A 111,597-nucleotide genomic window follows, 5' to 3' on the forward strand; every position below is an offset into this window, starting at 1 on the left:
CTCCACCAGATCCACCGCATGCTCCAGCGGCCTGTCGAACCAGCCCTCGATCCCGGTACGCCGCTCGACCCGGGTGTGCTCGACGATGCCCTGCGCCGAGCTGAGCCACCAGAGCCGTTGCGGCGACTCCTCCCACCGGTGCAGCGTCTCGGCGTCGGCGAAGCGGTAGAGCATGTGCCACTCCGGCGACCCGGGGCCGCTCTGCACCCAGCCGGCGCCGAGGAACCCGGGGAACGCCTCGGCCAGCGCGGTGCCGGCCCGCATCCAGGCCACCATCTCGCTGGCCCGGCCGGGATCGACGCGGCGGGCGATGGAGACGGTCACCGGCACGGCGAGGGTCATTGACATGCGCCCATCCTGCGGTCGACGAGGCCGCAGCGCGAACGGATGTGCCGGAGCACACCGCCGGGTGCGGGCGTGCAGGCGTGCGGTACCGGTTAATCCGGCCGATCGGGGGTAGGTCGGTGGGTATGACGAGATCGCAGCCCCGGCGCGCCCGTGGCACGGTCGGCCACGCGAACAGCGCGTTGAACCTTCGGCTCACCCTCGCCAGTTTCGGGCTGGTGATCATGGTGATCTTCGCGGTGCTGGCGTTCTGGGCCGGCATCGCCTGGCTCGGCGTACTCTGCGCGATCTTCGCGGTGGTCGCCGTGGTCGACCTGGTCGTGATCCAGCGCCGCCGCGCCGCCCGCCGCCGCGAGGAGCCGGGCGTACGACACTCGTTGTTCGAGTGACAGGAGGACGGAATGCCCCACATCGCCACCACCAACCCCGCCACCGGACAGGTGCTCAAGACCTATGAGGCGATGTCCACCGAGCAACTCGACGACGCCATCGAGCGCAGCGACCTCGCGTTCCACCAGCTGCGGACGACGACAATCGACCAGCGCGCCCAGTGGATGAACGCCGCAGCCGACCTGCTGGACGCCGAGCGCGACGAGATCGCCAGGATCATGACCACGGAGATGGGCAAGACGTACGTCGCGGCGCAGGCCGAGGTCACCAAGTGCGCCAGCGCCGCCCGCTTCTACGCCGACAAGGCCCCCGCGTTCCTCGCCGACGAGCCCGCCGACGCCGACGCCGTGAAGGCCACCCGGGCGTTCATCCGCTACCAGCCGATCGGCGTGGTGCTCGCGGTGATGCCGTGGAACTTCCCGCTCTGGCAGGTGATGCGCTTCGCCGCCCCGGCGCTGATGGCCGGCAACACCGGCCTGCTCAAGCACGCCTCGAACGTGCCGCAGACCGCGCTGCTGCTGGAGGACGTGTTCCGGCGAGCAGGCTTCCCCGAGGGGGCCTTCACCACAGTGCTTGTCGACTCGGAGGCCGTCGACCACATCCTCAGCGACCCCCGGGTTCGCGCCGCGACGCTCACCGGCAGCGAGCCCGCCGGCCGGTCCATCGCGAAGATCGCCGGCCGGGAGCTGAAGAAGACCGTCCTCGAACTCGGCGGCAGCGACCCCTTCGTGGTGATGCCCTCGGCCGACGTGGACCGGGCCGCCGAGGTCGCCACCACCGCCCGCTGCCAGAACAACGGCCAGTCCTGCATCGCCGCGAAACGGTTCATCGTGCACACCGACGTGTTCGACGCCTTCGCCGAGAGGTTCGCCGCCAACATGGCCGCGCTGCGCGTCGGCGACCCGATGGACCCGAACACCGACGTCGGGCCGCTGGCCAGCGAGCGTGGCCGCGACGAGGTGCACGCCCAGGTCCGCGACGCTGTCGACAACGGCGCGACAGTGCTCTGCGGCGGCGAGCCGCCGAGCGGCGACGGCTGGTTCTACCCGCCGACAGTTGTCACCGACCTCACCCCGCAGATGCGGATGTGGTCCGAGGAGGTCTTCGGCCCGGTCGCCGGCCTGTTCCGGGTCTCGTCGTACGAGGAGGCGATCGAGGTCGCCAACGGCACCAGCTTCGGACTCGGCTCGAACGCCTGGACCCGGGACCCGGCCGAGCAGGAGCGCTTCGCCACCGACCTGGACGCCGGCAACGTGTTCATCAACGGGATGACCACCTCGTACCCCGAGTTGCCCTTCGGCGGTGTGAAGAACTCCGGGTACGGGCGGGAGCTGTCGGCGCTGGGCATGCGGGAGTTCTGCAACACCAAGACGGTCTGGGTGGGCGAGGGCGCCGCCTCGGCCGGCGCCGGCGCGCACGCCGAGTAGTTCGGGGCGCGGCACGCGTCAGCCGGTGCCGTCGTGGGTAGGAAGTGTGCCCATGACGTCGTTCGGGTTCCACGCCTCGCATGAGCAGATCGGTCCACGCGCCCTGTTGGAGGCGGTGATCCACGCCGAGCGGGCCGGCTTCGACGCCGCCATGTGCTCCGACCACTTCTCCCCGTGGAGCGCCCGGCAGGGCGAGTCCGGCTTCGCCTGGTCCTGGCTGGGCTCGGCGTTGCAGGCCACCGGCATGCCGTTCGGCGTGGTCAACGCGCCCGGTCAGCGGTACCACCCGGCGATCATCGCGCAGGCGATCGGCACCCTCGGCGCGATGTACCCGGGCCGGTTCTGGGCGGCCCTGGGCACCGGCGAAGCCAGCAACGAGCACATCACCGGCGACCCGTGGCCGCGCAAGGACGTGCGCGCCGCCCGGCTGCGCGAGTGCGTGGACGTGATCCGGGCCCTGCTGGCCGGCGAGGAGGTCAGCCACGACGGCCTGGTCCGGGTGGATCGGGCCCGACTGTGGACCCGCCCCGAGCAGCCGCCCGCGCTGGTCGGCGCCGCCGTCAGCGTGGCCACCGCCCGCTGGTGCGCCGAGTGGGCGGACGGGCTGATCACCGTGAACGCCCCGGTGGCGCACCTGCGCGAGATGATCGACGCGTACCGGGACGCGGGCGGACGTGGGCCGCTGCACCTCCAGGTGCACGTCTCCTGGGCGCCGGAGCAGGCTCAGGCCGAGGCGCTCGCGTACGACCAGTGGCGCAGCAACGTCTTCGCCCCGCCGGTCTGCTGGGACCTGGAGACCGTCGAACACTTCGACGTGGTCTCCGCCGACGTGCCGGCGCAGCGGGTCGCCGAGGTGGTGAACGTGTCGGCGGACCTGGGTCGGCACGTCGGCTGGCTGGAGGAGTACCTGGAGCTCGGCTTCGACCAGATCGCCCTGCACCACGTCGGGCAGGAGCAGCGCGGCTTCATCGACGCGTTCGGCGCGGAGGTGCTGCCGAAGCTGCGCCCGGGCGGCTGATCGAGGTCGAACGGGCGTACCCCTAGGCTCGTACCCCATGGAAAGCCTGTTTCCGGTAGTCGTCTTCCTGGCGATCGCCACACTGGGTGCCGCGTTGGCGCGCCGGCTCGGCCTGCTCGCGCCGATCGTGCTGGTCGTCCTCGGCCTGGCGCTCTCGTTCGTGCCAGGCTTCCCGCAGGTGGAACTCGACCCGGAGTTGGTGCTGGTCGGCATCCTGCCGCCGCTGCTCTACGTGGCGGCGCTGGAGACCTCGGTGCCGGCGTTCAAGAACAACATCCGGCCGATCCTGCTGCTCGCGGTGGGCCTGGTGTTGTTCACCGCCTTCGTGGTCGGGTTGGTGCTGCACCTGCTGTTGCCGCAACTGCCGTTCGCGATCTGCCTTGCCCTCGGCGCGGTGGTGGCCCCACCGGACGCCGTGGCCGCCACTGCCGTCGCCCGTCGGGTCGGACTGCCCCGCCGGGTCGTCACCATCCTGGAGGGCGAGAGCCTGGTCAACGACGCGACAGCGCTGGTGCTGCTGCGGGTCGCGACGATGGCCACCGTCGGCTCGGCCGTCGGCGCCGACAAGATCGCCATCGAGGTGCTGCGGTCCACCGGCGGCGGCATCCTGATCGGGGCGCTCGGGGCGCTGGTATTCGGTTTCCTGCATCGGCGGATCACCGACCCGCTGCTGGACAACGCGCTGTCGCTGATCATCCCGTTCGCTGTGGTGTTCACCGCCGAACACCTGCACGCCTCCGGTGTGGTCGCCGTGGTCGTCACCGGCCTGGTGCTCGGGCACAAGCTGCCCCAACTGCTGTCGGCGGCGTCCCGGTTGCAGATCGGCGCGTTCTGGCGGCTGGTCCGATTCCTGCTGGAGGGTCTGGTCTTCCTCCTGGTCGGGTTGCAACTACGGGAGGTGTTGCGCGATCTCGACGAGCCGATCGGATCGCTCATCCTGATCACCTTCGCGGTGCTCGCCACCGTCTTCCTGACCCGGTTCGTCTGGCTCTTCCCGGCCACCTACCTGGCCCGGTTGGTCCCCAGGGTCCGCCGCCGTGACGAGCGACCGTCACCGAAGTTCCCGATCATCATCGGGTGGGCCGGCATGCGGGGCGTGGTGACCCTGGCCGCCGCGCTGGCCCTGCCGCTGACCCTGGCCGACGACGAGCCGTACCCCAGGGCGTTGTTGATCTGGCTGGCCTTCGCCGTGATCGTTTTCACCCTTGTCGGTCAGGGCGCCACCCTGCCGCTGGTCGCCCGCCGGTTGAAGCTGCCACCGGACGACCCGGTGCAGGACGCGCTCTCCGCGGCCGCCGTGCAGCAGCAGGCCAGCAAGGCCGCCCAGGACCGCCTCGACGAGTTGGCCGCCAGCGCGCCCGACGCGGTGGTGGACCGGCTGCGCCGAGCGGTGGAGGACCGCACCAACATGGCGTGGGAACGACTCGGCGGCGACGAGCGGGAGACCCCGTCGCAGGCGTACGGTCGGCTGCGGCAGGAGATGATCGACGCCGAGCGGGATGTGTTCCGGGCGGCCCGAGACTCCGGTCGGATCCCTGAGGAGGTGCTGGTGCGGGCCTACCGTGACCTGGACCTGGAAGAGTCGTTGCTGCGAGAGGTTGAGAAGTGAGCTGTCAGCACCTGACCGAGGCCGGTGCCGCCGAGCCGCGTACCCCCGACGAGTGCGCGGACTGCGTCGCCACCGGCGACACCTACTGGGTGCACCTGCGCACCTGCCTGAGCTGCGGGCAGGTCGGCTGCTGCGACTCGTCGCCGAACCAGCACGCGAGCAAGCACTTCGCGTCCACCGGCCACCCGGTGATCCGCTCGGCGCAGCCGGGAGAGGCCTGGCGCTGGTGCTTCGTCGACGAGGAGATCGGCTGACGGTCAGCCCTGGTGCGGTGACCGGTTGACGCGGTGGGCCAGGACGCGTCGGGTGAGTGGCGGCACGGCGAGGCCGGTGAGCGCGAGCAACCCGGCCAGCACCAGCCAGCCGACCGGGCCGCCGTCGATGATCAACCAGGTCAGCAGGGCCGGCCCGGCGGCACGGACCAGTCCGGCGAGCAGTCCGTCGACCCCCTGGTAGGCGCCGAGGGCGTCCGGGGCGGCGAGGTCGTAGGCCAGCGCCGCTCCGGCCCCGGCGTGCCACAGGTCGCCCAGGGTGTAGATCACCGTCGCGGCCAGCAGCAGGCCGACCGCCACAGTGGTGGGCACGACGGCGGTCGCGGCCCAGAGCAGCATCCCGGCCGCGAGCACCAACCCCGCCCGGCGCATCGTCGCCGCCGCCGGCACCGCGTGCCGGGCGCTCCCGCTGAGCCGTACGGCGAGCAGCACCGTGAGCAGCGTGTTGACCAGCAGGAGGGCGGAGACCGTCACCGGAGGCGCATCGGTGTGCGCCACCACCCACAGCGGCAGCACCAGCGTCAACGCCACGTGGTGCACGGAGAGCACCGCCGAGGCTCCGGCGACCGCGAGGAACGGCCCGTCGCGTAGCGCCCGGCCGGCTCTCTGCCGCACTGGCCGCCGGGCCGGCGGGTACGCCGGGAGTCGCATGATCAGGGCCGCCGAGATCAGATAGGTGGCGACGTTGCCGAGCACCAGCAGTCGGTACGCCCACCCGGTGTCCGCCACCAGCGCGAACGCGGCCAGCCCCGCACCGAGCGCCACACCCAGGTTGGCCACCGCGCGCAGGGTGGCGAAGGCGTGCACCCGGCCCTGCGGGCCGCCCACCGCGGCGACCAGCGCGCCGCGGACGGCAAGGTTGCCGGAGATCAGCAGAGCGTCCAGTGTGGCCACCAGCAGAAAGACCGGGAAGGAGTCGACCAGCAGGTACGCGGCGGCGACGGCGGCCTGTGCCAGTTGCAGGACGGCCCGGAGGCTCCGGGGATCACGTCGGTCGGCGAGCCCGCCGAGCGGGACGCTGGCAGTGAGCCCGACCAGGCCGGCGAGAGTGAGCCCGAGCCCCACCTCGGTCGGGTTCAGCCCCACGACGCGGGTGAGGAAGAGCGCCGCGCCCGTCACCCACAGCCCGGTGCCGACCGTGTTGGCGAGGGTGGCCAGCGACAGAGTGCGCAGCCGACCGGGCGGCGGAAGCGGCGACAGCGACCGCCAGCGTCCGCCGACCTCTGCCGTGGTGCCCACACCTCGACCGTAGGGTCGACGGATGCTCGCCGACGCCCCGCCGGGTGCGGCATCCGTCACAGCCCGCCTCCGGGTCCCCGGCCAGGATCGGTCGCTTCCTGCGACGACGACGAGTGGCCACTCGGAACGATGGACGAGGTGGTCTTCGCGGGTCGTGCGCCCGACGGCCTGCGGCTGGCTGGCTCTCCAGGTTCACTGAGCCGGGCTCAGCGGCTGATGCCGTCGACCAGACGTTCGGTGGCGAGGCAGGAGACGAGGCAGCGTTCCTTCGCGTCACCGCTCAGCCGAGCGGTCCAGTCGGTGAGGCCGCCGTCGCCGATCTCCAGGCTGCCGTCCAGCATCGTGATCCGCAGGGCGCAGCCGGTGTAGTAGCCGCGACCGCGAGAGCGCTCCGGTTCGTCCACGAGCGGCACCACACCCGCGTCGAGCGCCGGTCGGACGGTGTCGGTGAGCCGCTCCCGGACGGTCTCGTCGTCGAAGTGGGTGACGTGTAGCTGGGGCGCGGCGGTCGGTGCCAGTTCGGCGAGGACCGTCCGCCAGTAGGTGAGGTGCCGAACCAGCAGCCGGGCCTGCGTGGCACCCGAGCCGGTGTCCCGGGCGCTGGATACCAGGGCGAAGAGCCGGAAGTGCGCCGACGCGTCGCCGCCGAAGTCCTGCGCCCGTAGCACCCGATGGGCAGCGGCCAGGTGCACCTCGCTCTGTCGGCGGCGACGTACGGCCGCCTCGATGGCGAGGGCGTTGGTGGGATCGCTCAGCACCTCGCTGGCGCGCATCGTGGTGACGATCCTGTTCTGGCTGACCGGCGCGACCGCCGAGCAGGTGCCGACCGGTACGACCGGCGACAGCTCCACCCCGGCGACGTCGGCGGGCAGTAGCTGCCACATCCTGGCCTCCACCTGTGCGAGCACACGCGGATCGGCGCGAGCCGGGCGGACGAAGCGGTCCTCGTGCCACCGTCGTACCACAGCGGACGGTCGCGCGGTCGCCGCCCGGTCGCGGGCCACGCGCAACAGCAGACTGCGTAGGTCTGCGCCGGACAGCCCGGACAATGCGCTGCGGGACCCCGCTGGCATCGCCGCCCACACTCGACGCTCCGCGCCGGTCAGGTCCCCGCCTGCCGACCCACCGCCTGCCGACCCACTGCCAGCCAGATCGTCACCAACCAGATCGCCGCCATCCATGGCGTCACCATGGCTCAGCCGGCGCGTCCGATCCATCGGTTTCGCCGCGTGCCGGCGATTCGTTCACGTCATCAGCTCGACAGCGCCAGCCGCGGGCACCTCGCCCGCGCGCCCTCGAACTGTCCTGCGCAGCGACAACACCGCCGCCGGAGTTCCCGCCACCCACCATCAACTGATCATGCAAGCTCGCCGGCCGCGCGTACCCCCGTCTATGCTCCACCGACAGTGCGAGCGTCAACGGGGGACGGGCATGATTGACACGGTCATCTTCGATGTTGGTGGGACAATTCTCGACGAGTCCCACGAGTTCGCCGCCTGGGCCGACTGGCTCGGCGTGCCCCGGCACACCTTCTCGGCGGTCTTCGGTGCGGTGATCGCCCGGGGTCTGGACTATCAGGAGACGTTCCGGGTCTTCCGGCCCGACTTCGATCTCACCGTCGAGCTGGAGCGTCGGGAGGCTGCCGGCCAGCCGGAGTCGTTCGCCGAGGAGGATCTCTACCCGGACGCGCGGGGGTGCCTGGCGTCCTTGAAGGACCAGGGCCTGTTCGTGGGCCTGGCCGGCAACCAGCCAGCTCACGCCGAGGCGACCCTGCGCGATCTCGACCTTCCGGTGGACGTGATCGGCACGTCGCACGGGTGGGGTGTGGCGAAGCCGTCACCGGCGTTCTTCGAGCGGATCGTCGCCGTCTGCGGTGGTGTCGCGTCGTCGATTTTGTACGTCGGCGACCGTCCCGACAACGACGTGCGCCCGGCCCTGGAGGCGGGCATGAAGACCTGCCTGATCCGACGCGGTCCATGGGGGCACATCCTCGATCCCTCCACAGTGGCCGAGCGGTGCCTGTTCCGGATCGACTCGCTGGACGAACTCCCGAGCCTGGTCGCGAAGCACAACGCGGCCGGCGGTTGACCCGCCGACCGCGTGCTCGTGCCGTCCTGGTGGCCGCCTTCCCCTGGCGGCCACCAGGACGGGTCTCAGGTCAGCGAGCAGGCCGCGCCGTTGACGGTGACCAGGCCGGGGCCCGGGTTCGCGCCGCCGCCTGTGGTCGCGTTGAAGCCGAACATCACTGAGCCGCCGGGGGCGATCTTGGCGTTGTGCGACTCGTTGCGCGCGGTCACCGTCGCGCCGGACTGGGTGACCTTCGCCAGCCACGCCTCGCGCACCCGCTGGTCACCGGTGAACGCGAACCGCACGCTCCAGCCGTTGACGGCGGTGGCGCCCGTGTTCTGGATGGTCAGCTGCCCGGTGAACCCGGTGCCGCCCTGCCAGGCGCCGTAGTTGGTGTAGCGAGCCGTGCAGGTGGTGGCCGGCACCGCGCCGGCGTCACCCTGGTCGGCCAGGAACGAGGCGATCCAGGTCAGCGCCGAGTTCCAGTTGATCGCCACCTCGTTCGTCGAGTACGAGTTGATGTCGTCGACGTAGCAGAACATCGGTTCGCAGCCGGCGAGCAGTTGCGCCACGAACGGGTCCTGAAGGGCGGCGTTCGGGCCACCGGCGAGAGAGCCGGCGGGCGGTCGGGGCAGGTTCGGGTCGAGCTGGTGGCCGAAGATCCGGCTGTGCTGATTCTGCGCGGCGTGCTCGCCCCACCCGGTGACGTAGGAGATGTTCAGGGCGTTGCGACCGAGGATGTAGTCCATTGCCTGCACGGCCCCGTCGCGGTAGGCGGGGTTGCGGGTCAGGTCGAACGCGGTGGCCAGCACCACGGCGTTGTTGATGACGTTGCTGTTGCCGCCCCAGAAGTAGCTGTTGGCGTCACCGGGCATCGGCAGCCCGTACGCCTGCCGGCGCAGCTCGGCGAGGTACGTGTCGGCGGCGGCGGTGACCGAGGCGCGGACCCGGGCCAGGTCGGCGGCGGGTAGCCCGTTCGGCACGGTGGCCAGGTCGAGGCGGCCCAGCGCGGCGACGCTCTGCCAGCCGAAGCCCCGGGCGTCGAACACGTTGCCGGTGTGGTGCGGCGAGGCGGTCAGGTCGGCCAGGTAGTTCTGCGCCCCGGTGGTCAGGTACAGCTCGGCGGCCGCCCAGTAGAACTCGTCGGTGACGTTGCTGTCGTCGTACGCGCCGCCGCCGGTGCCGTCGGTCGGGCTGGCGTACACCGCCGGGTGGGCCTTGGCCGCGGCGTAGGCGGTCTTCGCGGCAGTGCCGCAGCGGGTCGCGAACGCCGCGTCGTAGGGGGCGAAGAGCCGGGCGCACTGGGCGGCGGTGGCGGCCATGTTGAGGGTGGCCGCGGTCGACGGCGGGTGCAGCTCGCGCGGCTGCGGGTCGTCCTGCGGGGACAGTGGCAGCCCGGTCCAGTTCTGATCGTGGATCTTGTGGTGGACCATGCCGGCGAGCGGCTTGCCGGCGGGCACCTGCATGCGAAGCAGGAACTCCAGCTCCCAGCGGGCCTCGTCGAGGATGTCCGGCACCCCGTTGTTGCGCTCGGGCACCCGCAGCGTGCTGTCGGCGAGTTCCGCCCCGCCGTTGGCGGTGGCCGCCGTCTTGGTCCGCTCGAAGGTGTTCAGCAGCTGGTAGGTGGCGATGCCGCCGTTGACCACGTACTTGCCGTGGTCGCCGGCGTCGTACCAGCCGCCGCGCACGTCAAGGGAGTAGTCGCAGACACCCGGCTGGCAGGGCACGCTGGTGTCGCCCTGGTTGGGTGCGACGCCGAGGTGGCCGGCGGGGCGGGCGTACTCGTCGCCGATCAGGTCACCGTCGATGGCGATGCCGCTGCGCTGGGCGTAGAAGAACTGCAACGAGTCGGAGCGCAGTTGGTCGTAGAGGGCGCCGGAGATGTCGAACGGGTGGCTGGTCTCACCGTCGACGGTGAGCGTGAGCCCGGTGCCGGGGGTGCGGTAGCTGGAGAAGTCGACTGTCTGCACGTTCTGCCCGGAGGCGGCGTCGACACCGCGAGCGGTGGTGGTGCCACTGGCCACGACGGCGCCGGCGGCGCTGCGCAGCTGCCAGGGCAGCGCCGTGGTGGCCTCGGTGACGACAGTGGCGTTCTTCGGGCCGCCGGGAAGGTAGCCGACCTGGTTGACGCGCACCCGTGGCCCGGTGTCCGGCACGTACGGCTCGGGCGGCTCGCCGCCGCGCAGCGAGACGTCGTCCAGGCAGATGGTCTGCGCCTGGGCGGAACCGCCGACCTGGAAGATCAGTTGGGCGTTGGGGTTGTCGTCCGGGACGGTGAAGGTCTGCTCGACCCGCTGGAGCGTGCCGGTCGCGGTGGCGTCCACTGCCGCGTACGTGGTGTACGGGGCGCTGCCGAGCTGCAACACGGCCTTGACAGCGGCGCCGGGGGTGGCGGAGACAGCGAAGCCGAGGGTGTATTCGGCGCCGGCGATCAGCGGCACGCCGTCCTGGCCGATGCCGGCGTCCCACGGGTTCGCCAGCCCGCCCGCGACTGTGGTGCAGAGCTGGCCGTCGGTGACCGCCAGCGCGCCGGTGCCGAAGGAGAACCAGGGGCTCACCCCGGCGCTGAAGTCGCCGTTGTCGATCTGCTCGGGGGCGTCCGGTGGTGGGTCGGCGTGGGCCGCGCCGGCGCCCGCGCCGGTGAGGGCCAGAGTGGTCGCCGCAGCCAACAGGAGGCGGCGTCGGGATGGCGTCACGGGGAGTCCTTCCGGGACGGAAAGTGGGACGTTGGTGGTAGCACTGTGATGCGAAGGAACCTGGGAGCGCTCCCAGGCATCGGCTCGATGTTTCCAGTGCCGGTACGCCATGTCAATTGATCTGGTTGGATGGGTTTCAGCATCCGACGAGGGCGCTCAGCCCGGGCGGCACCCTCCGACGCGCCACCACCCGGACGTGAGATTGGCCGCGCCACGCGCCGTCGTCCTGATCTCCTAGAGACAACTGCGCCCTTCGCCTGGCAGGCTGCCTCCCATGACCCTGAAGCTGCGTTCCGTGGGAACGAGCGACCGTGGGCTGATCCGCAGCGGAAACCAGGACGCCCTGCACGCCGGCACCTGGCTCGTCGCCGTCGCCGACGGCATGGGCGGAATGGCCGCCGGCGACCTGGCCAGCGCCCTCACCATCGACGCGTTCGCCCCGCTGGACGTGGAGACACCCGAGGACGCCCTGGTGGCCGCGCTCGAAGGCGGCATCGCGCTGGCCACCTCCCGGATCCGACAGGCGGTCGCCGAGGATCCGGAGCGCCAGGGCATGGGCACCACGCTGACCGCCCTGCTCTTCGCCCGTACCGGCAGCTGCCTGGCGCTCGCGCACGTCGGCGACTCCCGGGCCTACCTGTTGCGCGAGGGAGTGCTCAAGCAGGTCACCCGGGACGACACGTTCGTCCAGATGCTGGTGGATCAGGGCGTGATCACCGCGGACCAGGCCAGCAGCCACCCGCGCCGGGCCGTGGTCACCCAGGCCTTGCAGGGTGAGGAGGTCTCCCCGTCGTACGCGACGATGGTGCCCCGGGCCGGCGACCGGTGGCTGCTGTGCAGCGACGGCCTCTCCAACGTGGTTCGCCCGGACACCCTCACCGAGGTGCTCAGCGGCTATCCGGACCGGGACGCCTGCGCCGCCAAGCTGATCGACCTGGCCCTGCACGCCGGCGCGCCGGACAACGTCACGGTAGTGGTGGCCGACGTCGTCGAGGAGTAGGCCGGCGCTCAGCGCCGACGTGGCGTGGCGTGCCGGGTGGGTGTCGCCGTTCCCGGATCCTCCGGCCACGGGTGCCGGGGATAGCGCCCGCGCAGCTCGGAGCGGACCTGCGGATAGCCGGTACGCCAGAACGACGCCAGGTCGGCGGTGACCGCCACCGGCCGGCCGGCGGGGGAGAGCAGGTGCAGCAGCACCGGCACCCGACCATCGGCGATGCGGGGGGCCGCTGGCCAGCCGAACGTCTCCTGAAGCTTCACGGCGAGCACCGGCGCGGCCGGGTCGCCGTAGTCCAGCCGGATCCGAGAGCCACTCGGCACCTCGATCCGCTCCGGGGCCAGCTCGTCGAGGCGGGCGGCCTGCGCCCAGGGCAGCAGCCGACGCAGCGCCGACGACACGTCCACTCGCGCCAGGTCGGCCCGGCGTCGCGCCGCGGCCAGCTCCGGGCCCAGCCACGTCGGCGCGGTGTCGAGCAACGAGTCGTCGCCGACCTCCGGCCACGGCTCGCCCAGGTGGTGCCGCAGGAACGCGAGCCGCTCGCGCAGCGCCCGAGCCGCTGGCGTCCACTGCAACAGGCTCAGCCCGTCCTGGCGTAGTCCGGTCAGCAGCGCGGCGGCCACCTCCGCCCGGTCCGGCCGGTCCAGCCGCCGCTGGACCAGCTCGATCGCGCCCAGCCGGGTCACCTCCCGGGCCACCACGTCCCCGTCGGACCAGCCGACCTCGCGGCCGGTGCGCAGCAACGGACCGGCCGCCTCCCGGGCCGTCGCCTCGTCCACCGGGGAAGCCCGGCGGATGCGGGCCGACGGCGCGCCGGGGGTGCGGTCCGCGACCGCCACCGCCAGCCAGTCGGACCCGGCCAGCCCCGAGCCGGCCGCCAGCTCCGCGGCGGTCCCGCCGGTCATCAGGTACGCCGAACCGCCCGGCCGCCGCACCCGGGCCAACCGTTCCGGGTACGCCAGACCGACGAGCAGCCCGGCGGCGAGATCGTCGCTCAGCCCACCCGAGCCGGTGCGGCCGGTGGCGTCGGCGCGGCCCTTCGGCGGGGCGCCGGCAGGCAGCGCGGCCCGCAGCCGGCGTACCTCGGTGCGCCAGCGGGCGGTCGCGCCCGCGTCCACGCCGGTGCGCAGCCGACGCCAACCGGCGACCAGATCGTCACCGGGGCCGGCCGCGCTCTCCTCGGCGAGCAGTGCGACCACCTCGGCGGCCCGGTCGGCGCCGACCCGGCCGGCGCCGTCGAGCAGCGCCCGAGCCAGCCGTGGGTGCGCCCCGGCGGCGGCGATCGACCGCCCCCGTGCCGTGATCCGACCGTCGGCGTCGACAGCGCCAAGGGTCTGCAGGGTGTCCCGGGCCACTGTCATCGCGGCGGCCGGTGGCGCGTCGGGCAACGCGAGCCCGACGCCGTCCGGTCGGCCCCAGGCGGCCAGCTCCAACGCGAAGCCGGTCAGGTCGGCGGTGGCGATCTCCGGCTCGGCACGGGCGGGCAGCCGCTCGTGGGTGGCCGCCGACCAGCAGCGGTAGACGTACCCGGGGGCCTCCCGGCCGGCCCGGCCGGCCCGCTGGGTGGCGGCGGCGCGGGAGACCGGCACGGTGACCAGCGCGCCCAGCCCACGGGCCAGGTCGATCCGGGGCACCCGGGACAGCCCGGCGTCCACCACGATCCGCACACCCGGGACGGTCAGACTGGTCTCGGCCAGCGCGGTGGCCAGCACCACCCGCCGCCGGTCCGCGCGACGCAGCGCGGCGTCCTGCTCGGTGCCGCGTTGACGGCCGTGCAGCGGCAGCAGCGCGACCGCGTCCCGCAGGTCGGCCAGCCGGCCGGTGACCGCCGCGATCTCGCCGGCCCCGGGCAGGAAGACGAGCACGTCGCCGTCGTGCTCACGCAGCGCACGCCGGACGGTGGCGGCCACGTGGTCGAGCAGGGCCCGGTCCACCGGTCCGGCCCCGGGCGGGGCGATCGGGCGCGCCGGGGGCACCCAGATCCGCTGCACCGGGTGCAACGCCGAGTCGGCCCGTACCACCGGGGCCGGGGCCGGCCCGCCCAGCAGCGCGGCGAACCGGTCGGTGTCCGGGGTCGCCGACATCGCCAGCAGCCACAGGTCCGGCCGGAGGGTGGCGCGCGCCTCCACTGTGAAGGCCAGCGCGAGGTCGGCGTCGAGTTGGCGTTCGTGGCACTCGTCGAGCAGCACGGCACCCGTGCCGGGAAGCTCCGGGTCGTGGTGCAGCCGGCGGACCAGCAGGCCGGTGGTGACCACCTCGATCCGGGTGGCCGGGCCGACCCGGCGCTCGCCGCGTACCGCGTAGCCGACCCGTTCACCGACCCGCTCACCGAGCAGCTCGGCCATGCGCCGGGCAGCCGCACGGGCCGCCACCCGGCGGGGTTGGGCGATCACCACCCGACCGGTCACCCGGTCGGCCACCGCCAGCGGCGCGAGGGTGGTCTTGCCGGTGCCCGGCGGAGCCACCAGCACACCGGCGCCGGCCGCGTCGAGTGCCGCGACCAGCGCCGGCAGCACCGGACGGACCGGCAGGTCAACTGTTACGTCGGAGAGCACGGCCCAGTCTCGCACCGGGACGGGTGCGTCAGGAGCGACGGACCTCGCCGACGCCGAGCACGAAGGCCCGCCAGGCCGTCGCACCGAAGGCGAGCACCGGGCCGGAGCGGTCCTTGCTGTCCCGGACGGCGACCTGACCGTCGACTGTCGCGACCTCCACGCAGTTGCCGTTGCCGCTGCTGCGCGTGCTGGTGCGCCAGTCCGCTCGGGTCAGGTCGTACGCCGTCATCCGCGGTACCTCTCGTCTGCGTCGGCGTGCCGCAGAGGCGGTCACGCAAAGTTACGAGAAGCATGCTCAAGACGGGTCAACGACGCCGTCGGATCGAGCGCCATCCGGCACAGCTCCTCGTGCAGAAGGCTATACCCGAGCACATGATCGCCTTCCTCCAGAGCCAGCCCCATCGTGAGGTTATCCAGGTAAACCACTGACGCGTCGGCGGCATCGGCGAAGTTGAGGATCACGTACGGGGTGCTCATCGCGGGATGCCCGCCAGCGGTGAAGGGAAGTACCTGAATTGTCACGTTGGGTAGTTGAGCGATTCGGCTCATGTGGACGAGTTGCTCGGCCATCACCGCGGCCCCGCCGACCGGGCGCAGGAGCACCGCCTCGTTGAGGATCACCGACAGATCGACGGGGTCCTCGCGGCGCAGCACCTCCTGCCGGCGCAGCCGGGCGGCGACCTTGCGCTCCAGACCGTCCTCGCCGGCGGTGCGGCGGAAGATCTCCCGGGCGTACGCCTCGGTCTGCAGCAGTCCGGGCACCGACTCGGCCTCGTACGTGCGCAGCGCCGCCGCCTCCGCCTCCAGGCCGACGTAGAACTCGAACCACTCGGGGAGCACGTCGCTGTAGTTCTGCCACCAGCCGCGCTGCTGTGCCCCCCTGGCGATCTCGATGAGCGCCTCGGCATCCGAACCGGTCACCTGGTACAGCGCGAGAGCGGCCCGGACGTCGCGCGGTTTGATGCCGATCTGCGCGGTCTCGATCCGGGAGAGGTTGCTCTTGGACATGTCGAGCTGACGGGCTGCCACATCGAGGGTCATGCCCGCGCGTTCCCGAAGTTGGCGGAGTTCCCGGGCGATGCGGCGTCGCCGCACGGTCGGGCTGGCGGCGGGTCGGATGGCGGGAGTGGCGGTCACCGTCCGAGTCTGCCACGACAAGATCCGCAGGTCGCAGATGCACGGAGTGCAACTTTCAAATCTGGGAGTTGCGTTGCAGTAGCTGTCGGTGCATCCTTTCCCGGTCGCATCACTGTGGACACACCTGTGCGGGAGGACCGTTTGCTCATCGCCGACGAGTTCTTCCTGATCGCACACAACGACAGTCGTGGCAAGGCCAAACTGCACCCGGCGGCGACCGGGCTCGGGTTGGCCGGTGGGCTCCTCGGCGAGCTGCTCCTCTATGGACACATCATGGTCACGGCCGGGCAGATCACCGTCATCGACCGGCGTCCTCCGGCCGACGCCCTGGCACACACAGTGCTGGACCAGTTGGTCGGCGAGTCCCAGCACCGGGAGCTGCGCACCTGGTTGAGCTTCCTGGCGCAGAGCGCCACGGCCTCGGTGGGGGAGCGGTTGGCCCGCGCCGGGGTGCTGCGCCGCCAGGAGAGTCGCCGGCTGCTGCGTACCACGGTCAGCTACCTGCCGATCGACCTCAACGCGGTGGCCTGGCCGGCCACCCGGCTACGGGCCCTGCTGGACCGGCCGGACCCGCCGGGTGTGCCGGACGCCCTGCTGCTCGGCCTGGTAGTGGCCGCGGGGCTGACCCGCGAGGTGCTGTGGAGCGCCGGCCCCCGCGCGCACCACCGGTTGAACGTCCTCATCCCCGCGCTGCCGGCGCCACTCAAGGAACTCGTCGGGCACACCGAGGCCGCAGTCGGCGCCGCCGTGCTGCGCGGCATCCCCTGATCCCCTCCGGTAACCCCCAACCCTCCCCTCGACAATCGGAGTAGTCGTATGCCCCCGACATCGACAGTCGACCGACCCAGCAACGTCTCCGAAGCCCTGGCCCGAGGCCGCCTCGGCATCCCCTCGGTGATCTTCTTCGTCCTCTCCGCCGCCGCGCCGCTGACGGTGGTGGCCGGCGTCGTCACCACCGGCTACGGCGTCATCGGGGTGACCGGCATCCCCCTGGCGTTCCTGCTGATCGCCGCGGTGCTCGCGCTCTTCTCGGTGGGTTACGTGGCGATGTCCCGCCGGGTGGAGAACGCCGGCGCCTTCTACGCCTACGTCTCCCGCGGCCTCGGCCGACCGGCCGGCGTGGGCGCCGCCTGGGTCGCGCTGATCGCGTACAACGCGTTGCAGGTCGGGCTGTACGGCACCATCGGCGTGGCGGCCGAGCCGGTGCTCGACCGGCTCTTCGGCGGGCACCCGCACTGGAGCGTCGTGGCCCTGGTGGCGTGGGCGTTGGTCGGCCTGCTCGGCCTGCTCCGGGTCGACCTCAACGGCATGGTCCTGGCCGCGCTGCTGGTCGCCGAGATCGTGGTGGTCCTCGTCTTCGACCTGGGACAGCTCGGCAACCCGGCCGAGGGTGGGGTCAGCTTCGCCCCGTTCTCACCGGACAACCTCTTCGTGCCGGGTGTCGGCGCGGTGCTGGTGCTCGCCGTCCTCGGCTTCGTCGGCTTCGAGTCGGCGGTGGTCTTCAGCGAGGAGAGCAAGGACCCGAAGCGCACCGTGCCGCTGGCCACCTACCTCTCGGTGGCGATCATCGCCGGGCTGTACGCGTTGTCGTCCTGGACCATGACCGTCGCGGTCGGGCAGGACCAGATCGTCGCCGAGGCCGGCGAGCAGAGCGTCGGGCTCATCTTCAACCTGGCCGCCGCGCACCTCGGCGACACCGCAGTCACCATCGGGCAGGTGCTCTTCCTGACCTCGGTGCTCGCCGCGATGATCTCGTTCCACAACACCACGGCCCGCTACACCTTCGCGCTCGGTCGGGAACGGGTGCTGCCGGCGGTGTTCGGGCAGACCTCGGCTCGTACCGGAGCGCCGCGGGCCGCCTCGGTGGCGCAGAGCGTCCTCGGACTGCTGGTCATCCTGCTGTACGCGATCAACGGCTGGGATCCGGTGGTCCAGCTCTTCTTCTGGGTCGGCACCACCGGCGGCTTCGGTGTCCTGCTGCTGATCGCCACCACCTCGGTGGCGGTGATCGCCTACTTCGCCCGCTCCGCCGGGGGCGAGAACCTCTGGCGACGGGCCATCGCGCCCGGCCTGGCCACCATCGCGCTCTTCGTGATCATCTGGTTGGCCGTGTCGAACTTCGCCAACCTGCTCGGCGTCGCGCCGGACTCGACGCTGCGGTGGGCGCTGCCCGCCGCGTACCCGGTGGCGGCCCTGCTGGGCATCGGCTGGGCCCTGCTGCTGCGCAGCAACCGCCCGGACACGTACGCCCGGATCGGTCTGGGGGCGGCGAGCGCCACGGCCGCCGTCAAGCCGGACGCGCCGGCCGCCGTGGAGGTGACCCGATGAGCGTGGTCATCGAGCAACTCGGGCCGGAGGAGACCACCCTCGTGGCGGGTCGGATCGCCGAGGCGTTCACCGTCCTGGAGGTGACCTACTGGCTGGTGCCCGACCCGAGCAAGCGGGAGGCGGTACTGGCCGGCGACTTCGAGATCCTGGTCGGGCACGCGATGCGGCACGGCATCGTCCACGCCACAGCGGACCGGGCCTCGGTCGCGGTGTGGTTTCCGTCGGTCGGTGAGCCGGCGCCGCCGCCGGCGGACTACGACGCCCGACTGGCCGCCGCCTGCGGTGAGTGGACCGACCGGTTCCAGCACCTCGACGAGCTGTTCGCGGCGCACCACCCGCATCCGGATCACCACCACCTCGCGTTCCTGGCAACCCGGCCCGACCGGCAGGGGCAGGGGTTGGGAAGCGCGCTGATGCGCCACCATCACGCCTGGCTGGACGCCAACGGAATGCCGGCGTACCTGGAGGCGAGCAGCCCGCGCAGCCGGGACCTGTACGCGAAGCACGGCTACCTGGCCGGCGAGCCGTTCCGGGTGCCTGACGGCACGCCGTTCTGGCCGATGTGGCGCGAGCCCGTCGGGCACTGAGCCGGTCAGTCGACGCGAGCAGCACATCCTGTGGTCGCACTGTAACGCTCGCGTGACAGCACGGACAGAGGAAAGGGCCGGGTCCACGGACCCGGCCCTTTCCTCGTCTAACAGTCAGTACGTGCCGTCGAGCTGGCCGCGCAGCTTGGTCAGCGCCCGGGTCAGCAGCCGCGAGACGTGCATCTGCGAGACACCGATCTGGTCGGCGATCTGCGACTGGGTCAGGTTGCCGTAGAAGCGCAGCGTGAGGATCTTCTGCTCGCGCTCGTCGAGGGTGGCCAGCGCCGGGCCGAGGGCCACGCGCAGCTCAGCCAGCTCGAACTCGCTGTCCTCGCCGCCGAGCATGTCGCCCAGCTCGGTGGCGCGCTCGCCGTCGCCGGTCGGGGTGGACAGCGACACCGCGTTGTACGCGCGGGCGCCTTCCAGGCCCTCCAGCACCTCTTCCTCGGTGAGCTTGAGGTGCGCGGCGATGTCGGCGACCGTCGGCGAGCGGCCGAGGGTCTGCAGCAGCGAGCTGTTGGCGTCGGAGATGGCCAGCCGCAGCTCCTGGAGCCGGCGGGGCACCCGGATGTCCCAGGTGCGGTCCCGGAAGTGCCGCTTGAGCTCGCCGATGATGGTGGGGATCGCGTAACCGGCGAAGTCGACACCGCGCTCGGGGTCGAACTTGTCGATGGCCTTGATCAGGCCGATCGCGGCGGTCTGCGCCAGGTCGTCGTTCGGCTCGCCGCGCCCGCTGTAGCGGTGGGCCAGGTGGTTGGCGAGCGGCAGCCAGGCCTCGATCGCCCGGTCCCGCAGGGCGGCGCGCGACGGGTGGTTGGCGGGCAGCGCCGCCATCGCGTTGAGCAGGTCGGCGGCGCTGTCGGTGAGGGCGCGCGGGTCAAGCTTGGTGGTGGCCTTGACGGGGGCGCTCGGCTGCTCGGTGATCGTTGGCGCGGTCATGGGTGGTCCTCCCTGCACCTCGTCCGCTGACAAAAAAGACGTGACGCTTTGGTTTAGCTTCCAATAGGCCGTTCGGGAGTCACCTTAACCTGATCGTCTCCCAGAAATCTAGCCGAAAGGTTGATGTACTTAAGGTGTGTTGAGCAACAAAAAGGGCAAGTGGGGCGGAAGTTCGGGTGGTTGTGAGGATCCTTACCCGTTGTTCCCGCTGCGGGTCCGCTGCCCGGTCGGTCCGGCACGTCCGGCCGATCGGCCCACGGGTCGCGTCGACTGGTCAACATGAAATCCGACAAGTCGGCAGGAGTGTCGACTATCCGTCCTTGTCCCGCTGGTGGGACCGGCCGTAGCGTCGCGTGTACACACCCGGTTCGGAGGCACCGTGCTCGATCCAGCCGCTCCCCAGCTTGTCGTGAACAGCCGCACCCTCTACTTCAGCTGGCTGCCGGCGGATCCCGACGCGGTCGCCGCGCTCGTCCCCCCCGGGCTCTGCCCCCGCCCAGACCGGCAGGTCTTCCTCAACCAGTACATCGTCGACGACGAGACACAGACCTCCGGCTTCGGCGCGTACTCGCTGACCTACCTCGGCGTCTCGCTGCTGGGCGTCGATGCGCCGGGCGGCCTCAACCCCGGTGGCTGGTGGACCCACTACGTGGCCTCCACCCGGCTGGTCCGCGAGTACGCCCTCGCCCGCGGCGCCCCGGTGCTCGCCGGGCGCACCCGGATCGACGTGAACGGCGAGGACCTGCTCTCCGAGACGGAGATCGACGGCACGCCGTTGATCCGAGCCCGGTGTCGGGTGGGGGAGACCGGGCACGTGATCAGCAGTGGACACCACCGCTACTTCACCCGGCGCGACGGCCAGTTGCTCAGCTCGGCCTACCCGTTCGTCGCCGAGCCGGTCGCCCCGTTCGAGATCGAGTCGGTGGAGTTCCTCCAGCGCGGCCACCCGATGTACGCGCTGCGCCCGGCCAACCCGCTGACCATCGGCTTCGGCTACTACTCACCGCGCTCGTCGTTCGCCTACCCCGGCGGGTTGAACGTGCACGCGGTCGCCGCTCCTGAGCCGGCCCGACCGCTTCACCAGGTGCCGGCCAGCCTCGCCCGCAGCGGCCTGCCGTCCGGGTCGTAGACCAGCCGGTACATGGGCAGCGCCCAGGCCCTGGTGTACCACGGAAGCCGTTCGGGGCGGTGCGGGCGCAGCCGCCCCGGCGGCCGTTGCCCCACCTGGCCGTCGTCGTACCACCGCTGTAGCGCGTCGGCGGCGGCCGTGACGGCCGCGACGGCGTCCGCCGGGTCCAGCAGGTCGGCGTCGTCAGCGCCGTCCGGGTCGCGGTCCAGGTGCTCGCGCCACAGCCGCAGTCGCAGGTCCCGGGCGAAGCTGCGCGCGCCGTCGCCCCGTCCGGCGGGGTCGGCGGGCTCCCGCTGGTCCAGGGTCTCGTCGAGGACGGCGCAGGACAACTCGCTGTCGTGAGTCCAGGACCGCCGGTTGAAGTTGTCGCTGCCCACGCTGGCCCAGACGTCGTCGACGACACAGACCTTCGCGTGCACGTAGACCGGGTCGCCGGCGTGGTTCTCCACGTCGAACACATGCACCCGGTCCGGTGCGGCCCGCTCACACAGTGACAGCGCCTGCTCGCGCCCGACCATGTTCGGCGGCAGTGCCAGCTTGCCGTCCACGTCCGGGTGGCGGGGGACGACGGCGATCAGGTGCAGGTCCGGGTTGTCCCGCAGCGCGTGCGCGAACAGGTCCGCGACCTCGGCCGACCAGAGGTACTGGTCCTCCAGGTAGATCAGTTGGCGGGCTCGGCGCACCGCCTTCGTGTAACCCCGGGCCACTGTCCGCTCTCCGTCCGGTGCGAACGAGTAGCGCGGGCGGACGGCGGGGTAGGTGCGCAGCACCTGGATCTGGTGCGGACCGCAGGGCGGCGGATCGGCCGGCTGTTCGGGCAGCGGGTCGGGGCGCAGGTCCGAGCCGCGCAGCCGGTCCCGCAGGTAGGCCACCGGGTTCTCCGAGTCCAGCGGCATCGGGTCGGTCCAGCGTTCCCGGAACACTGTGTCCAACGCGCCGACCACCGGACCGCGCACCGCGAGCTGCACGTCGTGCCAGGGCGGGTTGGGTCCGTACCGGGGGGACATCTGCACCGGTTGCGGGTCACCGTGGTGCGCGGCGTCGTCGCGGCGGCTGTGGCACAGGTCGATCCCGCCGGCGAAGGCGACGTCCCGCTCGGGCGCGCCCAGGTGTCGCAGCACCACGAGCTTCTGATGGTGCGAGCCGCCGCGCCGGACGCGTTGGTCAAGCAGCACCTCGCCACCGGCGGCCGAGATCGTCTCGCTGAGGTCGCGGTTCTCCGCCTCGCTGTACGCCAGGACGTCGAGGTGCGAGCGCCAGATCAACCCCTTCACCACCACACCGCGCTGCGCGGCCTGGGCGAAGAGTTGGGCAACTGTCGGACCGTCCGGGCGCAGTCGCTGGTCCGGGTCACCCCGCCAGTCGGTGAAGAACAGGTGGTCGCCGGGGCCCAGGGCCTCGACCTCGTCGACCAGCCGGTCGAAGTATGCGGCACCGTGAATCAACGGCTCGGCGAGGTTTCCCGTGGTCCATACGGGTATGCCAGAGACCGGGTTGGCGCGTTCCTCAGCGGTGAGAAACCAGTCCTGCAACGGCACCGTCCAGCCCCCCTGGAGGTCGGCAACGTCCTCACGGTAGGACCCCCGACGCGGGTCCGCACGCCAGGCCCCCTGACCGGTGACCTGGCCAACGCAGACGGAAGCGACGCGACAACAGCCGAGGAGGCCACACAATGCCCCGCGACACGACGAATCCCGTGACCGAGAACCGCGAGCCGGCGGTGGAGAGCGAACGGGGTGCGCTGGTAGCGGTGTTGGTGATGGTGATTCTGGGCGTCGCCGGGATTTTTGCGGTCTCCTGAGGCGGCGCCGACGCCACCGGGGGTGAACCGGAGGCGTCGGCGCCGAACTCAGCTGCCGACAGTGGTCAGGGCCGGGCGCCCTGGCCGCCGGTGTGCGGGAGCCGCTCGGTGGGGATCACGCCGAGACGGCCGGCCTGGAAGTCCTCGAACGCCTTGAGCAGCTCGTCCCGGGTGTTCATCACGAACGGGCCGTACTGCGCCACCGGCTCCCTGATCGGCTGACCACCCATGATGTAGAGGTCCAGTGCCGGGGTGTTGCTGTCCTGCACGGTGTCGGCGCTGAACCGCAGCGCGTCACCCGGGCCGTGCACCGCGAGCTGGCCGGTACGCACCGGCCGCCGGTCGGCGCCGACCGTGCCGCGACCGCCCAGCACGTACACCAGGGCGTTGAAGTCGGGCCGCCAGGGCAGGTCGACCTGCGCGCCCGGTTGCACAGTGACGTGCGTGATGGTGATCGGGGTGAAGGTCGAACCCGGGCCGCGGTGCCCGGCGACCTCGCCGGCGATGACCCGGATCAGCGCGCCGCCGTCGGGCGTGGTGAGCAGCGCCGACTCCCGGCCCCGGATGTCCTGGTAGCGGGGCGGGTTCATCTTGGCCGAGCGGGGCAGGTTGACCCACAGCTGGGTGCCGTGGAAGAGCCCGCCGCTCATCACCAGGTGCTCCGGCGGCGCCTCGATGTGCAGCAGGCCGCTGCCCGCCGTCATCCACTGGGTGTCACCGTCGGTGATGGTGCCGCCCCCGCCGTTGGAGTCCTGGTGGTCGAAGACGCCGTCGATGATGTAGGTGACGGTCTCGAAGCCGCGGTGCGGGTGCCAGGGAGTGCCCTTGGGCTCGCCCGGCGCGTAGTCCACCTCGCCCATCTGGTCGAGGTGGATGAACGGGTCCAGGTCGGTGGTCGACACCCCGGCGAAGGCGCGACGGACCGGGAAGCCCTCACCCTCGAAGCCGCTGGGCGCCGTGGTCACCGTGCGGACCGGGCGGATCGTGGTGGTCTCGTCGAGCTGGGGCAGGCGGGGCAGGACGAGAACGTTGTCGACGGTGATCGCGGGCATGTCGAGGCTCCTAGCGTGAGGCGGGGGTGGTCGAGCTGGCCCGCGATGCCCGCAGGCGCTCGCCGAGCCGGTCGAAGACCCGGGTGAGGCAGGCGACCTCGGCATCGTCGAGGTCGTCCATGAGATGGGTACGCACCGACGCCAGATGGTGGGGTGCGGCTTCCCGCAGGGCGAGCAGCCCGGCGGCGGTGAGCACCGCCTCGCTGCCGCGCCGGTCGTCCGGGCAGGGCTCCTTGCTGACCAGGCCACGACGTTGCATGGAGGAGACCTGGTAGGTGAGGCGGCTGGGCGAGAAGATCAACCGGCTGGCCAGCTCGCCCATCCGTAGTCGCTGCCCGGGTGCCTCGGAGAGCAGGACCAGCACGTGGTAGTCGGGGAAGCTGAGGTCGCTGTCGACCCGCAGATCCTCTTCCAACTGGGTGTAGAGACGCTGGCTGGCCTCGATGTAGGCGCGCCAGGCGGCCTCTCGGGTGCTGTCCAGGCTCTCGGTCATGCCCACGACGGTAGCACTACTTCAAAATTTAAGTAACAGTGTTGCGCGTTGCCTGGGTCACTTCTACACGCCCTCGCCAATGAGATCGTGCAGCTTTGAAGGAAGCCGGCGTTAATCCGGCGGCGCGCAGGCCGCAGGTTGTGTCAGACTCCGGCCTCGTGGAACACGTGGAACTCTCCGCCGCCGACCTGCTGCTGCGCCCCTGGCGGGATGAGGACGCCCCGGCGGTGCGCGACGCCCTCCGGGACCCGGCGATCGCCCAGTGGAACCCGCAGGGTGGCGACCCGATCGACGACGAGGTCGCGCTGCTCTGGGTGCGTCGCCGGGCCGACTGGTCCACGGGTGGTCATGCCTCGATGGCGGTCACGGCGGCGGCCGACGGCGAACTGCTCGGCTCGGTGTCGCTGCACCGCATCCACGACGGCGACGCGTCCATCGGCTACTGGACGGTTCCCGCGGCGCGGGGGCGTCGGGTGGCGGTCCGCGCCGTCGTCCGGCTCACCGAGTGGGCGTTCGCGGATCTCGGACTGCACCGGGTGGAGTTGTGTCACGCGGTGGCCAACCCGGCGTCCTGCCGGGTCGCCGACCGCGCCGGCTACCCGGCCGAGGGCACGCTGCGCGAGTCGTACCGGTACGGCGACGGCCGCCGCTACGACGAGCACCTGCACGCCCGCCTGGCCACCGACCGCTAGCCGGAGGTGGACCGGGGCCCGCACACGCTCGGGCCCCGGCCGCACGGGTTGTCGCGAACCGTCACTCGGTGACCTTGCGGAGGAACGTCGCGAGGGCGGTCCTGACGCGGTCGATCCGCTCCGGCAGGGGCAGCGGCTCGGGCGCGGGGGGCCCCGCGTGCTTCTTTCCCCGCAGGTACAGCGAGCAGGCCAGGTCGGAGCACAGGTACGTGCCCACGGAGTCGCCCTGCCGTCCGCTCGGACCGGCCTTGGGGGCGGTCATCAACGTGACGCCACCGCCGAGGTGGGTGGTCAGGCAGAACGAGCACATGCTGTGCCGCACGCGCCCCGTCTGGTGGGTAGCGGCCCGCAGCACCACTCCGGCCGGCTTGCCGTCGGTCTCGGCGACCAGGTAGGCCCGCTGCGGCGCGGAGGGATCCCGCCAGCCGAGAAAGTCGAGGTCGTCCCACTGGCGCATTTCAAGATCGTTTGGAACGGTCAGCCGTTTCGCCTCGCCCCGGCTGCAATTGACGAAGGAGGCGCGGATGACGGATTCGGTCAGGGCCAACATAGGTAGTAGACTAACCACCCTAGGCAAACCATTAACAAAGATAGGTTTGGAGTGTGGTGGATGGCACGCGCAGGGGTGACCGTCGAGCGCCTGACGCTGGCCGCGGCAGAGCTGGCCGACGAGGTGGGCGTGGAGAACGTCACTGTTGCCGCGCTCGCCCGCCAGTTCGGGGTGAAGGACGCCAGCCTGTACTTCCACCTGAAGAACGCACACGAACTGCGGGTCCGGATCGCCCTGCTGGCGCTGGCGGAGCTGGCCGACCGGGTCGCCGCCGCGCTCGCCGGTCGGGCCGGCAAGGACGCCCTGGTGGCGTTCGCCAACGCGTACCGCGACTACGCGCGAGAGCACCCGGGCCGCTACGCGGCAATGCAGATCGACCTCGACCCGGAGACCGCCGCCGCGAGCGCGGGCGTCCGGCACGCCGAGATGACCCGGGCGATTCTGCGCGGCTACCGGCTCTCCGAGCCCGACCAGACCGACGCGGTGCGGATGATGCACAGCACCTTCCACGGGTTCGTGAGCCTGGAGAAGACCGGCGGCTTCCGGCACACCCCCCGTCCCACCGACGACTCCTGGACGCGCACCCTGGACGCCCTCGACGCCGTCCTCACCAACTGGCCGTCGCGCTGAGCTGCCGCAGCGCCACGGCATAGGCTCGGTGGCGTGGATGATCTGGACTTGGCCGACTGGCGAGAGCGGGTGGCCCGGCTGTACCTGTCCGACGTCGACCTGGCCGGCTTCCGCGCCGGCCGCGACGAACTCTTCGCCACCCACCCGCAGAGCCCGATCCCGGTGGCGGAGCGGCCCCACTTCGCCGGGGTGCGCTACTTCCCGCCCAATCCCGAGGCCGTGGTCGAGGCGCCCCTGCGCCCGGCGAGCGGTGAGCTGCGCATCGACACCGGCGGCCCGGACGGGGTGGTCGCGTACCGGCGGGTCGCGGTGGCCGAGACGCCGTGGGGGCCGCTGACCCTGTGGTGGATCGAGGCGTACGGGGGCGGGCTGTTCGTTCCGCTGCGCGACGGCACCTGCGGGCCGGAGAGCTACGGCGGAGGTCGGTACCTCACCGACACGGTGAAGGGCACCTTCGGCCGGGGCGTCGAGCTCCTGCCCGGCGACCGGGTCCGGCTGGACGCCAACTACCTCTACAACCCGAGCTGTGCCTACGATGACCGCTGGGCCTGCCCGCTGGCACCACCGGAGAACCGGGTCGACGTGCCGCTGCGGGCCGGCGAGCTGGCGTACCACCACTGAACGGCCGCCCGCCCCGGGCGCTGCCGGGACGGGCGGTGGGTCGTCGCTCAGCGGGCGTTCGACGCCGAGCTGGACATCTGCATCCGACCGAGCAGCTGTCGCGCCTGGTCGGCGAGTTGCGCGTCGACGGTCACCGCGTACTGGCCGGCACGCAGCGAGCTGGCCGAGGTGAAGTCACGCTGCCCGCCCGTCATGGCGTGCGCGACGGCGCCGAACACGGCACCCCAGATCGCACCGATGACCAGCCCGACCAGGATCACCGCCAGCCAGTTGCCGACGGTGAAGATGCCGAACAACAGGCCGATGAAAAGCCCGAACCAGGCGCCGGTGCCGGCGCCGAGCAGGCCCGCTCGACCGGTGGTCATTCGCCCGAGCACCGTCTCCACCAGGGTGAGGTTGGTGCCGACGATGGCGCTGTGCTCCACCGGGAAGCGGTTGTCGGCCAGGTAGTCGACGACCCGCTGCGCGGTCGGATAGTCCGGGTACGAGCCGATCGTCACTGTCGGCGGGCCGGCCTCCGGCCCGTGGCCGTCCCCGGCCGGTGTCGACAGGCGACCGGCCGGCCCGGATGGAAGCAGGTCGCCACCCTGTGTGCCGGACCGCCAGGCGGCGGTCGGCCCCGAAGCTGACGTCATGAGCATCCTCCCTCGTCAGCTCGCCGGGTTCCCGTCCAGGCCGGCCGGTAACGCGGTCTGGACCGTCGGGCGGGAGGGGAATGGGCGCGGACTGCCCGGGTAGGCACTCAGGTGGAGAGCGGACAGATCAGCGACTACGGTTTCCTCGCCGACGGCCGCAGCGCGGCGCTGGTGGACGCCACGGGCTCGGTGAACTGGTGGTGCCCTGGCCGGTTCGACGCCCCGTCGGTCTTCGGGCGGCTGCTCGACGACGGCGCCGGGCACTGGTCGATCCAGCCCGAGGGCGACTACCGCGTCGACCGCTGCTACGTCGAGGACACCCTGGTGCTGCGGACGGTCTTCCGCACCGCCCAGGGAGAGGTCGCGCTGACCGACGCGCTCGCCTTCGAGCCCGGCTCGCGCGGTCACGACATCGGCCTGCACTCCCCGCAGGTGCTGGTCCGTTCGGTGGAGGGGCTGTCCGGTTCGGTGCCGATGCGGGTGCACTACCGGCCGCGCTTCGAGTACGGCCGCACCATCGCGTACCTGATCGAGCGGGAGGACATGCTGGAGGCCATCGCGGGAGCCGCCCGACTCACCCTGCGTGGCAGCGAGCGGTTGACCGCCGGGGACGGCGAGGCCACCGGGACGTTCACCGCCCGCGCCGGCACGAAACACAACTTCACCCTCGGGTACGCCCCGACCTACGACGCCCCGCTGCCCGAGGTGCCGGACGCCGACCAGACCATCGCCGACACCGTCGCCGGCTGGCGTTCCTGGACGGCTGAGCACCCGTACGACGGGCTCTACGCCGAGGAGGTACGGCGCAGCCGGCTGGTGGTGCAGGGCATGACGTACCGGCCCAGTGGAGCGGTGGTGGCCTCGGTGACCACCTCGCTGCCGGAGAAACTCGGCGGGGACCGCAACTACGACTACCGCTACGTCTGGGTGCGCGACTTCAGCCTGACCCTGCGGGCGCTGTGGCGGACGGCGTGCCTGGACGAGGTGCAGCGACAGTTCGCCTGGTTGGGTCGGGCGATGGGCCGCGTCGACAACCGGCCGGTGCCCATCATGTACGGGGTGCTGGGGGAGCGGGACCTCACCGAACACCGTCTGGAACAGCTCGGCGGCTACCGCGACAGCCCGCCCGTGGTGATCGGCAACGACGCGTGGCAGCAGCGGCAGACCGACATCTTCGGCGAGGCGATGGACGCCGCCTGGTTGATGCGCGACAAGCTGGAGCCGCTGGGCTCTGAGGTGCAGCACGTGCTCCGGGTGCTCGCCGACCAGGCCGAGCGGGACTGGGCGTTGCCGGACGCGGGCATGTGGGAGGAACGCGGCACCCAGCATCACCACGTGTCCTCCAAGGTGCAGTGCTGGGTCGCCCTGGATCGGGCGGTGCGCTTCGGCGACAAGCTCGGCGAGCCGCAGGACGTGGCCCGCTGGGCGGCCGCCCGTGACGCGGTGCGCGCGGAGGTGATGGAGCGGGGCTGGAACGAGCGGCTGCGGTCGTACACCGGGAGTTTCGAATCCGACGACCTGGACGCGTCGGTGTTGGTGATGCCGCTGGTCGGCTTCGTGCGGGCCGACGACCCGCGGATGCTCTCGACGATCCGGGCGGTGGAGCAGCGGCTCTCCCACGACGGCCTGCTGCGGCGTTGGGACGGCGACCCGGCGGGGTTTCTCATCTGCTCGTTCTGGTTGGTGTGCTGCCTGGCGCTGGCCGGGGAGCGGGACCGGGCGCACGAGTTGTTCCGGGGGTTGGCGCAGCGGGTCAACGACCTCGGCCTGTTCGCCGAGCAGATCGACCCGCTGACCGGGGAACAGCTGGGCAATTTCCCCCAGGCGTTCTCCCACATCGGCCTGATCAACGCCGCGGGTGTGCTGACCGACGTCGAGCGGGACCCGACGCTGCGTCAGTGCGGAATGCCCCCGGCGTACTTCTCCCCGGTGCGCCAGTGAGCCGGACTTTCGTGGAGATCGTGACAACTTTCTGCCTGGTGATGCGAAGTTCTATCGCTTTCCAGTGAAAGACGTTAATGTCCGGGGCACCCTGCGGTGCTCCTCCAGTCGGCGGGAGCGGCACCGAGATCCCCCGGACAGCTGGAGGTCTCGTGTCCCGCACACCGCGCCGACGTCTCGTCAGCGCCACCACACTGCTCACCGCCCTGATCGCCCTCTGCCTCGTCCCGCAGGCAGTCGTTCTACCGGCCGCCGCGTCCCCGGCCCAGGCCGTTGCCCTCGCCCCGCCCCCCACCAGCGGTTTCGAGAAGGTCACCCTCGACGGCGGCCTCTCCATGGGCGAACCGATCGAACTGGCCGTCGCGCCCGACGGCAAGGTCTTCTACATCAACCGGGGCACCAGCAGCGCCGGTGGCCAGGTGCGCCTCTACAACCCGGCGACCAGGTCCACCACTGTGGCCCTGACAGTGGCGCTGGACGCCCGCTTCGAGGACGGCCTGATCGGCATCACACTGCACCCGAGCTTCGCGAGCAACCACTGGGTCTACCTCTTCTACTCGCCGAAGGTCACCCCACTCGTCAACCGGATCAGTCGGTTCACCTTCAACCCGTCCACGCTGCAGCTCGACCCGGGCAGCGAGGACCCGCTGATCGAGTGGCCCACCGAACGTGATCTCTGCTGCCACTCGGCCGGCTCGATGAGCTGGGACACCGCCGGCAACCTGTACTTCGCCGTGGGCGACAACACCAACTCCGGCGGCGACTCCGCCGGGATGGCCCCGATCGACGAGCGGACGAACCGCAACGCCCAGTACGACGCCCAGCGCACCTCCGGCAACACCAACGACCTGCGCGGAAAGATCAACCGGATCCACCCGGAGAACGACGGCAGCTACACCGTCCCCGCCGGCAACCTCTTCGCCGCCGGCACCGCCCGAACGCGCCCGGAGATCTACGTGATGGGCGTGCGCAACCCGTACCGGATCTGGGTGGACCGCAAGGCCAACAACACCCTCTACTGGGGTGAGGTCGGCCCCGATGCCGGCACCGACCTCGCCAACCGTGGCCCGGCGGCCTACGACGAGTTCAACCGGGCCAACGGGCCCGGCAACTACGGATGGCCGTACTGCGGTGGCCCCAACGTCGCCTACAACGACTGGGACTTCGCCACCGCCACACCGCGTGGCTGGTTCCCCTGCGGCGGCTCGACCGGCCCGGTCAACAACTCACCGCGCAACACCGGCGTCCAGCAGCTTCCGCCGACGAAACCGGCACTGGTCTGGGAGCAGCACGGCGGCAGTGAGGACTGGCCGGCGCTGGACAACCCGGGTGGGTGCGGGTCGCCCAACCACGTCGAGGTCTACCACTACGACCCGAACCTCGTCTCGGACGTGAAGTGGCCGGCGTACTACGACAACAAGTGGCTGATCTCCGAGTACTGCCGCAACTGGATCAAGGAGGTCCAGTTCGACAACGGCAACCCGTCGACCGGGGCGCCGACAGTCATCGAGCCGGTGCTCGCCGGCCTGAAACTCGTCCACCCGATCGACTGGCAGTTCGGCCCGGACGGTTCGCTCTACCTGCTGGAGTACGGCAGCGGCTACTTCTCCGGCGCGGTCGACGCCGGTCTCTACAAAATCAACTATGTCCAGGGTGGCCGGTCGCCGGAAGCCAAGGCCACCATCAACCGGGACAACGGCCTGGCCCCGCTCTCGGTGACCTTCTCCAGCGCCGGCAGCTCGGACCCGGACGGCGACCCGCTGACGTACGCGTGGGACTTCACCAACAACGGCAGCACCGACTCGACAGCCGCGAACCCGTCCTTCACGTACTCCGCCAACGGCAGCTACAGCGCCCGGCTCACAGTCAACGACGGCACCGGCCGCAGCGCCACCACACTGGTGGCGGTGGTGGTCGGCAACAACCGTCCGACGGTCACATTGACCGGCCTGCCCGCCGGCGGGCTCTTCGACTGGGGACAGGACCTGACGGTCGGCGCCACGGCCAGTGACCCGCAGGATGGCACGCCGGCCTGCTCGACGGTGGTCGTCCGGGCCGCGCTGGGCCACCAGGAGCACGCCCACGAGGAGGGGGAGGGGACCGGCTGCGGCGCGACCTTCAACACCGGGCCGGTGCACGCCGGCCCCGACTCGGTGCTGTTCTTCGTCCTGCGGGGCAGCTACACCGATCGCGGCGCGACCGGCACGGCCGCACTCACCGGTGAGCAGGAGATCAGCCTCTACCCGAAACAGTGGCAGGCCGAGCACTTCGTCCAGCTCAACGGCCCCAAGGTGATCGACCAGGCGGCGGCCGAGGGTGGCAAGCGGCTGGGTGACGTCCAGAACGGCGAGAGCGTCCGGCACCACGCGGTGAGCCTCAAGGGAATCACCGGCGTCCGGGCCCGGGTCTCCTCCGGCGGCCCCGGCGGCACCATCTCCTTCCGGTACGACTCACCGACCGGCACCGAGGTCGCCCGGATCGCGGTGCCGAACACCGGCGGCTGGGACAACTACACCGAGCTGAGCACCACCGTGACCAAGCCCGACGACGGCACCCACGACCTGTACCTGGTCGTCACCGGCGGCAGCGGGGCGTTGCTGGACGTGGACAGCTACACCTTCACCGGCCCGGGTGTCGGCACCGGCGGGGCGCGCACCGGTGAGGTCAAGGCCCTCGGCAAGTGCGCGGACATCGCCTCCAGCCAGACCGCGAACGGCACCAGGGTGCAGACCTGGACCTGCAACGGCACCGCCGCCCAGCGCTGGACCCTGCCCGGCGACGGTACGGTGCGAGGGCTCGCCAAGTGCCTGGACGTGAAGGCGAGCGGCACCACCGACGGCACCCTCGTGCAGCTCTACGACTGCAACGGCAGCGGGGCCCAGCAGTGGGCCGCCCAGTCGGACGGCAGCCTGCGCAACCCGCAGTCCGGGCGTTGCCTGGACATCCCCAACTCGGACCTCACCGACGGTCGGCAACTGCGGATCTGGACCTGCAACGGCACCGGGGCGCAACGCTGGACCCTGCCGTGACCGCCCCCTGACCCGTACCCCGGGGTGTTGGTGACGCCCCGGGCGCGCGGAGCCCGGCCGTCCACCCACGTCCCCCGGGTGGGCGGCCGGGTCTCGGGGGACAATGACGGGTATGCGGCTGGTGCTCACGGCGGACACCCACGTACCGAAGCGGGCCCGGGACCTACCCGGGCCCCTCTGGGCGGCCATCGAGGCGGCCGACGTGGTGGTGCACGCCGGCGACTGGGTGAACGAGGACCTGCTCGACGCCATGACCGCGCGATCGCGCCGACTGGTCGGTGTGTACGGCAACAACGACGGCCCGGCGCTGCGCGCCCGACTGCCCGAGGTGGCCCGGGTCGAGCTGGACGGCCTGCGGGTCGCTGTGGTGCACGAGACCGGGCCCCGGACCGGCCGGGAGAAGCGGTGCGCGGCCCGCTTTCCCGACGTCGACCTGCTGGTGTTCGGGCATTCGCACATCCCCTGGGACACCGAGGCGCCCGGTGGGCTGCGCCTGCTCAACCCCGGCTCACCCACCGACCGCCGCTCCCAACCCCACGCCACCTACCTCACCGCCGAGGTGCACGCCGGAGCCCTCACCGAGGTCCACCTGCATCGCCTGCCCCGCCCCTGACCCCCCGCCCCTGCCCCCCGCCCCGCCCTCACCCGCGATCTTGCACTTGCTGTCGACGATTTGCGCCCTGTGTGGCCTTTGTCGCGACAGAAAGTGCAAGATCGCGTGGAGGGGGTCGGGGTTACTGGCCTCGGCCCGTTTCGGCTTGCAGTTCGTCGATGCGCTTGGACGCCTCGGCCTTGGTCAGGTCGTCCGGGAGGTCGGCGTGGGCCTCCCGGGCCAGCGTGCTCAGGTAGGACTCCTGCGCGGCGGTCGGCGGCTCGTCCCCGGTGACCCGCTCGTCCGGGTCCTTGATCGCGGCATTCTGGTCGGCCTGCTCGGTGCGGCGGTCCGTCATCATCATCACCCTTTCTTTCGAACAGGTGTGCCAGTACCCCGATCGTCGGGGGTTCATGCCCCAACGCCGCCACCTACGATCATCTGATGACCGAGGACCTGTCGAGCGTGGTGGTGGTCGGTGCGGGCATCGCCGGGGTGGCCTGTGCTGTCGAGTTGACGCGTGCCGGCGTGCCGGTGCAGGTCCGGGAGCGGGGGCACGTCCGCGGTGGCCGCATGGCCAGCAAACGCTTCCAGGGCCGGCCCGCGGACATCGGCGCCGCCTACTTCACCGCCACCGACCCGGACTTCGCCGCACTGGTCGAGCAGTGGCGCGCCGCCGGGCTGGTCCGCGAATGGACCGACACCTTCCAGGCGTACGACCGGAGCGGGAACCACGAGGTGCGTGGGCCGATGCGCTTCGCCGCCCCCGGTGGGCTGCGCTCGCTTGTCGAGCACCTGGCCGGCGGGGTGCCGGTGACAGTCGACCGGCTGGTGCTCACAGTGGAACCCGGCCCGGTCGTCGACGGGCAGCCGTGTGCGGCGGTCGCCCTGGCCATGCCGGGCCCGCAGGCCGCCCTCCTGCTCGACCCGGCCCTCACCGACGCCACCCGGGTCGTACAGGCGCAACGCTGGTCGCCGTCGCTGGCCGCGGTGCTGCGCTTCCCGACCCGGCGCTGGCCGGACTTCCGAGGCGCGTTCGTCAATGAGCATCCGGTCCTCAACCTCGTCTGCGACGACGGTGACCGGCGCGGTGACGGCGCGCCGGTGCTTGTCGCGCACACGGTGCCGGAATTCGCGGCCGGGCACCTGGCCCAACCCACCGGGGCCGGCCCGGCGATCGAGCAGGCCGTCCGGGACCTGCTCGGGCTGCCCGAGCAGGCCGTCGACGTGCACGTGCACCGCTGGACGTACGCGAAGCCGACCAGCGACGCCGGCGGCGCCACCCACCACCTCGACGCCGACGGGATCGGCCTGGCCGGCGACGCGTTCGGCAAGCCCCGGGTGCAGAGCGCCTGGCGCTCCGGCCGCGACCTCGGCCGTGCCCTGGCCGCCCGCCTGGCCTGAGACACCCGTTCAGACGTGCCGGCTGGCCTGAGCCGCCCGCTCAGGCGTGCCCGGCTGCCGCGACGGGCCGGGCGTCGGCGTCCCGCTCGGCCGGGTCGGAGGTCCGCTCTCCCTCCCGGTCCAGCAGCTGCATGACCGGGGTCGCCGTGACGCCGTGCACCACGACGGAGACGAGCACCACCAGCCCGACGGTCGCCCAGAGCAGCTCGGCCTGCGGGAAGTCGGCCTTGGTGGTGGCGTACGCGAGGTAGTAGAACGAGCCGACGCCGCGGATGCCGAACAACGAGATGACCCAGTGCTCGGCCGGTCGTCCGGGTGCGCCGCGCAACGACAACCAGCCGATCAGCGGTCGCACCAGGAACACCAGCGCCAGCCCGACGGCGGCCGCCGGCCAGGTCAGCGGACCCAGCAGGCCACCCACTATCGCGCCGCCGAGCAGCAGCAACAGCACCAGGGTGAGCAGCCGTTCGACCTGCTCGGCGAAGTCGTGCAGCACCGAGTGGAACTCGTGGGTCCGCTCGGCGGCCCGAATGGCCCGGGCGGCCACGAACACCGCCAGGAAGCCGTACCCGCCGACCACCTCCACCAGCCCGTACGCCAGGAACGTGGCGGCCAGCGCCAGGAAGCCCTCGGCGTGCCGGGCCAACCGCAGCTCACTGGGAGCGCGGAAGAACAGCTTGCCGAGCAGCCAGCCGATGAGCAGGCCACCGCCGACGCCGACGCTGATCTTCCAGAGCACGTCCACTGTGAACCACTCGGCCAACCAGTCGCTCGGGGCGAGGCTGGTCGAGGCGATGGCGATGGCCGCGTAGACGAACGGGAACGCCAGCCCGTCGTTCAGGCCGGCCTCGGAGGTCAAGGCGAAGCGGACCTCGTCCTCGGAATCCTCCACGTCGGTCGGCTCGCCGACCTGCACGTCGGCGGCGAGCACCGGGTCGGTGGGCGCCAGCGCGGCGCCCAACAACAGCGCGGCGGCCGGCACCAGCCCCGCCCACCACCAGCCGAGCACCGCCACCGCCGCGATGCACAGGGGCATCGCGATCGCCAGCAGCCGCCAGGTGGACGACCACCGCCGCCAACTCAACGGCCGGTCGATTTTCAGCCCGGCGCCCATCAGCGCGACGATCACCCCGATCTCGGTGAGGTGGGTGGTCAGCTCCGGGTGGGCCAGGGGGTCCGGTGACGGCAACCCGACGGGCAGCAGGAACACCAGCATGCCGAGGGCGAGGAAGGCGATGGGCATGGACAGCGGGCGTCGCTCCAGCACCCGCGGCAGGATGCCCGCGAGCAGAGCGCCCAGGCCCACCAGCGCGAACGCCACATCTACCGGCTCCACGGCACCACCCTTCCGCCCGCACCCGCGAGGCGCGGGCAGGTGGTGACAGTCAGTGCCCCGCAAGGGCTCCGGCTATGCGCGTCCGCTCCGGTGGACCCGAGTGATCCTCACCGCGGCCGGGTGAGCGGCGAGTCCGCCAACTCGTGCAACAGCGCGGCCGGGTCGTCGTACACCGCAACGGCACCCGCGCCGGCGAGCTCGCCGCGGCTGGTACCACCACAGGTCAGGCCCACACACGGAATGCTCAGTTTCCCGGCTGCGGCGACGTCCCACACCGAGTCGCCGACGAAGACCACCCGCTCGGCGGCCAACCCGGACTGATCCAACGCGGCGACCAGGATGTCCGGAGCCGGCTTACTCTGCTGGGCGTCCGCGGAGGAGGTGACAGTGTCGATCACGTCATCGGCGGCGAGCGCCCGGCGAAGCGCGCCCACCTCGGGTTCCGAGGCGGAGGTGGCCAGCACGACCCGCAACCCCCGCTCGGCGCAGGCCCGCAGCAGGTCGGCCGCCCGGGGTAGCGGCGTGAGCCGTTCCCAGTACTCGGCGTAGAGGGTGTCGTGCGCGTCGCGCAGCTTCGAGTCGGCGTCGCGGTCCCGCTCCGGGCCGAGGAGATGGTCCAGGAGTTTGTCCGATCCCATCCCGATCGAACGGTGCACCACCGCCATCGGCACCGGCTGGTCGGTCTGGCGTAACGCCTCCCACCAGCTCACCGTGTGCAGGTAGGTGGTGTCGACCAGGGTGCCGTCGACATCGAAGAGGACCCCGGCGGGCCGTTCGGTAGCCATTGGCGTCCTCCTACCCTCGGGCGGCTCACTGATGCGCGGCCGGCGGCGTGAGGATCTCGAACCAGACCGTGGAGCCCCGGACCGACGGGTCGGTGCCCCAGGCGTCGCTGAGCTCCTCGATCAGGCCGAGGCCGCGACCGCGACTGCTCAACGTGTCGGTACGGGCCCGGGTCACGGTGCCCCGGGTGCCGGAATCCGCCACCGAGACGAGCAGCCGTTCGGCGCTGAGGTCGATCTCCACCCGGGCGGCCGTGCCGGCGTGCAGCAACGCGTTGGTGGTCAGCTCGCTGGTGCAGAGCACCGCCGCCCCGATCACCGACTCGGGCACCTGCCAGTCGGTGAGCTGGCCGGTCAGCCAGTGCCGGACCCGGCTGGGCGCGGTCGGCTCGGCGGGCACCTCCATGCTCGCCGATCGACTCGGTTTGAGCGCGTGCTCGACCGCCAGCACCGCCACGTCGTCCTCCGTACCGCCCGGGACCGCCGCGGTGGCCACCGCGCAGAGCGCCCGGGGGTCGCCGCTGCCGGCCTTGGCGATGGCGTCACTCAGCGTGGCCAGCCCGGCGCTGAGGCTCTGCCGGCGACGCTCCACCACCCCGTCGCTGAACAGCAGCACCGTGTCACCGGGGCGGAACGGGACGGTAGTGGTGCCCGGACGGCCGCCCAACCCCAGCGGCGGCCCGGCCGGGACGTCGACGTACTCGGCGTGGAACCGACCATCCGGGTCGCCGCGGCGGATCAACGGCGCGGGGTGACCGGCGCTGGACAGGGTCAGCTCCCGCCGCTCGGCGTCGATCACCCCGAACGCCACAGTGACGAACAGCTCGTGGGTGCCGGCCTCCGCGCCGAGGCTGGTCACCAGCCGGTCAAGACCGGCCAGGACCGCGTCGGGCATCGGATCGGCCAGGGCCAGGGCGCGCAGCGCGGCCCGGACCTGTCCCATCCGCGCGGCGGCCTGCACGTCGTGCCCGGCGACGTCGCCCAGCACCACGCCGAGCGAGCCGTTGGGCAGCAGGAACGCGTCGTAGAAGTCACCGCCGGCCGCGTTGCCGTCCACGCCCGGGTCGTAGCGGGCCGCGATCCGCAACCGGGGCAGGTCCGGCAGGTGCTCCGGCAACATGCTGCGCTGCAACAGTTGGGCGGTGCCGTGCTGGGTCTCGAACCGGCGGGCCCGTTCGGCGGCCTGGCCGATCAGCTCGGCCGAGGCGGCCAGCAGCGCCCGCTCGGCGGGGGACCAGGTGTGCGGAACCTGGTAGCCGACCGCCAGCCCACCGCGAACCACCGAGGTGCCCAGCGGCAGGGCCGCCATCGCGCGGACCTTCTGGTCGTGGCGGTCCACGGCGGTGTCCCGCAGCGGCTGCCCGTCGCGGGTGAAGGACGGGGCGCCGGAGCGGGCAGCCTGCACCACCGGGGCCGACCAGTCCGTCGGCGCACGCCGCCAGAGCGGGGGAAGCCGCTCGTCGGCCTCGTCCAACAACTCGCCACGGACCCGACGCACCATGCGCCAGCCGCCGCCGCCCTCGTCGACAGCGAACGAGGCCTGGTCGGGGTCGAACGTGGTGATCGCGTACCGCAGCGCCACCCGGGCCACGTCGTCGAGGGTGAGGGTGCCGGCGAGCGCCGCGGCCACCTGGCTGAGGCTCTGCAACTGCTCAGTGACGTGGGTGGTCTCGGCCGCGACCGTCAACACGCCGACGATCTGCCCGGCGCTGTCGCGCACCGGTGAGTAGCCCCTGGTGAAGACCGCCTGCTCCACCGTCGCGGAGTGCCCACGGACCAGCGGCAGGGTGGACTCCTTCTCCAGGAAGGGCTCGCCCTGCCGGTAGCAACGCTCGATCACCGCACCGACGCCGGGCAGCGCCCAGATCTCCGCGAAGACCTCGGCGGCCGGACGGCCGAGGGCGCTGGGATGCTTGGTGCCCAGCAGCTCGGCGTAGCCGGCGTTGTAGAGCAGGACGAGATCGTCGCCGTAGGCCAGGGCCATCGGCATCGGCGAGGCGAGGACCAGCTCCACCACGGCCCGCAGGGCCACGTCCCAGTCGTCGGCCGGGCCCAGCGGGGTGTTGGCCCAGTCGTGGGCGAGCACGCCGACGGCCGGGCCGGACCCGGTGGGTGCGCCCGGGCCCGGGGTTGCTGGCGTGGGGACCCGCCCGACCGTTCCTGGCATGTTCGCAGCCTAGTCGGACGACCGGAAAAGGCATCCGACCACGGCGGCGGGCCGTCGCCGAGTCCGTCGCGGTGGCCGTTCGGGCAGTTCAAGGCCCCTGTCCTGAGGTCTGTCGGGAAAAACGCCGCGCGCTGCGCGGAGTGCCGGACCGGTTGCCGGGTATGCGCCCGGCGCAGTCCATGCGACAGGAGGGACATCATGCTGAAAACCCTCGCGGTCCGGCAGGCCGACATCGGCGATGCCATCGCCGACACCTGGAGGTCGGTGCTGCTCTTCATCCCGAAGGCAGTGGCCTTCATCGTCATCCTCGTGGTCGGCTGGCTCATCGCCAGAGCCGTCCTCAAGATCGTGGATACGGTGCTGGAACGGGTGCGTTTCGACCAGGCGGTCGAACGCGGTGGCATCAAACGGGCCCTGGAGAGAACGAAGTACGACGCCAGCGACATTCTGGCCAGACTGGCGTACTACGCCGTACTGCTGTTCACGCTGCAGTTCGCCTTCGGAGTCTGGGGGCCCAACGCGATCAGTGACCTGATCAGCGGCGTGGTGGCCTGGCTGCCGCGCGCGTTCATCGCGATCGTCATCGTGGTGGTGGCGGCCGCGATCGCCAACGCTGTCCGGGATCTGGTCACCGGGGCGCTGGGAGGGCTCTCGTACGGCAAGGTCCTGGCCGACCTGACGGCGATCTTCATCATCGCGCTCGGTGTGATCGCCGCCCTGAACCAGGTGGGTATCGCCACCACGGTGACCACTCCGGTGCTGATCGCGGTGCTCGCCACTGTGGCAGGCATCCTGATCGTCGGCGTCGGCGGTGGTCTCGTGAAGCCGATGCAGAACCGCTGGGACGGCTGGCTGCACCGGGCGGCCCAGGAGGCTCGGGCGGTGCAGCAGCAACGTCAGGCCGCGTCGGCCGGACGTAGCGACGTGGAGCGGCAGATGGCCGACCGCGGGGGTGACCGCACCCAGGCCATGCCTCGGGTGGACGAAGCCCAGCAGTACCGCTCGTAGCGGGAGAGAACGGCAGCACGGGTCGGGAGGGTGTTCCGCGTACGACGCGGGGCGCCCTCCCCTCGCGTGTCAGTGCCGCTCGAGCGCGCGGGCCAGCGCGCAGACCGCGACCAGGCGGGTGAGCAGCCACTCCGGCTGGCTCCAGTCCACCGACCCGCTGGGTGGCGTCCACCCGTGCTCCAGGGCGGCGGCGCGCACCCCCTCGGCGTAGCCGGCGAGCGCCGCGGAGGTCAGCGGCGTGCGGTCGCCGTCGAGGCTGTCCCGGACGGCCGCCGCGTGCTGGTCGACGAGGGCCAGCAGCCCTGGTCGCGCGGCGGCGGCGGCGAGCCCGACAGTGCCCACGGAGACGGTGAGGGCGGCCAGGGTGGACCGCGCCGAGTCGACGGCGGTACGGGAGGCGACCCGGTTGAACGGCACACGCATGGTGACCGAGGCTAACCGACCAGTGACGGTGTCGACCTCGTCCGCTCGGCGGATGTCGGCTGCGCCACTGGGGCGGTCGCCGCTGACCTGGGGGATTGATCCGGCACAGACGGGGCAGCAGGAGAACACCCACTGATGACGGCACCCGGCACGGAGGCACGGATGGCACAACAGGCGGACGGACCCGACGAGCGGCACCGGCGGCCGGACGGCGTCAGCGACGCGACGGTCGCCGCGCTCGGCAAGCTCAGCGAGGCGCTCGAGTGTGTGGAGCGGGCCCGGGGGCACCTCTACTCGATGCACCAGTTGATCGGCCATGCCGACCTGATGCTCGACGACGCGGTGGAGCAGTTTCGCGCCGCCGGGCATCCGCACCTCGCCGAGCGGATCGCCACGGAGCTGCGTGGCCGCAACGTCATCGCCGGACGGTGGACGTTTCAGATCGTCGAGGACTTCGACGACGGTTACCACGCGCTGTTCCGCGAGTTGGACCAGCAGGCTCGCGACGAGTTGGTGGGTGGGCGGCGCCACCTCTACGAGGCGGAGATGAAGGAACGCCGCCGTAGCCGGGGCCGGCCGGGCCACGAGGCCCGGCCCGGCGGCGGAGGCTAGTCGCTTGTCGCGTCGGCCGGGCGACGCCGTGCCGCGTCGTCAGCGATGATCACGGTGGCCACCATCAGCGCGACGCAGAGGCTGAACAGCCACGACTCGTCGTCGACGAGCCAGGCGGACACTGGCGCCTGGAGCGCGGCGAGCATGAAGCCGAGCCAGGCGAGCCGGCGCTGACGCGTGGAGAGGATTCCGGAGCCTTGATGCATCCCGAAATTCTTACGCGAACCGGCCGCTTTGCCGTCCTCCGATCGGCCGATTCTGGATGAGCTGTCCGCTTTCTCGACCGTACGGACACGACTTCTTTGCGCCGAGGGCGATTGGGCGTCGACAGCGCTAGGGTGCCCCTGCGGCAGGATGGTGCCTCGTGTCCACCCCGCCCGCGCGTCCACGCGCCGCACTGCTCCTGCTGTCCTACCTCGCGTTCGTCAGCCTCGGCCTGCCCGACGGCCTGCTCGGCGTCAGCTGGCCCTCGATCCGGGGCGACTTCGACGTACCGACCGAGGCGGTCGGGTGGGTGCTCACCGCCGGCACCGTCGGCTATCTCACCTCCAGCGTGCTGGCCGGCTTCACGCTGGCAAGGGTCGGCGTGGGCGCCCTGCTCGCCGGCAGCACCCTGCTGGCCAGCCTGGCGCTGACCGGTTACTCGGTCAGCCCCGCACTGGCGGTGCTGGTGGGCTGTGCGCTGCTGCTCGGGCTCGGCTCCGGCGCCGTCGACTCCGGGCTCAACGCGTACGCCGCCGGGGCCTTCGGGCCCCGCCACATGAACTGGTTGCACGCCTTCTTCGGCCTCGGCGTGGCCATCGGTCCACTGATCATGACCGCGGTGCTGAGCGCCGGGCTCGCCTGGCGCTGGGGGTACGGCATCGTGGCCGCCGCCCAACTGGTCCTCGCCGCCGCGTTCGCGCTGACCGTGCGGGCCTGGCACCGCGGCGCCCCAGCCGGAACCGAGGCGGGCGCGGTTGTCCACGGTGAGCCCGCCGCCACGGGTGCCGGGCCGGCGTCGACAGTCCAGGTTCCGGTCCGGGACACGCTGCGGCTGCCAGCGGTCTGGTCGGGGACGCTCGCCTTCGTGCTGTACGTGGCGATCGAGGTGTCCGCCGGGCTGTGGGCGTTCCTGCTGCTGACCGAGGGGCGCGGGCTCAGCGCGGCGCTGGCCGGCGGCTGCGTCTCCGCGTACTGGGGAAGCCTCTTCGTCGGTCGGGTGGTGCAGGGTCTGGTGGCCGAGCGCCTGGGGTCGGGGTTGGTGTTGCGCGTCAGCCTGGCCGGAATGGCCGCCGGCGCGGCGCTGATCGCCGTTCCCGGGCCGGCCGTCCTGGCGGTGCTCGGCCTGGTCGTTGTCGGTTTCGCCGCCGCACCGGTGTTTCCGCTGCTCACCCTCACCACCGCCGAACGGGTCGGCGCGGCGCACGCGGACCGGGCCATCGGCCTCCAGATCGGCGCCGCGGGCATCGGCGCGGCGCTCGTCCCGGCCGGGCTGGGCGTGCTGATCGGCAACACCTCGGTGGAGGTGCTGGGCTCGGCCCTGCTGGTGCTCGCGCTGGCGCTGATCGCGCTCTACGAGTGGGGCGCCCGCCGACCGGCTGCTGGGCCGCCAGTGCCGGCGGTACCCGCCCGGCCCGGGAGCGACCGTCAGACGTCCGGCCCGGTACGGCCGGTGGTCGACGGGCGGTAGGCGCGCTGCGGGTCGGTGGCCTCCCGGCTGTTGCCCTGGGCCTGCCCGTCGCGGTCCGACGCGGCCGGCCCGTGCCCGAACGCGGCCTCCTCGCCGGCGTCGTTGCCCGTCACGTCATCGGCCTGCCCGTCGAGGCTGGAACCCGACACCGCGCGCTCCAACTCCTCCAACGGAAGCCGCTCCTCGTCCCGCCACACCCTGATCTTGTCGTCGGTCATACCTTCAGCCGTACCCGGGCACGATGATCGCAAACGGTGCCCGGCGAGCAGGCTCGGACAGGGCGATGGCCGCCGGGATTCCGGCGGCCATCGCAGGTCACTGCTCAGTGTCACGGCTGCGGACGGTCCACCTGTCCGCGCCAGGCGCCGGTCTCCTGACCACGCCGCTCGATGTAGGTCTTGAACCGTTCCAGGTCGCCCTTGGCCCGTCGGTCGACGATGCCGAGCTTGTCGCCGGCCTGCTCGACCACGCCGTGCGGCTCGAACTCGAGCTGCAGGGTGACCCGGGTCTTGTCCTGGTCCAGTCGGTGGAAGGTCACCACGCCGGCCTGCTGGGTGCCGCCGGTGGAACGCCAGGCGACCCGCTCGTCGGGAAGCTGTTCGGTGATCTCCGCGTCGAACTCGCGCTTCACCCCGGCGATGTCCACCGTCCAGTGGGTCATCGTGTCGGAGAGCTGCCGAACCTCCTGCACACCCTCCATGAACTCCGGGAACTCCTCGAACTGCGTCCACTGGTCGTACGCGGTGCGTACGGGCACTGACACGTCCACATGTTCGGTAACGCCACTCATCGGGGAACCTCCTTCAGTCGCCGGTGGGTTGCGGATCGGGGGGCGATCCAGGTCACCAGCGAGTTGTCTCGTTCTTGTTGCCCAGCGCGGCCCACACCTCGGAGACCGTCTGGTAGACGGTGCCCTCGGGCAGCCGTTCCAGCGCCGCCACGATGTCGTCCGGCGCCTCGTTCTCACGGGCGCTGGCAATGAGCACCAGACGGTCGCCCGGCAGCGCGCTCATCGAGATGAACCGGCCGAGCCGGCTGCGCTGCTCGACGTCCGTAGAGCTCATGCCCTGCGGGGTGCCGGTGCGCAGGTCGCCGGCCGGGGCGGTGGTCGTCTCCGGCTGGTCTTCGCCAGCCGGTTCCGGCACCCGCGACTCGTCGACCCGAGAGCCACCGGTCCCCGGCCCCTGTACGAGGCCGCTGACCTCCTGGCTCATCTGTTCGTCGATCCTCGGTCCGTGCTTGCTGTTGCCACGCTCCATGCCTTCTGCGCTACCCGGCACCCCGCCCGGTAAACCGGCACCGGGCCACGAACCGGCCCTCGGCTCGGCGGCGAACCGGACACCACTGCCGAACGAGGGCTCACTCGTCGGCGGGCTTGCGGGGCGGCAGCACCGGCTCGTCCGGGTCCGGGTCGCCGGCCTGCAACTGCCGCCCGCGCTGCACCTCGGAGTTGATCTGCACACCGAGCATCAGCGCCGAGTTGGACAGGTAGAGCCAGACCAGGAACGCGATTGCGGCTCCGAGGCTGCCGTAGGTGGTGTTGTACGAACCGAAGTTGGCCACGTAGAGGCCGAAGCCGAAGGAGGCCACCGCCCAGGAGATCAGGGCCACCGCCCCGCCCGGGGTGAGCCAGCGGAACCGGGGCTGGCGCACGTTGGGCGCGATCCAGAACAGCAGGGACAACAGCACCATCATGATCATGGCGAGGACCGGCCACTTCGCCACGCTCCACGTCGTGCGGGCCAGGCCGCCGGCATTGACCAGGTCGCCGACCGCGTCGGTGACCGGCCCACTGACGATCAGGCCAAGGGCGACAACAGCGAGCAGCACCAGCGTGATCGCCGCCAGGCCGATCTGTAGCGGTCGAAGCTTCCAGACCGGGCGGCCCTCGGTCACCCCGTAGACAGCGTTCGAGGCGCGGGTGAACGCGCCGATGAAACCCGACGCGGACCAGAGCGCGCCGAGCAGGCCGAAGCTCAGCAGCAGCTTGGGGTTGCTCTGATCGAGCACCACGCTCCGGATCACCCCGACCACGCCGCCCTCGTCGTCGGTCAGCACCGACCCGGCGCCCACCTGGTTGGCCAGGTCGACCACCGTGTCCAGGGTCCGCTCCCCATCGGAGACCAGACCGACCAACGCCACCACCACGATGGCGGACGGAAAGAGCGCCAGCACCCCGTAGTAGGTCAGCGCGGCGGCCCAGTCGGAGCAGTTGTCGGTGACGAAGTTCTGCACGCTGCGGACCAGCACACCGCGCCAGGTCCGCCAGCTCAACTGCCGCATCCGTCGGGGCACCCGGGTGCCCGCTGTGCCGTCGAGCGTCGTACCGGGCTCCGTGGTCGTCATGCCCGCTCCCTGCGCCCCGGCCACCGGATGACCGGTCGTCCGGTCTGGCCTGGCCCGCCGGTACCCGGATGGTGAAATCGACAAACCCACCCGGTACCCGGCCGGCGTCGCTAGGGTTTGCCGCCCGGTCACCGGGGAACGGTCACAGTGACACTGTCGACACGGAGGAGGACGAGATGCCCGGGCGCGAAGACCTGCCCAGCACGCTGCGACGCTCCCCGGAGAAGGCGCAGCGCACCTGGGAGAAGACGCACGACTCGGCGGTCGAGACCTACGGCGAGGGGGAGCGGTCGCACCGCACCGCCTTCGCCGCGGTGAAGCATCAGTTCGAGAAGGTGGGCGACCACTGGGAGCCGAAGGGTCGCAAGGGCCCCAGCGACCAGCAGGCCGCCGGCGGCGGGCCGGAACGACGGGCCCCCACCGCGGGCGGCGTGGACGCCAACGCCACAAAGGACCACCTGATGTCGGTGGCCCGCAAACTCGACGTGCCCGGGCGGTCCAGCATGACCAAACCGGAGCTGGTCACCGCCATCGAGAAGGCAAACGACCGCGCCACCCGCAAGGCCCGCGGCGACTGACCCCAGCCACACCGGAGCACAACCGACGCGGTACGGGCGGACGCGCCACCCCTGCGTCCGCCCGCGCCGTTCACCAGTGCCCGCCGCCGGGCGCCTCGATGTGTACCGCCTTCGTGGCGGTGAACTCGTCCAGCAGCTCCGGGCCGTACCCGAAGCCCTGCCCGCTGGCCCGACGCGGATGCGCGGCACCCCCCGGCGCGCCACCGAACACCGCGTTGACCTTGACCGTGCCCACCGGGAGCTCCCGCCAGGCCCGCTGCGCGTGACTCATCGACGCTGTCAGCACCGTGGCGGCCAGCCCGTACGGTGAGTCAGCAGCGCAACGCAGCGCCTCGTCGAACGAGTCGACGACCACCACCGGGGCGACCGGTCCGAAGGTCTCCTCCCGGACCAGCGACATGTCGTGGCGGCAGTCGGTGACGACGGTGGCCGGGTAGAACGCCCCCGGCCCGTCCGGCACCTCGCCGCCGACCCGCACCCGCGCGCCGTCGGCCACAGCGGCCGCCACCTGCCCGTGCACGTGCTCCCGGTGCCGCCTGTCGACCAGCGGGCCCAGCTCGGTGCCCGGGTCCCGCCCCGGCCCGACCCGCAGCGCTCCCGCGCGTCGCACCAGCGCGGCCACGAAGTCGTCGGCCACCTCCCGGTGCACGTAGAGCCGCTCCACCGCCACGCAGATCTGCCCGGCGTTGGCGAACGCGCCGAGCGCCGCCTGCTCCGCCGCCCACTCCGGGTCGACGCCCGCGTCCACTATCAACGGGTCACTGCCGCCGTTCTCCAGGAGCACCTTCGCCCCGGTGCGGGCCGCCGCGGCGGCGATCGCCCGCCCGGTCGCTGTGGAACCCACGTGGGCCACCACGTCGACGTCCTGGGCCGCCAGTGCCGCACCCACCTCCGGGCCGCCGGTGAGCAGTGACAACACCCCGGGCGGCAGCGCCTGGTCCAGTGCCCGGGCCAGCAGCCACCCCGTCGCCGGTGCCCGTTCGCTCGGCTTGTAGAGCACCACGTTCCCGGTCACCACCGCCGCGCCGAGCAGTCCACAGGAGACCGCCACCGGGTCGTTCCAGGGGGTGATCGCCGCGACCACCCCGCGTGGCTGCGGGGTCAGGAAGTCCAGCGCGTCGGGTTCGCCGTTCAGCGTGCGCCCGCCGCGCAGCGGTGCCAGCTCCGCATACTGTCGCAGGGTGCCGATCCCCGCCTCGACACCGCCGCGCGCGTCCGCCAACGGCTTGCCCATCTCCGCGGTGACCGCCGCCGCCAACTCCTCGATGACGGCCTCCACGGCGTCCGCGGCCCGGTGCACCGCCGCCGCCCGTTCCGCCGGGGCGGTCGCCGCCCACTGGGCCGCCGCGTTGCGGGCCGCCTGGGTCGCCTTGCCCACCTCGTCGGCCGTGGCCACCGGCACCGTGCTCACCGGCGCGTCGTCCGCCGGATCACGCACGACCAGTTCGCCGCCGTCGCCGCCCGCACCCCACACCCCGCCCACCAGCTGCGCAACCGTGTACATGCGGCGCTGGATGCCCCGGCCTCGACGAGGCAAACGCGTTTCGCCCGGTTGCGCGCCGGGTAGGCGGATCCGATGACAACCACCACCGCGCAGAGCGCGGACGCCGTCGTCGTCGGGGCCGGGCACAACGGCCTGGTGGCGGCCAACCTGCTGGCCGACGCCGGCTGGGACGTGGTGGTGCTGGAAGCGACAGCGGTGCCCGGCGGCGCGGTCCGCTCCGCTGAGGTCACCGCGCCCGGCTACCTCAGCGACCTCTACAGCTCGTTCTACCCCCTTGGGTACGCCTCGCCGGTGCTGGGCGGCCTGGACCTGGGTCGACACGGACTGTCCTGGCGGCACTCGCCGGACGTGCTGGCGCACCTGCTGCCCGACGGTCGAGCCGCGGTGATCAATCGGGATCCGGACGTCACGGCGGCGTCGCTGGAGCAGTTCGCCCCCGGGGACGGTAAGCGCTGGCTCAACGCGTACACCGACTGGCTCGACGTGGCCGAGCCGATGCTGGAGGCGATCACCTCGCCCTTCCCTCCGGTACGCGGCGGGTTGGGCCTGCTGCGTCGGTTGCGCGTCGCGGGCGCGCTGCGACTCGCGCGCCGACTCGTCGTGCCGGTCCGCAAACTTGGCGACGAACTCTTCGACGGTCCCGGCGGGCCGGCCCTGCTGGCCGGCTGTGCCCTGCACACCGACCTCTCCCCGGAGGAGGCCGGCTCCGGGGTGTACGGCTGGCTGCTGGCCATGCTCGGCCAGCAGGTCGGCTGGCCGGTGCCGAACGGCGGCGCGCAGCAGATCACCAACGCGTTGGTGGATCGGCTACAGGCGCGTGGCGGGACGATCATCTACGGCGCCCGGGCCGATCGGGTGCTCACCGCCCGGGGCCGGGCGATGGGGGTCCGGACCGTCGGCGGCGCGCTGTGGCGGGCCCGGCGGGCCGTGCTCGCCGACGTGCCGGCACCGGCGCTCTATCTCGACCTGGTCGGCGCTGCGGCACTGCCGTCCCGGCTGGTGGAGGACCTGGCGCACTTCCGGTGGGACGGCTCCACGCTGAAGGTGGACTGGGCGCTCTCCGCGCCGGTGCCCTGGACGAACCGGCAGTTGGCCGGCGCCGGCACCGTGCACCTCGGCGCGGACCTGAACGGGCTCACCCACTACGCCAGCGAACTGGCCCGAGGTGAGCTGCCCCGCGACCCGTTCCTGCTGGTTGGGCAGATGTCGGTGGCGGACCCGAGCCACTCCCCGCCGGGCACCGAGTCGCTCTGGTCGTACACCCATCTGCCGTTCCGCCGGAACTGGCGGGCCGAGGAGGTCGCCGGGCACGTGCAGCGGATGGAGGACGTGCTGGAGGCGGCGGCCCCGGGTTTCCGGCGCCTGATCGTGGGCCGACACGTGGCCGGACCGGCCGACCTGGAGAAGGGCAACCCGAGCCTGGTCGGTGGCACGCTCGGCGGCGGGACCGCCGCCGCGTACCAGCAGCTCTTCCTACGCCCGATCCCTGGCCTGGGCCGGGCGGACACCCCGGTGGACCGGCTCTTCCTGGCCAGCGCCTCGGCGCACCCCGGCGGCGGTGTGCACGGCGCGCCCGGCGCGAACGCCGCCCGGGCGGCCCTGGCCCGCGACCGCGCGCTCACCGGCCGCGCCTACGCCGCAGCCGTCTCCACCGCCCACCGCGCCATCTACCCCGACCAACCGCCCACCCCCACCCCCTGAGCTCTCGGTGATCAAGAGGTTTGCGTCGCCAGCGTCGGCGGATCTGACGCAAAGCTCTTGATCACCCAGGCGGGGTGGGTGGGGTGGGCGTTGTTAGCGGGTGATGTTGCGGTGTTTGCTGCGGAGGCGGAAGGGCATCAGCGCGCTCTCCACCTTCGTCGCTGTGGTCATCTTGGAGACGCCGTCGCGCCGCTCCTCGAAACGGATCGGCACCTCCAGGATGGTGTGCCCCAGCTTGGTGGCGAGGTAGTGCATCTCCACCTGGAAGCTGTAGCCATTGGACTGCACCCGCTCCAGGTCGATGTCGCGCAGGGCTTCGGCCTGCCAGATCTTGAAGCCGGCGGTGAGGTCCCGGATGCGTACCCGCAGCAGGGTGTGCACGTAGAGGTTGGCCCAGCCGCTGAGCGCCCGGCGGTAGAGCGGCCAGTTCTCGTCCAGCTCGCCGCCGGGCACGTACCGGGAACCGATCACCACGCTGGCCTGGGTGGAGAGCAGCGCGCCGAGCATCCCCGGCAGCGCCTCGGGCGGGTGCGAGAGGTCGGCGTCCATCTGCGCCACGTACTCGGCGCCGCCCTCGATCGCCCGGGTCATCCCGTCCACGTACGCCCGGCCGAGGCCTTCCTTGCCGGCGCGGTGCACGACCTCGACCCGGTCGGGGTGCTCGATGGCCAACTTGTCGGCCACCTCCCCGGTGCCGTCGGGGGAGTTGTCGTCGGCGACGAGGATGCGCAGCCCCGGCAGCGGCAGCGCGAGCAGTCGCTCGACCAGCGTCGGGAGGTTGCCCGCCTCGTTGTAGGTGGGCACGACGACGGTCAGGCGTGCGTCCCGCCACGGCGACGGCAACTGCACCGGCTTGATCATGTCGGTCATCCTCGGTTTGCGGACAAGGGTCATGCAAAGGGTATCTAGTTCCCGGATTCGGTCCGAGGGAGGCACCCCTTCCGGGCGTTGCGGACTTTCGCCGCCTACCGTGCGCGGGCGTCGAAGCCCTGGTCAGCGGCTTGATCTGGTCAACGCCGACGGCGAGCGACGGCGCTGAGGGCGAGCGCCGCGACGGCGAGCGCGACACCGGAGAGCGCCGGTTTGTGCGTGCCGACCCAGAGCGCCGCGGAACGGTCGCGTGCCTGTTCGCGGAAAACACCCGCCGTGCCCCGGTCCGTGTCCGCATCGCCGGGGTGATCCAGATTGTCCCGCCAGGCCGCCGGATCGATCTTCTCACCGGTCTGCTGGCTGTCGTAGCCGTCGCGGGCCAGCTTCCGGTCCAACAGGCCGGGGAACAGGGCGTCGCCCACCCGGGCCAGCCAGGTCGGGCCACCCACGTTCAACTCTCTGGTGCCGCGGTCGGCAGCCCAGACGATGGCCCGGGCGGCCAACTCCGGAGTGAAGATCGGCGGCACCGGCTGCGGATGCCGGGGGAGCCGGGTACGGACCCAGGAGAACTGCGGCGTGTTGACCGCCGGTAGCTGCACCATTGACAACTTCACCCCCGGGCAGTCGTGCAGCAGCTCGGCGCGCAGCGAGTCGTTGAACCCCTGGACGGCGTGCTTGCTGGCGCAGTACGCCGACTGGAGCGGGATCCCCCGGTAGGCCAACGCGGAGCCCACCTGCACGATCGTGCCCCGCCCGTGCGCCCGCATGTGCCGCAGCGCGGCGAGGGTGCCGTGCACGGTGCCCAGGTAGGTGACCTCGGTGACCCGACGGAACTCGCGCGCCGGAATCTCCCAGGCCGGCGCGAACACCGACGCCATCGCGTTGTTGACCCACACGTCGATGCCGCCCCAGCGGTGCACGACGTCGTCGGCGGCCTGCTGCACCGCGCCCGCGTCGGCCACGTCCACCCGGTACACCCGCACGTCCGTCGCGCCGCGCAGTCGGCACTCCCGCTCGGCGGCGACCAGCCCCGCCTCGCCCCGAGCCAGCAGCGCCAGCCGGGCGCCGCGCGCCGCGTACGTGTGGGCGACGGCTCGGCCTACGCCGGCGCTCGCGCCGGTCACCACCACGGTCCGGGTCACAGTCATCCCTTCTGCCGGGTGGCGATGTCGGAGAGCCGGGCCAGCGTCTCCCGGTTACGTCGGTGCAGCACCAGATCGTTGACTTTGTTGTGGACCCAGCGAAGCGGGCCGGCCGCGAAGTCCTCCCCGAGGCGCACCCGGGTGGCGCCGTCGCCGACCGGCTCCAGGGTGAAGGCCACTATCGCCTCGCCCGCCGGCCAGAGCCCGGCCTTGAGCACGAGCCGGTGCGGCGGCTCGCAGACCAGCACCGTCGAGGCGTCCTGCAACGAGAACGGCCACGGCCCGGCACGGTGGTGCAGTTGGCTGCCCACCCGGGGCCAGGCGTCGTCCACGTCCCGCATGTGCGCCGTGCCGACCACCCAGTCGCTGTACGTCCATCCGTCCGCGAGCACGTCGAACACCTGCTCAGGGGAAGCATCGATCACTTTCTCCACAATCGCCACCGGGATCCCATACCCGAGCACGGCACTGGCTAACAGCAGAGCGGGTTAGCTTCTCTCGAACGGCGGGTAAGGCCGACCCGGGGCATCGCCGGCGGCGCTGGCCCACCCCCTCGACGACGACGTTTACTCCTCGGGGCGCAGGGAACCCGCCGGCTGTGCGACAGGACCAGGAGGATCCGTATCAGCGCAGGTCAGCCCCGGTTTACGCCGCTGCTGACCGCGCCGGTTCCAGGTCTGTCGCAAGCCCCCGAGCGGTGCTCTACGACGCCGTGCTGCTGGACCGCGACGGCACCCTGATCGAGGACGTGCCGTACAACGGCGATCCGGAGAAGGTGCGGCCGGTGCCGGGCGCGCGGGCGGCGCTGGACCGGCTGCGCGCGGCCGGGCTGCGGCTGGCCGTCGTCACGAACCAGTCGGGCCTGGCCCGGGGCTACTTCACCGGTGCGCAGATGCGGGCGGTGCACGCCCGCGTCGAGGAGCTGCTGGGCCGGTTCGACGCGTGGCTGGTCTGCCCGCACGACGACGCCGACGGCTGTGACTGCCGCAAGCCGGCGCCGGGCCTGGTGTACGCCGCCGCCCGCGAGCTGGGCACGACGCCGACCCGTTGCGTACTCGTTGGCGACATCGGCCGGGACGTCGCCGCCGCCATGGCCGCCGGGGCGGCGGGGGTGCTGGTGCCCACCCCGGTGACCCGGCCGGAGGAGGTCGCCGCCGCCGGATGGGTGGCCACCGATCTGCCGGCGGCGGTGGCGGAGATCCTGCGCCGCCAACGGGCGGTGCAGCCCTCGACCCCGCCCACCGAACCGGTACGGACTGCGCTCGTGGTCCGCTCGGACTCGGCGGGTGACGTGCTGGTCACCGGCCCGGCGATCCGCGCCGTCGCGGCCGGAGCGGAGCGGGTGGTGCTGCTGTGCGGGCCGCGCGGCCGGGCCGCCGCCAACCTGTTGCCCGGCATCGACGAGATCATCGAGCATCCGCTGCCGTGGATCGACCCCGCGCCGGGTCCGGTCGACCCGGAGGCCATGCGGAGCCTGTCCGCGCGGCTGGGCGCTGTCGGCGCGGACCAGGCGGTGGTGTTCACCTCGTTCCACCAGTCCGCCCTGCCGCTGGCGCTGCTGCTGCGGATGGCGGGGATCGGCCGGATCGCGGCGATCAGCGACGACTATCCGGGCTCGCTGCTGGACATCCGGCACCGGGTGCCGGTGGGCGTCCCCGAACCCGAACGCGCGCTCTCCCTTGCCGCCGCCGCCGGCCACCGGTTGCCCGACGGCGACGAACCGGTTCTGCGGCTGCGCCGGGACGCCGTACCGCAGCGCCCGGCCGACCTCGGCGACCCGGGGTACGTGGTACTGCACCCCGGGTCGGCCGCGTCGAGCCGGGCCTGCCCGCCGGAGGTGGCCACCCGGATCGTCGGGGCGCTGACCGACGCCGGGCACCGGGTGCTGGTCACCGGTGGCCCGGACGAGCGCGCTGTCACCGCCCGGGTCGCCGCTGCCGGCGGTACCGACCTGGGCGGCCGCACCGACCTGGCCGGGCTGGCCGCGATCGTCGCGGACGCCAGCGCGGTAGTGGTCGGCAACACCGGACCCGCGCACCTGGCGGCCGCCGCCGGTGTGCCCGTGGTGAGTCTCTTCGCGCCGACCGTCCCGTTCGGCCAGTGGGGGCCCTACCGGGTGCCCACCGTCCGGCTCGGCGACGCCGCCGCTGCCTGCCGGGATACTCGGGCGGCCAGTTGCCCGGTCCCCGGGCACCCCTGCCTCAGTGGCGTCGACCCGGGCGACGTGGTCGACGCGCTCCGGACCCTCGCCGTCAGCGGTGGTGGCGGCCGATGAACATCCTGCTCTGGCACGTGCACGGCTCCTGGACCACATCGTTCGTGCACGGCAGCCATCGTTACCTGATTCCCACCACACCCGACCGCGGCCCGTACGGCCTCGGCCGGGCCCGCACCTACCCGTGGCCCGACAGCGCTGTCGAGGTCAGCCCGGAGGAGCTGCCGAGCGCGGACGTCGACGTGGTCATCCTGCAACGCCCCGAGGAGATCGACAGGGCCGAGCAGTGGCTTCGTCGCCGCCCCGGTCGCGACCTTCCCGCGATCTACGTCGAGCACAACACCCCCAAGGGCGACGTGCCCAACACCCGGCACCCGATGGCCGACCGCGACGACCTGCTCATCGCCCACGTCACCGGGTTCAATCAGATCTTCTGGGACACCGGCGCCACTCGCACCACAGTGGTCGACCACGGCATCGTCGCCCCCTCCGCGTCGTACACGGGGGAGCTGGACCGGCTCGCCGTGGTGATCAACGAGCCGGTACGGCGAGGTCGGGTCACCGGCACCGACCTGCTGCCCCAGTTCGCCGAGATCGCGCCGCTTGACGTCTTCGGCATGGGCGTCGCCGGCCTGGCCGACCACCTCGGGCTGCCCGCCGACCGGCTGATCAGCCACGACGACGTGCCCCAGGGGCGGATGCACACCGAACTGGCCCGGCGGCGGGCGTACCTGCACCTGTGCCGGTGGACCTCCCTCGGGCTCAGCCTCATCGAGGCGATGTCGATCGGCATGCCGGTCGTCGCGCTCGCCACCACCGAGGCGGTGATGGCAGTGCCCCCGGAGGCGGGGGCGCTCGCCACCCGGACCGACACCCTGCTCGACGCCGCCCGCCGGTTCATCGCCGAACCGGCCACCGCGCGGCAGGCCGGAGCGGCGGCGCGAACCGCCGCGCGCGACAGGTACGGCCTCGACCGTTTCCTCGCTGACTGGGACCGGCTGCTGGAGGAGGAAGTATGCGGATCGCGATGATCTCGGAGCACGCCAGCCCGCTCGCCGTCCTCGGAGGGGAGGATGCCGGCGGCCAGAACACGCACGTCGCGGAGCTGTCCGCCGCGCTCGCCGCCGCCGGGCACGAGGTGCGGGTCTACACCCGCCGCGACGCGCCCGACCTGCCGGTGACCGTCCGCAGCCCGGACGGGTACGACGTGGTGCACGTGCCGGCCGGCCCGGCCGAGCCGGTGGCCAAGGACGCGCTGCTGCCGCACATGCGGGAGTTCAGCAACTGGCTGATCGAGCGCTGGCGCGGCGGCGACTGGGTGCCCGAGGTGATCCACGCGCACTTCTGGATGAGCGGCCTGGCCGGGCTGACCGCCGGCCGGCAGACCGGGGTGCCGGTGGTGCAGACGTACCACGCGCTGGGCACCGTGAAGCGCCGCTACCAGGGTGTGCAGGACACCAGCCCGGCCCGACGGGTCGCCTACGAGCGGGAGCTTGGCCGCTCGGTGGACCGGATCGTCGCGCAGTGCCGCGACGAGGTGGGCGAGTTGGTCCGGATGGGTGTGCCCCGGTCCCGGATGACAGTGGTGCCCTCCGGGGTCAACCTCACCACCTTCGCCCCGCTCGGGCCGGCCGCCGACCGCGAACCGGGACGGGCCCGCATCCTCACAGTGGGTCGGCTGGTCGAGCGCAAGGGCTTCCAGACCGTGGTCCGCGCGATGGCGCTCGTCCCGGACGCCGAGTGCGTGGTCGTCGGCGGCCCACCCGAGGGGCTGCTGGAGACCGACCCGTACGCCCGCCGGCTGCGTGCCCTCGCGGAGTCGTGCGGGGTGGCCGATCGGGTGCACCTGGTCGGCGCGGTGCCCCGGGAGGAGATGGGCCGCTGGTACCGCTCGGCGGACCTGCTGGTCGCCGCACCCTGGTACGAGCCGTTCGGGTTGACCCCGCTGGAGGCGATGGCCTGTGGGGTGCCGGTCGTCGGCACGGCAGTGGGCGGCATCCGGGACACAGTGGTCGACGGGACGACCGGCGACCTCGTGCCGGCCCGGGACCCGCGCGCGCTGGCCACCGCGATCCAGGGGTTGCTCGACGACCGGATCAGGCGTTTCGCGTACGCGACCGCGGCGCGTGAGCGGGCCCGGGAGCGGTACTCGTGGGCTGCCACGGCCGAGCGGCTGGTGGAGGTCTACAGCGAGGTGGCCGCCGTGCGCCGGCCGACCCGGGTGGTGGCCTGATGCCGACGGGCAGCCTGCTCGACACCCACCTGACGAATCTCGCCGCGGCGCTGGTGCCGTACCGACTGTGCGAGCGACAGCTGGCGGGTTGGGGCGCGGACCTGGCTTACCGGCTGGCCGCCGGGGGCCGCCTGCTGGTGGCCGGCAACGGAGGCAGCGCCGCCGAGGCCCAGCACCTCACCGCCGAGCTGGTCGGCAAGCTGCACGACGACCGTCAGCCGCTGTCCGCTATCGCGCTGCACGCCGAGACGAGCGCGCTCACCGCCATCGCCAACGACTACGGCTACACCGACGTGTACGCCCGCCAGGTGCGTGCCCACGGCCGCCCCGGCGACATCCTGCTGTTGCTGAGCACCAGCGGGACCAGCGCCAACCTGGTCGCCGCCGCGCAGGCGGCCCGCGACGTCGGGGTGACCACCTGGGCGCTCACCGGCGCCGCCCCCAATCCGCTCGCCGACGCCTGCGACGACGTGCTGGCCGTCGCGTCCCCGGACACCCAGGTCGTCCAGGAGCTGCACCTGGTGACCAGTCATCTGCTCTGCGAGTACCTCGAACAGGAGTTGCCCGCCGCGCTGGCGGCGGTCGCCGATCCGGCGGTCGTCCGCCCCGTGCCCGGAACGCCCGCACCGGACGGTCGGTTGAGCGCCGCGCCGGTACGCGCCGGGGTCGAGGTGGTGCTCGACGGCGGGCCGGGACAGCAGGTCGACGCGTGAGCCGGACAGCAGGTCGACCCGTGAGGATGAGGAGGCAAGCGTGAGGGGACCGGTGGTGGTGCTCGGGGACACCCTGCTCGACCGGGATGTGGAAGGTGTGGTGAACCGGCTCTGCCCGGATTCCCCGGTGCCGGTGCTCGACGAGACAGTGGCCACCGACCGGCCGGGGGGCGCCGGTCTGGCGGCGGTGTTCGCCGCCGCGCAGGGCGCCGAGGTGGTGCTGGTGACCGCGCTCGCCGACGACGCCGGTGGGGCACGACTGAGCGCTCTGCTCGCCGCCGCCGGCGTGCAGGTGTACCCACTGGCCCTCTCCGGCGCGACACCGGAGAAGATCCGGCTGCGGGCCCGGGGGCGGGTGCTGCTGCGCCACGACCGGGGCGGCACGTCCGGGGAGCCGGGCCAGCCCTCCGACGAGGTGCTCCGGGTGATCGCCGGGGCGTCGGCGGTGCTGGTCAGCGACTACGGCCGGGGGGTGGCCCGGCAGCCCGCGCTGCGCGACGCGTTGGCCGCCACCCGCGCGCCGGTGGTGTGGGACCCGCACCCCCGCGGCCCGGCGGCAGTGCCCGGCGTGCACCTGGCCACCCCGAACGAGTCGGAGGTGCGCGAGCTGGTCCCCGCGCTGCCCGGCGCCTCCCGACTGGCCACAGCGTCCCGGGGCGCCCAGGGGCTACGACGGCGCTGGCGGGCCGGCGCTGTCGCTGTGACGCTGGGCGGCGACGGCGCCCTGCTCTGCCACGCCGGGTCGACGCCGCTCGTGGTGCCGACTCCGGGTAGCGCAGAAGGGGACACCTGCGGTGCCGGCGACCGGTTCGCTGCGGCGGCCAGCCTCGCACTGGCCCAGGGCGCGCTGGTCTCCGAGGCGGTGCAGGTGGCGGTCGCCGAGGCGTCCGCCTACGTGGCCGGTGGGGGAGTGGCGACGGCGCTGCCTTCGTCGACGCCGACGGTGCGGGCCAGGAGTGCGCCGGGGCCGCGAGCCCTCCAGCCGGGACCACGAGGTGCTGCGGTGGCCGACCGGGTGGGAGTGCCGGCTGTCGCCACGCTCCTGTCTGAGGTACGCGCCGCGGGCGGCACTGTGGTGGCGACCGGCGGTTGCTTCGACCTGCTGCACGCCGGGCACGTGGCCACCCTGGAGGCGGCCCGGCAGCTCGGCGACTGCCTGATCGTCTGCCTGAACTCCGACGCCAGCGTGGCGGCGTTGAAGGGGCCGGACCGGCCGGTGCAGTCCGAAGGCGACCGCAGCCGACTGCTGGCCGCCCTGAGCTGCGTCGACGCGGTCCTCATCTTCGACGAGCCGACCCCGGAGACGGCGCTGTCCTGGGTACGCCCCGACGTCTGGGTCAAGGGCGGCGACTACGCCACCGGCGGTGGCGACGCGAGCGCCAGCCTGCCGGAGGCGGAGGTCCTGCGGCGCTGGGGTGGCAACACCGTTGTGGTGCCCTATCTGGACGGTCGTTCCACCACCGACCTGATCGTCCGCACGCTCGCGGAGCGGACCCGATGACCGCCACGCGGCCCGGTGCCGGGCCCACAGTCCTGGTCACCGGCGGCGCCAGCGGCCTCGGCGCCGCTGTGGTCGCCGCGGTGACCGCCTCCGGTGGCCGACCGCTCGTGCTGGACCGGCAGCCGCCGGCCGACGGGGTGTCCTGGACCGAGTGCGACCTGGCCGACACGCGGGCCGCCGAGGCGGCCACCCAGCATCTCGCCGAGCAGGCCGGTGGCCTGGACGCGGTGGTTACCGCCGCCGGCACCGACGTGCCGGGCCGACTCGCCGACCTGCCGGGGGAGACCTGGGATCGGATCGTCGCCGTCGACCTGCTGGCCACCGCGGCGGTGATCAGGGCCGCGCTGCCGTTCCTGCTGACCTCCCGGGGCCGCATCGTCACCGTCGCGTCGACCCTTGGCGTCAAGGCGGTCAGCGACGCCACCGCGTACTGCGCGGCGAAGTTCGGCGTGGTGGGGTTCACCCGAGCCCTCGCCGCCGAGCTGGCCGGTCAGGTCGGCGTCACACTGCTCATTCCGGGTGGGATGCGTACCGCGTTCTTCGACGAACGTGACCCGCAGTACAAGCCGGGGCCGGACGCGAACCTCAACGAGCCCGCCGACACCGCCGCCGCGATCATGTTCGCGCTCAACCAGCCGCCCGGTTGCGCGGTGCGCGAGATGGTGGTGTGCGCCGAGCAGGAGACCTCGTACCCGTGATCCTCGTGCTGCGCGCCCTCGGCGTCGGCGATCTGGTGACGGCGGTGCCCGCGCTGCGGGCGCTGCGGGCCGCGTACCCGTCGCGGGAGTTGGCGCTCGCCGCGCCCGGCTGGTTGGCCCCGCTCGTCGACCTGGTCGGTGGCGTTGACCGGCTGGTGGACACCGCGGGGCTGGATCGTCCTCTCCGGGTGGGGTCGGCGCCGTGGACGGCTGTCAACCTGCACGGGCGGGGCCCGCAGTCGCACCGGCTGCTCGCGGCCACCAGGCCCGGTCGGCTTCTCGCCTTCGCCAGCCCGGACGCCGGCTGCGACGACGGCCCGCGCTGGGCCGTCGACGAGCACGAGGTGGACCGGTGGTGCCGGCTGCTGTCCTGGTACGACATCCCGGCCGATCGTGCCGACCTCAGCCTGCGTCGGCCCGCTGCGGCGGGGCTGCCCAGCGGTGTCACACTGCTGCACCCGGGCAGCAAGATCCCGGCCAAGCGGTGGCCCGCCGAGCGGTTCGCCGCGCTGGCACGGGCACTGACCGACCAGGGGCACCGGGTGCTGCTCACCGGCTCGGCCGACGAACGGGCGTTGGCGGCCCGGGTGGCCGAGGCGGCGGCCCTGGGTTCGGACGCCGTGCTGGCCGGCCGGACCGACCTCGGCGCGCTCGCCGCGCTGGTGGCCAACGCCCGGCTGGTGGTCAGCGGGGACACCGGGGTCGCCCACCTGGCCACCGGGTACGGCACCCCGTCGGTGGTCCTCTTCGGGCCTGTTGCACCGGCGCACTGGGGGCCTCCACCGGATCGGCCACGGCACCGGGTGCTCTGGGCCGGCGAGGCGGATTGGCCCAGGTGGGACGGGGTAGGAAGCCACCCGACGATGGCGGCGCTGCGCCTCGACGAGGTGCTGGCCGCCGTGGCCGAGGTGGAGAGGGTGGTGCGGGTCTCCGGTGCGGTTGCGGCGTAGCGACCCGGGTCGACCGGGGTACGGACGGCGTCGGCGCGGACGGGGTTGGCTCTTCGTCGACCCGTCCGGCGCTCCGGTGCGGGATCCGGATGTCCTGGCCCGGCTGCGGGAGTTGGTCATCCCGCCGGCCTGGCAGGACGTGTGGATCGCGCCGTACCCGAACGGGCACATCCAGGCGATCGGGATCGACGCGGCCGGACGCAAGCAGTACGTCTACCACCAGAGGTGGCGGGAGAAGCAGGACGAGGCGAAGTTCGACCGTGTGTTGGAGGTGGCGCGCCGGCTGCCGGCGCTGCGTGAGCGGGTGGGGCGGGACCTGGACGGACGTGGACTGGGTCGGGACCGGGTGCTGGCGACGGTGACCCGACTGCTGGACATGGGGATGTTCCGGGTCGGCAGCGACCAGTACGCGGCCGGCGACGACCCGACGTACGGGGTGGCCACCCTGCGCCCCGAGCATGCCCGGTCCCGGCGCGGCTGTGTGGTGCTCGTGTTTCCCGCGAAGGGAGGCATCGAGCAGGTACGCCGGATCGAGGACCCGGAGCTGTGCCAGGTGCTGGTGAATCTGCGCCGTCGTCGCCGACGGGCGGAGCGGCTGTTCGGCTACTGGGACGGCCGGGAGTGGCGCGACGTGCGCAGCGACGAGGTCAACGGCTACCTGCGCGACGCCAGCGGTGGGGAGATGACAGCGAAGGACTTCCGCACCTGGCACGCCACGGTGCTCGCGGCCACCGAGTTGGCCACGGCCGGTCCGGCCCGTTCGGTGACCGCCCGGCGTAAGGCGGTGGTCGCCGTGATGCGTGCGGTGGCGGAGCTGCTGGGCAACACGCCGACGGTGGCTCGCGCGTCGTACGTGGACCCCCGGGTGGTCGACCTCTACCACGACGGGGTGGTGGCGTCGGTGGATCCGCGGGCGCCCCGCGAGGAGGCGGAGCAGATCGTCCTGAAGCTGCTGGAGGGGGCCTGACCGGCCCCGTCGGCGATTCTGGGGGGAAGCGCGACGGAGCCGGAGCCTCGGGCGTCAGCGGGATGCCACCGGGCGGCCGCCCGCCGCTCGCGCGGCGGGCGCCTCGCCACGGCCCCCGTTGGCGGCCCACCAGGTGATGGCCGGCCGCGTTGGTGTCAGTCTGCCGGCAGCGAGTTGACGGTGGACGCCTGGCTGTTGACGATCCGCGCCAGATCCGAGCCACTGTCGCGGTGTTCCTGCGGGGTGGTGCCGTACGCGCCCCGAAATGCCCGGCTGAAGTGGGCCTTGTCGGAGAAACCCCACCGCGCCGCAACGGTCTGCACTGGCTGGTTGCGCAGCGCCGGGTCGGTCAGGTCGCGCCGGCACCGGGCCAGCCGCAGATCCCGGATGTACGACGCCACTGTGGTGTCCTCGGCCTCGAACAACCGGTGCAGGGACCGCACCGAGATGTGGTGGGCGTCAGCGACCACCTGGGGGCCGAGTGTCGCGTCGCCGAGGTGGCTGTGGATGTACGACTGCACCTGGGTGAGCAGCGCCCGGCGGCGGACCTCGGTGGGCACGGCGTCCTCGGCGACGAGGTGCCGGCCGAGCATTGTGGTGGCCAGGTCCAGTCCCACCGCGCCGAGCCGGCTGGCGTCGGCGGCATGGTACTGCTCGGGGTGCCCGGTCACCTGGAGCAGGAACTGCGCCAACAGCGCCCCGACCCCCTCGCTGCCGGACATCCGGCCGCCGTAGAGCGCTGCCATCCGCTGCGGCGGTAGGGGCAGGGCGGCGTGCGGGATCATCGTGACGATCGAGGTGGCCTGGTCCCGGTCGGGCTCGGTGGCGTGGTGGCAGACGTCGTGCGGCCGGGACCCGTCGTAGAAGGTGAACTCGCCGGCCAGGATCTCACTGCGGCGACCATCCTGACTGGACGTGCCCACGCCGCCAGTGGTGAGGGCGAGGATGTAGAGCTCAGGGTCGGACTGCCGGACCAGCTTCCGGGTCCGGGTGGCGTCCAGCGACGGGTACTCGTACTGCGCCAGTTGAATCGGGCCGAGCGCGATGAAGTCGGCGCGGGCGGCGAAGTCGCCGCTGTGCGCGGACTGGATGCGCAGCGGCACCGAGGTGCGTGCGACAAGGTCCAGCCACATGCCGAACCGTTCGCCCGGTGGCAGGACCGTGGTGTCGATGGAGTCTCTCGGCAGCATGGGGCTCCCTCAGCCCGCCCGGCGTTGGATCAGCGCCTCGACGCCGTCGAGGATCCGGTCCAGGCCGAAGACGAACTCGTCGTCCGGGTCGTCGTCCTGGTAGAGCACACCGGCGCGGAGCACCCGGTGCAGCGCGGGGAAGCGGGCCGGGTCGATGAGCCGGGCCACCAGCCGACCGTACGCCGGCATCATCTCGCTGGGCTCGACGCCGGCCGCCCGGCTGCCCTCGGCGATCTGCGAGGTGAGGGTGGCCTCGTTGCGGACGTACCCGGTGATCAGCAGGAGCACCGACATCTTCTCGCCCTCGCCGAGCACTGTGCCGTCGAGGCAGCGCAGCCCGTCCTCCATCCAGCCGAGCTGCTGCGGGGTGATCGGTGGGCCGCTGATCGGCACGTGCAGCAGCCAGGACCGCTGCCGCAGCACCTTGTGCTCGGCCCAGGCCCACCGGGTGAGGCCGGCGCGCCAGTCGTCCTCCGGCGCGGGCGGCCCGGGGGACGGGCCGTACCCGGTGTCCACCATGAGCATCAGCAGCTCGTCCTTCGAGCCGACGTACCGGTAGAGGGCCATGGTCGCGGCGCCCAACTCCTTGGCCACCCGGCTCATCGAGACGGCCGCCAGGCCGTCGGCGTCGGCCACGCGTACGGCGGCGTCCACGATGGCGGGCACGCTCATTCCCGGCCGGGGGCCCTTGGGTGGCCGCTCCCGCAGCCCCCACGCGCTCTCGATGGCCGCCGGGAGTACGGGCCCGCTGTCGTCTGTCTTCGCCGCCACATTTCCTCCTTGCCCCGTCATCCTAGTTCTGCGTATGGTCTACGCATAACAGCGTACGTCATACGCATAAGGAGAACTCGTCATGACGATCACCACCACACCGGCACCGCGAGCAGGGCGGCGGGAGTGGATCGGGCTCACGGTGCTGATGCTGCCGCTGCTCCTGGTCTCGATGGACGTGTCGGTGCTCTACTTCGCCGTCCCGTTCATCAGCGCGGAGCTGCGCCCCACCGCCACCGAGCAACTATGGATCTTCGACATCTACGGCTTCGTGCTGGCCGGCCTGCTCATCACCATGGGCGCCCTGGGTGATCGGATCGGCCGACGTCGACTCCTGTTGATCGGCGCCACCGCGTTCGGTGCGGCGTCGCTGCTGGCCGCCTACGCCGACAGCACCGCGACGCTGATCGCCGCCCGTGCCGTGCTCGGCGTCGGTGGGGCCACCCTGATGCCCTCGACGCTCGCCCTGGTGCGCAACATGTTCCACGACGCCAAGCAGCGCGGCACCGCCATCGGCATCTGGACCGCCACCCTCACCGGCGGCATCGCGATCGGCCCGGTGCTCAGCGGCATCCTGCTCGAGCACTTCTGGTGGGGCTCGATCTTCCTGATCAACATCCCGGCGATGCTGATGCTGCTGTTGCTCGTCCCGCTCCTGGTACCCGAGTTCCGCAACCCGGCGACCGGGCGGTTCGACCTGGTCAGCGCGGCACTGTCGCTCGGCGCGCTGCTGCCGGTGATCTACGGCATCAAGGAGATGGCCCGCGACGGCCTCAGCCCGGTGCGGGTCCTCGCCATCGTCGGCGGTCTGCTGGTGGGGGCGCTCTTCCTGCACCGGCAGCGGACCCGGGCGTACCCGATGGTCGACCTCGCGCTGTTCCGCCGTCGCGGCTTCGCCGGGTCGCTCGCGGTGAACCTGCTGGCCATGTTCGCCATCGTCGGCTTCGCCATCTTCACCACCCAGCACCTCCAACTGGTGCTCGGCCTGAGCCCGCTGCGGGCGGCGCTGTGGAGCCTCGTGCCGTCCCTCGCCGTGGGCGGAGTCGCGCCGGCCGCCGCCGCCCTGGCCCAGCGCGTCGAACGGGCGTACCTGATCGGTGCGGGGTTCGGCATCGCCGTGGTCGGCTTCGTGGTGTTGACCCGGGTCACCCCGGAGACGCCGCTGTGGCTGCTGCTCGTCGGCGCCAGTGTCTACGCGGGCGGCCTGGTGATGGTGATGTCCCTCGTCACCGAGCTGGTTCTCGGCGCGGCGCCGCCCGAGCAGGCCGGTGTCGCGTCGGCGTTGACCGAGTCCAGCAGTGAGCTGGGCGGTGCGTTGGGTATGGCGATCCTGGGCAGCGTCGGCGCGGCGGTCTACCGCCGTGAGGTCGTCGACGGCCTGCCGGCCGGGCTGCCCGCCGACGCCGCCGCCTCCGCCCAGGAGACCCTGGGCGGCGCGCTCGCGGTCGCCCGGGGACTGCCGGCGGAGCTGGCCGACGCCGTGCGGCGCGCCGCCGCTGTCGCGTTCACCGACGGGCTGCACCTGGCCGCGTACGCCGCCATGGCGGTGATGCTGCTGGGCGCGGTCACCGCGCTGGTAGCGCTGCGCGGCGTCCGGCCGGCCGACTCCACGGCGCTGGCCGCCGAGCCGACCGGTCCGGCCGACACGTCGTTGTCGTCGGTCAGTCGGTGAGCACGTGCGCGAGCCGGTCGCGGAAACGCCGCTCGGAGTCGCTGACCGACTCGCCGCCGATGCCCAGCAGCCCGCCGCTGGACGCGGCGCCCACCACCTGCTCGGCGATCTTCACGAGCCAGTGCTTGTACGCGCCGGCCTCACCCTCGTCGACCCGCGCGGCCAGCAACGCCGCGGCCTCGCCGGCCCGCAGCAACACGTCGTCGATGTACGCCACGGGGTCGGCGGGCGCGATGACCGGCAGCTCCTCGCCGGTCTCCGGGTCACCGACCCGGGTGACGATCTCGCCGGCCACGGCGGTGACCAGCGGGCTGGCCGACTCCCGGCCGGCGGCGATGGTCTCCAGCCCGGCCGCGGTCTCCGCCATGGTCCGGCGGGTGCCGTCGGACTCGGCGGCGCTGGCCGCGGTCAGCACCGACTGCGGCAGGCCGACCAGCAGCCCCCACTCCTCGTCGGAGAAACCGAACCCGGTGTACGCCGGCTGCTCGATCACGACAACGCCCCTTCCGCCCTGCTCTGCTTGGTCAATCGGTGCTCTTGGTCGTTCCACCGGGCCCGAAAGCGGCACCCGGGTCAGGCTAGTCCAGGGTCAGCAGGCCCTGTTCGGACACCACGCGCACCGACAACGTCTTGTACCCGACCTCATCGAAGAGGACCGTCATCTTGTCCTCCTCGTAGGAGAGCACCATGCCGGACCCCCACTCCGGGTGCCGCACCTGGCTGTGCACCGGGAAGGGCCCGACCGCACCCTGGTCGGCCACGCTGGTGCCGTTGTGGCAGTTGTCGCAGTGGCCGCAGACCTGCGTCATCTGCTCGCCGAAGTAGGCAAGCAGGGTCTGCCCCCGGCAGGCCCGGGTCTCGGCGAAGGCCCGCATCATGTCGGTGCGCGACCGGGTCACCGTCTGCTGGCGCTCCGCCTCGGCCAGCGCGGCCGCTGCGGCGTCGGTCGGGTTGGGGGAGTAACGGGGCGCGCCGATGCGCTGCCGGGCGCGTGGTTCGGCCGCCCCGACCTGCTCCAACAGGGAGAGGTACTGGCCCAGCTTGCGCGGCCCGAGACCGGTGGTCTCGCGCAGCTCGGTCTTGGTGGCCGGCTTCTTGCGCAGCAGCGCGGCCAGGTCGCGCAGCTCCTCGACATCGGGCAGGCCACCGCTGAAGAACCGTTGCAGGCCGACGTCCTCGGCCTGCCAGAGCAGCAGCACCCGGGCCGGTTGCCCGTCGCGTCCGGCCCGGCCGATCTCCTGGAAGTAGCTGTCCGGCGAATCGGGCAGCGCCATGTGCACCACCCAGGCGATGTTGGGCTTGTCGATGCCCATGCCGAACGCCGAGGTCGCCACCATGATGGGGACCTCGTCGGCGAGGAACGCCTCGTGCAGTTCGTGGCGTGCGCCGGCCGCCATCCCACCGTGGTAGAACTGCGCCGGGTAACCGGCGTCGGTCAGTCGGGTGGCCAGCTCCTCGGCGGCGCGACGGGTCGGCACGTAGATGATCCCGGGCCGCTCGTCGTCGCTCAGCAGCGCGATCAGTCGCCGCCACCGGTAGTCCTCGGTGGGGCAGTGCGCGACCTCGACGAACAGGTTCGGCCGGTCCAGTCCGGAGACCACCACCTCCGGGTCGCGCAGCCGCAGCCGGGCGATGATGTCGTCGCGTACCGGAGGGGAGGCGGTGGCGGTCAGCGCGACCACCGGCGGCCGGCCGATACCGTCGATGAGGTGCCCGAGCGCCAGGTAGTCGGGTCGGAAGTCGTGCCCCCACGCGGAGATGCAGTGCGCCTCGTCGATCGCCACCAGGGCCGGCTTCAGGGCGGCGACCTCGGCCATCCGCTCGGGATTGCTGAGCTGTTCCGGGGTGATGAAGAGGAACTCAGCCCTGCCCTCGCGGATCTCGGTGATCGCCTCGGCCTGCTGCGTCGGCGACTCGTTCGAGCTGATCCGCACCGCCCGCAGCTCCGGGCGTTGCCGCTCGTTGAGGGAGGCGATCTGATCCTGCTGGAGGGCCAGCAGTGGTGAGATCACCACTGTGGGGCCGGGGATCAGGCTGGCCGGAATCTGGTAGATCGCCGACTTGCCGGCTCCGGTGGGCAGCACCACCAGGGCGTCTCGCCGCTTCATCACGGCGCGCATGGCGGCCAGTTGGTTGGGCCGTAGCGCCTTCCAGCCGAAAAGGCTGCGGGCCGCGCGGCGCAACGTCATCGAGTGCGTGGACAGTTTCATCGAGGGCCGGAGGTACCCGGGCCCATGACCGCCGAAACGCGTTCGGACGATCATGGACCCGGGTTGTCGCCCATACCCCCGACGGCCGGCTCGTTGATCGCCGGCTCAGTGCAGCCGGGGCAGGACCTCACGCTGGTAGAGGTCGAACAGACCCTGGTAGTGCGGTCCGGTGTTGGCCACGTAGACCTCGTCGAAGCCGGCCTTGGCGTACTTGTCGATCATCTCCAGGTGCGCGTCGGCGCTGTTGCCGCAGACGAACGCCTCCTTCAGCATCTCCGGCCTGACCAACTCGGCGGCCTGCTCGAAGTGCCGCGGTGAGGGCAGCACCTGGGACAGCTCACCCGGCACCCCCGCGTTGGGCCAGCGCTCGTGGGCGATGCGCAGCCCCGCCTCCTCGCTGTCCGCGTACGCCGCCTTGAAGCCGGCCTGGCACGGCTTGTCGCCGCCGCCGTTCTCGCGGAAGCGCCGGACCGTCTCGCCGTCGGGCATGGTGCTCACGTAGCCGTCGCCGATCCGGGCGGCCAGGTCGATGGCCTTCGGCCCGAACCCCGAGACGTAGATCGGCGGGGGAGCGTCGGGCAGCGTGTAGATCCGGGCGTGCTCCACTGTGTAGTGCTTGCCGTGGTGGTTGACGAAACCGCCGCCCCACAGCGCGCGCAGCACCTCGACGGCCTCCTCCAACATCTCCAGCCGGACGTCGGCCTGCGGCCAGGCGTCACCGAAGATGTGTTCGTTGAGCGCCTCGCCGGTGCCGACGCCGAGCACGAACCGCCCACCGTGCAGCACCGCGCTGGTCGCCGCCGCCTGCGCGATCACGGCCGGGTGGATCCGCACTGTCGGGCAGGTCACCGCCGTGGTCACCGGTAACGAACAGACCTGGCTGAGCGCGCCGATCATCGACCAGACGAACGGGCTATGGCCCTGTGCGTCCACCCAGGGGTGGAAGTGGTCGGAGATCCACAGCGCCTCGAAGCCGGCCCGTTCGGCACCGCGCGCCTGCTCCAGCAACTCGGCTGGCGTGAACTCCTCACTGGACAGAAAGTATCCGATCTTCATGGCTTACCCCTTCGGCACGCGGACCTGCTGATGGGGAGAGCCGTACCCCGGCGGCGCCCGGTCACACCGGTTCTCGCCGTGGGCGGGGTCAGCGTCGTCCGAACATCGCCCGGATCGCGGCGAGCAGCAGCAGGGCGCCGACCACCAGGCCGAGCAGGCGTACGCCGGGGATGTCGGCCGGGCTCGTCGCGTCGGCCAGCAGGACGGGATCCATCCCCGCACTCTCCCCGGAGAGCGGGCCGCCAGGCAACTGTAAGGTTTATTGACTATTGATTCGCTCAGTGTGACCATGGCAGGAACGCCTGCCGGTGGCGGTGCGCCGAGGGCGCGCGAGAGATGGGGTACGGGGGCCGCATGAGCGAGCGCAACCAGCGGATCGACGGGGGCGCACCGTCGCCGGTGATCGACATCGATCACTGCGAGGGGGCGGAGTGACAACCACCAACGGGCACCTCCCGGTGCTCGCCGCCGCCGTTCTGCAACCCGGCTTCGTCGGCACCACCCCACCCCCATGGGTGTTCCGCTGGCTCGGCGAGGGTCTCGGCTCGGTGGTGCTCTTCGCCCGCAACGTGGTCGACACCGAGCAGGTGACAGCCCTCACCGCGACGTTGCGCGCGGAACGGCCGGACGTCATCGTGGCGATCGACGAGGAGGCCGGCGACGTCACCCGGCTGGAGTCGGTGCACGGCAGCTCCCGACCCGGCAACTTCGCCCTCGGCGCTGTCGACGACCCGGAGCTGACCGAGGCCGTCGCCCGGGACCTCGGCGCCGAACTGGCAGCGGCGGGGGTCACCCTCAACTACGCCCCGGACGCCGACGTCAACTCCAATCCGGCGAACCCGGTGATCGGCGTCCGCTCCTTCGGCGCCGACCCGGCGCTGGTCGCGCGGCACACCGCCGCCTGGGTCCGCGGGCTCCAGGCCGGCGGTGTCGCGGCCTGCGCCAAACACTTCCCCGGGCACGGCGACACCCGGGTCGACTCACACCACGACCTGCCCCGGATCACCGCCGACCGGGCCCGGCTGGACGCCTGCGAACTGGCCCCGTTCCGCGCCGCCGTGGCCGCCGGGGTGCAGGCGGTGATGACCGGTCACCTGCTGGTGCCCGCGCTCGACCCGCACCTGCCGGCGACGCTGAGTCAGCGCATCCTGGGCGGGTTGCTCCGCGACGAGCTGGGCTTCTCCGGCGTGGTGGTCACCGACGCGGTGGAGATGCGCGCGGTCGCCGACCGGTACGGCTTCGCCGGTGCGACGGTCCGCGCCCTCGCCGCCGGGGCCGACGCCATCTGCATCGGCGGCGAACGGGCCGACGAGCAGTCCGCCCGCGAGCTGCGCGACGCCATCGTGGCCGCCGTCGTCTCCGGTGAACTGCCCGAGGAACGTCTCGCCGAGGCCGCCAAGCGCGTCGGTCAACTCGCCGCCTGGACGGTGGCCGCCCGCAGCGCCGGCTCGGCCGCAGGACGCGCCGCCCACGTCGGGCTGATTGCCGCCCGCCGGGCCGTCCGGGTCACCGCCGCCCCGGGCACGACTGTCGCGCTGCCACTGACCCGCGCGGCACACGTCGTCGAGTTCGAGCCGCTGCGCAACATCGCCATCGGGGCCGAGACCCCGTGGGGCATCGGCGGACCACTGACCGAGCTGCTGCCCGGCACCAGCACCGTCCGCTACGCCGAACCCGACGTGCCGGCGGACCCGGGCGCCGGGGCGGGCGGTCGCCCCCTGGTCCTGGTCGTCCGCGACCAGCACCGGCACGACTGGATGCGCGACGCCGTGCACCGCGCGTTGGCCGCCCGGCCGGACGCCGTGGTGGTCGAGTTGGGCGTGCCCGAACTGGTCACCGGGGCGGTGCACCTGGCCACCCACGGCGCCACCCGGGCCAGTGGGCAGGCTGCCGCCGAGGTGCTCACCGGCGCCGGCCTTCCCTAGGGAAGATCGGCCACCAGGTTGGCGTACTCGGGGTGCTTGTCGATGAACGCGGCCATGAAGGGGCACTGCGGCACCACTGTCGTGCCGCGTGCCCGGAGCTGGTCCAGGGTGCCGCGGATCAGCGCGCCGCCCACCCCCTTGCCCTGAAAGCTCTTGTCCACCTCGGTGTGGGTGAAGACCAGGACCTCCCCGCGCGGCAGGTACGCGGTGAAGCCGGCCAGCGCGTCGTCGACCAGGATCTCGAAGCGGTGCTTCGCCGGGTTGTCCTCGACCAGGGTGCTCATCCGGCCATTCTCCCCGCCCGGTCGGCCAGCGCGTCGAGTTCGCCGAGCAAGCGGTCCACCTCGTCGGCGGTGTTGTAGTGGTAGATGCTGGCCCGCACCGCGCCGCCGCTGTCGCGCAGACCCATCAGTTGGAAGTACTCATAGGCGTAGTAGTCGCCGACGGAGAGGCAGAACCCGGCGGCGCCCAACGCCTCCTGCGTGGCCGCCGGCGACATCCCGGCGACCCGGAACGAGATCGTCGGGCAGCGCCGCGCCGGCGAGCCGTAGACGGTGATCGCCGGCCGCTGGGCGAACCCCGCGAGCAGCCGGTCCAGCAGGGCCTCCTCGTGCGCCTGGGCGGCAGTCAGCCCGGCCCGCAGCCGCGCCCGCCGGTCGCCGACCGCGTCCGGGTCCAACCCGGCCAGGTGATCCACGGCGGCGGCCACACCGGCCAGCAGCGGGAAGCTCGGCGTGCCGTACTCGAACCGGTCCGGCACCGCGTCGGATGACGGCACCAGCTTCGCCGGGCGCAGCGCCGCCCAGCGGGCCGGGTCCGCCACCATCGCCGCCAGGTGCGGACCGGACCACTTGTACGCGCTGGTGACCAGCACGTCCGCGCCGAGCGACGTCAGGTCGGTCGGCCCGTGCGGAACCGAGTGCACCCCGTCGACGCAGACCAGCGCGCCGACCGCGTGCGCGGTCTTGGCGATCGCCGGCACGTCCGGCATGGTGCCGATGGCGTTGCTGCCGGCAGTCACAGCGACCAGCCGGGTCCGCTCGCCCACCAGGTCGGCGTACTGGGCCGCGGGCAGCTCACCGGTGTGCCTGTCGACCTCGGCCCAGCGCACCGTCGCGCCGGCCGCCTCGGCGGCCTGCACCCACGGCCGGACGTTCGCGTCGTGGTCGAGCCGGGAGACCACCACCTCGTCGCCGGGCCGCCAGGCCGCGCCGAGCGTGCGGGCCAGCGTGTACGTCAGCGCTGTCGCGCTCGGGCCGAGCACCACCCCGGCCGGGTCGGCGCCGAGCAGGTCGGCCACCGCCGAACGGGCCTCGGCCACCAACTCCAACGACCGGCGACCCGGTACGAAGGCGGCACTGCGGTTGCCGATCGCCGATCGCATGGCGTCGGTGACCGCGTCGATCACACCGGCCGCGGTCTGGGTGCCCCCGGCACCGTCGAAATGGACGAAGCCCTCGGTCAGGGCGGGGTACGCGGCCCGGGTGCGGGCGATGTCGAACGGCATGTCCCGGACCCTAGCCGGTGCTCCCCGTGCCCTGGTCGGCCACCAGGTGATCACCGTTCAACGGCGGCGTCGCGGATGTCTCGTACTCTTGGCGAGGTGACGAACCGACCCGCCACCATGCCCATTCCCCCCATTCGCCGCGCCGCCGGTCTCTTCGCCGGTCTGGCGCTCGGCCTCGCCGTGCTCGCCGGGTGCAGCTCCCAGGGCGCGTCCACCGACTGCGCCGTGGACGCGTGCACCGTCACCTTCGAGCGAGGTGTCGACGCGCGGACCACCATCCTGGGCATCGAGGCCAAGTTGGTCGGCGCCGAGGGCGACCAGGTGACAGTCGAGGTCGCCGGTGAGCAGCTCACCCTCACCACCGGCCAGCAGGCGGCCGAGGCCGGCGGCTTCGCGGTCACCCTGGACAGCGTGACCGACCAGCAGGTCAAGATTCGCGTATCGCGCAACCCGGGCAGCTGACCTGGGCGGGCGGCGGTGGCCGACGTTTGGGAATCTTCAGAATCGGAGATTGTGACGCCATGTCACTCACCCGTAGCGCCGAAGCCACCGCCTCCCGTACGGCGGACAGCCGGTGGCTGGAACTCCTCGCCCGGGCCGGCTTCATCGGCTACGGCATCGTTCACCTGCTCTTCGCCTGGTTGGCGTTGCAGATCGCGTTCGGCACGTCGTCCGACGACGGCGACCAGTCCGGCGCGCTGCGTACCCTCTCCGCACAGCCCCTCGGCAAGTTCCTGGTCATCGCCGTCGCGGTCGGCCTGCTCGCGATGGCGATCTGGCAGGCGCTGGAGGCGGCGGTCGGGCACCGCGCCGAGCGCGGCAAGGAGCGGGTCCTGGAACGGCTCGCCTCGGCCGGCCGGACGATCGTCTACCTCTACTTCGCCTGGACCGCCTTCAAGGTCTTCAAGGACGCCGGGTCGAACAGCGCCGACCAGCAGGAGGCGTTGAGCGGCAAGCTGATGACCTCCAGCGGTGGCCGCTGGCTGGTCGGCCTGGCCGGGCTGGTCGTCGCCGCGATCGGCATCGGCCTGGTGATCTACGGTGCCCGCAAGAAGTTCGAGAAGCACCTCAAGACCGGCGAGATGAGCCCGAAGACCCGCCAGCTCTCCCGCCGGCTGGGCATGGCCGGATACATCGCCAAGGGCATCGCGTACGGCATCTCCGGTCTGCTGGTCATCGTGGCGGCGGTGAACTACGACCCGGAGAAGGCCCGTGGTCTGGACGCCGCCCTGCACACCCTGCAGGAGCAGTCCTACGGCACGTTCCTGCTGGCCCTGGTCGCCCTCGGCATCGCCGCCTTCGGCGTCTACTGCTTCCTCCAGTCCCGGTACCGCAAGGTCTGAGCTGGTCGATACCACGGACATCGGGCACTCTTGGGCTTTTGCCCGGAGTGCCCGACGTCTGGTCGAAGGGGAGCACCGAAGCCGTGCAGAACTATCTCGAAACGGCCGTCGCCGCGCTCGTCGCGGCGGCGGTCGCCCTGTTCCTGGTCGAAGTCGTCCACCGGTTGACCCGGCGGTTCGGCCGCCGGTCACTGCTGTTGACCGAGCTGACCGACCACGCGCACCGCCCGTTCCAGGTCGCCGCAACGGTCCTTGCCGTGCAGTTCGCCGTCCGCTTCAGCACCGGGTACGCCGTCGGCGAGAGCTGGCGGCGACTGCTGCTGCACCTGCTCATCCTCGGCGTCATCGCCACGGTGGCCTGGCTGGTCGCCTGCCTGCTGGTCGTCGTGGAGGACACCGCGCTGGCCCGGTTCCGGGTGGACGTACCCGACAACCGGCACGCCCGACGGGTACGGACCCAGGTGGTGATGCTGCGCCGACTGACCATCGCGGTGATCGTCATCCTGACCGTCGGCGTGATGCTGATGACGTTCCCCAGCGTGCGGGGCATCGGCGCCGGTGTGCTGACCTCGGCCGGTGTGGTCGGTGTGGTGGCCGCGCTCGCCGCACAGAGCCTGCTCGGCAACGTCTTCGCCGGCCTCCAACTCGCCTTCAGCGACGCCGTCCGGCTCGACGACGTCGTCGTTGTCGAAGGGGAGTGGGGTCGCATCGAGGAGCTGACACTCAGCTACGTCGTGGTGCAGATCTGGGACGACCGCCGGTTGATCCTGCCCACCTCGTACTTCACCAGCAAACCGTTCCAGAACTGGACCCGGACGGAGGCGGCGGTGCTCGGCACCGCCGAATTCGACGTCGACTGGGCGGTGCCCGTGCAGACCATGCGCGAGGAACTGCGCCGCCTCGTCGAGGGCACCGAACTGTGGGACGGGCGGGTCTGCGTCCTCCAGGTCACCGACGCCACCGGCGGGACGGTCCGGTTGCGCGCGCTGGTCAGCGCCGCCGACGCGGGCAGCCTGTGGGACCTGCGCTGCCTCGTCCGGGAGCACCTGGTCGCCTGGATCCGGGACAACCGCCCGACCGCGATGCCCCGGCTCCGCACCGAGCTGGGCGACTCCACCAGCAACCTGTCCTGGCAGTGGGTGCAGCCGAGGCGGCCGGCCCGCCGCCCGTCCGACACCGAGGCGCCCGACGACGCCCGTGTCTTCGGCGGCAGCGACGACGGCGACGCCCGCAGCGAAGCCTTCGTAGGCCCCGAAGAAACCCGCCCCTAACCCGCCCCGCCCCGCCCGCACCAGGCCGCGCCCGCACCGGGCCGGCCCGCCCGCGCCCACAAGATCGTGCATTTTCCTTGTTGTAGTGGCATCCATCCCCGCCGAGGCCACTACAACCAGGATCGAGCGCGATCTTGCGCGCGCGCACCCGGGTCCCGGCAGTCATGCACCGGCCGGCCAGCCCCACCCGGCATCGCCTTCCCCACGCCTCCCTTAGCGGAGTTGATCAAGAGGTTTCGGTCACCCACCCCGGCGTGTCCTGACCGAATCCTCTTGATCACGCGCGGAGAGGGCGGGAGAGGGAGGGCCGGAGGGATGCGGGAGGGCGGGGGAGGGGTCCCTTGGGGGAGGTTTGGTCGGGCTTGGGTGGGGGATGTGCTGCCGGACGTCTCTGGCGTGATCGCGGCGGCTGGCCGTGGATCGGCGGCGCGGCGTCCGGACAACGGGGACGGTGAGCTGCTTGGCGCGCTTTAGGATTGACGAGCGGCGACTTCGGGCATACAGCGCGGTGATGAGGAAAGGAGGACAGCATGGCTGACGTGGCGAAAGCCCGCACATCCCAGAACGGGAGCGAGCCCTCCACCGCCGAGTTGGTGCAGCGGGCCACCGAGCAGATCTCCCGCCTCGTACGGGACGAACTGACGCTGGCCCGAGCGGAGTTGACCCAGAAGGGTAAGCACGCGGGCATCGGGATCGGCCTGTTCGGCGGCGGTGGCGCGCTCGCGTTCTTTGGTCTGGGTGCGCTGGTCGCCACGGCGATCCTGCTGCTCGACCTGGTGTTGCCCGCCTGGGCCGCGGCGCTGATCGTGGCGGTGGCCTGCTTCCTGGTGGCCGGCATCCTCGCCCTGGTGGGCAAGAAGCAGGTCAGCCGTGCCGTCCCGCCGGTGCCGGCGGCCACGGTCCGTAGCCTCCGGGCAGACATGGACACTGTCACCGCCGCGGTGAAGGACAGGGGGCGGCAATGACCGGTAACGGGACCGGCGACACGGAGGCCCTCCGCGAGGAGATCCGTCGCACCCGGGTCGAGTTGGGCGAGACGATGGAGGCGTTGGCCGCCAAGGCCGACGTCAAGGCGCGTTTGAAGGAGTCCGCCGAGCAGGCCAAGGAGCGGATGCGGGAGCAGGCGGCGCAGACCGTCGCTCGGGTCCGCGGCCAGGCCGCGCGTGGCGCCGGGATGGCGCGGGCGCAGGCGTACGAGAAGGGCGAGTTGGTACGCGCACAGGCGTACGACAAGGGCGAGTTGGTGCGCCGCAACCCGGTGCCGTGGGCGGCCATCGCGGCCGGCGCGGTGGCCACAGTGGTGGTGCTGATGATCGTGCGGGGGAGGCGTAGGTGAGTAAGAGCATCGGCAGGGTCGCGTACCGGCCGGTCGGCGTGTTGATGGGTTTCGCCGCCGGGGCGGTGGCCGGGGCGATCTTCCGGCAGGTCTGGAAGGTCACTGCGGGCGACGGTGAGGCGCCCAACGCGACCGACGAGGATCGCGGCTGGGGCGAGATCCTGGCCGCCGCGGCGTTGCAGGGCGCCATCTTCGCTGTCGTCCGGGCCGCCGTGGACCGGGGCGGCGCGGTCGGCGTACGCCGGATGACCGGCAGCTGGCCGGATTGACCAGCAGCGACTTCAGCCCCCTTTCCGCATCGATGGGAAGGGGGCTTTCGCATGGCATCGCACGCCGCCCAGCGCACCTGAGGCATCCGTCAGGTCACATGTCGGAGAAATTCGTCGGAGAGGTCGTGACAGACTTTTTACCTCCGTGATTTGCTGGTCCCCGCTGTTGCGAGATGGCGTGGGTTGAGAGAAGTCTCCTTCGTGGGGCCGCCTCAGGCGCCGCTGCTCAAAAACGGCCAATCGGCCGGACGGCGTGCACGGCCGCCAGTTTTTAGAGGGAGAAACACATGGCTCAGGGAACCGTGAAGTGGTTCAACGCTGACAAGGGCTTCGGCTTCATCACCGTCGATGGTGGGGGTGCTGACGTGTTCGTCCACTTCTCGGCCATCCAGACCAGCGGCTACCGCTCGCTGGAGGAGAACCAGCGGGTGGAGTTCGAGATCGCTCAGGGTCAGAAGGGCCCGCAGGCTGAGCAGGTCCGTCCCATCTGAGTAGGACGGCCGGCCCCCGCCGGCCAGTGGGACGATCCGGTTCAAGGGTCACGGTGAAGCCCCGCATCCCGGTTGGGATGCGGGGCTTTCGCCTGCTCAGGATCGCCGGTGCGGCGAGCGGTCAGCGTCGACGCGAGCGCAGGCCGAGCCAGAGCACCACCAGCCCGGCCGCCGTCACGAGCGGGCCGATCACCGCCCAGATCTTCTCGTCGGTCATCACGCTGCCGCTGACGTAGCCGAGGCCCTGGACCGTCCACACCGCACCGATCACCACGGCCAGCAGGCCGAGGGTGAGCGGAAGCCAACCTCTCATCGCGTCCCCTCTCCGCCGCCCGGGGCGGCGCGCCGCCGTCCAGCATCGCCGGCCGGGTGGTGCGACGCGAGCACCCCGGGCGCGCGGGTCACCACCGGTCGTGCACCTGCGGGCGGATCAGCTCGTCGTAGGTCTCGCGGACGGCTGCCAACTGCTCGTCGGTGAGCGGGGACAGGGTCGCCGCGGCGGCGTTGCGTCGGGCCTGGTCGGCGTCGCGGGCACCGGGGATGACCACTGTGACGCCCGCCTGATCCAACACCCAGCGCAGTGCGAACTGCGCCATGGTGCGGTCCGCGTCGACGAGCGGGGCGAGCCGGCGTACGGCGGCCAGACCTCGATCGAAGTCGACTCCGGAGAAGGTCTCCCCGACGTCGAAGGCCGCGCCGTGCCGGTTGTAGTTGCGGTGGTCGTCGGCGGGGAACTCGGTGTGCTCGTCGTAGCGGCCGGAGAGCAGGCCGCTGGCGAGCGGCACGCGGGCGATGATGCCGACACCGGCCGCCGCCGCGGCCGGCAGCACCCGCTCCAGGGGCTTGTGGCGGACCGCGTTGAGGATGATCTGGACGCTCGCCACCCCCGGTCGGGCGATCGCGGTGAGGGCCTGGTCGCAGGTCTCGACGCTGACCCCGTACCCGGCGATGGCCTTCTCGGCGACGAGGGTGTCCAGGCCGTCGAAGACCTCGTCGGAGGAGAAGACGGCGGTGGGCGGGCAGTGCAACTGGACCAGGTCCAGGGTGTCCATCCCCAGGTTGGCCCGGGAGCGGTCGGTCCACTGCCGGAAGTTGGCCAGGGTGTACGCCTCCGGCTGCTGCTCGACGCGGCGGCCCATCTTGGTGGCGACGGTCAGCCCGGCGTCGGGTCGGGTGCGCAGGAAACGGCCGATCAGCTGCTCGCTGCGGCCGTCGCCGTACACGTCGGCGGTGTCGAGGAAGGTGACCCCGGCGTCCACGGCGGCGGCGAGCACCGCCATCGCGTCGTCTTCGCTGACGGTGCCCCAGTCGGCGCCGAGTTGCCACGCGCCCAGGCCGACCGCGCCAACGGTCCGGCCGAGCCGGTTGAAGCTGCGCTGTTCCATGCCCCGAGCCTAGTGATCGGGTTGCCGCAGTGCCACGCGAGCCGTACCGTCAGCAGTACGGCCGTACGGTTTGGGAGGCGACCATGTGGGACCCAACGACCTACCTGCGCTTCGGCGACGAGCGATCCCGGCCGTTCCACGACCTCCTGGCCCGAATCCCGGCCGAGCGACCCCGTGCGGTGGTCGACCTCGGCTGCGGCCCCGGACAGCTCACCGCCGTCCTCGCCGAACGGTGGCCGACCAGCCGGGTGCGCGCCCTCGACGCCTCACCCGAGATGATCGAGCGGGCCGAGGCCCTCGGCGCGCCTGTCGACTTCGCGGTCGCCGACCTGCGCGACTGGGTTCCGGCCGGCGACGAGGACCTGGTGGTCAGCAACGCGGCGCTGCAGTGGGTGCCCGGCCACCAGGAACTGCTGCGCCGCTGGGCCGCCGAGCTGCCCGCCAGGGCGTGGCTCGCCATGCAGGTCCCCGGCAACTTCGACGCCGACTCGCACCGCGCCCTGCGGGAGGTCGCCAACCGGCCCTCCTGGCGGGCCGACATCGCCCCGCTGCTGCGCGCGGACCCGGTGGACGACCCGGCCGACTACGCGGCGCTGCTGACCGCTGCCGGCTGCGCGGTGGACGCCTGGGAGACTACCTACGTGCACCTGCTGCCGGCTCGACCCGCCGCCGAGCACCCGGTGCTGGCCTGGATGGAGGGCACCGCGCTGCGCCCGGTCCGGGCCGCACTGGACGCCGCCGGCTGGTCCGCCTTCCGGGCCGAGCTGGGAGTACGGCTCACCGCGGCGTACCCGGTGCGGCAGGGTCAGGTGTACTTCCCGTTCCGCCGCGTCTTCGTCGTCGCCCGCACCGGCGACCATGCCCAGGAGAACCAGTGACCGACCTGTCCACCTTCATCGCCGGCCTGCCCAAGGTGGAGCTGCACGTGCACCACGTCGGCTCCGCCCTGCCCCGGATCGTCGCCGAGTTGGCGGCGCGCCACGAGGGGCGCACCCCCGTGCCGGCCGACCCGGACGCGCTCGCCAACTACTTCGAGTTCCGCGACTTCGCGCACTTCATCGAGGTCTACCTGAGCGTCGTGGATCTCATCCGCGACCCGGAGGACGTCTGGATCCTCACCCACGAGGTGGCCCGCGAGCTGGCCCGCCAACAGGTCCGGTACGCGGAGCTGACCATCACCCCGTACTCGCACGTCCGACGGGGCATTCCCGCGCCGGCGTTCTGCGAGGCCATCGAGGACGCCCGCAAGCGCGCCCTGGCCGACTTCGGCATCGAGCTGCGCTGGTGCTTCGACATCCCCGGTGAGGCCGGCCTGCCGGCAGCCGAGGAGACGCTGCGCATCGCGCTTGACGAGCGCCCGGACGGGCTGGTCAGTTTCGGCCTGGGCGGCCCGGAGATCGGCGTACCCCGACCGCAGTTCCGGCCCTACTTCGACCAGGCCCGCGCCGCCGGGCTGCGCTCGGTGCCGCACGCCGGGGAGACCACCGGGCCGCAGACCGTCTGGGACGCGCTGAACGAGTTGGGTGCCGAGCGGATCGGGCACGGCATCTCCGCCGCGCAGGACCCGCAGCTGCTCGCGTACCTGGCCGAGCGGCAGATCGGGATGGAGATCTGCCCGACGTCCAACGTCCGTACCCGGGCGGTGGCCACCCTCGACGAGCACCCGCTGCCCCGGCTGGTCGAGGCCGGGCTGCTGGTCACCATCAACTCCGACGACCCGCCGATGTTCGGCACCACCCTCAACGACGAGTACGCGGTGGCCGCCCGCCTGCTCGGCGTCGGCGCCGAAGGGCTGGCCGGGTTGGCCCGCAACGCGGTGACCGCGTCCTTCCTGGACGCCGCCGGCCAGCAGCGGATCCTCGCCGAGATCGACGCGTACCTCGCCACCGCCGGCTGACCCGATCGGCCGCTCGGGTGCCGGCCGGGCCGCTTGGTTGAGCCGGGCCGCTTGGTTGAGCAGGGCGCGCGGCGGGAGCGTGGGTGTGGGGGGACCTGTGGCTCCCGCCGCGCGCGCGGCTCCACCGGCCGGGGGTGCGTGGTGCGCTCGGCCGGTGGAACTGGTGGGTTCGTGCTGTGATCCTGTCAGCCCGCAGCCGATCCGAAGCGGTCGTTAACCGCGATCTAAGGAAGACTTGCGCCGGCGCACAGCCCCGGGTCCGGTCGGGTCAGTCGTCGGTGGGGCGCTGGCGGGGCCAGCGACGTCCGGTGGCCTTCGTGTCCCGGGCGTCGCGCGCCATCCGACCGACCAGGCCGAAGCGGCTGACCTGCCGGGGCGTCGCCTCCGGGTCGGCGAGCAGCATCACCACACTGGCCCCGCCCAGCCGGGCGCGGTCGATGCTCACCGAACCGTTGGCCTGCAACGCGACCCGCTTGGCGATGTCCAGCCCGAGCCCGGTCGAGCCCTTGTCACTGGCGCCGCGGCGCAGCGCCCGGTCCGGGTTGGCGATGCCGGGGCCGGCGTCGTCGATGCGGATCGCCACGTAACCGTCGCGCCGGGACACCGCCACCTCGAACGCGGTGCCCTGCGGGGTGTAGCGGAAAACGTTGCCGATCACCGCGTCCAGCGCGGCGGCCAGTTCGGCCCGCGGCACCGGCGCCGGGATACGCAGCTGGGCGCCGTTGACCCGGTGCGGCCGGTTCTGGTCGCCGGCCAACGCCGCCCAGAACACCATCCGGTCCCGGACCACCTCGCTGACGTCGCACATCGCCGGCCCGGCCTCGAGCGCCACCGTCTTACGGGTCGTCTTGATCAGCACGTCGATCTCACCCTCCAGGGTGACGATCGCCTGCCGGATCCGCCGGATCCCGCGCAGCCGGTCCAACTCCGCCGGGCTGAACGAACCCACGCTGGTGTCGTCGGACTCCAACGCCTCCGCGTCCAACCGCAGCACCGTCAACGGGGTACGCAGACGATGAGACAGGTCGGCTACCAACTCCCGCTCGTCGGTGCGGGCGGCGTCCAGGCGGTCCGCCATCCGGTTGAAGGCGTACCCGGCCTCGGCCAGCTCGCGCGGACCGGTCGGCTCGACGCGTACGCCGAGGTCGCCGTCGCCGATGGAGAGCGCGGCCTTGACCAGACCGCGGGTGGAGTCCACCGCGCGGGCAGCGACCCGGTCGACCACCAGCACCGCCGCGCCGGCCATCGCCGCGCCGACGGCGAACAGCAGCAACCAGGTGCCGCCGGCGCCCTCGCCCAGCGTCGACTCCGGTAGGAACACCTCGACCACGGCCGTGCGGTCACCGAGGACGACCGGATCGAGCCGGGCCGCACCCCCGTCGACGTCGACTACCAACGACTGGCGCTCGGAGCGGGCCCGGTCCAGGTCGCTGCCGCTGGCCCGACCAGCGGTTTCGTCCAACCCCAACCCGTGCACCACGGGCCGGGTGGGGGCGCCTTCGGCGCTGGCCACCACGGCACGCTCGACGACCGCCGGGTCGGTGCTCACCGCCAGCGCGCCCGTCACCAGCGCGCTGCGCCGCGCCGCGTCGGCGATCGCCTCGTCCCGACTCTGCTCGCGCAGGCTGAGCCCGAGCGGGATCAGGAACGCGAGCGCCACGAGACTGCACATGCCGGCCGTGAGCAGGGCCAGCGCCGTCCTCAGTCCGGTGCCACCAGCCGGAATCCGACCCCCCGCACGGTGCGCAGGTAGCGCGGCTTCGCCGCGGACTCGCCCATCTTTCTGCGGAGCCAGTACAGGTGAACGTCGATGGTCTGATCCTCGCCGACCGATGGCTGCCGCCATACCTCCTCCAAGAGTTCCCGGCGGGACACTACCCGCCCAGGTCGTGCGGCGAGATACGCCAACAGGTCGAATTCCTTGCGGGTCAGCGCCAGCGGCTCCCCGTCGAGCTGGGCGCTGCGCTCGCCCACGTCCACCCGCAGCCCGCCGACACTGTGCACAGCCGGCTGCACGGACCGACTGGCCCGGCCGGCCCGGCGCAGCACTGTGGTGATCCGGGCGTCCAGGTGCGCCCCGGTGAACGGCTTGACCATGTAGTCGTCGGCGCCGGCGCGCAGCAGCTTGACCACCGACTGCTCGTCGTCGCGGGCGGTGGCGATGATGATCGGAACGTCGGTGATGCCGCGCAACATCCGCAGCGCGTCCGAGCCGTCCAGGTCGGGTAGGCCGAGGTCGAGCACCACCAGGTCGGGTGTCTCCGCGGCGACCCGACGCAGGGCGTCCAACGCCGTACCCACGGCGTGCACGGCGTGCCCCCGGTCGGTGAGGGACCGCAGCATCGCGCCGCGTACGACGTGATCGTCTTCGACCAGGAGCACGGAGGCCACGACAAGACCGTACTTGGCCTGGCAAGTTGATCGCGTTGCGGCGTGCCTGGCGACCGGGCAAGCTGGTATGACGATGTCGTTCACCCTGTTCGCCGATGCCCGCCTGGCGCTCGCCCGGGACAGCCTCGCCGGTCTCTCCACCGGCGACGCGCTCGGCGCGCAGTACTTCCTGCCGGGGCCGGCGCCAGTGGATCTCGCCGCCGACGCGCTGCCGCCAGCGCCCTGGGAATGGACCGACGACACCGAAATGGCCTGCTCGGTCTTCGCTGAGTTGGCCGACTCCGGCGGCATCGACCGGGACCGGCTGGCGCTCTCCTTCGCCGGGCGATGCACTGAGCGCCGAGGCTACGGCGCGGGCGCGATGCTCATCCTGGGGCTGATCAGCGCCGGCACCCCGTGGCCGCTGGCCGCCGCCTCCGCCTTCGACGGGCAGGGCTCCTGCGGCAACGGCGCGGCGATGCGGGTCGGCCCGCTGGGCGCGTACTTCGCCGACTCGACAGCGCGCGCCGCGGCACAGGCGCGCGCGTCCGCCGAGGTGACGCACGCGCACCCGGAGGGGGTCGCCGGCGCTGTCGCGGTCGCCGTCGCCGCCGCGCTGGCCGCCCGGGCCCGCCTCGACGGGCACCGGCCGTCCCCGGAGCGGCTGCTCGCCGGGATCGCCGCCGCGCTCGACCCGGGCACCGAGGTGCATCGGGGCGTGTCCCGGGCTGCCGGGCTGCTCGGCCGGCCGTTGCCCCAGGTGGTGGCAGCGCTCGGCAACGGCTCCCGGGTGACCGCCCAGGACACCGTCGGGTTCACCCTCTGGGTGGCCGCCACGCACCTGGACGACTACCCGGCGGCCATCCAGACGTGCGTACGGGCCGGCGGGGACGTGGACACCACTGCCGCCATCGTCGGCGCTGTGGTGGCGGCGCACACCGGCGTCGGCACCCCGGGCGGGGTGCCCGAGAAGTGGCTGGCCTCCCGCGAGCCGCTACCTAGCTGGCTCCCCTGACCCCCCGAGGAATGCCCCGGCCAACCGGGCTACCCGCGCCTGCGCCTGATCAACTCGTCTTCCTGTAAATCGGGTCGTCCGGGCGGCGGGGATGCCCCGGTTTCCTGAAAGCAGAGTGGATCACCGCTAAATCGGGCTGTCCGCGCGGCGGGGATGCCCCGGTTTCCAGGAACCCGAGTGGATCACCGCGATGCTGCGGGCACAGCGGACTGCGGATCGGCGGCCAGGGGGTCGGCGGGCTGCGGGTCGGTGGCCAGGGGGTCGGTGGGCTGCGGGTTGGCGGACTGCGGGTTGGCGGGCGTCGGGTCTGGCGTTGCGGTGCCGTCTGCGCGGCCGGTTATCTCGGCCAGCGTCGCGGCCTCGTCCGGGTCGCCGGTCACCTCGGCGAGCGCTGTGGCCTCGTTAGGGTCGCGTCGGCGCCACCGGCTGACCAGCCAGCCGATCGCCGCGCCGCCGCCCAGCCCGGCCAGCAGGCCGGCGGCCAGCATCCCGTCGGCGCTGCCCTCGTCGGCACCGTCCGCCCGGGCCGGCGGTGCGGCGTCCACACCGTCGTCCGCTGCGGCCGGTGCGCCGGCCCCCGGGCCGGCGTGCCCGCCGTGTGCGGCCGGACCCGCGGCGCCGGGCGCCGCCGGCAGCAGGGCGAGCGTCGGGGCCCGGTGCGGGCCGGTGGCGTCCGCCCACCGGACCACAGTGCCATCGGCGTACGTCTGGACGACCTCGAAGTTGAGCCGGTCGGCCTGCGGCATCGGCCCCATGGAGAGCGCCAGCCGAGCCGGCCCGGGATCACTCGCACCGACCCGGACCCAGGTCACCGCGGTCGTCACAGTGCTCACCCCGGAGGAGTGGATACCTGCCACCGGCTTGTCCAGGGTGCGGGAGCTGATCCGGGGCGCCCAGCCGTTCACCGACATGGGGTAGACCTCGGCGATCGGCGCGTCGGCCGGCAGCCGTACCTCGATCTGGTTGGTCTTCGTGCCGGCCCGTTCCTCCGGAACGCTGAACTCCAGCCGTACCGCCTCGCCCTGCCGGGCCTCGCTCGGGGTGGTCGTCACGTCCGCCGCGTACGCCGTGCCAGGCCAGAGCAGCAGCCCAGCGGCGGTCACCGCGGTCGCCGTCACGATCCGCCGCCGACGGCCACCGCCGTACGTGCTCGCCATCTCGTGCCCCCATCCGTGTCGACGCGGCCGGCACCGGTTTCCGGCCACACCTTCTAGTTCGGCTGCGAGGCGCGAAAGGTTCAACGTCGGCGGTAGGGAGGTGCCGTTCCCGGTCGGGGGCGGGGCGACCGATAGCATCGGCAGGAGCCGAGGATCGGCACCGTTTCGTACCACTTGGAGGAGTCACCGTGTCCGCACCCCGTACCCCCGCCGTGGCCGACCCCGTCGTCGTCGCCGCCGGGACCACGGCGGCCGACGCGGTGGCCGCGGCCGGACTGCCCGCGAACGGCCCCAAGGCGATCGTCGTGGTCCGCGACCCGCAGGGCCAGCTGCGCGACCTGGACTGGACGCCGGCCGAGGAGACCGTCGTCGAGCCGGTCAGCCTGGATTCGCCCGACGGGCTCACCGTGCTGCGCCACTCCACCGCGCACGTCCTCGCCCAGGCCGTACAGGACATCTTCCCCGAGGCCAAGCTGGGTATCGGCCCGCCCATCGAGAACGGCTTCTACTACGACTTCGACGTCGCCAAGCCGTTCCAGCCAGATGACCTCAGCAAGCTCGAGAAGCGCATGCAGGAGATCATCAAGTCCGGGCAGCGGTTCCGCCGCCGCCGTTTCGGCAGCCTGGACGAGGCGCGCTCCGAGCTGGCCGACGAGCCGTTCAAGCTGGAGCTGATCGAGGTCAAGGGCGAGGGTCTGGACACCGACGAGGTGATGGAGGTGGGCGGCGGCGAGCTGACCATCTACGACAACCTCGACGCCAAGGAGGACAAGGTCTGCTGGTCGGACCTGTGCCGGGGCCCGCACCTGCCGACCACCCGCCTGATCGGCGCGTTCAAGCTCATGCGCTCCGCCGCCGCGTACTGGCGGGGGTCGGAGAAGAACCCCCAACTACAGCGGGTGTACGGCACCGCGTGGCCGACCCGCGACGAGCTCAAGGCGTACCTGAAGCTGTTGGAGGAGGCCGCCCGGCGCGACCACCGCAAGCTCGGCGCGGACCTCGACCTGTTCAGCTTCCCCGACGAGATCGGCTCCGGCCTGGCGGTCTTCCACCCCAAGGGCGGCATCATCCGCCGCGAGATGGAGCACTACTCGCGGCGGCGGCACGAGGAGGCGGGGTACGAGTTCGTCAACACCCCGCACATCACCAAGGCACAGCTGTTCCAGACCTCCGGTCACCTGCCGTACTACGCGGACACCATGTTCCCGCCCATGCAGCTTGAGGGCGCGGACTACTACCTCAAGGCGATGAACTGCCCGATGCACAACCTGATCTTCAGGTCGCGCGGGCGGTCGTACCGGGAGCTGCCGCTGCGGATGTTCGAGTTCGGCACCGTCTACCGGTACGAGAAGTCCGGTGTCGTGCACGGCCTCACCCGGGTCCGTGGCCTGACCCAGGACGACTCGCACATCTACTGCACCCGTGAGCAGATGGCCGGCGAGCTGTCCACGCTGCTCAGCTTCGTGCTCGACCTGCTGCGCGACTACGGCCTGGACGACTTCTACCTGGAGCTGTCGACCCGGGACGACTCGCCCAAGTTCATCGGCGCCGACGAGGACTGGGCCGAGGCCACCGAGGCGCTGCGGACCGCCGCCGCGACCTCCGGCCTGGACCTGGTTCCCGACCCGGGCGGCGCGGCGTTCTACGGGCCGAAGATCTCCGTGCAGGCCCGTGACGCCATCGGCCGGACCTGGCAGATGTCCACCATCCAGGTCGACTTCAACCAGCCGGAGCGGTTCGCGTTGGAGTACCAGGCCGCCGACGGCAGTCGCCAGCGGCCCGTGATGATCCACCGTGCGCTGTTCGGGTCGATCGAGCGGTTCTTCGGAGTGCTCACCGAGCACTACGCGGGCGCCTTCCCGGCCTGGCTGGCACCGGTGCAGGTGGTGGGCATCCCGATCCGCGAGGACCACACCGACTACCTGCACGGCTTCGTCGCGGCACTGCGCGCCGAGGGCATCCGCGCCCAGGTGGACGCGGGCGACGACCGGATGCAGAAGAAGATCCGGACGGCGCAGCAGCAGAAGATCCCGTTCATGGTGATCGCCGGTGACGACGACGTGGCCGCCGGCACGGTGTCGTTCCGCTACCGCGACGGCTCCCAGCGCAACGGGGTACCGGTCGCCGAGGCGGTGACCCACGTGCTGGACGTGGTCAGCTCACGGACCAACATCGGCCCGTCCGCCGCAGCGGAGTAAACGGCACCACCGCGCGCCGCCAGCGCGCCGCCTGCAACCCGCCTGCGGCTCGCCCGTAACCCGCTCGACCGGGCTGGCGCGCGGCTCGCTCGCGGCCCGCGCGGCGCTCGCGCCCCGCATGATCGCGCTCGATCCAGGAAGTAGTGGCCTCCCCGGTGGGGGAAGCCACTACTTCCATGTTCGAGCGCGATCTTCGCCAGGAACGAGGTGGCGCGAGAGCGCGGCATCCGGAGGCAGCGCCGGGAGCGCTGCGCCGGGAGCGCGGTGCCCGGAGGTGGCGCGGGAGCGCTGCGCCCGGGAGTGGTGGCGGGTGTCAGATGCCGCAGTTCGGCGCTGACCAGCCTCCAACCGCTGCCACGTGGGTGTGGTCGTTGTGATCGGGGTAGCCGGGGCCGAGGATCTGCCCGAAGCCGTGGTTGCGGGCCTGCTGCGCCAGCCGGCAGAACGACGGGGAGCCGACCAGGTCCACCCCGTCGCCGTACAGGTGTCTGCTGTTCGACGCGCCGCCGACGGCGCTGTTGCAGGCGTAGCTGCGGAAGCTGCTGCTGATCGCGATGCTCACGTCGCCGAGGGCGTGGCGCATGGCCTGGAGTTTCCACATCGAGACGAGCGCGTTGAACCGGGCGGTGCTCGCCGAGACCGCGCCGCCGGACCAGTCGCTGTTGCACTTGTTCAGTTCGGGGTAGCTGAAGTTGGCCGGGGTGCAGTCGTCGTCCTGGAGGGCGTAGAGCCGGTTGAACGTCTGTGGGCCGGCGATGCCGTCGGCGGGCAGCCCGTACGCCTGCTGGAAGCGGATCACCGCCGATCGGGTGGCTGGGCCGTACGCGCCGTCGAGGGTGAGCACCGCGCCGTAGCCGGGGTAGCCGGCGACCCGGATCTGGAGTTGCCGGACGTCCTCGCCGGATGCCCCCTGGGACAGGGTGCGTCCCCAGGTGTAGCAGCCGTCCGCCTGGGCCGCGCCGGCGGCGGCTGTGACGCCGGCCACTGTGGTGGCGGCGGTCAACGCCAGTGCCGCGAGGAATCTGCCGAGCCGTCGGAACATGAAGCCCTCCATCAATGCATGGAAGTACGTGGATGAACGGAAGTTTCATGCTTCGACTTTGATCCGTCAAGAACTTGCAGTCCCGGGGTGCCCGAAAGGCGGGTGTCGCGGCCTGCCCCCGGGGCTCCGTAGGATCGGCTCGTGACAGGGGCGGAACGGCACACGGACAGTGACGGCATGGCGGACGGCTTGGAGCGGCTCTGGACGCCGCACCGGATGACCTACATCTCCGGCGAGGACCGCCCGGCCGAGGGCTACGAGAAGCCCACCGGGTGCCCCTTCTGCCGGGGGCCGCAGCTGCCTCCGGAGGAGAGCCTGGTGGTGGCCCGGGGCGAGCACGTCTTCGTGGTGCTCAACCTCTACCCGTACAACCCGGGGCACCTGTTGGTCTGCCCCTACCGGCACGTCGCCGACTACACCGACCTGGACGTGCCGGAGACCACCGAGCTGGCGTCGTACACCCAGACCGCCATGCGGGTGATCCGCAAGGTCAGCAACGCCCACGGCTTCAACCTGGGCATGAACCAGGGTGGGGTGGCCGGCGCTGGCATCGCCGCGCACCTGCACCAGCACGTGGTGCCGCGCTGGGGCGGCGACGCGAACTTCATGCCGGTCATCGGCCGCACCAAGGTCCTGCCGCAGTTGCTCGGCGACACCCGCGACCTGCTCGCCCGCGCCTGGCCGTCCTGACCGCCGCCGGCCGCGCCGCGCCGGTCGCGCGACCCGCGCACCAATCCGGCTAGTCGGCGCGCAGCAGCGGGGTCAGCTCCGACCAGCTCTCCACCCGGTGTACGCGGGGCAGCAGCGCGGCGTGTGCGGCGACCTCGGACTTTCGGGGCCGGAACAGGAAGCGGTGCGGCACCGAGTCGAGATAGCCGAGCACCTCAAGCTTGTCGTCCACGAAGTGGGTCAGGTCGAGGCGGCTGGCGATCGGCGCCTTGTCCGCTCGGGTGCGGCAGAAGTGCAGCCGCTCCACCGGGACGCCGGTGCGCGCCGGAAAGTCGTGGTGGGCCAGCCACTCCCTGGTGCGCCGCTCGGTGGCCTCCCCGCACTTGGACACCAGGTGCACCTCGTCGAACGCCGGGCCGAGCGCCGCGAGCGCGTCGAACGCCCCGACGACGGCCGGGGTACGCAGGTAGTGCGCGCCGAAGAACGAGGTGTCCGCGTCGTCGTCGGCCGGCTCGATGATCACTCCGCCGATGTCCACTCCGAGCCGTCGCATGGCGTTGATCATGCCGGACCGTGACCGTCTCCGTGCGCCCGCGTGTCCGCCCGCGGATCTGCTACGCCCCGGCCCGTCGAAGGTGGCACGATCGGCCGATGGCAGTCACGACACGGGTGTTGGGGCGCAGCGGCATCGAGGTCAGCGCCCTCGGCATGGGGTGCTGGGCGATCGGCGGACCCTGGGCGGAGGGCACTCAGCCACTGGGCTGGGGCGCTGTCGACGACGACGAGTCGGTGCGGGCGGTACGCCGGGCACTCGATCTGGGGATCACCCTCTTCGACACCGCCGACACGTACGGGGCCGGGCACGGTGAGCGGGTGCTCGGTCGGGCGCTCGCCGGCCGCCGCGACGACGCCGTGATCGCCACCAAGTGGGGTTACACCTTCGACGAGGCGAGCCGGCAGGCCACCGGCGAGGACGCGTCGCCCGGGTACCTGCGCAGTGCCGTGACCGCCTCACTGCGCCGGTTGAACACCGACCGGATCGACCTCTATCAGCTGCACCTGGCCGAGCTGTCGGTGCCGAGGGCGCAGGCGCTGATCGGGACCTGCGAGGACCTGGTGGCCGAGGGCCTGATCCGCGCGTACGGGTGGAGCACCGACCGCACGGATCGGGCTGCCGCGTTCGGGCACGCCGCCGCCGGTGCCACCGCCGTGCAGCACGCCCTGTCGGTGCTGCGCGACGCCCCCGAGCTGCTCGCCGTCTGCGACAAGTACGACCTGGCCAGCGTCAACCGGGGCCCACTCGGGATGGGGCTGCTCACCGGCAAGTACACGGCCGGGTCGACGTTGCCCCGCGACGACGTACGCGGGCTGGCCCCGGGCTGGTTGGAGTGGTTCCGGGGTGGTCGGCCGGCACCGGAGTGGCTGCGTCGGGTCGGCGCGGTCCGTGCCGCGCTCACCGCCGACGGGCGCACCCTCGCCCAGGGCGCGTTGGGCTGGATCTGGGCGCGCAGCGGTCGCACCATCCCGATCCCGGGCTGTCGTACGGTCGCCCAGGTCGAGGAGAACGCCGCCGCGCTGCACCGGGGCCCGCTGCCGGCGGACCAGTTCGTCGAGGTGGAGCGTCAGCTCGCCGCCGTCCGCACCGCAGCCCTCCGCGACGCCGACCGCCCCCACTGGCCCCGCCCCACCCACCCCACAGTCCACCCATAGCCCCCGCCCTTCCCGGGTCGATCATGGAGTTGTGGTGCCCCGCAAAACGGGCATGGATCGGCATTCCGCCCACCACAACTCCATGATCGACCCCGGAGGGCGGCCCAACCCTCGCCGATCTTGCACTTTCTGCGGGGACTTATGCCGCGAGAGCGACATAAGGACGACAGAAAGTGCAAGATCGCCGGGGCGGGGCGGGGCGGGGCGGGGCGGGGCGGGCCGGGGTTGGGTTGGGTTGGGGGTTAGGGGAGTTGTTCCTTGCGGGTCTGGTCGGCCAGGTGGGCGGGCATGGGGTCGTGGCGGACGAAGTGACGGCGGAAGGTGCCGGTGCCGGCCGTCATGGAGCGCAGCTCGACGGCGTACCGAAGCAGCTCGGTGGCCGGCACTTCGGCGCGGACGAGGGTGCGGCCCTCGGTGTCCTGGTCCGGTTCGGTGCCGAGCACCCGGCCGCGTCGGCCGGACAGGTCGCCCAGCACGGTGCCCACCGAGCCGTCCGGAACCCTGATGGTGACCTCGTCGATCGGCTCCAGCAGGGCCGGCTGGCCGCGCTCGGCGGCGTCGCGCAGCGCCAGCGCGCCGGCGGTCTGGAAGGCCGCGTCGGAGGAGTCGACGCTGTGCGACTTGCCGTCGACCAGGGTCACCCGCAGGTCCACCACGGGGTGCCCGGCGACCAGCCCGCGCTCCAGTTGGGCGCGGACGCCCTTCTCCACGGACGGGATGTAGTTGTGCGGCACCGCACCTCCGACCACCCGGTCGACGAACTCGAAGCCACTGCCGCGGGGTAGCGGCTCGACCTCGATGTCGCAGACCGCGTACTGGCCGTGGCCGCCGGATTGCTTGACGTGGCGGCCGTGCCCCTTCGCGGGCACTGTCAGGGTCTCGCGCAGCGACACCTTGACCGGCTCGGTGTCCAGTTCGACACCGCCGGCGCGCAGCCGGTCGAGCACCACGTCCGCGTGCGCCTCACCCATGCACCAGAGCACCAGTTGGTGGGTCTCCTGGTTGCGGTCCAGCCGCAGCGTGGGGTCGCCGGCGACCAGACGGGCGAGGTTGCGGGCCAGGGCATCCTCGTCGGCGCGGCTGTGGGCGGCGATCGCCACCGGCAGCAGCGGCTCCGGCATCTCCCAGGGGGCGATCAGCAGCGGGTCGTCGGTGGTCGAGATGGTGTCGCCGGTCTCGGCGCTGCCCGACTTGGTGATGGCGCAGATGTCACCGGCGACGCAGAGCGACACCTCACGCAGTGTGGCGCCCAGGGGGGTGTAGATGTGCCCTACCCGCTCGTCGGCGTCGTGGTCGGGGTGCCCGCGTTCGGCCATGCCGTGCCCGCAGACGTGCACAGTCTGGTCGGGGCGCAGCGTGCCGGAGAAGACCCGGACCAGCGAGACCCGACCGACGTGGCGGTCGACTGTGGTCTTGACGACCTCGGCGACCAGTGGCCCGGCCGGGTCGCAGCTCAGCGGCGGACGCGGCGAGCCGTCCACGCCGGTCACCGCCGGCAGCTCGTGTTCCAGCGGCGACGGGAACGCGGCGGTCAGCACCTCCAGCAGCACATCCAGGCCGACACCGGTCTGGGCGCAGACCGGCACCACCGGGTAGAAGTGCCCCCGGGCGACTGCCTTCTCCAGGTCGTCGATGAGCACCTCGGTGCTGATCTCCTCACCGTCGAGGTAGCGGTCCATGAGGGTCTCGTCCTCGCTCTCGGCGATGATCCCCTCGATCAGCTCGTCGCGGGACTCGTCGATGGCCCGCTGGTGCTCCGGGTCCGGGTCGCGGACGTCGGCGGGGAGCCCGGCGCTGTAGTCGAAGACCCGACGGGTGATCAGGCCGAGGAGCCCTTCGGTGGAGACCCCGTCGTCGCCGAGCATCGGCAGGTAGAGGGGCATCACGTTGTCACCGAAGAGGCGCTGGCAGAGCGCCACCGTCTCGTCGACGTCGGCGCGGGGTTGGTCCAGTCGGGCCACCGCGACAGCGCGGGGCATGTCGACAGCGGCGCACTCCTCCCACAGCGCGACGGTGGCCGCGTCCATGCCGCCCGCCGCGGAGACCACGAAGAGCGCGGCGTCGGCGGCTCGCAGCCCGGCGCGCAACTCGCCGATGAAGTCGGCGTACCCGGGGGTGTCCAGCAGGTTGACCTTGATGCCGTTGTGCAGCAGTGGCGCGCAGGACAGGCTGACCGAGCGCTGCTGGCGTACGGCGGCGGGGTCGTGGTCGCCGACTGTGGTGCCGTCGACGACGGTGCCGGCGCGGCCGATCGTGCCGGTCGCCGCGAGCAGGGCCTCAACCAGTGTGGTCTTGCCCGCCCCGGAATGCCCGACGAGCACCACGTTGCGAACCCGCTCGGGCTCGGTCACCACTGGCGTGCCGCCGGTGGAACCTTTGTCGTGACTCTTCTGCGCCATGGGGCGCACCTCCCTCAGCCGGTGGTGGTGGCGACCGCCGCGCGACGGGTAGCGGCCCGGGGCGAGTGCGCGGCGATATCCTCCGGTGGTCTGCTGCACAGCGGGAACGGGACGGGCGGACGGGTGAGCTGGCTCACCTCCCGACCCGATCTCACACCCGTTGCCGGGTAGGCACAAGCCTCCCCCGGGCGGGTCGGCGGTACCGTCCGTATCGCCGGAGCTGGGCGGACCGTTATCGTGGGGACCGCCATGGCGAAGATCTTCCAAGTGTCGGCCCGCGCGGGGATGACCCGCGTCGTCGAGCCGATTGCCCGCGCCCTGCTGCGCGCGGGCGTCACCCCCAATGCCGTCACCGTCGCGGGCACCGTTGGTGTGCTCGTCGGCGCGCTCGGCTTCGGTGCCCGCGGCCACCTGGTCGCGGGCGCGTTGATTGTCACCCTGTTCGCGCTCACCGACCTGCTCGACGGGACGATGGCCCGGATGAGCGGCGGCTCCACCAGGTTCGGCGCGTTCCTCGACTCAAGCATGGACCGGGTAGCCGACAGCGCCGTCTTCGGCGCTGTGGCGTACTGGCTGGCCACGCAGGGCGACCACTCCGGGGTGGCCGCCGCGTTGGTCTGCCTGGCCGTCGGAGGCCTCGTCTCCTACGTCAAGGCCCGCGCCGAAGGGCTCGGCATGACCTGCAACGTGGGCATCGCCGAGCGCACCGAACGACTGCTGATCGTCGGGGTCGGGGGCATTCTCACCGGTGTCGGCGTCGATCCGGCCCTGGAGATCGCGCTCTGGCTGCTCGCCGCCGTGTCGATCTTCACGGTGGGGCAGCGGATGGCGCACGTCTACCGCCAGGCCCAGCAGCTCCAGCCGGACGGCCAGGCATGAGTGCCGTGCCGGTGCCCCGGCGTCTGACGACCGGCGGCCGAGTCGCGTGAACCTCACCGAGCTGGGCTACATCGCCGGGTGGCGGGTGGTCCGCGCGCTACCCCGGCCGGTGGTGGCGGCGGCGTTCCAGGCGGGCGCGGACCGCGCCCATCGCCGCCCCAACGGGGGTACGGCCCGACTGCGCGCGAACCTGCGTCGGGTGGTCGGCCCGGAGCTGTCCGAGGCCGAGCTGGACGATCTCGTCAAGCGCGGGTTGCGCTCGTACGCCAGGTACTGGATGGAGGCGTTCCGGCTGCCCGGGTTGAGCCGGTCGCAGATCCTGTCCAATTTCCGGCTCGAGGGCGCCGAGCTGCTCGCCGCTGACGTGGCCGCCGGCCGGGGCGCGGTGGTGGCCCTGCCGCACGCCGGCAACTGGGACGCCGCGGGCGCCTGGGTGGCGGCCACCGGTTGGCCGATCACCACTGTCATGGAACGGCTCAAGCCGGAGGGCGTGTACCGGCGTTTCATGGCCTTCCGCGCTGAGCTGGGCATGGAGATCCTGCCGACCCACGGTGGGCCGCGTCCGGCGTTCGACGTGCTGCTGGACCGGCTCCGGGCCGGCGCGGTGGTGCCGTTGCTGGCCGACCGTGATCTCTCCGCCCGGGGGGTGGAGGTGGACTTCTTCGGCGCGAAGACCCGGATGCCCGCCGGGCCGGCGCTGCTCGCGTTGCACACCGGCGCGCCGCTCTACGTGGCCTCGATGTGGTACGAACCGGACGCCGCCTGTGCGTCGCTGGCTGGCCCGCTGCCGGTGCCCGGCCCCGAGGCGGGGCCACTGGACCAGCGGGTCCGGTCGCTGACCCAGCTGATCGCCGACCGTCTGGCCGCGGGTATCGCCCGGCATCCGGAAGACTGGCACATGTTGCAGCGGATGTGGCTGGACCAGGCGAGGTCGGGGGCGGGCGCGGCGCTGCCCTCGTCGGCCTCCGGCCCGGCCTGAGGAGGTGGGCTGACAGATGCGGATCGGCATCGTGTGCCCGTACTCCTTCGACGTGCCCGGCGGGGTGCAGAACCACGTCATGGACCTCGCCGAGGCGCTGATCGCGCTGGGCCACGAGGTGAGCGTGCTCGCGCCGGCCGACGAGGATTCGCCGCTGCCGGAGTACGTGGTGTCCGCCGGGCGGGCAGTTCCGCTGCCGTACAACGGTTCGGTGGCCCGGATCGCGTTCGGCCCGGTGTCGACCGCCCGGGTACGGCGGTGGATCACCAACGGTGACTTCGACGTGCTGCACGTGCACGAGCCGCTCACGCTGAGCCTGTCGCTGCTGGCCGTGCTCTCCGCCCGTGGCCCGGTGGTGGCCACGTTCCACACCGCGATGACCCGTTCGCGGGTCCTCGCCGCCGCGCAGGGTGTGCTCCAGATCGTGTTGGAGCGGATCACGGCCCGGATCGCTGTGAGCGCGCTGGCCCGCAAGGTGCAGGTCGAGCACATGGACGGCGGGGCGGTGGAGATCCCCAACGGGGTGGCGGTGGCCAAGTTCGCCGACGCCGAGCCGTTGCCGGGCTGGCCGGGGGAGTGCGCGGCCGGCACCGGCGGCACGCTCGGCTTCCTGGGCCGGTTCACCGAGGCACGCAAGGGCTTCCCGGTGCTGCGCGACGCGTTCGTGGCGTTGGCCGCCACCCGGCCCGGTCTGCGGTTGCTCGTCGCCGGCCCGGGTGACCCCGACGACCTGTACGACCAGTTCCCGGCCGAACTGCACGAGCGGATCACGTTCCTCGGCCTGGTCAGCGAAGCGGACAAGGCGCGCATGCTGCGCAGTGTCCACCTCTACGTCGCACCAAACACCGGTGGTGAGTCGTTCGGCATGATCCTCACCGAGGCCCTCGCCGCGGGTACGACCGTCGTCGCCAGTGATCTGGACGCCTTCCGGCGGGTGCTCGACGGTGGGCGGGCCGGTCGGCTCTTCCCCACCGGCGATCCGGTGGGGCTGCGTGCCGTGCTGGCCGAGCTGCTGGACGACCCGGCCGGGCGGGCCACGCTGAGCGCCTGCGGTGATCAGGTGGTGGCGAATTTCGACTGGCCGGTGGTTGCCCGCCGTGTTCTGGAGGTATACGCAGCGGCGATCGAGGCAACCGACGGGCGGGTCATCGACCAGGAATGGGTGGGGCTGGGCTGAGCCGGTGTGACGGATGGTGCGGTGGTGACCGGCGGGACCGGTCCGGCCGCGCCCAATCGGACGAAACGGAGCAGCACTACGATGCCGCACATGTGGTGGGTGGTGGCCGCGAGCGTGGTCGTGGGGCTGGTCGCGGCGTACCTCTTCTGGACCGCCGGCCGGGTCGAGCGACTACAGGGCCGCGCGGAGCTGGCGGCCCGGGCCCTCGACGCCCACCTGTTGCGCCGCGCGGCGGCGGCCGCGGTCCTGGCTGAGCGGCGCTTCGGCGTCGAGCTGTACGCGGCGGCGCGGATCGCCCTGGACGCCAGCCCGGACGAGCGGGAGGCCGCGGAGAACGACCTCACCCGGCAGTTGCGCGGCGTCCAGTTGGACTCGGGCGACCCGGACTGTGCGGCGGTCATCGCCGCGAGTCGTCGGCTCGCGTTGTCCCGGCAGGTGCACACCGATCTGGTCCGCGACGCCCGCTCGGCGCGCAGCCGGCCGCTGGTGCGCCTGTTGCGGATGGGGCGGGGCCGGGAGTGGCCGCGCTACTTCGACATCGACGACCCGACCCTCGTCGTGCCGGCGGACGTCCCCGCCGCCTGAGCTCCGAGGGTCGCCGCCTGCTCCCGGACGGGTCCGGGCGGGCTGGTGACCACTGCCACAGTGCAGGCCACCGGGGGTCTGATTGGCTGTCGGCGCGGTGTTGAACCGCGCGTAGCATTTTCGCTGCCACCCCCAGAGCATGTCCAAGGAGCGATGACCCGTGCCCGAAAACACCGCGTCGAACACCGGTACCGCCCCCGTCGTCGGCACCGCCCGCGTGAAGCGTGGCATGGCCGAGATGCTCAAGGGCGGCGTGATCATGGATGTCGTCAACGCCGAACAGGCCAAGATCGCTGAGGACGCCGGCGCCGTCGCGGTGATGGCCCTGGAGCGGGTGCCCGCCGACATCCGTGCGCAGGGCGGAGTGTCCCGGATGAGCGACCCCGACATGATCGACGGGATCATCGAGGCGGTCTCCATCCCGGTGATGGCCAAGGCCCGCATCGGCCACTTCGTCGAGGCGCAGATCCTCCAGTCGCTCGGCGTGGACTACGTCGACGAGTCCGAGGTGCTGACCCCTGCCGACTACACGAACCACATCGACAAGTGGGCGTTCACAGTGCCCTTCGTCTGTGGCGCGACCAACCTGGGCGAGGCGCTGCGCCGGATCACCGAGGGCGCGGCGATGATCCGCTCCAAGGGCGAGGCGGGCACCGGTGACGTCTCCAACGCCACCACCCACATGCGCAAGATCCGTCAGGAGATCCGTCGGTTGGCCTCGCTGCCGACCGACGAGCTGTACGTCGCGGCCAAGGAGTTGCAGGCCCCGTACGAGCTGGTCAAGGAGGTCGCCGAGAGCGGCAAGCTGCCGGTGGTGCTGTTCACCGCGGGCGGGATCGCCACGCCGGCCGACGCGGCGATGATGATGCAGCTCGGCGCGGAGGGAGTCTTCGTCGGTTCCGGCATCTTCAAGGCGGGCAACCCGGCTCAGCGGGCCGCCGCGATCGTCAAGGCGACCACCTTCCACGACGACCCGGACGTGCTGGCCAAGGTGTCCCGGGGCCTCGGCGAGGCGATGGTCGGCATCAACGTCGATGAGATCCCGCAGCCGCACCGCCTGGCCGAGCGCGGTTGGTGATCGCTCTTTCCGGACGGCGGACGCGGAGGGGAACGGTGTGACAATGACGGCACCCGTGATCGGTGTGCTCGCGCTCCAGGGCGACGTCCGCGAGCACGTGGCGGCGCTGGCCGCGGCGGGCGCGGACGCCCGCCCGGTCCGCCGTCCGGCGGAGCTGGACGCGGTCGACGGCCTGGTCATCCCCGGCGGCGAGTCCACCACGATGAGCAAGCTCGCCGACATCTTCGAGATGCGCGAGCCGATCGACAAGCGGATCGCCGACGGCATGCCGGTCTACGGCTCCTGCGCCGGGATGATCATGTTGGCGACCGAGGTGCTCGACGGTCGACCCGATCAGCGGGGTTTCGCGGGCATCGACATGACCGTGCGGCGCAACGCCTTCGGCCGGCAGGTCGACTCGTTCGAGGCCCCGGTGACCGTCGTCGGGGTGCCGGGCGAGCCGTTCCACGCGGTGTTCATCCGCGCGCCGTGGGTCGAGCGGGTCGGTGCCGGCGTCGAGGTCATCGGGGTGGTGTCCGACGGTCCGGCCGCCGACCGGATCGTGGCGGTGCGACAGGGCAACCTGGTGGCCACCTCGTTCCACCCGGAGCTCACCGGCGACGTGCGGGTGCACGCGTACTTCGTGGACCTGGTCCGCGCCGTCTGCTGAACGGCGGCCGACCGCGCCGGGCTGTCCATGATGCTCGCCGCGGTGGTGGTCTCGTCCGGGGTTTTTTGTCCCGTCTGCCCTGGTCCGTCGGGGCCGGGCGGTAGTGCCGTGCGCGGTGCATGACAGGGACCGGGGGGACGTCGGTAGGATTGCGGAGATTCGGCAGGGCCATCTGCCCGCCACGGCTTCCACCAGAGCTGACCGGCACCTCCGCGTGCGCCGGCGGGAGCAGGGCGTGAGCGGTGCGGTCGATGCAGACGGCGGGTAGCAACGGAGGTAGAAGATGTCCGGCCACTCAAAGTGGGCGACGACCAAGCACAAGAAGGCCGTCATCGACGCCAAGCGCGGCAAGATGTTCGCCAAGCTGATCAAGAACGTCGAGGTGGCCGCGCGGACCGGCGGCGGTGACCCCTCCGGTAACCCGACGCTCTTCGACGCCATCCAGAAGGCGAAGAAGAGTTCGGTGCCGAACGACAACATCGATCGCGCCGTCAAGCGCGGCTCCGGCCTGGAGGCCGGCGGCGCCGACTGGCAGACGATCATGTATGAGGGGTACGGCCCGAGCGGCGTCGCCATGCTCATCGAGTGCCTCACCGACAACCGCAACCGCGCGGCGACCGAGGTACGGACCGCGCTGACCCGCAACGGCGGCTCGCTCGCCGATGCCGGCTCGGTGTCGTACATGTTCTCCCGCAAGGGCGTGGTGATCGTCCCCAAGGAGGGCACCAGCGAGGACGACGTGATGCTGGCCGTCCTGGACGCCGGCGCCGAAGAGGTCAACGACATCGGCGAGGCGTACGAGGTGGTCTCCGAGCCGACCGACCTGATCCCGGTGCGCACGGCGTTGCAGGACGCCGGCATCGAGTACGAGTCGGCCGAGTCCTCCCTGATCCCCAGCGTCAACGTGCCGCTGGACGAAGAGGGCGCGCGCAAGATCTTCAAACTGATCGACGTCCTTGAGGACTGCGACGACGTCCAGAACGTCTACGCCAACTTCGACGTCAGCGACGACGTGATGGCGGCGGTCGACGCCTGACCCCGCCGTGGCCCCCGCCCCGCCTCACCCGCCTCACCCCGCCGCGATCTTGCACTTTCTGACCCGACAGACCGGGTCATCGCGGGGCATATCCTCAACAGAAAGTGCAAGATCGCGGCCGGGGGGCGGGGCTGTGGCGGTGAGTGAGGAGGGGGTGCGGGGTGGTGGAGCGGTTTGCGGCTGGGGACACTGTGGTGCGCCGTGAGGTGTTGCGGGGTGAGGTCTGGTTCGGCTGCCCGACGATCTGCGTCGAGGATTCGCCCGACCTGCTCGCTCTCTACCTCCCACCGGGGGCCGAGTTCGGCTTCCCGGACACCGGCGTCTTCCCCTGCGGGCGGCATCCGTGGGAGGTCAACGGGCACCGCTCCTGGTCCGGGCACGGCAAGCTGATGCTGCAACGCCCCGGTGAGGCGCACTCGGTCGACGTGTTCTGGACCGGGCCGGGGCGCGACTTCGCCGGCTGGTACTTCAACCTCCAGGACCCGGTGCGGCGTACCCCGATCGGGGTGGACACCCTGGACCACGAGCTGGACCTGTGGTGGGCCGCGGACGCCGACCGCTACGTCTGGAAGGACGTGGAGATGTTCGCCCAGCGCCTCGTCGAGGGGCGCTACCCGGGCATGGCGGACGCCATCCAGGCCGAGGGTGACCGGATCGCCGCCCTGCTCGATGGCGGTGAGCGCTGGTGGGACCCGTCGTGGGCCACCTGGCAGCCCGACCCCGACTGGACGGCGCCCCCGCTGCCCGCCGGCTGGGATCAGGTGCCACCCGCGCGCTGATCGGCGCCGACGTCAGTTCCCGGGCAGCGCGTTGACCAGGAATACTTGATCCAGGCCGCCGGTGCACGGCTCGACCAGCGCCGCGTCCGCCCCGTCGCTGTCGTCGTCGCGCAGGCCGACGCACAACTCGCTGCGGTCGGGCCGGATGCGGTACGAGTCGGGCGTCGCGCCGGTGGGTTCGAAGTGGAACACCTGCTTCGGCCTGTTCGCGCTGCAGTCCTTCTCGTTCCAGGGTTCGAGCAGGTTCCGGCCGGGGTCCTCGTCGCGGATGGTGAGGCAACCCTTTCCGAGCACCGGGTGGACCCACTGGATGAAGAACATTCCGTCGGCCACCGGTTCCAGCGAGGTGTCCGGTGGGGTGGCCTCCGTGCAGGGCCGCTGGACCGCTATCTCCTTCGTGTACTGGCCGGTGCGATCACGCCCCTCGGTGAGGCAGAGGTGCGGGCTGCGGACGGGGCGGATCTGACTGGGCCCCCCACTCGGCAATCGGGCACCGTTCCCCGCCGACGCGGTCGGATCGGTGGTGTGCGCGGCCTTTCCCTGCTCGTCGTCGCGTCGCTCGATCCAGAAGCCCACGCCGAGCGTGGCCAGCAGGGCGACGACGAGCAGCGCCAGCGGCGCGGGCCGCGCGAACCAGCGTGGGCGGGCCGGGCCGGAGTGCTCCGGGGCCACTGTCGTGACCGCGTCGAGCGGCGGGGGGTCCGCTGCCGGGGGCGGCGGCGCCAACTGACCTGCCGCGAGGCGGTGCCGGGCGGCCAGCCACGTCTCGACCTGATCTCCCGCGCCGCACGCCCGCACGAACGCGGCCACCACCTCCGGGCGCGGCAGTGTGGACCGGCGCAGGATGTCCGCGGCGGTGCTACGGGCCAGCACGTCGCCTGTCGACGCGGCACGCTGCTCCAGTTGCCGGTAGGTGAGCCCCGACCGGTCCTTGAGCTGGCGCAGCATCTCGACGAATTCGGCCGGGTCGGACGCGTCGTCCGGGCGTAGCTCCCTCGTGATCATCGCCCGATTGTCCAGACACTGTGGACGCAGGGGCAAGTCGGGTGCCGACGACTGTCCGACATGGTCGGACAGGATCCGGACATGCTGCCCTGAGCTGCCCGGACAGCCCAGCGCGGCGCGCCGGGCATTGTCCTGGCCGACCGGGTTACCTAGCGTCTTTCCTCGATGGCCGCGCCGCTGACCGGTGTACGGCCGACGGGCTCGCGCCGGTACGGGTTCGGGCTCGACCACACGAACACACGGGGAGATTCGATGGATGACGCTGTCCGGGATCCGGTGCCGCAGGCGGCCACGGCGGGGGAGTACGTGGCGTTGCTCAGGGAGGTGCGGCGGCGTTCCGGTCTGACCTACCGGGAGCTCGCCCGACGAGCCTCGGCGGCCGGGCACTGGCTGCCGCCGAGCACCCTCGCGACGATGCTGGGGCGGACGACGCTGCCCCGGGAACGCACAGTGGTAGCGCTGCTGGCCGCCTGCGGCACCCCGGCGGTCCAGGTCGACAGGTGGCTGGCGACACGGCGGGACCTCGAGGCTCGTCTCGGCGAGCGCTATCGAGGGGAGAGCGACGCGGAACGGACCCCCTCCGGCCCCTCCACCACCGCCGCGGCGGACATCCGCCCGAGCGTCGGCTCGGTTCCGCCGCGACCCGAGGCGCCCTGGCCGGCCCGCCGCTGGCTTCGGCTGGCGCTGCTGGCACTGCTCGGCGTCCTGACGGTCGGGGCGACAGTGACGCTGCGACCTCTCGTCCCCGCCGCGATGGACGGCTCCCCGGCTGCGGGCTGCCCGGAGGTGCTGCGCCAGGGCATGTACGGCCCTTGCGTGCTGAACCTCCAGCAGCACCTGGTGGCCGGCGGACTCACAGTGCCGGTCGACGGCTGGTTCGGCCCGGACACCACCAGTCGGGTGATGGTGTTCCAGGCGTTTGGCGGCCTGCCGGTCAGTGGCACAGCGGACGAGCGGTTGTTCGACGAGTTGGCGGGTGATCGCAAGGTTCCCGCGAGCTGGTCGGAGGACCGGATCGGCAAACATCTGCGGCGGACGTTCCCGGAGGACCCGGCCGGTGCGGTGCAGTTGGCGCGCTGCCTGTCCGGCTTGGACCCGTACCGGGTGGAGGTCGTCGAGGACGGATCGCGGCGCTGGGGGTTGTTCCAGTTCAGCGACACGGAGGTGTCCCGGTTCGGCGTCGACCGTCAGACGGCGCTGGACGCGGCGTGGAACATCAGGACGGCTCGGGAGGTCTGGTCTCGTACCGGCGACTTCGGCCACTGGAGCTGCGCCGCGTAGGGGTGACGCGTGACGCTCCCCGTCCGGTCCATGGACCGGACGGGGAGCCCCCCGTTATCCCGACTGACGATTCACTGTCGCAGGCGGTTGGCGAAGACGTACGCGCCAACGGAACGGCCGGTGGCGAGCCCGGCGTCCGCGTCGAACCGATAGTGCACGCCGAGGTAGATCCGGCTCAGGGCGTTCTCCTCGGCGGCATCGTCGAAGCCGGTCATGTGCCGCACCACGCCCACTGCGTGCGGATCGTCAGTGGTGGCGTCGAAGGCGATCGCATCGGTGCCGAAGAACCTCTTCATCACGGCGGACCAGGCCCCCGCGAAGGTGGCGTGCCCGGAGATGTAGGCCGGGAAGGGCGGTGTGTACGGCACCCCCTCGCGGGTCTTCGACAGCGGCTGCCAGCCGGGGCCCTCCGTCGCCTCGATCGCCGTCACCGGGCGCCACAGGTCGATGGGCGTCTGGTACTTGGCGTCCCAGGCGGCGATGGCGGCGTCGGCGAGGGCGAGGGCGACCAGCCCGAAGAGCCGGGCGTTGGCCAGGATGCCGAGCTGACGCTGCTCCGACACGATCCGGGTGTGCGCGAAGAGTTGACCCGGTGGCTTGTACGTGCCGCCCAGGTCGTTGGCCCAGAAGAACGCGATCTGCGTCTGCTCGGGGGTCCGCAGCGTCGACGTCCGACCGCCGTAGTCGCGGATCTCCTGCACCTGGGTGCGGTACTCCTGCTTGCCGAGCAGGTCGGCGTACCCGGTGGCGCCGGCTGGCAGGCCGGGCCGGAACTGCCGGCCAGAGGTGAGCGCGAACGGGGTGACCAGTCCCCAGTTCGGGCCGACCGCCGCCTTGCCGTTCGTCGGCCGCCACGCGCCGGGCACGTTCTCCTGCACCGGATAGGCCGCGTTGTTGTCGAAGCCGTCGTTGGCGCGGGCCTGGAGGTTGGCGGCGGCCGCCGCCGCACCGACGGTGTCACCACGGGCGACCTCGGCGGCGTTCACCCCGGACGGCCGGAGCGCGACAGCGGTGGCGAGGGCCTGTGCGTAGGACTGGCCCTGGCCGCCGTACAGGGCGGTCAGCACGTCGTACGCGGCGCGGTCGATGGCCGCGTGCAGTGACGGCGCGACGACGTTGTCCATGGTGCCCGGGTAGCTGACCGGCACTCGTACCCGGTAGGGGTTGCCGACCCCGGTGACCGAGACGGCGGCGTCGTGCATCGACGCGTGCAGGATGGCGGCTTCGCGGGACGAGGAGGTGGGTGGCAGGTCCAGCGCCTTGTAGGTGGCCAGCAGGACACCGTTCCAGTACAGGATCGGGTCGGTGGCCGGGTTCACCGCCAGCGGGGTGAGCGACACGTTGTCCAACCGGACCGTCGAGGCGGCCTGGCCACCGAAGTGGAACAGCAGCACCGCCTTCGGGTCGCCGAACGGGGACACGAAGTCGAAGGTGTACCGGCTCATCGAGGACGTCAGCGTGACGCTCTGGTCGACGGCTGAGGTGAAGGGCGTGTCCGCCCGGGAGACCGAGACGCGCAGGGAACGGTTGACGTCGGCCGCGGCGTCGAACTGCAACCGGTACGGCTGCGCTGCCGTCACCCCGAACTCGAAGTGACCGACGAGGTCCTCCCAGACGGGCTTGCCCACCGTGGCGCTGGTGCGGACGCGCAGTTGCCCGGCGTTGACAGTGGTGCTGGTCGAGGCGAGCCGGGTCCACCAGGGCTGGGTGCTGCCGTTGTCGAACGTGCCGTTGAGGATGAGGTCGCCCGGGGCGGCGGTGGCCGGCGCGGGGCGGACGAGGGCGGTGAGGGTGCCGGCGAGGGCGACAGCGAGCACGGCGCTGAGCAGACGGCGGATTTGCTGTGGGTTGATCGGTGGGGACATCGAGAGCCTTTCCGGTCCGGAAAACCGGCGACGACCAGGTCGTTGCCGTGAGGATCGGCTCAACGTAGGAGTGTTCGCGCTGTTCACGGCCACCGAACAGCGCCCGGAACGGTGCCGTACGGCAGCGGGCGCCGGCATCCGGTCAGGACACCGACGCTCGTGCGGGCGGACCGCTGGCTCAGCCGATGGTCTCCCGCTCCCGCCAGGCGGTACGCAGCGAGGTCCGGCCGTTGGTGCGCAGGAGCGACCCCTCGTACACCCGGGCCCCGGCGAGGAGGAACGCGCCGGCGGCGAGCACCAGGAGGACCAGTGAGACGATCGGCTCCCAGCCGGCCGCGTCGCCGGTGAAGAGCCGCAGCGGCATGGCCGTGGGCGACGAGAACGGCAGGTAGGACAGCACCCGCATCGCTGTGGCGTTGTCGTTCAGGAAGATCACCGCGAAGAACGGCAGCATGACGGCGAGCTGCACCGGCGTCGACACCGCGGCGATGTCCTCCTGCCTGTTGGCCAGCGCGCCGGCCGCGGCCCACATGGCGGCGAGCAGCACGAAACCGATCAGGAAGAACGGCACGAACCAGCCGATCGCCGGGGCGAGCAGGCTGAGCAGACCTCCGCTGTCGCCGATCTGCAGCCCGAGCACCGCCACCAGCGCGATCAGGGCGATCTGCGCGAACGCCAGGATGGCCCCGGCCACCACCTTCCCGGCCAGCAGGGCCCGGACCGGCACGGCGGCGACCAGGATCTCCACGATCCGGGTCTGCTTCTCCTCGATGACGCTCTGCGCGATCTGCACACCGAACGTCTGCGAGGTGATGAAGAAGACGAACGCGAAGACGAACGGCACCAGGAACGCCACCACCGGATCGACCGCGTCCGGGTCGAGCAGGCGGACGGTCGGCTGGGTGCTCAGGGCCCTCACCACGTCGTCGGGGGCGTCGTCCATGGCCAGGACGGCCGGTCCGGTGACCACCGCGGCGTCCGCGTCGTCGTCGCGGACGGCCTGTTCGGCGGCCCGGTCATCGGAGACGACCCGGACTTCCAGCCCGGCGGCGCGCAGCGGCGCGGCCAGGCTCTCGGTCACCGCCACTGTGGATGGTCCGCCGGCGAACAGCGGCGGCAGGATGGTGCCGGCCGCGGCGATCAACAGGAAGAACAGCGTGCCGAACAGGAAGGTGCGGTCGCGGAGCTTGACCCGGATCTCGCGTTCGGCGACCAGCCGGGTGGCCTGGGTGACGTTCACTGGGTGACCTCTCGGAAGATCTCGGTGAGCGAGGGGCTGACCGGGCGGAAGGCGCGGACCGGGCCGCGCGCGAGGGCGGCCCGCAGCACCGGCTGTTCGTCGGTGCCGGCCGGCAGGTCGAAAATCACCCGCGCGCCGTCCAACTCGACCACTGTCACCCCGGGGTGGTCGCGTACCCAGCCGGCGTCGTGCTCCACGACCAGCTCGAAGCGGGGCACCGTGTACGAGTCGCGCAGTTGCTGCCGGCTGCCGGCGGCCCGGATCACCCCGTCCCCGATGATCACAAGGTCGTCGCAGAGGCGTTCCACGACGTCGAGCTGGTGACTGGAGAACAGCACCGGCGCGCCGGCCGAAGCCCGTTCCCGCAGCACTGCCACGACGGTCTCCACGGCCAGCGGGTCGAGGCCGGAGAACGGCTCGTCGAGCACCAGCACCTCGGGGTCGTGCACCAGCGCGGCGGCGATCTGGGCGCGCTGCTGGTTGCCCAGCGACAACGTCTCCAGCAGGTCGTCGCCGCGCTCGCCGAGCCCGACCCGGTCCAGCAGCGCGTCGGTGGACCGTCGTGCCGCGGCGGCGTCCAGCCCGTGCAGCCGGCCCAGGTAGGCCACCTGCTCGCGGGTGGTCATCTTGGGGTAGAGGCCCCGCTCCTCAGGCATGTAGCCGAAGCGCCGACGGTCCTGCCGGGTCAGCGTGGCGCCACCCCAGCTCACCTCGCCGGCGTCGGGGGCGAGCACACCCAGGATGATCCGCATGGTGGTGGTCTTGCCGGCGCCGTTGGCGCCCACGAAACCGGTCATCCGGCCGGCGGACACTTCGAAGGACACGTTCCTGAGCACCTGACGGTCGCCGAAGCTGCGGTCGACGCCGTCGAGGCGAAGCGTTCTGGTCACGCACTCACGCTAGATCGATGACGCCGCCGCGCCGTCCGCCCGGCGGGTGAGCCGGCGGTCCACCTCGCGGCGGACGCCATCACCCGCCGGGGCGGACCACACCGTTCTCGTAGGCGAACACCACGGCCTGCACCCGGTCGCGCAGGCCGAGCTTGGCCAGCACCCGACTCACGTGCGTCTTCACAGTCGCCTCGCCCAGGTGGATGGCGGAGGCGATCTCCGCGTTGCTCGACCCGGCGGCGAGCAGCATCAGCACCTCCCGTTCGCGTGGGGTCAGCTCGGCCAGCGCGGCCTCGGCGGCCGGACCCCGGTGGGCGGTGCCCGACGGGTCGCCGGGTCGGGCGAAGGAGGAGATGACCCGGCGGGTGATTTCCGGGGCCAGCAGGCCGTCGCCCCTGGCCAGCACCCTGATCGCCTCGATCAGCTCCTCCGGCGTGCCGTTCTTGAGCAGGAAGCCGCTGGCCCCGGCCCGTAGCGCGGCGAACAAATAGTCGTCGCGGTCGAAGGTGGTGAGGATCAGCACCGCGGGCGCCCCGGGGCCGTCGGCGACGATCTGCCGGGTGGCCTCCAGGCCGTCCATCCCGGGCATCTCCACATCCATGAGTACGACGTCGGGGCGGGTGGCTCGGGTCATGGTGACGGCCCGTTCGCCGTCGGCGGCCTCACCGACCACCTCGATGTCGTCCTCCACCTCCAGGATGACCCGGAAGCCGGTACGGACGAGGTGCTGGTCGTCGGCGAGCAGCACCCGGACCGCCGGACCGGCGCCGGGTGCCTGCTGGGCTGCCGCGCTCATGCCGACGGCTCCGCGCCGGCTGCCGCCTGCTGTCTGTCGCTCGGCTCCCGCTGTGGGCCCACCGGTCGGTCCGCCGACGCCGCCAGGGGGAAGCGGGCACGTACCCGCCAGCCGCCGCCGGCCCGTGGCCCGACCTCCAGGTCGCCGTCGTGGGCGGTGACCCGTTCGCGCATGCCGATCAGGCCCAACCCGACGGTGTCGCTCCGCCCGCCGCCCCGCCCGTCGTCGGTCACGTCGACCTCCACCTCCCGGGCCAGGTACCGGACCCGCACGTCGAGCAGGGCCGCCTCGGCGTGCTTCAGGGTGTTGGTCACCGCCTCCTGCGTCACCCGGTAGGCCGTCTGGGAGACCGATTCGGGCAACGCGACAGGGTCGCCGTACACGCCGAGGGTGGCCGTCAGTCCGGCGGCCCGAGCCCGCTCGATGAGTTCGTCGATCCGTTCGACGCCGCCGGCCGGCGGCGTCGCGGCGTCGGTTCCGGCGGAGGTCCGCAGCACGCCGAGCATCCGACGCAGCTCGTCGACGGCGGTGCGGGCGCTCTGCTCGATGGCGGTCAGCGCGGTGCGGGCCTTACCCGGGTCGCGGTCGAACACCCGGCGGCAGGCGGATGCCTGCACGCCCATCACCGAAACGTGGTGGGCTACCACGTCGTGCAGCTCGCGGGCGATCCGGACCCGTTCGCCGAGCACCGCCCGTTCCCGGGCCTCGGCCTGCGACCGACGCAGGTCCTCGGCCTGGGCGCGCAGTTCGTGCTCGCGGCGTGCGGCCACCCACGCGGTCTCGCCGAAGAAGTACGCGAAAGCGAAAACCAGCACGTTGAGCAGGACGCCGGTGACCATGGCGGCGAGCGCCGGTGGCACCGGCCCGACGGCCTCGGAGAAGGAATCCGCCGGAATGTGGTCGATCATCACGGTGTAGTAGATCCCCAGCCAGGCGAACATCGTGGCGATCACGCCGATCCGCAGCCGGCGGGAGAGCTGACGGTCCTGCCCCCACGCGCCCATGGTGTAGAGCGCGCAGAACAGGGCCCAGGAGGAGAACTGGATCTCCGGTGCCGAGCGTGCCTGCGCGGCGATGAACACCACCGAGACGACCAGCAGGGTGGCGGCCGGGCGGCGTCGCCGCCAGATCAGCGGCAGGGTCACCGCGACGGTCCAGAACAGTTGCTCCGCCCCGGACGGCGGTGGGCCCAGCAGGAACGCGCCGGTGCTGCGGGCCAGGGTCAGACTGACCAGCGCCAGGCCGGTCATCCCCAGGCCGATCCAGAGGTCGTTTCGGCGCTGCTCCGCCGTTGGACCCGGACGACGCCATTCCTCTCGCGCTGCCACGGTCATCCAGGAACGATGCCACGCCGGCCAGCACTGTCGCTCGTCGGGAGGCGCTGCGTGACCGGGCCCGGCGGACGGGCGACGGCCCGGCGCGAGGTTCGCGCCGGGCCGTCGGGTGGGGTGTCGCTTCAGCTCACGCCGTCCGACGGCGGGTCTTGGTGCTGGTGTCGATCAGGTCCCAGACCAGGATCACGGCCGTGCCCACCGCGATGGCGGCCCCGAGGGTGTTCCGGTTGTCACCGTCCGCCAGCCAGCTCAGTCGGTCGCCCAGGGCCGGGTTGAGCAGCCGGTCGGAGAGCGCCAGCCAGGTCAGCGGCAGCGAGAACGCCAGGCTGAGCAGGGCCTTCACCCCGAACAACCGCCAGCTCCAGTGCCCGATCCGGTACTTGACGATCTCGAACACCGCGGTGGCCAGCAGCACGACCATCAGCGCCGGCAGCCAGAACGACCACAGCGCCGGATCGAGGATCGGGATGTTCCTACCGTCGGTCTCGTGCACCCACGACTGGTAGTGCTGGAAGGGCAGGTAGCCGATGGTCGCCACCAGCATGATCACCGACGCGATGGTGTCGGCGAGGGAGATGTCGCGGTGTGCGGGGACGTCCGGCAGTTGGTCGACTGTCCAGTCGGGCAGGCCGGAGACGGGGTGGAAGCGGTCGATGAGGGCGAAGGTCAGGGTGAGCCAGAAGGCGATCTGCACCGCGACCTCGAGGGCGACGCCGATGCCGCTGCCGATGGCGCCGAAGCCCTTGCCGTCCGCCACGTCGACGACCGCGACCACCGTGCCGACGAGCGCCGGGATGAAGCTGAGCAGCAGCTTCAGCAGTCGCAGCCAGAGCAGGTAGTAGGTCGGGCCGATGAGCTGCAGCCGGCGGTCGGCGTACCGGGCGGCCAGCACGTCGGGGTTGCCCAGCTCGGTGAGCACCTCCCGCTCGGCGGTGCTGGCGTCCTGCCCGCCGTCGGTCCGACCCTCGATCATGTCGTCGATGGAGGCCCGCAGCTCGCTGGCGATCTCGTCGCGGCGCTGGGTGGGCACCGATCGCAGGGTGGCGGCGAGGTAGCGGTCGGTCAGGGTGTTCATCGGTCCACTCCTTGGATCAGCCCGGTGATGGAGGTCTGCACGGCGGCGAGGTCGTCGAGGAGCCGGTTCAGCATCGACTCGCCCTCGTCGCTGGTCCGGTAGAACTTGCGGGGTCGGCTCTCTTCGGTGTTCCACTCGCTGGTCAGCAGCCCCTGGTCCTCCAGGCGGCGCAGCAGCGGGTAGAGGGTGTTGGCGTCGACCGGGAAGCCGTGGTCGCTGAGCCGTTGCAGCAGCGCGTAGCCGTAGTCCGGTCGGCGTAGCGCGACCAGGCTGGCCACCACGACGGTGCCTCGACGCAACTCCTGCAGGTGCGTCCGTAGAACGTCCTCGCTAACCATGCGTCACACCATACTGTGTGGCACACAGTGTTGTCCATCCCGACATCATCGTGTCCGCCCACCCTTCGTTCGGGGAGATACGAGCTGCGGGGCGCCCGGGGGAGACCGGACGCCCCGCACCTGGGCCAGATCAGCAGGACGCGCCCTGCCGGAAGTTCCGCTCGACGAAGCTGGCCGGCCCGACCTGGAAGTAGCCCACCCCCGGCCGGATCGGGTGCCCGGTGAACAGCTCCACCCGCGACCCGACCCGGACCAGGTACGCCTCGGCGTCCCCCGCGTCGTTGCGGATCAGCGAACCCCGCCGGCCGTAGATCGCCTCCAGCTCGTCGAAGGACATGCCGACAGTGGCGCCAGCGGGGGACTGCGGCGGCGCGGTGGCCGTACCGACCTCCACCAGCCGACCGTCGCGGAAGGCCAGGATGAGCACGCCGGCCCAGGAACCGGTCGCGCCGGCGTGCACCACCCCGCCGCAGCTCGGCGCGGTCCAGTCGATGTGCCCGTCAGCGGTGAGCACGGCCAGGCTGGCACCGATCCGGTACGCCCCGGCGCCGCCGACGCCGAGCACCTGCGGGTGACTGTGCCCGGCGAGCGTGGCGGCGGCCATCGGGGCACGCGCCGAGGCTGGCGCGCCGCCAGCGAGCACCGGGGTTGCCCAGGCCGGACCGGCGTCGACCAGCGGGACGAGCGTGCCGAGCGCCAGCGCGGCGGTGGTGAGAAGGATCGAGGGTCGGTTCATGGTGCGCTCCTTCGGTGATGGGTCTCTGCCCTGTTAGTCACCGCGCCCGGCCCAACGGTTCGTCGGCTTTCCGACCGGCCCGGTCTACTGTTCAGAGAGACGCCGACCGCCCGTGCTGGCCGGGGGTGACACGGTGACGGCTCCGCAACGGATCGGGCAGTACGCCATCGAGCGGCTGCTGGGCGTCGGATCGTTCGCGACCGTCTGGCTGGGCTACGACCCGATGCTCGACGGACACGTGGCAATCAAGGTGCTGGCCGAGAACTGGAGCCACGACCTCCGGGTCCGGGAACGCTTCCGCGACGAGGCCCGGCTGCTGCGCCGGCTGGAGCACGAGCGGTTGGTCCGGGTGCATGCCGTCGGTGAGTTGCCCGACGGGCGGCCGTACGCCGTGCTGGCCTGGGCGGACGGCGGCAGCCTGCGCGACCGGCTGGCTCTTGGTGAGATCTCCGTGCCGGCGGCGTTGCGCCTGCTCGGTGAGGTCTGCGCGGGCGTGAGCGTGCTGCACCGGCACGGCGTCGTGCACCGCGACCTCACCCCCGGCAACATTCTGTTCCATGCCACCGGGGTGGCCTCCGGCGCCGAGCGGGTGCTCATCGCCGACCTCGGTCTCGCCAAGGCGCTCGCCGCCGCCTCCGGCCTCACCGCCCGGGCCGGTACCCCCGGCTACATGGCACCGGAGCAGGACGACCCGGGCGCGGTGATCGACACGCGCGCTGACGTGTACGGGCTCGGTCGGCTCGGGATCCGGCTGCTCGCCGCCGAGCCCGGGTCCGACCCGCCCAGATCGGTCGGCGCCCTGCGACTGCGCGACGGCGTGCCGGCGCGGGTGGCCGCGGTGCTCGTCCGGGCCACCGCCCACCGGCCAGCCGACCGCTATCCGGACGCCGCCGCGCTGCACGCCGCGCTCGACCGGGCCACCGCCGTACGGCAGCCGCCGTCATCCGCTCCGGTGGCCCGTCACCCGTACCGGATGCTGTTGGCCGGGGCGGCCGTCGCGGCCGTCGCGGTGGTGGGCCCCGAGCCGGGCCACACCGGGGCCGAACGGGACACGTACACCGCCGGACCGCTCACCGTGACGTTGCCGGACGGCTGGTCGGCCACCGGGGCGACCTGGGCCGGTCAGTACGACGCCGACGGCGAAGCGGAACCGGCGCTGGTGATGTCGCCGCAACCCCGCCGCTGGGCCGCCGACCCCGGGGTGCCCGGCGCGTTCGTCGGCGTCTCGGCCAGCACGGCGGCGCGCACCACGCCTGCCGGGTTCCTGGCCGAGCGCACACACGGGGACTGCGCGTCCGCGCCGGCGCGCACCACCCGCCGGGCGGGCGTCGAGTGGACGGTTGTGGCGTACCGCTGCGACCGGGGCCGACCGCGGATCGTCGAGTCGGCGGGGCGGCATCCGGGCCATGGCGCTCTGGTGTACGTGCAGGTCGTGCCACCGGTGGACGGCGGGCCCGACTTCGTGGACGCATTGCTCGACGGCGTGCGGGTCCGGTAGCGGGGCTGCTGTGGTGCGGACGAACGTGCCCGGTGCCGGGCCCTCGGATGGAAGGCTGGCAGCGTGGCGCAGAAGTGTTGTCGGGCTGCGGTCCGCGCTGCCTACGCGGGCGGGCGGTCCGTCGTCAGCGGCGACGGATCGAGCGGGCACCGATGACGGACGGTGCGCGTCGACAGTTTACCCGTACGGCGACCGGACCGCAGCGCGCGGACCTGCTGGAGCTGTTCTTCGATCTCGCCTTCATCGCCAGCCTGACCCTGACGTCGCAGTCGATGGCGGCCGAGCAGACCTGGACCGGCATCGCCCAGGCTCTGCTCGCTTTGTCGACACTGTGGGCGGTCTGGGTGACCACCACGTTGATCACCGACACGTACAGCCCACGAAAGCGACCGATTCCCCAGCTGATCCTCGGCATCATGTTCGGCATCATGCTGATGTCCGCCGCGCTGCCGACGGCGTTCCACGAGCACGGACTGATCTTCGGTGGCACCTGGGCCGCGATAAACCTGGGCCGAGGGCTGGTGCTCATCCGATCCCTGCGTGGTCGCCAGGGGCAGGAGCGCTCCCTTCGCGCCCTGGTCTGGAACCTCGGGTCAGGGACCCTGTGGGTGGTCGGCGGCCTGGTGGCCGACCCCGAGTGGCGCCTCGCCGTGTGGCTCGTCGCGCTGGGTGTGGACTACGTCGCGTTCGGGTTCCGTTTCCCCATCCCCGGTCGGGCGCCCCTGCCGCAGTACCGGGTCGCGCCGGAGCACCTCGCCGAGCGGTACCAACAGATCTACATCCTCACCCTGGGTGAACTCGTCCTGGTCAGCGTCCTCAGCCTGAGCCACCAGCCCTTCACCCCCGATCGGATCGGCGCCTTCGCCACCGCGTTCCTGACAGCGGCGGTGCTCTGGTGGAGCTACGCCCAGGGAGCGGGCGCGACGCTCCGCGCCGCCATCGAGGCATCACCCCACCGGACTCGGCTGGTGCAGACCAACCCGTACGCCCACTGGTTGATGGTGGCCGGAGTGGTGGGGACGGCCGCCGGCGTGGAACGGATCATCGCCCAGCCGTGGGAGCGGCCCGCCGCACCCATGGCCGCGCTCGTCCTGGGTGGCGCAGGGCTCTTCCTCATCGGTCGGGCGGTCCTGGAACACGAGGTGTACGGGCGGGTGCCGCTGTCTCACGTCGTCGGTGTCGTCGCGACGATCGCCCTGGCGCCGCTCTCGGTGCACCTGCCCGGGCTGGCGCTGGGCCTCGCCGCCGCTCTGGTGCTGCTGGGGGTCGCGGCCGTCGAGTTCCTCCGGGCGCGGCACCGTCGCGCCCCGTCGCCGGCGACACTCTGACTAGCGGACCACCACCGTGATCGTGTGTTCCCGAGCCTCCTTCGGGATCCTGACGTCGACGGTGCCGGGGCGGACGAACCGGATGTCCACCACGCCGGCCTCGTAGTGCTGCGAGACCAGCTCCGGGCGGTCGACGGTGACCAGGCCGGGGCCGATGCCCTGGATCCGCAGCACCGCGCCGGTGGCGAAACAGAGCGACCGCAGCAGCTCAAGCTCGGTCTCGGCCAGCGGCAGGTCGTAGCGCACGGCGCCCTGGCAGCTCGTGGTCGGCGCCGTCGACGTGGTGGCCGGGCGGTGCGGCGTACCCCGGGCAGTGGTCGGTGCGGGCGGTGCCGCGATCGGACGTCCGCTGGTCGGCGGCGGTCGGGACGGCGATGCGGTCGGCGCCGGGATCGCCGACGGGGTCGGTGACGGTCGGGACTCCACTGGTGGCTGTACGGGCAGCGGCGCTACCGGGTCGGCGCCGCAGGCCGCTACCGACACGGCGGCCACCAGGACGACGCCACCGGCGAGGAGCCGGCGGATCGAGCGGCCTCGCGCGGCGGGGCTCATCCCGTGCCGAGTCGTTGCCGGACC

General features: G+C 72.2%; 112 protein-coding genes (2 of these 112 cut by a window edge). 58 read left to right on the forward strand and 54 right to left on the reverse strand.

Going from position 1 to position 111,597, the window contains the following annotated elements; genetic code table 11:
• On the reverse strand, positions 1-348 hold the 5' portion of the coding sequence (locus AB0B98_RS06535; RefSeq protein WP_357361288.1) for an antibiotic biosynthesis monooxygenase. The gene continues 246 nt to the left of window position 1, outside the view; only the first 348 of its 594 coding nucleotides appear in the window; it begins with the start codon at positions 346-348; its stop codon lies off the left edge, out of view.
• A gap of 122 nt (positions 349-470) precedes the next feature.
• Here AB0B98_RS06535 and AB0B98_RS06540 point away from each other — a divergent pair, with 122 nt between their 5' ends.
• From AB0B98_RS06540 to AB0B98_RS06560, 5 genes are read left to right on the forward strand one after another with little or no spacing between them, the layout of a single operon-like run.
• Positions 471-734: a DUF6343 family protein gene (locus AB0B98_RS06540; RefSeq protein WP_130400182.1), complete on the forward strand. Its 264-nt coding sequence runs from the start codon at positions 471-473 to the stop codon at positions 732-734.
• A 12-nt stretch (positions 735-746) separates the two neighbouring features.
• Positions 747-2,162: an NADP-dependent succinic semialdehyde dehydrogenase gene (locus AB0B98_RS06545; RefSeq protein ID WP_357361289.1), complete on the forward strand. Its 1,416-nt coding sequence runs from the start codon at positions 747-749 to the stop codon at positions 2,160-2,162.
• Positions 2,163-2,214: 52 nt separating this feature from the next.
• Entirely contained in the window at positions 2,215-3,180 is a 966-nt protein-coding gene (locus AB0B98_RS06550; RefSeq protein ID WP_357361290.1) for a TIGR03885 family FMN-dependent LLM class oxidoreductase, read from the forward strand.
• Between the two features lie 37 nt (positions 3,181-3,217).
• The gene (locus AB0B98_RS06555) at positions 3,218-4,789 is read left to right on the forward strand and encodes a Na+/H+ antiporter (RefSeq protein WP_357361291.1); all 1,572 of its coding nucleotides are present in this window, start codon (positions 3,218-3,220) and stop codon (positions 4,787-4,789) included.
• Positions 4,786-5,043 carry a UBP-type zinc finger domain-containing protein gene (locus tag AB0B98_RS06560; protein WP_238682894.1) on the forward strand — a complete coding sequence of 86 codons (258 nt, stop codon included), beginning with the start codon at positions 4,786-4,788 and terminating at the stop codon, positions 5,041-5,043. The genes AB0B98_RS06555 and AB0B98_RS06560 overlap by 4 nt, the downstream gene beginning before the upstream one ends.
• A 3-nt stretch (positions 5,044-5,046) precedes the next feature.
• On the opposite strand, the gene AB0B98_RS06565 is transcribed toward AB0B98_RS06560, so the two are convergent.
• Positions 5,047-6,300, reverse strand: a complete 1,254-nt coding sequence (locus AB0B98_RS06565; RefSeq protein ID WP_357361292.1) for an MFS transporter — start codon at positions 6,298-6,300, stop codon at positions 5,047-5,049.
• Between the two features lie 206 nt (positions 6,301-6,506).
• Positions 6,507-7,481: a hypothetical protein gene (locus tag AB0B98_RS06570; protein WP_357361293.1), complete on the reverse strand. Its 975-nt coding sequence runs from the start codon at positions 7,479-7,481 to the stop codon at positions 6,507-6,509.
• Positions 7,482-7,731: 250 nt separating this feature from the next.
• On the opposite strand from AB0B98_RS06570, the gene AB0B98_RS06575 reads away from it, so the two are divergent.
• Positions 7,732-8,388, forward strand: a complete 657-nt coding sequence (locus AB0B98_RS06575; RefSeq protein WP_357361294.1) for an HAD family hydrolase — start codon at positions 7,732-7,734, stop codon at positions 8,386-8,388.
• A 65-nt stretch (positions 8,389-8,453) separates the two neighbouring features.
• Here AB0B98_RS06575 and AB0B98_RS06580 read toward each other — a convergent pair whose 3' ends face one another.
• Positions 8,454-11,063, reverse strand: a complete 2,610-nt coding sequence (locus AB0B98_RS06580) for a glycoside hydrolase family 9 protein (RefSeq protein WP_357361295.1) — start codon at positions 11,061-11,063, stop codon at positions 8,454-8,456.
• 274 nt (positions 11,064-11,337) lie between these two features.
• Here AB0B98_RS06580 and AB0B98_RS06585 point away from each other — a divergent pair, with 274 nt between their 5' ends.
• On the forward strand, positions 11,338-12,063 hold the full coding sequence (locus tag AB0B98_RS06585; protein ID WP_357361296.1) for a protein phosphatase 2C domain-containing protein: 726 nt from the start codon (positions 11,338-11,340) through the stop codon (positions 12,061-12,063).
• Positions 12,064-12,071: 8 nt separating this feature from the next.
• On the opposite strand, the gene hrpB is transcribed toward AB0B98_RS06585, so the two are convergent.
• Genes hrpB through AB0B98_RS06600 form a run of 3 tightly spaced genes read right to left on the reverse strand, consistent with a single transcriptional unit; the run spans position 12,072 to position 15,707 of the window.
• A complete protein-coding gene (hrpB, locus tag AB0B98_RS06590) occupies positions 12,072-14,612 on the reverse strand; it encodes an ATP-dependent helicase HrpB (protein WP_357361297.1) in 2,541 nt (846 codons plus the stop codon).
• A gap of 28 nt (positions 14,613-14,640) precedes the next feature.
• Entirely contained in the window at positions 14,641-14,841 is a 201-nt protein-coding gene (locus AB0B98_RS06595; RefSeq protein ID WP_112678514.1) for a DUF397 domain-containing protein, read from the reverse strand.
• Between the two features lie 41 nt (positions 14,842-14,882).
• Positions 14,883-15,707, reverse strand: coding sequence for a helix-turn-helix transcriptional regulator (locus AB0B98_RS06600; RefSeq protein ID WP_357361402.1), 825 nt, complete (start codon positions 15,705-15,707; stop codon positions 14,883-14,885).
• 168 nt (positions 15,708-15,875) lie between these two features.
• Here AB0B98_RS06600 and AB0B98_RS06605 point away from each other — a divergent pair, with 168 nt between their 5' ends.
• The 3 genes from AB0B98_RS06605 to AB0B98_RS06615 are packed head-to-tail and all read left to right on the forward strand — an operon-like array spanning position 15,876 to position 18,664.
• Positions 15,876-16,517, forward strand: a complete 642-nt coding sequence (locus AB0B98_RS06605) for a GPP34 family phosphoprotein (protein WP_357361298.1) — start codon at positions 15,876-15,878, stop codon at positions 16,515-16,517.
• 48 nt (positions 16,518-16,565) lie between these two features.
• Positions 16,566-18,077, forward strand: coding sequence for an APC family permease (locus AB0B98_RS06610; protein ID WP_238669899.1), 1,512 nt, complete (start codon positions 16,566-16,568; stop codon positions 18,075-18,077).
• Positions 18,074-18,664: a GNAT family N-acetyltransferase gene (locus AB0B98_RS06615; RefSeq protein WP_238669900.1), complete on the forward strand. Its 591-nt coding sequence runs from the start codon at positions 18,074-18,076 to the stop codon at positions 18,662-18,664. Before AB0B98_RS06610 ends, AB0B98_RS06615 begins: the two co-directional genes overlap by 4 nt.
• A 114-nt stretch (positions 18,665-18,778) precedes the next feature.
• Here the strand turns inward: AB0B98_RS06615 and AB0B98_RS06620 are convergent, their stop codons facing one another.
• Positions 18,779-19,603 (reverse strand): SigB/SigF/SigG family RNA polymerase sigma factor, encoded by an 825-nt coding sequence (locus tag AB0B98_RS06620; RefSeq protein ID WP_238669901.1) that lies wholly within the window; start codon positions 19,601-19,603, stop codon positions 18,779-18,781.
• Positions 19,604-19,982: 379 nt separating this feature from the next.
• Between AB0B98_RS06620 and AB0B98_RS06625 the strand changes: the two genes are divergently transcribed.
• Positions 19,983-20,732, forward strand: a complete 750-nt coding sequence (locus AB0B98_RS06625; RefSeq protein WP_357361299.1) for a hypothetical protein — start codon at positions 19,983-19,985, stop codon at positions 20,730-20,732.
• Here the strand turns inward: AB0B98_RS06625 and AB0B98_RS06630 are convergent.
• Entirely contained in the window at positions 20,681-22,270 is a 1,590-nt protein-coding gene (locus AB0B98_RS06630) for a phospholipase D-like domain-containing protein (protein ID WP_357361300.1), read from the reverse strand. The genes AB0B98_RS06625 and AB0B98_RS06630 overlap by 52 nt on opposite strands.
• Before the next feature lie 134 nt (positions 22,271-22,404).
• Between AB0B98_RS06630 and AB0B98_RS06635 the strand changes: the two genes are divergently transcribed.
• Positions 22,405-22,533 (forward strand): hypothetical protein, encoded by a 129-nt coding sequence (locus tag AB0B98_RS06635; protein ID WP_256441970.1) that lies wholly within the window; start codon positions 22,405-22,407, stop codon positions 22,531-22,533.
• 65 nt (positions 22,534-22,598) lie between these two features.
• On the opposite strand, the gene AB0B98_RS06640 is transcribed toward AB0B98_RS06635, so the two are convergent.
• Both AB0B98_RS06640 and AB0B98_RS06645 read right to left on the reverse strand, forming a co-directional pair.
• On the reverse strand, positions 22,599-23,585 hold the full coding sequence (locus tag AB0B98_RS06640) for a pirin family protein (protein WP_238669904.1): 987 nt from the start codon (positions 23,583-23,585) through the stop codon (positions 22,599-22,601).
• Between the two features lie 10 nt (positions 23,586-23,595).
• The gene (locus AB0B98_RS06645) at positions 23,596-24,078 is read right to left on the reverse strand and encodes a MarR family transcriptional regulator (RefSeq protein ID WP_238669905.1); all 483 of its coding nucleotides are present in this window, start codon (positions 24,076-24,078) and stop codon (positions 23,596-23,598) included.
• A 158-nt stretch (positions 24,079-24,236) separates the two neighbouring features.
• Here AB0B98_RS06645 and AB0B98_RS06650 point away from each other — a divergent pair, with 158 nt between their 5' ends.
• The gene (locus AB0B98_RS06650; RefSeq protein WP_238669906.1) at positions 24,237-24,770 is read left to right on the forward strand and encodes a GNAT family protein; all 534 of its coding nucleotides are present in this window, start codon (positions 24,237-24,239) and stop codon (positions 24,768-24,770) included.
• A 61-nt stretch (positions 24,771-24,831) separates the two neighbouring features.
• Here the strand turns inward: AB0B98_RS06650 and AB0B98_RS06655 are convergent, their stop codons facing one another.
• Positions 24,832-25,320: an FBP domain-containing protein gene (locus tag AB0B98_RS06655; RefSeq protein ID WP_357361301.1), complete on the reverse strand. Its 489-nt coding sequence runs from the start codon at positions 25,318-25,320 to the stop codon at positions 24,832-24,834.
• Between the two features lie 60 nt (positions 25,321-25,380).
• Between AB0B98_RS06655 and AB0B98_RS06660 the strand changes: the two genes are divergently transcribed.
• Positions 25,381-25,950, forward strand: a complete 570-nt coding sequence (locus tag AB0B98_RS06660) for a WHG domain-containing protein (protein WP_357361302.1) — start codon at positions 25,381-25,383, stop codon at positions 25,948-25,950.
• 33 nt (positions 25,951-25,983) lie between these two features.
• A complete protein-coding gene (locus tag AB0B98_RS06665; RefSeq protein ID WP_357361303.1) occupies positions 25,984-26,571 on the forward strand; it encodes a DUF1684 domain-containing protein in 588 nt (195 codons plus the stop codon).
• Between the two features lie 47 nt (positions 26,572-26,618).
• Here the strand turns inward: AB0B98_RS06665 and AB0B98_RS06670 are convergent, their stop codons facing one another.
• A complete protein-coding gene (locus AB0B98_RS06670) occupies positions 26,619-27,206 on the reverse strand; it encodes a general stress protein (RefSeq protein ID WP_357361304.1) in 588 nt (195 codons plus the stop codon).
• A gap of 111 nt (positions 27,207-27,317) precedes the next feature.
• Here AB0B98_RS06670 and AB0B98_RS06675 point away from each other — a divergent pair, with 111 nt between their 5' ends.
• The 3 genes from AB0B98_RS06675 to AB0B98_RS06685 all read left to right on the forward strand — a co-directional run bounded on the left by AB0B98_RS06675 (position 27,318) and on the right by AB0B98_RS06685 (position 32,789).
• A complete protein-coding gene (locus tag AB0B98_RS06675; protein ID WP_357361305.1) occupies positions 27,318-29,147 on the forward strand; it encodes a glycoside hydrolase family 15 protein in 1,830 nt (609 codons plus the stop codon).
• Between the two features lie 152 nt (positions 29,148-29,299).
• Positions 29,300-32,176 carry a ricin-type beta-trefoil lectin domain protein gene (locus tag AB0B98_RS06680; protein ID WP_357361306.1) on the forward strand — a complete coding sequence of 959 codons (2,877 nt, stop codon included), beginning with the start codon at positions 29,300-29,302 and terminating at the stop codon, positions 32,174-32,176.
• A 112-nt stretch (positions 32,177-32,288) separates the two neighbouring features.
• Positions 32,289-32,789, forward strand: a complete 501-nt coding sequence (locus AB0B98_RS06685; RefSeq protein WP_357361307.1) for a metallophosphoesterase — start codon at positions 32,289-32,291, stop codon at positions 32,787-32,789.
• Between the two features lie 121 nt (positions 32,790-32,910).
• Here AB0B98_RS06685 and AB0B98_RS06690 read toward each other — a convergent pair whose 3' ends face one another.
• Complete coding sequence (locus AB0B98_RS06690; protein WP_357361403.1) at positions 32,911-33,129, reverse strand: DUF3072 domain-containing protein; 219 nt, start codon at positions 33,127-33,129, stop codon at positions 32,911-32,913.
• A gap of 104 nt (positions 33,130-33,233) precedes the next feature.
• Between AB0B98_RS06690 and AB0B98_RS06695 the strand changes: the two genes are divergently transcribed.
• A complete protein-coding gene (locus AB0B98_RS06695) occupies positions 33,234-34,172 on the forward strand; it encodes an FAD-dependent oxidoreductase (protein WP_357361404.1) in 939 nt (312 codons plus the stop codon).
• Between the two features lie 40 nt (positions 34,173-34,212).
• Here AB0B98_RS06695 and AB0B98_RS06700 read toward each other — a convergent pair whose 3' ends face one another.
• The 3 genes from AB0B98_RS06700 to AB0B98_RS06710 form a co-directional block, all read right to left on the reverse strand.
• Positions 34,213-35,508, reverse strand: coding sequence for a cation:proton antiporter (locus AB0B98_RS06700; RefSeq protein ID WP_357361308.1), 1,296 nt, complete (start codon positions 35,506-35,508; stop codon positions 34,213-34,215).
• Between the two features lie 107 nt (positions 35,509-35,615).
• Positions 35,616-36,293: an HAD family hydrolase gene (locus AB0B98_RS06705; RefSeq protein ID WP_357361309.1), complete on the reverse strand. Its 678-nt coding sequence runs from the start codon at positions 36,291-36,293 to the stop codon at positions 35,616-35,618.
• Between the two features lie 25 nt (positions 36,294-36,318).
• Positions 36,319-38,457 carry a SpoIIE family protein phosphatase gene (locus AB0B98_RS06710; RefSeq protein ID WP_357361310.1) on the reverse strand — a complete coding sequence of 713 codons (2,139 nt, stop codon included), beginning with the start codon at positions 38,455-38,457 and terminating at the stop codon, positions 36,319-36,321.
• Between the two features lie 198 nt (positions 38,458-38,655).
• Between AB0B98_RS06710 and AB0B98_RS06715 the strand changes: the two genes are divergently transcribed.
• A complete protein-coding gene (locus tag AB0B98_RS06715) occupies positions 38,656-39,465 on the forward strand; it encodes a hypothetical protein (RefSeq protein ID WP_051708712.1) in 810 nt (269 codons plus the stop codon).
• A gap of 69 nt (positions 39,466-39,534) precedes the next feature.
• Here the strand turns inward: AB0B98_RS06715 and AB0B98_RS06720 are convergent, their stop codons facing one another.
• On the reverse strand, positions 39,535-39,888 hold the full coding sequence (locus tag AB0B98_RS06720; protein WP_238669919.1) for a DUF6401 family natural product biosynthesis protein: 354 nt from the start codon (positions 39,886-39,888) through the stop codon (positions 39,535-39,537).
• Between the two features lie 162 nt (positions 39,889-40,050).
• Here AB0B98_RS06720 and AB0B98_RS06725 point away from each other — a divergent pair, with 162 nt between their 5' ends.
• Positions 40,051-40,500, forward strand: a complete 450-nt coding sequence (locus AB0B98_RS06725; RefSeq protein ID WP_238669920.1) for a hypothetical protein — start codon at positions 40,051-40,053, stop codon at positions 40,498-40,500.
• On the opposite strand, the gene AB0B98_RS06730 is transcribed toward AB0B98_RS06725, so the two are convergent.
• Positions 40,497-40,706 (reverse strand): hypothetical protein, encoded by a 210-nt coding sequence (locus AB0B98_RS06730; protein ID WP_238669921.1) that lies wholly within the window; start codon positions 40,704-40,706, stop codon positions 40,497-40,499. The two genes, AB0B98_RS06725 and AB0B98_RS06730, sit on opposite strands and share 4 nt — an antisense overlap.
• 158 nt (positions 40,707-40,864) lie before the next feature.
• On the opposite strand from AB0B98_RS06730, the gene AB0B98_RS06735 reads away from it, so the two are divergent.
• Positions 40,865-42,172, forward strand: a complete 1,308-nt coding sequence (locus AB0B98_RS06735; protein ID WP_357361311.1) for an MFS transporter — start codon at positions 40,865-40,867, stop codon at positions 42,170-42,172.
• Here the strand turns inward: AB0B98_RS06735 and AB0B98_RS06740 are convergent.
• The 4 genes from AB0B98_RS06740 to AB0B98_RS06755 all read right to left on the reverse strand — a co-directional run bounded on the left by AB0B98_RS06740 (position 42,130) and on the right by AB0B98_RS06755 (position 44,518).
• On the reverse strand, positions 42,130-42,390 hold the full coding sequence (locus AB0B98_RS06740) for a hypothetical protein (protein ID WP_238669923.1): 261 nt from the start codon (positions 42,388-42,390) through the stop codon (positions 42,130-42,132). The genes AB0B98_RS06735 and AB0B98_RS06740 overlap by 43 nt on opposite strands.
• A gap of 110 nt (positions 42,391-42,500) precedes the next feature.
• Positions 42,501-42,962, reverse strand: coding sequence for an SRPBCC family protein (locus tag AB0B98_RS06745; protein ID WP_196927398.1), 462 nt, complete (start codon positions 42,960-42,962; stop codon positions 42,501-42,503).
• A gap of 52 nt (positions 42,963-43,014) precedes the next feature.
• A complete protein-coding gene (locus AB0B98_RS06750; RefSeq protein WP_088947320.1) occupies positions 43,015-43,431 on the reverse strand; it encodes a DUF2795 domain-containing protein in 417 nt (138 codons plus the stop codon).
• Positions 43,432-43,531: 100 nt separating this feature from the next.
• On the reverse strand, positions 43,532-44,518 hold the full coding sequence (locus AB0B98_RS06755; protein WP_357361312.1) for a YihY/virulence factor BrkB family protein: 987 nt from the start codon (positions 44,516-44,518) through the stop codon (positions 43,532-43,534).
• A gap of 176 nt (positions 44,519-44,694) precedes the next feature.
• Between AB0B98_RS06755 and AB0B98_RS06760 the strand changes: the two genes are divergently transcribed.
• A complete protein-coding gene (locus AB0B98_RS06760; RefSeq protein ID WP_210785235.1) occupies positions 44,695-45,096 on the forward strand; it encodes a ChaB family protein in 402 nt (133 codons plus the stop codon).
• 70 nt (positions 45,097-45,166) lie between these two features.
• On the opposite strand, the gene AB0B98_RS06765 is transcribed toward AB0B98_RS06760, so the two are convergent.
• Complete coding sequence (locus tag AB0B98_RS06765) at positions 45,167-46,600, reverse strand: aldehyde dehydrogenase family protein (RefSeq protein ID WP_357361313.1); 1,434 nt, start codon at positions 46,598-46,600, stop codon at positions 45,167-45,169.
• Positions 46,601-46,672: 72 nt separating this feature from the next.
• Between AB0B98_RS06765 and AB0B98_RS06770 the strand changes: the two genes are divergently transcribed.
• Positions 46,673-48,301, forward strand: coding sequence for an NAD(P)/FAD-dependent oxidoreductase (locus AB0B98_RS06770; RefSeq protein ID WP_357361314.1), 1,629 nt, complete (start codon positions 46,673-46,675; stop codon positions 48,299-48,301).
• A 93-nt stretch (positions 48,302-48,394) separates the two neighbouring features.
• On the opposite strand, the gene AB0B98_RS06775 is transcribed toward AB0B98_RS06770, so the two are convergent.
• The 3 genes from AB0B98_RS06775 to AB0B98_RS06785 all read right to left on the reverse strand — a co-directional run bounded on the left by AB0B98_RS06775 (position 48,395) and on the right by AB0B98_RS06785 (position 50,756).
• A complete protein-coding gene (locus tag AB0B98_RS06775) occupies positions 48,395-49,162 on the reverse strand; it encodes a polyprenol monophosphomannose synthase (RefSeq protein WP_210785233.1) in 768 nt (255 codons plus the stop codon).
• A gap of 149 nt (positions 49,163-49,311) precedes the next feature.
• Positions 49,312-50,319 (reverse strand): SDR family oxidoreductase, encoded by a 1,008-nt coding sequence (locus tag AB0B98_RS06780; RefSeq protein ID WP_357361315.1) that lies wholly within the window; start codon positions 50,317-50,319, stop codon positions 49,312-49,314.
• Positions 50,316-50,756, reverse strand: a complete 441-nt coding sequence (locus tag AB0B98_RS06785; protein WP_238669931.1) for an SRPBCC family protein — start codon at positions 50,754-50,756, stop codon at positions 50,316-50,318. The genes AB0B98_RS06780 and AB0B98_RS06785 overlap by 4 nt, the downstream gene beginning before the upstream one ends.
• Positions 50,757-51,025: 269 nt before the next feature.
• On the opposite strand from AB0B98_RS06785, the gene AB0B98_RS06790 reads away from it, so the two are divergent.
• The 8 genes from AB0B98_RS06790 to AB0B98_RS06825 are packed head-to-tail and all read left to right on the forward strand — an operon-like array spanning position 51,026 to position 59,590.
• The gene (locus tag AB0B98_RS06790) at positions 51,026-52,588 is read left to right on the forward strand and encodes an HAD-IIIA family hydrolase (RefSeq protein ID WP_357361405.1); all 1,563 of its coding nucleotides are present in this window, start codon (positions 51,026-51,028) and stop codon (positions 52,586-52,588) included.
• The gene (locus AB0B98_RS06795) at positions 52,585-53,559 is read left to right on the forward strand and encodes a glycosyltransferase (protein WP_357361316.1); all 975 of its coding nucleotides are present in this window, start codon (positions 52,585-52,587) and stop codon (positions 53,557-53,559) included. Before AB0B98_RS06790 ends, AB0B98_RS06795 begins: the two co-directional genes overlap by 4 nt.
• A complete protein-coding gene (locus tag AB0B98_RS06800) occupies positions 53,544-54,761 on the forward strand; it encodes a glycosyltransferase (protein ID WP_357287357.1) in 1,218 nt (405 codons plus the stop codon). Before AB0B98_RS06795 ends, AB0B98_RS06800 begins: the two co-directional genes overlap by 16 nt.
• The gene (locus AB0B98_RS06805) at positions 54,758-55,474 is read left to right on the forward strand and encodes an SIS domain-containing protein (RefSeq protein ID WP_357361406.1); all 717 of its coding nucleotides are present in this window, start codon (positions 54,758-54,760) and stop codon (positions 55,472-55,474) included. The genes AB0B98_RS06800 and AB0B98_RS06805 overlap by 4 nt, the downstream gene beginning before the upstream one ends.
• 40 nt (positions 55,475-55,514) lie before the next feature.
• On the forward strand, positions 55,515-56,975 hold the full coding sequence (locus AB0B98_RS06810; protein WP_357361317.1) for a PfkB family carbohydrate kinase: 1,461 nt from the start codon (positions 55,515-55,517) through the stop codon (positions 56,973-56,975).
• Positions 56,972-57,673 carry an SDR family oxidoreductase gene (locus tag AB0B98_RS06815; RefSeq protein WP_238669935.1) on the forward strand — a complete coding sequence of 234 codons (702 nt, stop codon included), beginning with the start codon at positions 56,972-56,974 and terminating at the stop codon, positions 57,671-57,673. Before AB0B98_RS06810 ends, AB0B98_RS06815 begins: the two co-directional genes overlap by 4 nt.
• The gene (locus AB0B98_RS06820; protein ID WP_357361318.1) at positions 57,670-58,623 is read left to right on the forward strand and encodes a glycosyltransferase family 9 protein; all 954 of its coding nucleotides are present in this window, start codon (positions 57,670-57,672) and stop codon (positions 58,621-58,623) included. The genes AB0B98_RS06815 and AB0B98_RS06820 overlap by 4 nt, the downstream gene beginning before the upstream one ends.
• Positions 58,607-59,590 (forward strand): DNA topoisomerase IB, encoded by a 984-nt coding sequence (locus AB0B98_RS06825; protein WP_357361319.1) that lies wholly within the window; start codon positions 58,607-58,609, stop codon positions 59,588-59,590. Before AB0B98_RS06820 ends, AB0B98_RS06825 begins: the two co-directional genes overlap by 17 nt.
• Positions 59,591-59,745: 155 nt before the next feature.
• Here AB0B98_RS06825 and AB0B98_RS06830 read toward each other — a convergent pair whose 3' ends face one another.
• Positions 59,746-60,780, reverse strand: coding sequence for a helix-turn-helix domain-containing protein (locus AB0B98_RS06830; RefSeq protein WP_357361320.1), 1,035 nt, complete (start codon positions 60,778-60,780; stop codon positions 59,746-59,748).
• Between the two features lie 9 nt (positions 60,781-60,789).
• The gene (locus AB0B98_RS06835) at positions 60,790-61,551 is read right to left on the reverse strand and encodes a TetR/AcrR family transcriptional regulator (protein ID WP_238669939.1); all 762 of its coding nucleotides are present in this window, start codon (positions 61,549-61,551) and stop codon (positions 60,790-60,792) included.
• Positions 61,552-61,633: 82 nt separating this feature from the next.
• Here AB0B98_RS06835 and AB0B98_RS06840 point away from each other — a divergent pair, with 82 nt between their 5' ends.
• Entirely contained in the window at positions 61,634-63,223 is a 1,590-nt protein-coding gene (locus AB0B98_RS06840) for an MFS transporter (RefSeq protein ID WP_357361321.1), read from the forward strand.
• On the opposite strand, the gene AB0B98_RS06845 is transcribed toward AB0B98_RS06840, so the two are convergent.
• From AB0B98_RS06845 to AB0B98_RS06860, 4 genes are all read right to left on the reverse strand, one after another.
• Positions 63,213-63,716 (reverse strand): hypothetical protein, encoded by a 504-nt coding sequence (locus tag AB0B98_RS06845; RefSeq protein ID WP_238669941.1) that lies wholly within the window; start codon positions 63,714-63,716, stop codon positions 63,213-63,215. The two genes, AB0B98_RS06840 and AB0B98_RS06845, sit on opposite strands and share 11 nt — an antisense overlap.
• Positions 63,717-63,801: 85 nt before the next feature.
• Positions 63,802-65,433 (reverse strand): RecQ family ATP-dependent DNA helicase, encoded by a 1,632-nt coding sequence (locus tag AB0B98_RS06850; protein WP_357287381.1) that lies wholly within the window; start codon positions 65,431-65,433, stop codon positions 63,802-63,804.
• A gap of 105 nt (positions 65,434-65,538) precedes the next feature.
• Positions 65,539-66,489 carry a TIGR03557 family F420-dependent LLM class oxidoreductase gene (locus AB0B98_RS06855; protein ID WP_357361322.1) on the reverse strand — a complete coding sequence of 317 codons (951 nt, stop codon included), beginning with the start codon at positions 66,487-66,489 and terminating at the stop codon, positions 65,539-65,541.
• Positions 66,490-66,577: 88 nt separating this feature from the next.
• Entirely contained in the window at positions 66,578-66,703 is a 126-nt protein-coding gene (locus tag AB0B98_RS06860) for a hypothetical protein (RefSeq protein ID WP_255750123.1), read from the reverse strand.
• 217 nt (positions 66,704-66,920) lie between these two features.
• Here AB0B98_RS06860 and AB0B98_RS06865 point away from each other — a divergent pair, with 217 nt between their 5' ends.
• Entirely contained in the window at positions 66,921-68,414 is a 1,494-nt protein-coding gene (locus tag AB0B98_RS06865; protein ID WP_357361323.1) for a glycoside hydrolase family 3 protein, read from the forward strand.
• On the opposite strand, the gene AB0B98_RS06870 is transcribed toward AB0B98_RS06865, so the two are convergent.
• Entirely contained in the window at positions 68,411-68,698 is a 288-nt protein-coding gene (locus AB0B98_RS06870; RefSeq protein WP_238669945.1) for a GNAT family N-acetyltransferase, read from the reverse strand. The genes AB0B98_RS06865 and AB0B98_RS06870 overlap by 4 nt on opposite strands.
• A complete protein-coding gene (locus tag AB0B98_RS06875) occupies positions 68,695-69,921 on the reverse strand; it encodes a cysteine desulfurase-like protein (protein ID WP_357361324.1) in 1,227 nt (408 codons plus the stop codon). Before AB0B98_RS06875 ends, AB0B98_RS06870 begins: the two co-directional genes overlap by 4 nt.
• Positions 69,922-70,017: 96 nt before the next feature.
• On the opposite strand from AB0B98_RS06875, the gene AB0B98_RS06880 reads away from it, so the two are divergent.
• The 7 genes from AB0B98_RS06880 to AB0B98_RS06910 all read left to right on the forward strand — a co-directional run bounded on the left by AB0B98_RS06880 (position 70,018) and on the right by AB0B98_RS06910 (position 74,631).
• Positions 70,018-70,383: a hypothetical protein gene (locus AB0B98_RS06880; RefSeq protein WP_357361325.1), complete on the forward strand. Its 366-nt coding sequence runs from the start codon at positions 70,018-70,020 to the stop codon at positions 70,381-70,383.
• Between the two features lie 59 nt (positions 70,384-70,442).
• Positions 70,443-71,264, forward strand: coding sequence for a DUF1206 domain-containing protein (locus AB0B98_RS06885; protein ID WP_357361326.1), 822 nt, complete (start codon positions 70,443-70,445; stop codon positions 71,262-71,264).
• A gap of 83 nt (positions 71,265-71,347) precedes the next feature.
• Entirely contained in the window at positions 71,348-72,535 is a 1,188-nt protein-coding gene (locus AB0B98_RS06890; protein ID WP_238669948.1) for a mechanosensitive ion channel domain-containing protein, read from the forward strand.
• Between the two features lie 530 nt (positions 72,536-73,065).
• Positions 73,066-73,500, forward strand: a complete 435-nt coding sequence (locus AB0B98_RS06895; protein ID WP_030338239.1) for a phage holin family protein — start codon at positions 73,066-73,068, stop codon at positions 73,498-73,500.
• Positions 73,497-73,871 carry a DUF3618 domain-containing protein gene (locus AB0B98_RS06900; protein ID WP_196927356.1) on the forward strand — a complete coding sequence of 125 codons (375 nt, stop codon included), beginning with the start codon at positions 73,497-73,499 and terminating at the stop codon, positions 73,869-73,871. The genes AB0B98_RS06895 and AB0B98_RS06900 overlap by 4 nt, the downstream gene beginning before the upstream one ends.
• Positions 73,868-74,140, forward strand: coding sequence for a DUF4235 domain-containing protein (locus tag AB0B98_RS06905; RefSeq protein WP_238671988.1), 273 nt, complete (start codon positions 73,868-73,870; stop codon positions 74,138-74,140). Before AB0B98_RS06900 ends, AB0B98_RS06905 begins: the two co-directional genes overlap by 4 nt.
• A gap of 287 nt (positions 74,141-74,427) precedes the next feature.
• Complete coding sequence (locus AB0B98_RS06910; RefSeq protein ID WP_030338233.1) at positions 74,428-74,631, forward strand: cold-shock protein; 204 nt, start codon at positions 74,428-74,430, stop codon at positions 74,629-74,631.
• Between the two features lie 121 nt (positions 74,632-74,752).
• Here AB0B98_RS06910 and AB0B98_RS06915 read toward each other — a convergent pair whose 3' ends face one another.
• Positions 74,753-74,944: a hypothetical protein gene (locus tag AB0B98_RS06915; RefSeq protein WP_238671989.1), complete on the reverse strand. Its 192-nt coding sequence runs from the start codon at positions 74,942-74,944 to the stop codon at positions 74,753-74,755.
• An 88-nt stretch (positions 74,945-75,032) separates the two neighbouring features.
• Entirely contained in the window at positions 75,033-76,016 is a 984-nt protein-coding gene (locus AB0B98_RS06920) for an aldo/keto reductase (RefSeq protein ID WP_357287403.1), read from the reverse strand.
• 29 nt (positions 76,017-76,045) lie between these two features.
• Between AB0B98_RS06920 and AB0B98_RS06925 the strand changes: the two genes are divergently transcribed.
• Positions 76,046-76,894 (forward strand): trans-aconitate 2-methyltransferase, encoded by an 849-nt coding sequence (locus AB0B98_RS06925; protein ID WP_357361327.1) that lies wholly within the window; start codon positions 76,046-76,048, stop codon positions 76,892-76,894.
• On the forward strand, positions 76,891-77,913 hold the full coding sequence (locus AB0B98_RS06930; protein ID WP_210785208.1) for an adenosine deaminase: 1,023 nt from the start codon (positions 76,891-76,893) through the stop codon (positions 77,911-77,913). The genes AB0B98_RS06925 and AB0B98_RS06930 overlap by 4 nt, the downstream gene beginning before the upstream one ends.
• 268 nt (positions 77,914-78,181) lie before the next feature.
• Here AB0B98_RS06930 and AB0B98_RS06935 read toward each other — a convergent pair whose 3' ends face one another.
• Positions 78,182-79,585 carry a HAMP domain-containing sensor histidine kinase gene (locus AB0B98_RS06935; protein WP_357361328.1) on the reverse strand — a complete coding sequence of 468 codons (1,404 nt, stop codon included), beginning with the start codon at positions 79,583-79,585 and terminating at the stop codon, positions 78,182-78,184.
• Between the two features lie 29 nt (positions 79,586-79,614).
• The gene (locus AB0B98_RS06940) at positions 79,615-80,304 is read right to left on the reverse strand and encodes a response regulator transcription factor (RefSeq protein WP_091401712.1); all 690 of its coding nucleotides are present in this window, start codon (positions 80,302-80,304) and stop codon (positions 79,615-79,617) included.
• 73 nt (positions 80,305-80,377) lie between these two features.
• On the opposite strand from AB0B98_RS06940, the gene AB0B98_RS06945 reads away from it, so the two are divergent.
• Entirely contained in the window at positions 80,378-81,298 is a 921-nt protein-coding gene (locus AB0B98_RS06945) for an ADP-ribosylglycohydrolase family protein (protein ID WP_357361329.1), read from the forward strand.
• 182 nt (positions 81,299-81,480) lie between these two features.
• Here AB0B98_RS06945 and AB0B98_RS06950 read toward each other — a convergent pair whose 3' ends face one another.
• The gene (locus AB0B98_RS06950; RefSeq protein ID WP_357361330.1) at positions 81,481-82,455 is read right to left on the reverse strand and encodes a DUF1775 domain-containing protein; all 975 of its coding nucleotides are present in this window, start codon (positions 82,453-82,455) and stop codon (positions 81,481-81,483) included.
• 188 nt (positions 82,456-82,643) lie between these two features.
• Between AB0B98_RS06950 and thrS the strand changes: the two genes are divergently transcribed.
• Positions 82,644-84,653 (forward strand): threonine--tRNA ligase, encoded by a 2,010-nt coding sequence (gene thrS, locus AB0B98_RS06955; protein ID WP_238671995.1) that lies wholly within the window; start codon positions 82,644-82,646, stop codon positions 84,651-84,653.
• A 313-nt stretch (positions 84,654-84,966) separates the two neighbouring features.
• Here thrS and AB0B98_RS06960 read toward each other — a convergent pair whose 3' ends face one another.
• Complete coding sequence (locus tag AB0B98_RS06960; RefSeq protein WP_357361331.1) at positions 84,967-85,695, reverse strand: D-Ala-D-Ala carboxypeptidase family metallohydrolase; 729 nt, start codon at positions 85,693-85,695, stop codon at positions 84,967-84,969.
• A gap of 177 nt (positions 85,696-85,872) precedes the next feature.
• Here AB0B98_RS06960 and AB0B98_RS06965 point away from each other — a divergent pair, with 177 nt between their 5' ends.
• Entirely contained in the window at positions 85,873-86,385 is a 513-nt protein-coding gene (locus tag AB0B98_RS06965) for an HIT domain-containing protein (RefSeq protein ID WP_181518504.1), read from the forward strand.
• 49 nt (positions 86,386-86,434) lie between these two features.
• Here the strand turns inward: AB0B98_RS06965 and AB0B98_RS06970 are convergent, their stop codons facing one another.
• Positions 86,435-86,917 carry a hypothetical protein gene (locus AB0B98_RS06970; RefSeq protein ID WP_357361332.1) on the reverse strand — a complete coding sequence of 161 codons (483 nt, stop codon included), beginning with the start codon at positions 86,915-86,917 and terminating at the stop codon, positions 86,435-86,437.
• A gap of 98 nt (positions 86,918-87,015) precedes the next feature.
• On the opposite strand from AB0B98_RS06970, the gene AB0B98_RS06975 reads away from it, so the two are divergent.
• Positions 87,016-88,074: an aldo/keto reductase gene (locus AB0B98_RS06975; protein WP_357361333.1), complete on the forward strand. Its 1,059-nt coding sequence runs from the start codon at positions 87,016-87,018 to the stop codon at positions 88,072-88,074.
• A gap of 242 nt (positions 88,075-88,316) precedes the next feature.
• Here the strand turns inward: AB0B98_RS06975 and AB0B98_RS06980 are convergent, their stop codons facing one another.
• Positions 88,317-90,473: an elongation factor G-like protein EF-G2 gene (locus tag AB0B98_RS06980; protein WP_357361334.1), complete on the reverse strand. Its 2,157-nt coding sequence runs from the start codon at positions 90,471-90,473 to the stop codon at positions 88,317-88,319.
• 249 nt (positions 90,474-90,722) lie between these two features.
• On the opposite strand from AB0B98_RS06980, the gene pgsA reads away from it, so the two are divergent.
• The 8 genes from pgsA to AB0B98_RS07020 all read left to right on the forward strand — a co-directional run bounded on the left by pgsA (position 90,723) and on the right by AB0B98_RS07020 (position 97,635).
• Positions 90,723-91,352 carry a phosphatidylinositol phosphate synthase gene (gene pgsA / locus AB0B98_RS06985; RefSeq protein WP_238670803.1) on the forward strand — a complete coding sequence of 210 codons (630 nt, stop codon included), beginning with the start codon at positions 90,723-90,725 and terminating at the stop codon, positions 91,350-91,352.
• Positions 91,353-91,398: 46 nt separating this feature from the next.
• A complete protein-coding gene (locus AB0B98_RS06990; RefSeq protein ID WP_357361335.1) occupies positions 91,399-92,331 on the forward strand; it encodes a phosphatidylinositol mannoside acyltransferase in 933 nt (310 codons plus the stop codon).
• A gap of 16 nt (positions 92,332-92,347) precedes the next feature.
• Positions 92,348-93,508 (forward strand): glycosyltransferase family 4 protein, encoded by a 1,161-nt coding sequence (locus AB0B98_RS06995; RefSeq protein WP_238670801.1) that lies wholly within the window; start codon positions 92,348-92,350, stop codon positions 93,506-93,508.
• 81 nt (positions 93,509-93,589) lie between these two features.
• On the forward strand, positions 93,590-94,093 hold the full coding sequence (locus AB0B98_RS07000) for a hypothetical protein (RefSeq protein ID WP_357361336.1): 504 nt from the start codon (positions 93,590-93,592) through the stop codon (positions 94,091-94,093).
• A gap of 160 nt (positions 94,094-94,253) precedes the next feature.
• Positions 94,254-95,171, forward strand: a complete 918-nt coding sequence (pdxS, locus tag AB0B98_RS07005) for a pyridoxal 5'-phosphate synthase lyase subunit PdxS (RefSeq protein ID WP_357361337.1) — start codon at positions 94,254-94,256, stop codon at positions 95,169-95,171.
• A gap of 43 nt (positions 95,172-95,214) precedes the next feature.
• On the forward strand, positions 95,215-95,820 hold the full coding sequence (gene pdxT, locus AB0B98_RS07010) for a pyridoxal 5'-phosphate synthase glutaminase subunit PdxT (RefSeq protein WP_357361338.1): 606 nt from the start codon (positions 95,215-95,217) through the stop codon (positions 95,818-95,820).
• A gap of 283 nt (positions 95,821-96,103) precedes the next feature.
• A complete protein-coding gene (locus tag AB0B98_RS07015) occupies positions 96,104-96,856 on the forward strand; it encodes a YebC/PmpR family DNA-binding transcriptional regulator (RefSeq protein WP_124771632.1) in 753 nt (250 codons plus the stop codon).
• Positions 96,857-97,020: 164 nt separating this feature from the next.
• Complete coding sequence (locus tag AB0B98_RS07020) at positions 97,021-97,635, forward strand: DUF402 domain-containing protein (RefSeq protein ID WP_357361339.1); 615 nt, start codon at positions 97,021-97,023, stop codon at positions 97,633-97,635.
• A 12-nt stretch (positions 97,636-97,647) separates the two neighbouring features.
• On the opposite strand, the gene AB0B98_RS07025 is transcribed toward AB0B98_RS07020, so the two are convergent.
• The gene (locus tag AB0B98_RS07025) at positions 97,648-98,640 is read right to left on the reverse strand and encodes a helix-turn-helix domain-containing protein (RefSeq protein WP_357361340.1); all 993 of its coding nucleotides are present in this window, start codon (positions 98,638-98,640) and stop codon (positions 97,648-97,650) included.
• A gap of 252 nt (positions 98,641-98,892) precedes the next feature.
• Between AB0B98_RS07025 and AB0B98_RS07030 the strand changes: the two genes are divergently transcribed.
• Complete coding sequence (locus AB0B98_RS07030) at positions 98,893-99,921, forward strand: peptidoglycan-binding protein (RefSeq protein WP_357361341.1); 1,029 nt, start codon at positions 98,893-98,895, stop codon at positions 99,919-99,921.
• 71 nt (positions 99,922-99,992) lie between these two features.
• On the opposite strand, the gene AB0B98_RS07035 is transcribed toward AB0B98_RS07030, so the two are convergent.
• From AB0B98_RS07035 to AB0B98_RS07070, 8 genes are all read right to left on the reverse strand, one after another.
• Positions 99,993-101,786 carry a carbohydrate binding domain-containing protein gene (locus AB0B98_RS07035; RefSeq protein ID WP_357361342.1) on the reverse strand — a complete coding sequence of 598 codons (1,794 nt, stop codon included), beginning with the start codon at positions 101,784-101,786 and terminating at the stop codon, positions 99,993-99,995.
• Between the two features lie 178 nt (positions 101,787-101,964).
• The gene (locus tag AB0B98_RS07040) at positions 101,965-103,026 is read right to left on the reverse strand and encodes an ABC transporter permease (RefSeq protein WP_238670794.1); all 1,062 of its coding nucleotides are present in this window, start codon (positions 103,024-103,026) and stop codon (positions 101,965-101,967) included.
• Positions 103,023-103,916 (reverse strand): ATP-binding cassette domain-containing protein, encoded by an 894-nt coding sequence (locus AB0B98_RS07045; protein WP_357361343.1) that lies wholly within the window; start codon positions 103,914-103,916, stop codon positions 103,023-103,025. The genes AB0B98_RS07040 and AB0B98_RS07045 overlap by 4 nt, the downstream gene beginning before the upstream one ends.
• 79 nt (positions 103,917-103,995) lie before the next feature.
• Positions 103,996-104,712, reverse strand: a complete 717-nt coding sequence (locus tag AB0B98_RS07050) for a response regulator transcription factor (protein ID WP_238670792.1) — start codon at positions 104,710-104,712, stop codon at positions 103,996-103,998.
• The gene (locus AB0B98_RS07055; RefSeq protein ID WP_357361344.1) at positions 104,709-106,046 is read right to left on the reverse strand and encodes a sensor histidine kinase; all 1,338 of its coding nucleotides are present in this window, start codon (positions 106,044-106,046) and stop codon (positions 104,709-104,711) included. Before AB0B98_RS07055 ends, AB0B98_RS07050 begins: the two co-directional genes overlap by 4 nt.
• 127 nt (positions 106,047-106,173) lie before the next feature.
• Positions 106,174-107,121, reverse strand: a complete 948-nt coding sequence (locus AB0B98_RS07060) for a permease prefix domain 1-containing protein (protein ID WP_357361345.1) — start codon at positions 107,119-107,121, stop codon at positions 106,174-106,176.
• A complete protein-coding gene (locus AB0B98_RS07065; protein WP_091401756.1) occupies positions 107,118-107,459 on the reverse strand; it encodes a PadR family transcriptional regulator in 342 nt (113 codons plus the stop codon). Before AB0B98_RS07065 ends, AB0B98_RS07060 begins: the two co-directional genes overlap by 4 nt.
• Positions 107,460-107,589: 130 nt before the next feature.
• On the reverse strand, positions 107,590-108,195 hold the full coding sequence (locus AB0B98_RS07070) for a hypothetical protein (protein ID WP_357361346.1): 606 nt from the start codon (positions 108,193-108,195) through the stop codon (positions 107,590-107,592).
• A gap of 133 nt (positions 108,196-108,328) precedes the next feature.
• On the opposite strand from AB0B98_RS07070, the gene AB0B98_RS07075 reads away from it, so the two are divergent.
• Complete coding sequence (locus tag AB0B98_RS07075; protein ID WP_357361347.1) at positions 108,329-109,693, forward strand: serine/threonine-protein kinase; 1,365 nt, start codon at positions 108,329-108,331, stop codon at positions 109,691-109,693.
• A 152-nt stretch (positions 109,694-109,845) separates the two neighbouring features.
• Positions 109,846-111,021 carry a low temperature requirement protein A gene (locus AB0B98_RS07080; RefSeq protein ID WP_357361348.1) on the forward strand — a complete coding sequence of 392 codons (1,176 nt, stop codon included), beginning with the start codon at positions 109,846-109,848 and terminating at the stop codon, positions 111,019-111,021.
• Here the strand turns inward: AB0B98_RS07080 and AB0B98_RS07085 are convergent, their stop codons facing one another.
• Positions 111,022-111,573, reverse strand: a complete 552-nt coding sequence (locus AB0B98_RS07085) for a hypothetical protein (protein WP_357361349.1) — start codon at positions 111,571-111,573, stop codon at positions 111,022-111,024.
• Positions 111,570-111,597 carry the final stretch of an RNA polymerase sigma factor gene (locus tag AB0B98_RS07090; RefSeq protein WP_357361350.1) on the reverse strand. 512 nt of this gene lie beyond the right edge of the window, so 28 of the gene's 540 nt are visible here — the last part of the coding sequence; the start codon falls outside the window, past its right edge; it ends in the stop codon at positions 111,570-111,572. Before AB0B98_RS07090 ends, AB0B98_RS07085 begins: the two co-directional genes overlap by 4 nt.

Origin of the sequence: Micromonospora sp. NPDC048947 (assembly GCF_040649495.1) — a bacterium.
Classification (GTDB): domain Bacteria; phylum Actinomycetota; class Actinomycetes; order Mycobacteriales; family Micromonosporaceae; genus Micromonospora; species Micromonospora alfalfae.

Coding starts and splice junctions, on each gene's coding strand:
- pdxT (WP_357361338.1), top strand. CDS start 95,215: ATGACGGCACCCGTGATCGGTGTGCTCGCGCTCCAGGGCGACGTCCGC.
- AB0B98_RS07055 (WP_357361344.1), bottom strand. CDS start 106,046: ATGACCGTGGCAGCGCGAGAGGAATGGCGTCGTCCGGGTCCAACGGCG.
- AB0B98_RS06830 (WP_357361320.1), bottom strand. CDS start 60,780: ATGCTGCCGAGAGACTCCATCGACACCACGGTCCTGCCACCGGGCGAA.
- AB0B98_RS06915 (WP_238671989.1), bottom strand. CDS start 74,944: ATGAGAGGTTGGCTTCCGCTCACCCTCGGCCTGCTGGCCGTGGTGATC.
- AB0B98_RS07025 (WP_357361340.1), bottom strand. CDS start 98,640: ATGATCACGAGGGAGCTACGCCCGGACGACGCGTCCGACCCGGCCGAA.
- AB0B98_RS06965 (WP_181518504.1), top strand. CDS start 85,873: ATGGCGGACGGCTTGGAGCGGCTCTGGACGCCGCACCGGATGACCTAC.
- AB0B98_RS06895 (WP_030338239.1), top strand. CDS start 73,066: ATGGCTGACGTGGCGAAAGCCCGCACATCCCAGAACGGGAGCGAGCCC.
- AB0B98_RS06860 (WP_255750123.1), bottom strand. CDS start 66,703: ATGGATCCCGTCCTGCTGGCCGACGCGACGAGCCCGGCCGACATCCCC.
- AB0B98_RS06775 (WP_210785233.1), bottom strand. CDS start 49,162: ATGATCAAGCCGGTGCAGTTGCCGTCGCCGTGGCGGGACGCACGCCTG.
- AB0B98_RS07080 (WP_357361348.1), top strand. CDS start 109,846: ATGACGGACGGTGCGCGTCGACAGTTTACCCGTACGGCGACCGGACCG.
- AB0B98_RS06660 (WP_357361302.1), top strand. CDS start 25,381: ATGGCACGCGCAGGGGTGACCGTCGAGCGCCTGACGCTGGCCGCGGCA.
- AB0B98_RS06750 (WP_088947320.1), bottom strand. CDS start 43,431: ATGGAGCGTGGCAACAGCAAGCACGGACCGAGGATCGACGAACAGATG.
- AB0B98_RS06540 (WP_130400182.1), top strand. CDS start 471: ATGACGAGATCGCAGCCCCGGCGCGCCCGTGGCACGGTCGGCCACGCG.
- AB0B98_RS06995 (WP_238670801.1), top strand. CDS start 92,348: ATGCGGATCGGCATCGTGTGCCCGTACTCCTTCGACGTGCCCGGCGGG.
- AB0B98_RS06900 (WP_196927356.1), top strand. CDS start 73,497: ATGACCGGTAACGGGACCGGCGACACGGAGGCCCTCCGCGAGGAGATC.
- AB0B98_RS07030 (WP_357361341.1), top strand. CDS start 98,893: ATGGATGACGCTGTCCGGGATCCGGTGCCGCAGGCGGCCACGGCGGGG.
- AB0B98_RS06745 (WP_196927398.1), bottom strand. CDS start 42,962: ATGAGTGGCGTTACCGAACATGTGGACGTGTCAGTGCCCGTACGCACC.
- AB0B98_RS06720 (WP_238669919.1), bottom strand. CDS start 39,888: ATGCGTGTGCCGTTCAACCGGGTCGCCTCCCGTACCGCCGTCGACTCG.
- AB0B98_RS06585 (WP_357361296.1), top strand. CDS start 11,338: ATGACCCTGAAGCTGCGTTCCGTGGGAACGAGCGACCGTGGGCTGATC.
- AB0B98_RS07085 (WP_357361349.1), bottom strand. CDS start 111,573: ATGAGCCCCGCCGCGCGAGGCCGCTCGATCCGCCGGCTCCTCGCCGGT.
- AB0B98_RS06980 (WP_357361334.1), bottom strand. CDS start 90,473: ATGGCGCAGAAGAGTCACGACAAAGGTTCCACCGGCGGCACGCCAGTG.
- AB0B98_RS06685 (WP_357361307.1), top strand. CDS start 32,289: ATGCGGCTGGTGCTCACGGCGGACACCCACGTACCGAAGCGGGCCCGG.
- AB0B98_RS06755 (WP_357361312.1), bottom strand. CDS start 44,518: ATGACGACCACGGAGCCCGGTACGACGCTCGACGGCACAGCGGGCACC.
- AB0B98_RS07060 (WP_357361345.1), bottom strand. CDS start 107,121: ATGAACACCCTGACCGACCGCTACCTCGCCGCCACCCTGCGATCGGTG.
- AB0B98_RS06740 (WP_238669923.1), bottom strand. CDS start 42,390: ATGACCGACGACAAGATCAGGGTGTGGCGGGACGAGGAGCGGCTTCCG.
- AB0B98_RS06690 (WP_357361403.1), bottom strand. CDS start 33,129: ATGATGACGGACCGCCGCACCGAGCAGGCCGACCAGAATGCCGCGATC.
- AB0B98_RS06725 (WP_238669920.1), top strand. CDS start 40,051: ATGGCACAACAGGCGGACGGACCCGACGAGCGGCACCGGCGGCCGGAC.
- AB0B98_RS06875 (WP_357361324.1), bottom strand. CDS start 69,921: ATGCCGTTCGACATCGCCCGCACCCGGGCCGCGTACCCCGCCCTGACC.
- AB0B98_RS06870 (WP_238669945.1), bottom strand. CDS start 68,698: ATGAGCACCCTGGTCGAGGACAACCCGGCGAAGCACCGCTTCGAGATC.
- AB0B98_RS06555 (WP_357361291.1), top strand. CDS start 3,218: ATGGAAAGCCTGTTTCCGGTAGTCGTCTTCCTGGCGATCGCCACACTG.
- AB0B98_RS06615 (WP_238669900.1), top strand. CDS start 18,074: ATGAGCGTGGTCATCGAGCAACTCGGGCCGGAGGAGACCACCCTCGTG.
- AB0B98_RS06885 (WP_357361326.1), top strand. CDS start 70,443: ATGTCACTCACCCGTAGCGCCGAAGCCACCGCCTCCCGTACGGCGGAC.
- AB0B98_RS06910 (WP_030338233.1), top strand. CDS start 74,428: ATGGCTCAGGGAACCGTGAAGTGGTTCAACGCTGACAAGGGCTTCGGC.
- AB0B98_RS06855 (WP_357361322.1), bottom strand. CDS start 66,489: ATGAAGATCGGATACTTTCTGTCCAGTGAGGAGTTCACGCCAGCCGAG.
- AB0B98_RS06800 (WP_357287357.1), top strand. CDS start 53,544: ATGCGGATCGCGATGATCTCGGAGCACGCCAGCCCGCTCGCCGTCCTC.
- AB0B98_RS06570 (WP_357361293.1), bottom strand. CDS start 7,481: ATGGATGGCGGCGATCTGGTTGGTGACGATCTGGCTGGCAGTGGGTCG.
- AB0B98_RS06975 (WP_357361333.1), top strand. CDS start 87,016: ATGGCAGTCACGACACGGGTGTTGGGGCGCAGCGGCATCGAGGTCAGC.
- AB0B98_RS06710 (WP_357361310.1), bottom strand. CDS start 38,457: ATGCCAGGAACGGTCGGGCGGGTCCCCACGCCAGCAACCCCGGGCCCG.
- AB0B98_RS06730 (WP_238669921.1), bottom strand. CDS start 40,706: ATGCATCAAGGCTCCGGAATCCTCTCCACGCGTCAGCGCCGGCTCGCC.
- AB0B98_RS06760 (WP_210785235.1), top strand. CDS start 44,695: ATGCCCGGGCGCGAAGACCTGCCCAGCACGCTGCGACGCTCCCCGGAG.
- AB0B98_RS06550 (WP_357361290.1), top strand. CDS start 2,215: ATGACGTCGTTCGGGTTCCACGCCTCGCATGAGCAGATCGGTCCACGC.
- AB0B98_RS06715 (WP_051708712.1), top strand. CDS start 38,656: ATGCTGAAAACCCTCGCGGTCCGGCAGGCCGACATCGGCGATGCCATC.
- AB0B98_RS06945 (WP_357361329.1), top strand. CDS start 80,378: ATGTCGTTCACCCTGTTCGCCGATGCCCGCCTGGCGCTCGCCCGGGAC.
- AB0B98_RS06770 (WP_357361314.1), top strand. CDS start 46,673: ATGACAACCACCACCGCGCAGAGCGCGGACGCCGTCGTCGTCGGGGCC.
- AB0B98_RS06840 (WP_357361321.1), top strand. CDS start 61,634: ATGACGATCACCACCACACCGGCACCGCGAGCAGGGCGGCGGGAGTGG.
- AB0B98_RS06670 (WP_357361304.1), bottom strand. CDS start 27,206: ATGACGTCAGCTTCGGGGCCGACCGCCGCCTGGCGGTCCGGCACACAG.
- AB0B98_RS07050 (WP_238670792.1), bottom strand. CDS start 104,712: ATGAGCGCGGCAGCCCAGCAGGCACCCGGCGCCGGTCCGGCGGTCCGG.
- AB0B98_RS07065 (WP_091401756.1), bottom strand. CDS start 107,459: ATGGTTAGCGAGGACGTTCTACGGACGCACCTGCAGGAGTTGCGTCGA.
- AB0B98_RS06935 (WP_357361328.1), bottom strand. CDS start 79,585: ATGTGCAGTCTCGTGGCGCTCGCGTTCCTGATCCCGCTCGGGCTCAGC.
- AB0B98_RS06610 (WP_238669899.1), top strand. CDS start 16,566: ATGCCCCCGACATCGACAGTCGACCGACCCAGCAACGTCTCCGAAGCC.
- pgsA (WP_238670803.1), top strand. CDS start 90,723: ATGGCGAAGATCTTCCAAGTGTCGGCCCGCGCGGGGATGACCCGCGTC.
- AB0B98_RS06920 (WP_357287403.1), bottom strand. CDS start 76,016: ATGGAACAGCGCAGCTTCAACCGGCTCGGCCGGACCGTTGGCGCGGTC.
- AB0B98_RS07035 (WP_357361342.1), bottom strand. CDS start 101,786: ATGTCCCCACCGATCAACCCACAGCAAATCCGCCGTCTGCTCAGCGCC.
- AB0B98_RS06705 (WP_357361309.1), bottom strand. CDS start 36,293: ATGGCTACCGAACGGCCCGCCGGGGTCCTCTTCGATGTCGACGGCACC.
- AB0B98_RS07015 (WP_124771632.1), top strand. CDS start 96,104: ATGTCCGGCCACTCAAAGTGGGCGACGACCAAGCACAAGAAGGCCGTC.
- AB0B98_RS06780 (WP_357361315.1), bottom strand. CDS start 50,319: ATGACTGTGACCCGGACCGTGGTGGTGACCGGCGCGAGCGCCGGCGTA.
- AB0B98_RS06545 (WP_357361289.1), top strand. CDS start 747: ATGCCCCACATCGCCACCACCAACCCCGCCACCGGACAGGTGCTCAAG.
- AB0B98_RS06970 (WP_357361332.1), bottom strand. CDS start 86,917: ATGCGACGGCTCGGAGTGGACATCGGCGGAGTGATCATCGAGCCGGCC.
- AB0B98_RS06645 (WP_238669905.1), bottom strand. CDS start 24,078: ATGACCGAGAGCCTGGACAGCACCCGAGAGGCCGCCTGGCGCGCCTAC.
- AB0B98_RS06620 (WP_238669901.1), bottom strand. CDS start 19,603: ATGACCGCGCCAACGATCACCGAGCAGCCGAGCGCCCCCGTCAAGGCC.
- AB0B98_RS06850 (WP_357287381.1), bottom strand. CDS start 65,433: ATGAAACTGTCCACGCACTCGATGACGTTGCGCCGCGCGGCCCGCAGC.
- AB0B98_RS06765 (WP_357361313.1), bottom strand. CDS start 46,600: ATGTACACGGTTGCGCAGCTGGTGGGCGGGGTGTGGGGTGCGGGCGGC.
- AB0B98_RS06635 (WP_256441970.1), top strand. CDS start 22,405: ATGCCCCGCGACACGACGAATCCCGTGACCGAGAACCGCGAGCCGGCG.
- AB0B98_RS07000 (WP_357361336.1), top strand. CDS start 93,590: ATGCCGCACATGTGGTGGGTGGTGGCCGCGAGCGTGGTCGTGGGGCTG.
- AB0B98_RS06815 (WP_238669935.1), top strand. CDS start 56,972: ATGACCGCCACGCGGCCCGGTGCCGGGCCCACAGTCCTGGTCACCGGC.
- AB0B98_RS06640 (WP_238669904.1), bottom strand. CDS start 23,585: ATGCCCGCGATCACCGTCGACAACGTTCTCGTCCTGCCCCGCCTGCCC.
- AB0B98_RS06960 (WP_357361331.1), bottom strand. CDS start 85,695: ATGTTCCGACGGCTCGGCAGATTCCTCGCGGCACTGGCGTTGACCGCC.
- AB0B98_RS06950 (WP_357361330.1), bottom strand. CDS start 82,455: ATGGCGAGCACGTACGGCGGTGGCCGTCGGCGGCGGATCGTGACGGCG.
- AB0B98_RS06595 (WP_112678514.1), bottom strand. CDS start 14,841: ATGACGGCGTACGACCTGACCCGAGCGGACTGGCGCACCAGCACGCGC.
- AB0B98_RS06575 (WP_357361294.1), top strand. CDS start 7,732: ATGATTGACACGGTCATCTTCGATGTTGGTGGGACAATTCTCGACGAG.
- AB0B98_RS07070 (WP_357361346.1), bottom strand. CDS start 108,195: ATGAACCGACCCTCGATCCTTCTCACCACCGCCGCGCTGGCGCTCGGC.
- AB0B98_RS06655 (WP_357361301.1), bottom strand. CDS start 25,320: ATGTTGGCCCTGACCGAATCCGTCATCCGCGCCTCCTTCGTCAATTGC.
- AB0B98_RS06795 (WP_357361316.1), top strand. CDS start 52,585: ATGAACATCCTGCTCTGGCACGTGCACGGCTCCTGGACCACATCGTTC.